Source organism: Janthinobacterium sp. 75 (genome assembly GCF_004365495.1).
Classification (GTDB): Bacteria; Pseudomonadota; Gammaproteobacteria; order Burkholderiales; family Burkholderiaceae_D; genus Janthinobacterium.
Genome location: NZ_SORD01000001.1, coordinates 3,765,168 through 3,878,444, shown reverse-complemented (window position 1 = coordinate 3,878,444; position 113,277 = coordinate 3,765,168). Strand labels below are relative to the sequence as shown.

General features: G+C 62.6%; 105 protein-coding genes and 1 pseudogene (2 of these 106 running past the window's edge). 66 read left to right on the top strand and 40 right to left on the bottom strand.

All coding sequences use genetic code 11. The features are described from left to right. The 8 genes in view from C8C89_RS17695 to C8C89_RS17660 are tightly spaced (at most 15 nt apart) and all read left to right on the top strand, a layout consistent with a single transcriptional unit that may run on beyond the window. On the top strand, positions 1-795 hold the 3' portion of the coding sequence (locus C8C89_RS17695) for an XrtA system polysaccharide deacetylase (RefSeq protein ID WP_133991423.1). 57 nt of this gene lie to the left of the window's left edge; 795 of the gene's 852 nt are visible here — the last part of the coding sequence; its start codon lies off the left edge, out of view; its stop codon occupies positions 793-795. After that, positions 795-1,886, top strand: a complete 1,092-nt coding sequence (locus tag C8C89_RS17690) for a FemAB family XrtA/PEP-CTERM system-associated protein (RefSeq protein WP_133993480.1) — start codon at positions 795-797, stop codon at positions 1,884-1,886. The genes C8C89_RS17695 and C8C89_RS17690 overlap by 1 nt, the downstream gene beginning before the upstream one ends. 15 nt (positions 1,887-1,901) lie before the next feature. After that, positions 1,902-3,191, top strand: coding sequence for a TIGR03087 family PEP-CTERM/XrtA system glycosyltransferase (locus C8C89_RS17685; RefSeq protein ID WP_133991421.1), 1,290 nt, complete (start codon positions 1,902-1,904; stop codon positions 3,189-3,191). Next, entirely contained in the window at positions 3,188-4,795 is a 1,608-nt protein-coding gene (gene xrtA, locus C8C89_RS17680; protein ID WP_133991419.1) for an exosortase A, read from the top strand. Before C8C89_RS17685 ends, xrtA begins: the two co-directional genes overlap by 4 nt. Beyond that, positions 4,785-6,023, top strand: a complete 1,239-nt coding sequence (locus C8C89_RS17675) for a TIGR03088 family PEP-CTERM/XrtA system glycosyltransferase (RefSeq protein ID WP_133991417.1) — start codon at positions 4,785-4,787, stop codon at positions 6,021-6,023. The genes xrtA and C8C89_RS17675 overlap by 11 nt, the downstream gene beginning before the upstream one ends. Next, positions 5,998-7,959, top strand: a complete 1,962-nt coding sequence (locus C8C89_RS17670) for an XrtA/PEP-CTERM system amidotransferase (RefSeq protein ID WP_243858065.1) — start codon at positions 5,998-6,000, stop codon at positions 7,957-7,959. Before C8C89_RS17675 ends, C8C89_RS17670 begins: the two co-directional genes overlap by 26 nt. A 3-nt stretch (positions 7,960-7,962) precedes the next feature. Then, positions 7,963-9,183, top strand: a complete 1,221-nt coding sequence (locus C8C89_RS17665) for a TIGR04063 family PEP-CTERM/XrtA system glycosyltransferase (RefSeq protein WP_133991415.1) — start codon at positions 7,963-7,965, stop codon at positions 9,181-9,183. Further along, entirely contained in the window at positions 9,180-11,612 is a 2,433-nt protein-coding gene (locus C8C89_RS17660) for a glycosyltransferase (protein ID WP_133991413.1), read from the top strand. The genes C8C89_RS17665 and C8C89_RS17660 overlap by 4 nt, the downstream gene beginning before the upstream one ends. Before the next feature lie 9 nt (positions 11,613-11,621). Here C8C89_RS17660 and C8C89_RS27050 read toward each other — a convergent pair whose 3' ends face one another. Further along, positions 11,622-11,798: a hypothetical protein gene (locus tag C8C89_RS27050; RefSeq protein ID WP_166674781.1), complete on the bottom strand. Its 177-nt coding sequence runs from the start codon at positions 11,796-11,798 to the stop codon at positions 11,622-11,624. A 330-nt stretch (positions 11,799-12,128) separates the two neighbouring features. Between C8C89_RS27050 and C8C89_RS17655 the strand changes: the two genes are divergently transcribed. The 3 genes from C8C89_RS17655 to C8C89_RS17645 all read left to right on the top strand — a co-directional run bounded on the left by C8C89_RS17655 (position 12,129) and on the right by C8C89_RS17645 (position 16,065). Continuing rightward, complete coding sequence (locus tag C8C89_RS17655) at positions 12,129-13,166, top strand: zinc-dependent alcohol dehydrogenase (protein WP_243858064.1); 1,038 nt, start codon at positions 12,129-12,131, stop codon at positions 13,164-13,166. An 82-nt stretch (positions 13,167-13,248) separates the two neighbouring features. Next, on the top strand, positions 13,249-13,965 hold the full coding sequence (locus C8C89_RS17650) for a hypothetical protein (protein ID WP_133991411.1): 717 nt from the start codon (positions 13,249-13,251) through the stop codon (positions 13,963-13,965). A 168-nt stretch (positions 13,966-14,133) separates the two neighbouring features. Next, positions 14,134-16,065: a cytochrome c/FTR1 family iron permease gene (locus tag C8C89_RS17645; protein WP_243858063.1), complete on the top strand. Its 1,932-nt coding sequence runs from the start codon at positions 14,134-14,136 to the stop codon at positions 16,063-16,065. Between the two features lie 240 nt (positions 16,066-16,305). Here the strand turns inward: C8C89_RS17645 and C8C89_RS17640 are convergent. Beyond that, positions 16,306-16,548: pseudogene (locus tag C8C89_RS17640) on the bottom strand (IS481 family transposase); the annotation flags it as partial. A 112-nt stretch (positions 16,549-16,660) separates the two neighbouring features. Here C8C89_RS17640 and C8C89_RS17635 point away from each other — a divergent pair. Further along, positions 16,661-17,089, top strand: a complete 429-nt coding sequence (locus C8C89_RS17635; protein ID WP_133991407.1) for a hypothetical protein — start codon at positions 16,661-16,663, stop codon at positions 17,087-17,089. 4 nt (positions 17,090-17,093) lie between these two features. Here C8C89_RS17635 and C8C89_RS17630 read toward each other — a convergent pair whose 3' ends face one another. After that, entirely contained in the window at positions 17,094-18,599 is a 1,506-nt protein-coding gene (locus C8C89_RS17630) for an anion permease (RefSeq protein WP_133991405.1), read from the bottom strand. Between the two features lie 260 nt (positions 18,600-18,859). On the opposite strand from C8C89_RS17630, the gene C8C89_RS17625 reads away from it, so the two are divergent. Together C8C89_RS17625 and C8C89_RS17620 are read left to right on the top strand one after the other, a co-directional pair. Next, positions 18,860-20,005 (top strand): acyltransferase, encoded by a 1,146-nt coding sequence (locus tag C8C89_RS17625; RefSeq protein ID WP_243858062.1) that lies wholly within the window; start codon positions 18,860-18,862, stop codon positions 20,003-20,005. A 233-nt stretch (positions 20,006-20,238) separates the two neighbouring features. Continuing rightward, positions 20,239-21,012, top strand: coding sequence for a ferredoxin--NADP reductase (locus C8C89_RS17620; RefSeq protein ID WP_101481324.1), 774 nt, complete (start codon positions 20,239-20,241; stop codon positions 21,010-21,012). Between the two features lie 67 nt (positions 21,013-21,079). On the opposite strand, the gene C8C89_RS17615 is transcribed toward C8C89_RS17620, so the two are convergent. Beyond that, positions 21,080-22,726 (bottom strand): phosphoethanolamine transferase, encoded by a 1,647-nt coding sequence (locus C8C89_RS17615; protein ID WP_133991401.1) that lies wholly within the window; start codon positions 22,724-22,726, stop codon positions 21,080-21,082. A 199-nt stretch (positions 22,727-22,925) separates the two neighbouring features. On the opposite strand from C8C89_RS17615, the gene C8C89_RS17610 reads away from it, so the two are divergent. Continuing rightward, positions 22,926-23,516, top strand: coding sequence for a type 1 glutamine amidotransferase family protein (locus C8C89_RS17610; protein ID WP_133991398.1), 591 nt, complete (start codon positions 22,926-22,928; stop codon positions 23,514-23,516). On the opposite strand, the gene C8C89_RS17605 is transcribed toward C8C89_RS17610, so the two are convergent. The 3 genes from C8C89_RS17605 to C8C89_RS17595 all read right to left on the bottom strand — a co-directional run bounded on the left by C8C89_RS17605 (position 23,513) and on the right by C8C89_RS17595 (position 25,794). After that, entirely contained in the window at positions 23,513-24,991 is a 1,479-nt protein-coding gene (locus C8C89_RS17605) for a serine hydrolase domain-containing protein (protein ID WP_208327720.1), read from the bottom strand. The two genes, C8C89_RS17610 and C8C89_RS17605, sit on opposite strands and share 4 nt — an antisense overlap. 85 nt (positions 24,992-25,076) lie before the next feature. Continuing rightward, positions 25,077-25,406: a hypothetical protein gene (locus C8C89_RS17600; RefSeq protein ID WP_133991396.1), complete on the bottom strand. Its 330-nt coding sequence runs from the start codon at positions 25,404-25,406 to the stop codon at positions 25,077-25,079. Positions 25,407-25,413: 7 nt separating this feature from the next. Further along, positions 25,414-25,794, bottom strand: coding sequence for a hypothetical protein (locus C8C89_RS17595; RefSeq protein ID WP_133991393.1), 381 nt, complete (start codon positions 25,792-25,794; stop codon positions 25,414-25,416). A gap of 116 nt (positions 25,795-25,910) precedes the next feature. Between C8C89_RS17595 and C8C89_RS17590 the strand changes: the two genes are divergently transcribed. The 3 genes from C8C89_RS17590 (at position 25,911) to C8C89_RS17580 (ending at position 27,277) form a co-directional block, all read left to right on the top strand. Beyond that, positions 25,911-26,312: a GFA family protein gene (locus C8C89_RS17590; protein WP_133991391.1), complete on the top strand. Its 402-nt coding sequence runs from the start codon at positions 25,911-25,913 to the stop codon at positions 26,310-26,312. A 208-nt stretch (positions 26,313-26,520) separates the two neighbouring features. After that, on the top strand, positions 26,521-26,847 hold the full coding sequence (locus tag C8C89_RS17585; protein WP_133991389.1) for a hypothetical protein: 327 nt from the start codon (positions 26,521-26,523) through the stop codon (positions 26,845-26,847). A gap of 181 nt (positions 26,848-27,028) precedes the next feature. Then, complete coding sequence (locus C8C89_RS17580; protein WP_101481332.1) at positions 27,029-27,277, top strand: DUF3297 family protein; 249 nt, start codon at positions 27,029-27,031, stop codon at positions 27,275-27,277. 78 nt (positions 27,278-27,355) lie between these two features. On the opposite strand, the gene C8C89_RS17575 is transcribed toward C8C89_RS17580, so the two are convergent. The 4 genes from C8C89_RS17575 to C8C89_RS17560 all read right to left on the bottom strand — a co-directional run bounded on the left by C8C89_RS17575 (position 27,356) and on the right by C8C89_RS17560 (position 30,701). After that, positions 27,356-28,003, bottom strand: a complete 648-nt coding sequence (locus C8C89_RS17575) for a hypothetical protein (RefSeq protein WP_101481333.1) — start codon at positions 28,001-28,003, stop codon at positions 27,356-27,358. Then, a complete protein-coding gene (locus tag C8C89_RS17570; RefSeq protein ID WP_133991387.1) occupies positions 28,000-28,866 on the bottom strand; it encodes a hypothetical protein in 867 nt (288 codons plus the stop codon). Before C8C89_RS17570 ends, C8C89_RS17575 begins: the two co-directional genes overlap by 4 nt. An 81-nt stretch (positions 28,867-28,947) precedes the next feature. Further along, positions 28,948-29,766 (bottom strand): glutaminyl-peptide cyclotransferase, encoded by an 819-nt coding sequence (locus C8C89_RS17565; RefSeq protein WP_101481335.1) that lies wholly within the window; start codon positions 29,764-29,766, stop codon positions 28,948-28,950. A gap of 26 nt (positions 29,767-29,792) precedes the next feature. Next, the gene (locus C8C89_RS17560; protein WP_101481336.1) at positions 29,793-30,701 is read right to left on the bottom strand and encodes a LysR family transcriptional regulator; all 909 of its coding nucleotides are present in this window, start codon (positions 30,699-30,701) and stop codon (positions 29,793-29,795) included. A gap of 103 nt (positions 30,702-30,804) precedes the next feature. On the opposite strand from C8C89_RS17560, the gene C8C89_RS17555 reads away from it, so the two are divergent. Further along, entirely contained in the window at positions 30,805-31,278 is a 474-nt protein-coding gene (locus C8C89_RS17555; RefSeq protein ID WP_243858061.1) for a CidA/LrgA family protein, read from the top strand. Next, a complete protein-coding gene (locus C8C89_RS17550) occupies positions 31,275-31,964 on the top strand; it encodes an LrgB family protein (protein ID WP_101481337.1) in 690 nt (229 codons plus the stop codon). Before C8C89_RS17555 ends, C8C89_RS17550 begins: the two co-directional genes overlap by 4 nt. Here C8C89_RS17550 and C8C89_RS17545 read toward each other — a convergent pair. After that, the gene (locus C8C89_RS17545; RefSeq protein ID WP_133991385.1) at positions 31,961-32,644 is read right to left on the bottom strand and encodes a TetR family transcriptional regulator; all 684 of its coding nucleotides are present in this window, start codon (positions 32,642-32,644) and stop codon (positions 31,961-31,963) included. The two genes, C8C89_RS17550 and C8C89_RS17545, sit on opposite strands and share 4 nt — an antisense overlap. Before the next feature lie 90 nt (positions 32,645-32,734). On the opposite strand from C8C89_RS17545, the gene C8C89_RS17540 reads away from it, so the two are divergent. From C8C89_RS17540 to C8C89_RS17480, 13 genes are all read left to right on the top strand, one after another. Continuing rightward, positions 32,735-33,877, top strand: coding sequence for an NAD(P)/FAD-dependent oxidoreductase (locus tag C8C89_RS17540; RefSeq protein ID WP_208327719.1), 1,143 nt, complete (start codon positions 32,735-32,737; stop codon positions 33,875-33,877). A 91-nt stretch (positions 33,878-33,968) separates the two neighbouring features. After that, complete coding sequence (gene mnmH / locus C8C89_RS17535; protein ID WP_133991381.1) at positions 33,969-35,060, top strand: tRNA 2-selenouridine(34) synthase MnmH; 1,092 nt, start codon at positions 33,969-33,971, stop codon at positions 35,058-35,060. A 45-nt stretch (positions 35,061-35,105) separates the two neighbouring features. Next, positions 35,106-36,161 (top strand): selenide, water dikinase SelD, encoded by a 1,056-nt coding sequence (gene selD / locus C8C89_RS17530; protein ID WP_133991379.1) that lies wholly within the window; start codon positions 35,106-35,108, stop codon positions 36,159-36,161. Between the two features lie 26 nt (positions 36,162-36,187). Continuing rightward, positions 36,188-37,066 carry a putative selenate ABC transporter substrate-binding protein gene (locus tag C8C89_RS17525; protein WP_180338451.1) on the top strand — a complete coding sequence of 293 codons (879 nt, stop codon included), beginning with the start codon at positions 36,188-36,190 and terminating at the stop codon, positions 37,064-37,066. Between the two features lie 162 nt (positions 37,067-37,228). Next, positions 37,229-38,041, top strand: coding sequence for an ATP-binding cassette domain-containing protein (locus C8C89_RS17520; protein ID WP_133991377.1), 813 nt, complete (start codon positions 37,229-37,231; stop codon positions 38,039-38,041). Positions 38,042-38,058: 17 nt separating this feature from the next. After that, on the top strand, positions 38,059-38,871 hold the full coding sequence (locus tag C8C89_RS17515) for an ABC transporter permease (protein WP_133993474.1): 813 nt from the start codon (positions 38,059-38,061) through the stop codon (positions 38,869-38,871). After that, positions 38,868-39,674, top strand: a complete 807-nt coding sequence (phnE, locus tag C8C89_RS17510; RefSeq protein WP_243858060.1) for a phosphonate ABC transporter, permease protein PhnE — start codon at positions 38,868-38,870, stop codon at positions 39,672-39,674. Before C8C89_RS17515 ends, phnE begins: the two co-directional genes overlap by 4 nt. A 25-nt stretch (positions 39,675-39,699) precedes the next feature. Then, on the top strand, positions 39,700-40,065 hold the full coding sequence (locus C8C89_RS17505) for a hypothetical protein (RefSeq protein ID WP_133991375.1): 366 nt from the start codon (positions 39,700-39,702) through the stop codon (positions 40,063-40,065). A 167-nt stretch (positions 40,066-40,232) separates the two neighbouring features. Beyond that, the gene (locus C8C89_RS17500) at positions 40,233-40,583 is read left to right on the top strand and encodes a hypothetical protein (protein ID WP_133991373.1); all 351 of its coding nucleotides are present in this window, start codon (positions 40,233-40,235) and stop codon (positions 40,581-40,583) included. Between the two features lie 14 nt (positions 40,584-40,597). After that, on the top strand, positions 40,598-41,092 hold the full coding sequence (locus C8C89_RS17495) for a GNAT family N-acetyltransferase (RefSeq protein ID WP_133991371.1): 495 nt from the start codon (positions 40,598-40,600) through the stop codon (positions 41,090-41,092). A gap of 69 nt (positions 41,093-41,161) precedes the next feature. Beyond that, positions 41,162-41,389, top strand: coding sequence for a hypothetical protein (locus tag C8C89_RS17490; RefSeq protein ID WP_208327718.1), 228 nt, complete (start codon positions 41,162-41,164; stop codon positions 41,387-41,389). Between the two features lie 259 nt (positions 41,390-41,648). After that, positions 41,649-42,269, top strand: coding sequence for a hypothetical protein (locus tag C8C89_RS17485; RefSeq protein ID WP_133991369.1), 621 nt, complete (start codon positions 41,649-41,651; stop codon positions 42,267-42,269). Positions 42,270-42,312: 43 nt separating this feature from the next. Continuing rightward, the gene (locus C8C89_RS17480) at positions 42,313-43,824 is read left to right on the top strand and encodes a dienelactone hydrolase family protein (protein WP_133991367.1); all 1,512 of its coding nucleotides are present in this window, start codon (positions 42,313-42,315) and stop codon (positions 43,822-43,824) included. A 108-nt stretch (positions 43,825-43,932) separates the two neighbouring features. On the opposite strand, the gene C8C89_RS17475 is transcribed toward C8C89_RS17480, so the two are convergent. The 7 genes from C8C89_RS17475 to cyoA all read right to left on the bottom strand — a co-directional run bounded on the left by C8C89_RS17475 (position 43,933) and on the right by cyoA (position 50,698). After that, entirely contained in the window at positions 43,933-44,469 is a 537-nt protein-coding gene (locus C8C89_RS17475) for a response regulator transcription factor (RefSeq protein WP_133991365.1), read from the bottom strand. Continuing rightward, complete coding sequence (locus C8C89_RS17470; RefSeq protein ID WP_101481349.1) at positions 44,459-45,808, bottom strand: ATP-binding protein; 1,350 nt, start codon at positions 45,806-45,808, stop codon at positions 44,459-44,461. Before C8C89_RS17470 ends, C8C89_RS17475 begins: the two co-directional genes overlap by 11 nt. Then, entirely contained in the window at positions 45,792-46,616 is an 825-nt protein-coding gene (locus C8C89_RS17465; RefSeq protein ID WP_133991363.1) for an SURF1 family protein, read from the bottom strand. Before C8C89_RS17465 ends, C8C89_RS17470 begins: the two co-directional genes overlap by 17 nt. Beyond that, on the bottom strand, positions 46,613-46,999 hold the full coding sequence (gene cyoD, locus C8C89_RS17460; protein WP_101481351.1) for a cytochrome o ubiquinol oxidase subunit IV: 387 nt from the start codon (positions 46,997-46,999) through the stop codon (positions 46,613-46,615). Before cyoD ends, C8C89_RS17465 begins: the two co-directional genes overlap by 4 nt. Then, a complete protein-coding gene (cyoC, locus tag C8C89_RS17455; RefSeq protein WP_034788486.1) occupies positions 46,996-47,634 on the bottom strand; it encodes a cytochrome o ubiquinol oxidase subunit III in 639 nt (212 codons plus the stop codon). The genes cyoD and cyoC overlap by 4 nt, the downstream gene beginning before the upstream one ends. After that, positions 47,627-49,630: a cytochrome o ubiquinol oxidase subunit I gene (gene cyoB / locus C8C89_RS17450; protein WP_101481352.1), complete on the bottom strand. Its 2,004-nt coding sequence runs from the start codon at positions 49,628-49,630 to the stop codon at positions 47,627-47,629. The genes cyoC and cyoB overlap by 8 nt, the downstream gene beginning before the upstream one ends. Before the next feature lie 84 nt (positions 49,631-49,714). Further along, positions 49,715-50,698, bottom strand: coding sequence for a ubiquinol oxidase subunit II (cyoA, locus tag C8C89_RS17445; protein ID WP_133991361.1), 984 nt, complete (start codon positions 50,696-50,698; stop codon positions 49,715-49,717). A gap of 217 nt (positions 50,699-50,915) precedes the next feature. Between cyoA and C8C89_RS17440 the strand changes: the two genes are divergently transcribed. The 5 genes from C8C89_RS17440 (at position 50,916) to C8C89_RS17420 (ending at position 60,970) form a co-directional block, all read left to right on the top strand. After that, the gene (locus C8C89_RS17440) at positions 50,916-52,262 is read left to right on the top strand and encodes an MFS transporter (protein ID WP_101481354.1); all 1,347 of its coding nucleotides are present in this window, start codon (positions 50,916-50,918) and stop codon (positions 52,260-52,262) included. Between the two features lie 237 nt (positions 52,263-52,499). Next, on the top strand, positions 52,500-55,988 hold the full coding sequence (locus tag C8C89_RS17435) for a response regulator (RefSeq protein WP_133993468.1): 3,489 nt from the start codon (positions 52,500-52,502) through the stop codon (positions 55,986-55,988). Continuing rightward, positions 55,988-56,866, top strand: coding sequence for a CheR family methyltransferase (locus tag C8C89_RS17430; RefSeq protein ID WP_133991359.1), 879 nt, complete (start codon positions 55,988-55,990; stop codon positions 56,864-56,866). Before C8C89_RS17435 ends, C8C89_RS17430 begins: the two co-directional genes overlap by 1 nt. Then, on the top strand, positions 56,863-58,053 hold the full coding sequence (locus C8C89_RS17425) for a hybrid sensor histidine kinase/response regulator (RefSeq protein ID WP_101481356.1): 1,191 nt from the start codon (positions 56,863-56,865) through the stop codon (positions 58,051-58,053). Before C8C89_RS17430 ends, C8C89_RS17425 begins: the two co-directional genes overlap by 4 nt. Before the next feature lie 7 nt (positions 58,054-58,060). Continuing rightward, complete coding sequence (locus C8C89_RS17420; RefSeq protein ID WP_166674780.1) at positions 58,061-60,970, top strand: response regulator; 2,910 nt, start codon at positions 58,061-58,063, stop codon at positions 60,968-60,970. On the opposite strand, the gene C8C89_RS17415 is transcribed toward C8C89_RS17420, so the two are convergent. Continuing rightward, a complete protein-coding gene (locus tag C8C89_RS17415; protein ID WP_243858059.1) occupies positions 60,967-64,167 on the bottom strand; it encodes a PAS domain-containing protein in 3,201 nt (1,066 codons plus the stop codon). The genes C8C89_RS17420 and C8C89_RS17415 overlap by 4 nt on opposite strands. 140 nt (positions 64,168-64,307) lie before the next feature. On the opposite strand from C8C89_RS17415, the gene C8C89_RS17410 reads away from it, so the two are divergent. The 4 genes from C8C89_RS17410 to C8C89_RS17400 all read left to right on the top strand — a co-directional run bounded on the left by C8C89_RS17410 (position 64,308) and on the right by C8C89_RS17400 (position 67,299). Continuing rightward, positions 64,308-65,213: an alpha/beta hydrolase gene (locus C8C89_RS17410; RefSeq protein ID WP_133991355.1), complete on the top strand. Its 906-nt coding sequence runs from the start codon at positions 64,308-64,310 to the stop codon at positions 65,211-65,213. Further along, the gene (locus C8C89_RS17405) at positions 65,210-65,719 is read left to right on the top strand and encodes a hypothetical protein (RefSeq protein ID WP_101481360.1); all 510 of its coding nucleotides are present in this window, start codon (positions 65,210-65,212) and stop codon (positions 65,717-65,719) included. Before C8C89_RS17410 ends, C8C89_RS17405 begins: the two co-directional genes overlap by 4 nt. Before the next feature lie 404 nt (positions 65,720-66,123). Then, positions 66,124-66,294: a hypothetical protein gene (locus C8C89_RS27045; protein WP_166674779.1), complete on the top strand. Its 171-nt coding sequence runs from the start codon at positions 66,124-66,126 to the stop codon at positions 66,292-66,294. 702 nt (positions 66,295-66,996) lie between these two features. Further along, positions 66,997-67,299: a hypothetical protein gene (locus tag C8C89_RS17400; protein WP_133991352.1), complete on the top strand. Its 303-nt coding sequence runs from the start codon at positions 66,997-66,999 to the stop codon at positions 67,297-67,299. A gap of 155 nt (positions 67,300-67,454) precedes the next feature. Here the strand turns inward: C8C89_RS17400 and C8C89_RS17395 are convergent, their stop codons facing one another. Next, entirely contained in the window at positions 67,455-67,985 is a 531-nt protein-coding gene (locus tag C8C89_RS17395) for an SRPBCC domain-containing protein (RefSeq protein WP_101481362.1), read from the bottom strand. A 130-nt stretch (positions 67,986-68,115) separates the two neighbouring features. Between C8C89_RS17395 and C8C89_RS17390 the strand changes: the two genes are divergently transcribed. From C8C89_RS17390 to C8C89_RS17375, 4 genes are read left to right on the top strand one after another with little or no spacing between them, the layout of a single operon-like run. After that, a complete protein-coding gene (locus C8C89_RS17390) occupies positions 68,116-68,550 on the top strand; it encodes a MarR family transcriptional regulator (protein ID WP_101481363.1) in 435 nt (144 codons plus the stop codon). After that, the gene (locus C8C89_RS17385; RefSeq protein WP_133991350.1) at positions 68,547-70,121 is read left to right on the top strand and encodes a DHA2 family efflux MFS transporter permease subunit; all 1,575 of its coding nucleotides are present in this window, start codon (positions 68,547-68,549) and stop codon (positions 70,119-70,121) included. The genes C8C89_RS17390 and C8C89_RS17385 overlap by 4 nt, the downstream gene beginning before the upstream one ends. A 5-nt stretch (positions 70,122-70,126) precedes the next feature. Next, on the top strand, positions 70,127-71,584 hold the full coding sequence (locus tag C8C89_RS17380) for an efflux transporter outer membrane subunit (RefSeq protein ID WP_243858058.1): 1,458 nt from the start codon (positions 70,127-70,129) through the stop codon (positions 71,582-71,584). Positions 71,585-71,605: 21 nt separating this feature from the next. Continuing rightward, the gene (locus tag C8C89_RS17375; RefSeq protein WP_101481366.1) at positions 71,606-72,775 is read left to right on the top strand and encodes an HlyD family efflux transporter periplasmic adaptor subunit; all 1,170 of its coding nucleotides are present in this window, start codon (positions 71,606-71,608) and stop codon (positions 72,773-72,775) included. Positions 72,776-72,778: 3 nt separating this feature from the next. Here the strand turns inward: C8C89_RS17375 and fusA are convergent, their stop codons facing one another. After that, positions 72,779-74,887 carry an elongation factor G gene (gene fusA / locus C8C89_RS17370; protein WP_101484551.1) on the bottom strand — a complete coding sequence of 703 codons (2,109 nt, stop codon included), beginning with the start codon at positions 74,885-74,887 and terminating at the stop codon, positions 72,779-72,781. 287 nt (positions 74,888-75,174) lie between these two features. On the opposite strand from fusA, the gene C8C89_RS17365 reads away from it, so the two are divergent. Then, entirely contained in the window at positions 75,175-76,293 is a 1,119-nt protein-coding gene (locus tag C8C89_RS17365) for a phospholipase A (RefSeq protein WP_243858057.1), read from the top strand. 61 nt (positions 76,294-76,354) lie between these two features. On the opposite strand, the gene C8C89_RS17360 is transcribed toward C8C89_RS17365, so the two are convergent. From C8C89_RS17360 to mltG, 10 genes are all read right to left on the bottom strand, one after another. Next, the gene (locus C8C89_RS17360) at positions 76,355-76,552 is read right to left on the bottom strand and encodes a hypothetical protein (RefSeq protein ID WP_101481368.1); all 198 of its coding nucleotides are present in this window, start codon (positions 76,550-76,552) and stop codon (positions 76,355-76,357) included. Between the two features lie 163 nt (positions 76,553-76,715). Beyond that, the gene (locus C8C89_RS17355) at positions 76,716-76,964 is read right to left on the bottom strand and encodes a hypothetical protein (protein ID WP_101481369.1); all 249 of its coding nucleotides are present in this window, start codon (positions 76,962-76,964) and stop codon (positions 76,716-76,718) included. Between the two features lie 99 nt (positions 76,965-77,063). Beyond that, positions 77,064-77,987, bottom strand: coding sequence for a methyltransferase domain-containing protein (locus C8C89_RS17350; RefSeq protein WP_133991348.1), 924 nt, complete (start codon positions 77,985-77,987; stop codon positions 77,064-77,066). Positions 77,988-78,240: 253 nt separating this feature from the next. Next, complete coding sequence (locus tag C8C89_RS17345; RefSeq protein ID WP_133991346.1) at positions 78,241-78,891, bottom strand: ankyrin repeat domain-containing protein; 651 nt, start codon at positions 78,889-78,891, stop codon at positions 78,241-78,243. A 16-nt stretch (positions 78,892-78,907) separates the two neighbouring features. Further along, the gene (locus tag C8C89_RS17340) at positions 78,908-79,687 is read right to left on the bottom strand and encodes a TatD family hydrolase (protein ID WP_133991344.1); all 780 of its coding nucleotides are present in this window, start codon (positions 79,685-79,687) and stop codon (positions 78,908-78,910) included. Positions 79,688-79,765: 78 nt separating this feature from the next. Continuing rightward, a complete protein-coding gene (locus tag C8C89_RS17335; protein ID WP_101481372.1) occupies positions 79,766-80,398 on the bottom strand; it encodes a carbonic anhydrase in 633 nt (210 codons plus the stop codon). Between the two features lie 57 nt (positions 80,399-80,455). Continuing rightward, positions 80,456-80,842, bottom strand: a complete 387-nt coding sequence (locus tag C8C89_RS17330; RefSeq protein WP_133991342.1) for a VOC family protein — start codon at positions 80,840-80,842, stop codon at positions 80,456-80,458. 238 nt (positions 80,843-81,080) lie between these two features. Next, positions 81,081-82,109, bottom strand: a complete 1,029-nt coding sequence (locus tag C8C89_RS17325) for a DNA polymerase III subunit delta' (protein WP_133991340.1) — start codon at positions 82,107-82,109, stop codon at positions 81,081-81,083. Positions 82,110-82,125: 16 nt separating this feature from the next. Continuing rightward, positions 82,126-82,767 carry a dTMP kinase gene (gene tmk / locus C8C89_RS17320; protein WP_101481375.1) on the bottom strand — a complete coding sequence of 214 codons (642 nt, stop codon included), beginning with the start codon at positions 82,765-82,767 and terminating at the stop codon, positions 82,126-82,128. A gap of 26 nt (positions 82,768-82,793) precedes the next feature. After that, a complete protein-coding gene (gene mltG / locus C8C89_RS17315) occupies positions 82,794-83,780 on the bottom strand; it encodes an endolytic transglycosylase MltG (protein WP_101481376.1) in 987 nt (328 codons plus the stop codon). Between the two features lie 176 nt (positions 83,781-83,956). Between mltG and C8C89_RS17310 the strand changes: the two genes are divergently transcribed. The 9 genes from C8C89_RS17310 (at position 83,957) to C8C89_RS17270 (ending at position 93,525) form a co-directional block, all read left to right on the top strand. Next, a complete protein-coding gene (locus tag C8C89_RS17310) occupies positions 83,957-85,087 on the top strand; it encodes a folate-binding protein YgfZ (RefSeq protein WP_133991338.1) in 1,131 nt (376 codons plus the stop codon). A 7-nt stretch (positions 85,088-85,094) separates the two neighbouring features. After that, the gene (locus tag C8C89_RS17305) at positions 85,095-85,385 is read left to right on the top strand and encodes a DUF4936 family protein (RefSeq protein ID WP_101481378.1); all 291 of its coding nucleotides are present in this window, start codon (positions 85,095-85,097) and stop codon (positions 85,383-85,385) included. Continuing rightward, on the top strand, positions 85,376-86,113 hold the full coding sequence (locus C8C89_RS17300) for an NRDE family protein (RefSeq protein ID WP_133991336.1): 738 nt from the start codon (positions 85,376-85,378) through the stop codon (positions 86,111-86,113). Before C8C89_RS17305 ends, C8C89_RS17300 begins: the two co-directional genes overlap by 10 nt. A 315-nt stretch (positions 86,114-86,428) precedes the next feature. Next, complete coding sequence (locus C8C89_RS17295; protein WP_133991334.1) at positions 86,429-87,430, top strand: LacI family DNA-binding transcriptional regulator; 1,002 nt, start codon at positions 86,429-86,431, stop codon at positions 87,428-87,430. Positions 87,431-87,461: 31 nt separating this feature from the next. After that, positions 87,462-88,946, top strand: coding sequence for a xylulokinase (xylB, locus tag C8C89_RS17290; RefSeq protein ID WP_208327789.1), 1,485 nt, complete (start codon positions 87,462-87,464; stop codon positions 88,944-88,946). Positions 88,947-88,948: 2 nt separating this feature from the next. Beyond that, positions 88,949-89,899 (top strand): transaldolase, encoded by a 951-nt coding sequence (gene tal, locus C8C89_RS17285; RefSeq protein WP_133991330.1) that lies wholly within the window; start codon positions 88,949-88,951, stop codon positions 89,897-89,899. Between the two features lie 66 nt (positions 89,900-89,965). Then, the gene (locus tag C8C89_RS17280; RefSeq protein ID WP_133991327.1) at positions 89,966-90,901 is read left to right on the top strand and encodes an ABC transporter substrate-binding protein; all 936 of its coding nucleotides are present in this window, start codon (positions 89,966-89,968) and stop codon (positions 90,899-90,901) included. 77 nt (positions 90,902-90,978) lie between these two features. After that, positions 90,979-92,478, top strand: a complete 1,500-nt coding sequence (locus tag C8C89_RS17275; protein ID WP_133991325.1) for a sugar ABC transporter ATP-binding protein — start codon at positions 90,979-90,981, stop codon at positions 92,476-92,478. 36 nt (positions 92,479-92,514) lie between these two features. Next, the gene (locus C8C89_RS17270; RefSeq protein WP_101481385.1) at positions 92,515-93,525 is read left to right on the top strand and encodes a ribose ABC transporter permease; all 1,011 of its coding nucleotides are present in this window, start codon (positions 92,515-92,517) and stop codon (positions 93,523-93,525) included. Between the two features lie 79 nt (positions 93,526-93,604). Here the strand turns inward: C8C89_RS17270 and C8C89_RS17265 are convergent, their stop codons facing one another. From C8C89_RS17265 to C8C89_RS17250, 4 genes are all read right to left on the bottom strand, one after another. Beyond that, positions 93,605-94,033 (bottom strand): GNAT family N-acetyltransferase, encoded by a 429-nt coding sequence (locus C8C89_RS17265; RefSeq protein ID WP_101481386.1) that lies wholly within the window; start codon positions 94,031-94,033, stop codon positions 93,605-93,607. A 60-nt stretch (positions 94,034-94,093) separates the two neighbouring features. Continuing rightward, positions 94,094-95,092 (bottom strand): NADP-dependent oxidoreductase, encoded by a 999-nt coding sequence (locus C8C89_RS17260; protein ID WP_133991323.1) that lies wholly within the window; start codon positions 95,090-95,092, stop codon positions 94,094-94,096. A gap of 53 nt (positions 95,093-95,145) precedes the next feature. Further along, complete coding sequence (locus C8C89_RS17255) at positions 95,146-95,448, bottom strand: Dabb family protein (RefSeq protein WP_133991321.1); 303 nt, start codon at positions 95,446-95,448, stop codon at positions 95,146-95,148. A gap of 126 nt (positions 95,449-95,574) precedes the next feature. Next, complete coding sequence (locus tag C8C89_RS17250) at positions 95,575-96,753, bottom strand: acetyl-CoA C-acyltransferase (RefSeq protein WP_133991319.1); 1,179 nt, start codon at positions 96,751-96,753, stop codon at positions 95,575-95,577. 232 nt (positions 96,754-96,985) lie between these two features. Here C8C89_RS17250 and C8C89_RS17245 point away from each other — a divergent pair, with 232 nt between their 5' ends. After that, entirely contained in the window at positions 96,986-98,686 is a 1,701-nt protein-coding gene (locus C8C89_RS17245; protein ID WP_101481390.1) for an MFS transporter, read from the top strand. 99 nt (positions 98,687-98,785) lie between these two features. Here the strand turns inward: C8C89_RS17245 and C8C89_RS17240 are convergent, their stop codons facing one another. Continuing rightward, the gene (locus C8C89_RS17240) at positions 98,786-98,986 is read right to left on the bottom strand and encodes a hypothetical protein (protein WP_101481391.1); all 201 of its coding nucleotides are present in this window, start codon (positions 98,984-98,986) and stop codon (positions 98,786-98,788) included. A gap of 187 nt (positions 98,987-99,173) precedes the next feature. Here C8C89_RS17240 and C8C89_RS17235 point away from each other — a divergent pair, with 187 nt between their 5' ends. Next, positions 99,174-99,923, top strand: a complete 750-nt coding sequence (locus tag C8C89_RS17235; RefSeq protein WP_133991317.1) for a nucleotidyltransferase domain-containing protein — start codon at positions 99,174-99,176, stop codon at positions 99,921-99,923. On the opposite strand, the gene C8C89_RS17230 is transcribed toward C8C89_RS17235, so the two are convergent. After that, positions 99,920-100,825 (bottom strand): LysR family transcriptional regulator, encoded by a 906-nt coding sequence (locus C8C89_RS17230; protein ID WP_133991315.1) that lies wholly within the window; start codon positions 100,823-100,825, stop codon positions 99,920-99,922. The genes C8C89_RS17235 and C8C89_RS17230 overlap by 4 nt on opposite strands. A gap of 97 nt (positions 100,826-100,922) precedes the next feature. Between C8C89_RS17230 and C8C89_RS17225 the strand changes: the two genes are divergently transcribed. From C8C89_RS17225 to C8C89_RS17215, 3 genes are all read left to right on the top strand, one after another. Then, positions 100,923-101,162: a DUF2798 domain-containing protein gene (locus tag C8C89_RS17225; RefSeq protein WP_133991313.1), complete on the top strand. Its 240-nt coding sequence runs from the start codon at positions 100,923-100,925 to the stop codon at positions 101,160-101,162. A 95-nt stretch (positions 101,163-101,257) separates the two neighbouring features. Further along, complete coding sequence (locus C8C89_RS17220; RefSeq protein WP_208327717.1) at positions 101,258-101,662, top strand: VOC family protein; 405 nt, start codon at positions 101,258-101,260, stop codon at positions 101,660-101,662. A 107-nt stretch (positions 101,663-101,769) separates the two neighbouring features. Beyond that, positions 101,770-102,618, top strand: coding sequence for an alpha/beta hydrolase (locus tag C8C89_RS17215; protein ID WP_166674778.1), 849 nt, complete (start codon positions 101,770-101,772; stop codon positions 102,616-102,618). A 46-nt stretch (positions 102,619-102,664) separates the two neighbouring features. Here C8C89_RS17215 and C8C89_RS17210 read toward each other — a convergent pair whose 3' ends face one another. After that, the gene (locus tag C8C89_RS17210; RefSeq protein ID WP_133991309.1) at positions 102,665-104,752 is read right to left on the bottom strand and encodes a 3-hydroxyacyl-CoA dehydrogenase NAD-binding domain-containing protein; all 2,088 of its coding nucleotides are present in this window, start codon (positions 104,750-104,752) and stop codon (positions 102,665-102,667) included. A 614-nt stretch (positions 104,753-105,366) separates the two neighbouring features. On the opposite strand from C8C89_RS17210, the gene C8C89_RS17205 reads away from it, so the two are divergent. From C8C89_RS17205 to C8C89_RS17190, 4 genes are read left to right on the top strand one after another with little or no spacing between them, the layout of a single operon-like run. Further along, positions 105,367-107,367, top strand: a complete 2,001-nt coding sequence (locus C8C89_RS17205) for a PAS domain-containing methyl-accepting chemotaxis protein (RefSeq protein WP_243858056.1) — start codon at positions 105,367-105,369, stop codon at positions 107,365-107,367. 3 nt (positions 107,368-107,370) lie between these two features. Further along, positions 107,371-108,195 (top strand): protein-glutamate O-methyltransferase CheR, encoded by an 825-nt coding sequence (locus C8C89_RS17200; protein ID WP_133991305.1) that lies wholly within the window; start codon positions 107,371-107,373, stop codon positions 108,193-108,195. Next, positions 108,192-108,752, top strand: a complete 561-nt coding sequence (locus C8C89_RS17195) for a chemotaxis protein CheD (protein WP_133991303.1) — start codon at positions 108,192-108,194, stop codon at positions 108,750-108,752. The genes C8C89_RS17200 and C8C89_RS17195 overlap by 4 nt, the downstream gene beginning before the upstream one ends. Continuing rightward, entirely contained in the window at positions 108,739-110,262 is a 1,524-nt protein-coding gene (locus C8C89_RS17190; protein WP_133991301.1) for a chemotaxis protein CheW, read from the top strand. Before C8C89_RS17195 ends, C8C89_RS17190 begins: the two co-directional genes overlap by 14 nt. Positions 110,263-110,275: 13 nt before the next feature. Here the strand turns inward: C8C89_RS17190 and C8C89_RS17185 are convergent, their stop codons facing one another. Continuing rightward, positions 110,276-111,928 (bottom strand): 3-(methylthio)propionyl-CoA ligase, encoded by a 1,653-nt coding sequence (locus C8C89_RS17185; RefSeq protein ID WP_133991299.1) that lies wholly within the window; start codon positions 111,926-111,928, stop codon positions 110,276-110,278. 252 nt (positions 111,929-112,180) lie between these two features. Here C8C89_RS17185 and C8C89_RS17180 point away from each other — a divergent pair, with 252 nt between their 5' ends. Beyond that, positions 112,181-113,277 carry the 5' portion of a protein adenylyltransferase SelO gene (locus C8C89_RS17180; protein WP_208327716.1) on the top strand. It continues 382 nt past the right edge of the window, so only the first 1,097 of its 1,479 coding nucleotides appear in the window; the start codon lies at positions 112,181-112,183; the stop codon falls past the right edge of the window.

The following is a 113,277-nucleotide window of genomic DNA, read 5'->3' as shown; positions in this document are numbered from 1 at the left end:
CAGGTGTCCGCCTTCGCGCCACATATCGCGCGCGCCGACTGGCCGCACCTGGAATGCCGGGTCGAGGCGAATATCGAGCGCATCCTGCTGCTGCTGGAAGAGCGCCGCATCCACGCCACCTTTTTTACATTAGGCTGGATCGCCGAGCGCTACCCGGCCATGCTGCGCCGCGTGGCCGCCGCCGGGCATGAAGTGGCCAGCCACGGCTATGCGCACCTGCGCGCCTGCGAGCAGTCGGCCGCGCAGTTCGCCGACGATGTACGCCGCAGCAAGACCATCCTGGAACAAGTGACGGGGCTGGCCGTGGTCGGCTACCGGGCGCCCAGCTTTTCCATCGGCGCGGCCAATCTGTGGGCCTTCGACGTGCTGCTGGAAGCGGGCTACCGCTACAGTTCCAGCATCTACCCGATCCGCCACGACCACTACGGCATGCCAGATGCTCCCCGCTTCGCCTGGCGTCCGCGGGGGCCGCAAGGCGTGCTGGAATTGCCTGTCAGCACCGTGCGCCTGCACGGGCGCAACGTACCGGCCGGCGGCGGCGGCTATTTTCGCCTGATGCCGTATGGACTGTCGCGCTGGCTTTTGCGACGCATCAATTCGCGCGACGGGCAAGCTGGCATATTCTATTTTCATCCCTGGGAACTCGATCCCGGCCAGCCGCGCCCACCCGGCCTGAGCGCGAGGACGCGCTTTCGCCACTACCTGAACCTGGGGCGCATGGAAGCGCGGCTGGCGCGCCTGACGGGCGACTTCGCCTGGGACCGCATGGACCGTATTTTTCTGGAAAGCACATGATGCACGAAGCCAGCCGTCCTCCCGACCCGGCGCCGTCCAGCGCTGCCATTGCCGTGCGCTCGCTGCAGGCGCATGAGCATGCGCGCTGGGATGCCTTTGTCGACGCCTGTCCCGACGCCACCTTCTTTCACCGGGCAGGCTGGAAAACCATCATGGAGCAAGGCTTCGGGCACGACAGTCATTTCCTGTACGCGGAACAGGATGGGCGCATCGCCGGCGTGCTGCCGCTGGCCCATGTGCGCAGCCGCTTGTTCGGCACGTCCCTCGTCTCGCTGCCGTTTTGCGTGTACGGCGGCATCGCCGGCGGCAGCCCGGCCGTGCGGCTGGCCCTCGACGACGCGGCGCAGGCGCTGGCGCGGCGTCACGGCGTGGGGCACCTGGAATACCGCTGGCGCGAGGTGGAGGAAAATGCGCCGGAAAGCGCCGATGCATGCTGGCAGCAGAAACCCCTGTACGCCACCTTCCGCCGCCCCCTGCGCGCTGATGCCGAACAGAATCTGCTGGCGATACCGCGCAAGCAGCGCGCCGTCGTGCGCAAGGCCATGTCGGCCGGTCTGCACAGCAGCATCGAGCATGACCTCCGTCATTTCTACCCGATCTACGCGGCCAGCGTGCACCGGCTGGGCACGCCCGTCTTCGCGCGCCGCCATTTTGCCCTGCTGCGCACGGTCTTCGGCACCGATTGCGACATCCTCACCGTGTATCACGGCCAGCAGGCGCAGGCCAGTGTGCTGCTTTTCTATTTCCGCGATGAAGTGCTGCCTTATTACGGCGGCGGCACGCCGCTGGCGCGCAGCACGGGTGCCAACGACTTCATGTACTGGGAAACGATGCGCCGCGCCTGCGAACGCGGCTGCCACCTGTTCGATTTCGGCCGCAGCAAGCTGGGTACGGGTGCATACGACTTCAAGAAGAACTGGGGCTTTACGCCGCAGCCCTTGCCATACGCCTACCAGCTCGTGCGTGCCACGGCCTTGCCGGAAGTGAACCCGCTCAATCCCAGGTACGCACTGTTCATTCGCGCCTGGCGCCACCTGCCGCTACCACTGGCCAATCTGCTGGGGCCGCACATCGTGCGGCAGCTGGGCTAAGCAACTGGATACACTATGCGCGAACTTCTATTCCTCGCCCACCGCCTGCCGTATCCGCCCAACAAGGGCGACAAGATACGCTCGTGGCACATGCTGCAGTACCTGAGCCGGCATTTCCGCGTGCACCTGGGCTGTTTCATCGACGATGACGACGACTGGCAGCATGCGAAGACCGTGGCCGCCCTGTGCGCCAGCACGCGCTTCATAGGCTTGCGGCGCGGCGCGGCCCGCTGGCGCGCCATGCAGGCGCTACTGTCGCGGCAAGCCATGAGCGTGCATTACTACCGCGATGCGCGCCTGCGGCAATGGGTCGATGGCCTGCTATCGGGCGGCAATGTGCAACACGCGCTGGCCTTTTCCGGACCCATGGCGCAATACATCGACGGCAGCGCGGGTCGCGCCCTGCACCGCGTGATCGATTTCGTCGATGTCGATTCCGATAAATGGCGGCAGTACGGCGACAGCAAGCCCTGGCCCATGTCGCTGCTGTACCGGCGCGAAGCACAGCTGCTGCTGCAATACGAGCGCCATATCGCCCAGCAGTTCACGGCCGCCAGCTTCGTCTCGCCGGCCGAAGCGGCCCTGTTCCGCCAGTGCGCGCCGATGGCGCGGCGCAAGACGGGCCATGTCAATAATGGCGTCGACACGGCGTATTTCGCGCCCACGCCGGCCCAGCCCGGCGTGTATCCACCCGGCGTGCAGGCGCTGGTGTTTACGGGCGCCATGGATTACTGGCCGAACATCGACGCCGTGCAATGGTTCGTGCGCCACGTCTGGCCCGCGCTGCGGCGCCAGTTTCCCCAGTTGCAGTTCTATATCGTCGGCAGCGCGCCCGTGCCCGCCGTGACGGCGCTGGCCAGGGTGGCCGGCGTGGTGGTGACGGGCAAGGTGCCCGACATCCGGCCCTATCTGGCCGGCGCGGCGGTGGCCGTGGCGCCCCTGCGCATCGCCCGGGGCGTGCAGAACAAGGTGCTGGAAGCGATGGCGATGGGCAAGATCGTGCTGGCCACGCAGCAGGCACTGGAAGGTATCGCCGCCCAGCCGGGCCTGGAACTGCTGCTGGCGCGCGACGACGCCGAATTCATCCACCATGCCGCGCGCGTGCTGCGCAACGCCCATGGCGGCACGGCCGAAGGGAGCGGCGCGGCCATCGGCGCGGCGGCGCGCCAGCTGGTCTTGCAGGATTACGACTGGGAACGCAATCTGCGCAGCCTGGGCGCCATGCTGGGCCTGCCTGCCGAGGCCGCAGCCGGAGCCAGCACCGACGCCGCGCCGACGCCGCCCGTGGGGGTACCATCTACATGAGTTTGCAACTCGACCAGGTCGCCCCCGTGCCGGACGCGGCCGTCCTGCCGCATGGGCATCATGGCCAGGGCCGGCGCCAGGCCGCCCTGGCTGCCCTGCCGCTGGCCCTGGCCGCCATCGTGCTGCTGTACCACGCCACTTTCTGGTCGATGGTGGAATTGTGGTCGCGCTCGCAGACCTTCGCGCACGGTTTCCTGATCGTTCCCATCAGTTGCTGGCTGGCCTGGCGCCAGCGCACCCGCCTGGCTGCGCTGGTGCCCCAGCCGTCACGGCAAGGCTTGCCGCTGCTGGGGACGCTGGGCCTGGCCTGGCTGCTGGCCGATGCCGCCAACGTGCCCGTGGTGGAACAATATGCGGCCACGGCCATGCTGCCCGCCTGCGTGCTGGCCATCCTCGGCTGGCCGGCCGTGCGCCTGCTGGCCTTTCCGCTGGCGTACCTGTTTCTCGCCGTGCCGTTTGGCGAAGTCTTCCTCGATCCCCTGATCGACTTCACGGCCGCCTTCACCGTCACCGCGCTGCAATGGACGGGCGTGCCCGTGTTTCGCGATGGCAGCCATTTTTCGCTACCCACCGGTAACTGGTCGGTGGTGGAGGCCTGCAGCGGCTTGCGTTACCTGATCGCCGCGCTGGCCCTGGGCGCCCTGTACGCCCATGTGCACTTTCACAGCATGGGGCGGCGCCTGGCCGTCATGGCCGCCGCCCTGCTCGTACCCATCCTCGCCAATGGCGTGCGCGCCTACCTGATCGTGATGCTGGGTCACCTGAGCAATATGCGCCTGGCCGTGGGCGTCGACCACCTGATCTATGGCTGGCTGTTTTTCGGCGTGGTGGTGCTGCTGCTGTTCTGGCTGGCCGCGCGCTGGCGCGAATTGCCGCCAGCGCGCGCCGCCCGCCCCCCCACCCTGCCCGTGTACCCTGGTGCGGGCGTGCCCGACAAGCGCGCCACCATCCGCGCGAGCGTGGCCTGCCTGCTGCTGGCGGCGCTGTGGCCGGTGCTGGCCCTGGCCAGCCACCGCCACGACGGCACCAAGGCGCCCGGTTCCCCCGTTGTGCTGGCCTTACCCGACCCGCCTGCCTGGCGGCGCCTGCACGACGCGGCGTCGGGCGGGCCGATCTGGCAGGCGCCGTATGCGGGCGCGCCCGCGCGGTTTGCCGCCACGTATGCGCGCCAGGACGGCGATGGCGCGCCGGTGGGGCTGCAACTGCACTGGTATGCGCGCCAGGCGCGCGATGCCGAACTGCTGACGCACCTATCCTCGCCATACGGCGCGCGCTGGACGCCCCTGGCGCAGCGCGTGCAAGACGTCACCCTGGCCAGCGGCGCCCTGGCCGTGCGCGAAAGCGTGCTGGGGCACGGCGGCGAACGGCTGCTGGTGTGGCGCGTCTACCGCCAGGGCGGCGTCGTCACGGCCCGGCCCGTGCTGGTGAAACTGCTGCTGGCGCAAGCCAAGCTGCTGGGCAGGCGACAGGATGGCGCCGACATCATCGTCTCTGCCGCCTACGACGAGCTGGCGCCGCCACCGCGCGCACGCCTGCAAGCCTTCCTGCGGGCAGCAATGCCCGTCATCGAACGACGCTTGCAGGAGCTGCCGCATGGCCCCTGACCTCGATACCGGCGGCACCCACGTGGCCGGCGCCGCCCCCCTGATCGTGCACGTGATCCACCAGCTCGACGTGGGCGGGCTGGAAAACGGCCTGGTCAACCTGATCAACCATCTGCCGCCTGAACGCTACCGGCACACCATCGTCTGCCTGAAGAACGCCACCGCGTTTCGCCAGCGCCTGACCACGCCGGGTGTCGATGTCATCAGCCTGGACAAGCGCGAGGGCAAGGACTGGCGCCACTACCTGCGGCTGTACCGCGTTCTGAAACAGCTGCGCCCGGCACTCGTGCATACGCGCAACCTGGGCTGCCTCGATGCGCAGCTGCTGGCCTGCCTGGCCGGCGTGCGCCTGCGCGTGCATGGCGAACACGGGCGCGACATGAGCGACTTGTACGGCACGCGCCGCAAATACCGGCTGCTGCGCAAATGCATGTTGCCACTGGTGCAGCACTTCATTGCCGTCAGCGCCGACCTGGGGCAATGGCTGGTAGAGACCATCGGCGCGGTTCCCACGCAGGTGTCGCACATCGGCAATGGCGTCGACAGCGTGCAATTCCATCCACGCCTGGGGCCGCCCGCCGCCGTGGGCCCGCCCGGTTTCCTGTGCAACGGCGCCTTCGTCATCGGCAGCGTGGGCCGCATGGCGGCCGTCAAGGACCATGCATCGCTGGTGCAAGCGTTCTTGCTGCTCCTGGCGCAACCGGGCGCCCACGCGCGCCTGCGCCTGATCATCGCCGGCGACGGACCGTGCCGCCAAACATGCATGGCCCTGCTGCAGCAGGCCGGCGTGGCCCATCTTGCCTGGCTGCCCGGCGCGCGCGACGACGTGGCGCAACTGCTGCGCGCCATGGATCTGTTCGTCCTGCCCTCGCTGGCCGAAGGCAGCTCGAACACCATCCTCGAAGCGATGGCAACGGGTCTGCCCATCGTCGCCACCCAGGTGGGCGGCAACGCGGAACTGTTGCAGTCGGGCTGGAGCGGCACCCTGGTACCGCCCGGTTCGCCCGAGATGCTGGCCGACGCCATGCTCGACTACTACAGCATGCCCGAACTGGGCCCGCGCCACGGTGCACGCGGGCGGCGCCAGGTGCTGGCCGAGCACAGCCTGCCGGCCATGGCCGGCGCCTACCTGGCCGTGTACGACCGCCTGACCGGCGCGCGCCAGCCCTCTCCCCTGTCCACCACTCCCTTAAAGGCCTCCCATGTGCGGCATCAGCGGCATCTTTGACTTGCAGGGCCAGCGCGACATCGACGTGCTGCTGCTGGCGCGAATGAACCACAGCCTGCGCCACCGTGGGCCGGACGAAGGGGGGCTGCACCGCGAGCCGGGACTGGGCCTTGCGCACCGGCGATTGTCCGTGATCGACCTGGCCAGCGGCCAGCAGCCGCTGTTCAACGCCGACCGCAGCATCGCCATTGTCTTCAATGGCGAAATCTATAATTACCGCAGCCTGATGGCCGAATTGCGCCAGTTTGGCCACCAGTTTCGCACCAGCAGCGACACGGAAGTCATCGTCCACGCCTGGGAACAATGGGGCGAGCAATGCGTGCAGCGCCTGCGCGGCATGTTCGCCTTCGCCCTGTGGGACCGCCGCCGCCATCTGCTGTTCCTGGCGCGCGACCGCCTGGGCGTGAAGCCCCTGTATTACGGCGAGGCGCAGGACGGCACCCTGCTGTTCGGCTCCGAACTGAAAGCCCTGCTCGCGCATCCGGCCATGCCACGCGCGCTCGACCCGCTGGCCGTGGAAGAGTATTTCGCCTACGGCTACGTGCCCGAGCCGCGCAGCATCTTCCAGCACGCGCGCAAGCTGCCACCCGGCCATACCCTCTCCCTCCGCGCGGGCCAGCCGCTGCCCGCGCCGCAATCGTACTGGGACATTCCATTTACGCCGAATCCGCCCGTCAGCGAGGCGCAGGCTGCCGACGAACTGCTGGCGCGCCTGCGTGAAGCGGTGCACATCCGCATGGTGGCCGAAGTGCCGCTGGGGGCCTTTTTGTCGGGCGGCGTCGATTCCAGCGCCGTCGTGGCGCTGATGGCCGGCGCGAGCGCCACGCCCGTCAACACCTTCTCCATCTCGTTCGGCGACCCGGCGTACAACGAGGCGCACTATGCCGACCTGGTGGCGCGCCGCTACGCCACGGCGCATCATGCGCGCCAGGTGGAGCAGGACGACTTCGAGCTGATCGACCTGCTGGCCAGGCTGTACGACGAACCGTTCGCCGACAGTTCCTCCATGCCCACCTACCGCGTCTGCCAGCTGGCGCGCCAGCGCGTCACGGTGGCCCTGTCGGGCGACGGCGGCGATGAAAGCCTGGCCGGCTATCGGCGCTACCGCCTGCACACGCGCGAGGAAAAAGTGCGCAAGGCGATGGCTCCCTTGCTGCCGGCCGGCCTGCGCCAGTCGCTGTTCGGTACCCTGGGGCGGCTGTACCCGAAGGCCGATTGGGCGCCCCGCTTCCTGCGCGCCAAGTCCACTTTCGAGGGCCTGGCGCGCGACACGACGGACGCGTATTTTCACGGCGTCAGCCTGCTGGGCGACGCCATGCGCGCGCGTTTGTTCAGTGCCGAGCTGCGGCGCAGCCTGCACGGCTACCGCGCCGTGGAAGTACTGCGCCGGCACGCGCTGGCCAGCCCTGCGCAAGATCCGCTGGCGCAGCTGCAGTATCTCGACTTGAAAACTTACCTGCCCGGCGACATCCTGACCAAGGTGGACCGGGCCAGCATGGCGCATGCGCTGGAAGTGCGTTCGCCCCTGCTCGACCATGAACTGGTGGCGTGGATGTCCGGCTTGCCGCCGCAGTTCAAGCTGCGGTGCGGCGTAGGCAAATACCTGCTGAAAAAAGCCTTGCGCCCGCTGCTGCCAGACGCGCTGCTGTACCGCCAGAAGATGGGTTTTTCGATCCCGCTGGCCGACTGGCTTCGCGGCCCGCTGCGCCAGCGCCTGCAACAGCGCCTGCTGGGTCCCACCCTGGCGCAGTGCGGGCTGTTCGACATGGACTACGTGCGCCAGCTGCTCGAGCAGCATGCGAGCGGGCGGCGCGACTACAGCGCGCCCCTGTGGGCGCTGCTGATGTTCGAGGCGTTCCTGCGCCAGGTTGCAACGGGGTCTGACCCGTCGGGTCAGACCCCAGCCGTCCCGGTAGCAGCCACCGTCCCAGGCTAATCCATGCGCATCCTGCATATCCTCGACCACTCGCTGCCCTTGCACAGCGGCTACACGTTTCGCACTCTGGCCATCCTGCGGCAGCAGCGCGCGCTGGGCTGGCACACGACGCACCTCACGAGTGCCAAGCAGGGGCCGTCCGACAGCGCGCAGCAGCTGGTCGACGGCTGGCATTTCTATCGCACGGCGCCGAATGCACGGTGGTGGGCGCGCCTGCCCGTGCTGCATCAGGTGGCCGTCATCATCGGCCTGGCCGTGCGCCTGCGCCAGCTGGCGCGGCAAGCCAGGCCGGACATCCTGCATGCGCATTCGCCGGCCCTGAACGCTATCGCTGCCCTTAACGCAGGACGCGCGCTGGGCATCCCCGTCGTGTATGAGGTGCGCGCCTTCTGGGAAGATGCGGCCGCCGACCATGGCAGCAGCCGGCCCGGCGGCTTGCGCTACCGGCTCACGCGCGCACTGGAAAGTTATGCGCTGCGACGCGCCGACGCCGTCACCACCATCTGCGACGGCTTGCGGCGTGAACTGTGCGCGCGTGGCGTGCCCGCGCATAAAATCACGGTCATCCCGAACGCCGTCGACGCGGTGGCCTTCGATGCCGTCGCCGATCCCGCGCTGGTGCGCAGTCTGGGTCTGGATGGCTGTCCTGTCATCGGCTTCATCGGCTCTTTCTATGCCTACGAGGGACTGGCGCTGCTGCTGCGCGCCATGCCGCGCCTGCTGACAGCGCAGCCTGCGCTGCGGCTGCTGCTGGCCGGCGGCGGCCCGCAGGAAACGGCGCTGCGCGCGCTGGCGGCGCAATTGGGCATAGACCACGCCGTGGTCTTCGCGGGCAGAGTGCCGCATGCGCAGGTGGCCTCTTATTATCAGTTGGTCGACATCTGCGTATATCCGCGCCTGCCCATGCGCCTGACGGAACTGGTGACGCCCTTGAAGCCGCTCGAAGCGATGGCCCTGGGCCGTCTCGTGGTGGCGTCCGACGTGGGCGGCCACCGCGAACTGGTAGAACACGGCAAGACGGGCATGCTGTTTCGCGCCGGCGACGCCGAGGCGCTGGCGCAGGCAATATTGAACCTGCTGCTGGCGCCCGCCAGCTGGCCGGCGCTGCGGCGCCAGGCGCGCACTTTCGTCGAGACGGAGCGCAGCTGGGACGCCAGCGTGGGCCGCTATGCGCCCGTGTATGCGCGCGTGGCGGCGGCGGGAACGGCGGGAGCGATGCCATGATCTTTACGGGCTTGCGCATCGCCCTGGTCGGCCCGCTGCCGCCACCGGCCGGCGGCATGGCCAATCAAACGCAGCAGCTGGCGCGGCTGCTGCGCGAGAATGGCGCGCATGTGCAGCTGCTGGCCGTCAACGGCCCCGCACTACCACCCTGGCTGGCGCGTATCCGCTACCTGCGCGCGGCGCTGCTCCTGCCCGTGTACCTGTGGCGCCTGTGGCGCACGGCCAGTACGGTCGACCTGTTCCACATCATGGCCAATTCCGGCTGGTCCTGGCATCTGCATGCGGCACCGGCATTATGGATCGCCAGCCTGAAAGGCAAGCCGACCCTGCTCAATTACCGGGGCGGCGAAGCGGCCGCCTTTTTTGCCCGTTCGCCGCGCCTGGTGGCGTTCAGCCTGCGCCGCGTCAGCGCCATCGTCGTGCCCTCGGCCTACCTGGCCGGCATCTTCGAGCAGTATGGTCACACGGCCCACATCGTGCCGAACGTGGTGGACTTGCAGCGCTTTACGCCGGCGCCGCCGCGCACGCGCGCCGAAGATCCGTGCATCCTCGTGGCGCGCCACCTGGAGCAGCTGTACGACAACGCCAGCGCCGTGCGCGCCTTTGCCCTCGTGCGACTGGCCTTTCCCAGGGCGCGCCTTGTGCTGGCAGGCGGCGGGCCGCAGCGCGCTGCTCTGGCGTGCCTGGCCAGGTCGCTCGGCGTTCTGGACTCCGTGCGCTTCGCCGGACCTGTCGACAACGCCGCCATGCCTGCGCTGTACCAGGCCAGCGACATCGTCCTCAACCCCAGCCTGGCCGACAACATGCCCATTTCCGTGCTCGAAGCGCTGGCCTGCGGCGTGCCGGTCGTCAGCACCAATGTGGGCGGCATCCCCTCCCTGCTACAGGACGGCGTGACGGCGCTGCTGGTGCCGCCCGGCGATCCGGCCGCCATGGCGCAGGCCATCGTGGCGCTGCTGCGCGACCCGCGGCGCGCACAGGCGCTGGCAGACGCGGGCCTGGCGCACGCCGCCACTTTCGGCTGGCCCGGCATCGCGCCCTGCCTGGCCGCGCATTACCGCCGCATCCGTGCAGCGCCGCGCCCGGGTGCCTACACGCGCTGCGTCGCCCGCTGGCTATTTCCCCTGCATGAATGGCTCAAGGGCCACCACAGCGTACGCCTGCTGCGCCGCCTGGAACGCTCGCAGTGGTGGAGCGCCCAGCAGCTGCAGGAGTGGCAGCTGGCGCGCCTGCGCGCGCTGCTGCGCCACGCCGGCGAGCACGTGCCCTACTACCGCGCGCTGTTTTCCAGCAGCGGCTTCGACCCGGAACAGGTACGGAAACTGGCCGATTTGTCTCGTTTGCCACTGCTGCGCAAGGTTGACATTGCGAGTGCGCGCGACAGCTTCAAGTCCGCCCGCGCCGTGGGCTTGCGCCCGTTTGCCACGGGCGGCTCCAGCGGTGAACCGCTGCAGTTTTTCCTGGGACGGTGCCGGATCAGCCACGACATCGCCGCCAAGTGGCGCGCCACGCGCTGGTGGGGCGTCGATATCGGCGACCGCGAAGCCGTGTTGTGGGGTTCGCCCATCGAGCTGCAGGCGCAAGACCGCCTGCGCCGCCTGCGCGATGCGCTGCTGCGCAGCACCCTGCTGCCCGCGTTTGCCATGTCGCCCGCGCGCCTCGATGGCTACGTGCGGCAGCTGCGCCGATGGCGTCCGCGCATGCTGTTCGGCTACCCGTCCGCCCTGTGCCGCATCGCCAGCCACGCCGGCGCGCGCGCGCTGCCGCTCGACGGCCTGGGCGTGAAAGTGGCGTTCGTCACGGCCGAACGCCTGTATGACGAGCAGCGCGCGCAGATCGCCGCCGCCTTCGGCTGCCCTGTGGCCAACGGCTACGGCGGGCGCGACGCGGGTTTCATCGCGCACGAATGCCCGGACGGCGGCATGCACATCACGGCCGAAGACATCATCGTGGAAATCATTGATGGCAACGGCCAGCCGCTGCCGCCAGGGGCCACGGGCGAAATCGTCGTCACCCATTTGGCCACGCAGGACTATCCCTTTATCCGCTACGCCACGGGCGACGTGGGCGCGCTGGGCACGCAACCGTGCGCCTGCGGACGCGGCTTGCCCCTGCTGCAAAAGATCGAAGGCCGCAGCACGGATTTCATCACGGCCGTCGATGGCACCGTCATGCACGGCCTGGCCCTCGTCTACATCGTGCGCGAACTGCCGCAAGTGCAAAGTTTTAAAATCATCCAGGAAAGCCTGCTGCGCACGCGCGTGCTGCTGGTCTGCGTGGCGCGCCTGGATGACGCCACGCGCAGCGCCATCGTGAGCGGTTTCCAGGCCAGGCTGGGCGCGCAAGTGGACATCGCCATCGAGGAAGTCGACGAGATCGCGGCCGAGGCGTCGGGCAAGTACCGCTATGTGGTGAGCGAGGTGGCGTAGGCCGGCGGCTCAGCTGCCCAGGTCCCAGAGTGAAGGTATATGCCAGAATGGCATGTACTCGTGCCAGCCGGCGAAGAAGGAGAAGACAACATGAATTACCGGCGATGAGGCAAAAGCCAACAACACATACCAGGCGAACTCGCTGCGCTGCATGCGGAACGCCAGCGGAGGAAGCGCAAGGGTCACGTCCCTTATCTCCTTGTTACTGTCTGCCCATGCGACGATCCTCATCGCACGCAGCGCACGGATGCAATGTCCGGCACCAGACAAAAAAGCCTGCTTATGCAGCGCTGGGCTGCTTGGGGAAGCGTGGTAGCACTGAAGTTCGCGATATCGCTAACGTGCGCTGATACATTGATGTAGATCAATCATTTTTTGAACTGTGTGCAGCAGAATATGAGCATTCGCAAGTGTCTGTTGATCAGACCATGGCAGTGCGCCTGACTGACCAAGCACAACACGTCAGCCCAGCACCCGCGCCCTGCGCTACGCATGACTAACTTCATAAGGAATAACATGACACCCACTACCATGAAAGCCGCCGTTGTCGAACAACTGGGCCAGCCCCTGGTGCTGCGCGACGTTCCCGTGCCGGTTCCCGGCCCCGGCCAGATCCTGGTCAAGACGGAAGCTTGCGGCGTGTGTCACACTGACTTGCACGCGGCGCGCGGGGACTGGCCCGTCAAGCCGACGCCGCCGTTCATTCCCGGCCACGAAGGTATCGGCCTGGTGGTGGCCATGGGTACTGGCGTGACCGAAGTGCAGCTGGGCGACAGGGTCGGCGTGCCCTGGCTCTACTCGGCTTGCGGCCATTGCGAACATTGCCTGGCCGCCTGGGAAACCGTGTGCGCCGAGGCGCAGTTCGGCGGCTACACCAAGAATGGCGGCTTTGCCGAATACATCCTGGCCGACCCGCGCTACGTCGCGCATATTCCGGCCGGGTTGTCCGCAGTGCAGGCGGCGCCCATCATCTGCGCCGGCGTGACCAGTTACAAGGGCATCAAGGAAACGGGCGCGCGGCCGGGCCAGTGGCTGGCCGTGTCCGGCATCGGCGGACTGGGCCACCTGGCCATCGAGTATGCGGTGGCCATGGGCTTGCGCGTGGCGGCCGTCGACATCGATGAAGGCAAGCTGGAACACGCGCGCGCCCTCGGAGCCGAAGTGACCATCAATGCCCGCCAGGGCGATCCCGTCGCGGCCCTGCGCGAAGCGACCGGTGGCGGCGCCCACGGCGTGCTGATCACCGCGCCATCGATTGATGCCTTCCAGCAAGGCGTGGCGATGACGCGCAAGCGCGGCACCTGCGTGCTGGTGGGCTTGCCGCCAGGCGACTTCCCAACGCCGCTGTTCGACGTCGTCGCCAATTGCGTGACAATACGCGGCTCCTTCGTCGGCACCCGCCAGGACATGGCCGAGGCGCTCGCCTTTGCCGCCACTGGCAAGGTCAAGGCTGGCGTGGAATTGCAACCGCTGTCAGCCATCAACGACATCTTCAGCCGCCTGGAGCAAGGCAAGGTTGCCTCGCGCGTGGTGCTCGATTTCAGCAGCAACTGATCAGTACTCAGGCCAAGCGGTGTATCTGTGCGACGGCAAGGAATTGCCGTTGCTATGATGGCATATCATAAAGGACACACCGATGAAAACCTCCCGCTTTTCCTCCCTCTCTTCCCTGCTGGCCTGCGCCGCCCTCGCCTGGCCGCTTGCTGCCAGCGCGGCCGATCAGGCCACGCCCTCCCTGCCCGGACACTATTACCTGCAAGGTGTCATGGAAACGGGCTCCGAACTGCTGCTGAAAAAGGACGGCACCTTCGAATGGATGCTCAGTTACGGCAATACCGACCAGCAAGCCAGCGGCGAGTGGCGCGTTGCCGGGGACACGCTGACCCTGGTGGCAGGCAACGGCGACAAGGAGCCGCAGTTCCGCGTGTTCGAGGAATCGGAAATGCGCATCCAGAAACCGGCCGAAGCGGGATTGTGGGTGGCCATCGTCGGTTTTCCCCGGCTGGGGCCGATGGCTGGCGTGGAAGTGAAGTTCGAAGCGCAAAGCGGTAAGACGGCCACGGCTGTGAGCATCGCGAACGGCGACGCCATCGTCCGTATGCCAGCGTCGGAACGCTGGGTGCGCGCCGGCTTGCGCCGCCAGGGATCAAAGGCCGACTATCAATGGCTGGCCGTGCCGTCCGGGCGCGCACAGGAACGCATCGCCGCCTTCGCCGTCACCGACCCACAGTGGCTCAGAGGTCAGGCATTCCAGAAACTGGCCTTGCGTATCGTCAAAGGCGGGCTCCAAGTGGACGAGACAGACAGCAGCCTGGCCCGAGGCCTGTACGCGAAACCGGCATCGAAGCAATAGCCCCGCTCCACCTCACTCATCTTCCAGGCACGCTGCCCTGATCAAGGATATTGACCAGGGCAGCACTGTTTGTGCCCAGGCGCAGCCGTGCGCCGTTGACACCCTGCACGGTCTGTCCTATAGTCGCCGGGTTAACAAGAAATGAGAATGAGAATCATGTTCATTAAAATGAAAAAGTGGCTCGCATGCTATCCGCTCGTGGCCGCCAGCCTGTTGCTGGCCGGTGGCGCGCAGGCGCAAGTGGCCGATCCTGGTGCCGGTGCCAAGCAATTGTGGCAATTGATAGACTATGTTGCCGTCGATTACAGCGGTGCCGTCGAACACGGCAAGGTGGTCAGCGAGGCCGAATACGCGGAAATGCTCGATTTTACCGACAACGCGACGACGCAAATCGCTGCCCTGCCTGCCCACGCTTCGCAGGCGGCCATCGCCGCCGCCATCGCCGACCTGCGCAAAGCCGTCGTGGCCAAGGCCGATGGCGCGGAAGTCAAGCGCCTGGCGCACCACGCGAATGGTTTGCTGATTGCCGCTTACCCGATTCCCGTGGCGCCCAAAGTGCTGCCCAATCTGGCGCGCGGCGCGGCCCTGTATGCGGCCCAGTGCGCTTCTTGTCATGGCGTGGCCGGTGGCGGCGACGGTCCGCTGGCGGCCAGCCTGGAGCCGAAACCGATCGCCTTCACGGATGGCGAACGGGCGCAGTCGCGCAGCCTGATGGCGCTGTACCAGGTCATTTCGCAAGGCGTGGCGGGCACTTCGATGGCCAGTTTTGGCCAGCTGTCCGAAAATGAGCGCTGGGACCTGGCCTTCTTTGTCGGTGGCATGTCGCACGATGCGGCGGCGCGCGCGCGCGGCGAAAAGCTGTGGCAGGACGATCCGCGCAGTAAAAACCTGTACACCGACCTGGCCGCCGTGACGACCCTGACGCAAGAAGCGGCGGCCGCCAAGCTGGGTGCGGACGAAGCGCAAGCCTTGACGGCGTACTTGCGCAGCACCCCTGGCAAGGCCGAGGCGCACAAGCCGGCGGGCCTGGCCCTGTCGCGCTTGCGCCTGGAAGAAAGCCTGGCCGCCGTGCACGCAGGCGACCGAGCGGCCGCCACGCGCCTGGGCCTGTCGGCCTACCTGGACGGTTTCGAGCCGATCGAGCCGATGGTCGGTGCACGCAACAAGTCCTTGCTGCTGGCCGTGGAAAACGCCATGCTGGCCTACCGTTCCGCCGTTGCCAAGGGCACGGTGGCCGATGCCGAGGCGGCGGGTGAAAAGCTGCAGCAACTGTTCAGCCACGTGGAAGCGGAACTGGGGGACGCCAAGGCGGAGCCGATGACGACCTTTATCGGCGCCCTGACGATCTTGCTGCGCGAAGGCGTGGAAGCGCTGCTGATCGTGATCGGCATTATCGCCTTCCTGCGCAAGGCCAAGCGCAACGACGTGCTGCCGTATGTGCATGGCGGCTGGATCAGCGCGCTGGTGGCGGGCGGCCTGACCTGGGTGGCGGCAACGTATCTGGTCACCATCAGCGGCGCCAGCCGGGAAGTGAGCGAAGGACTCGGTTCCGTGTTTGCTGCCCTGGTCCTGCTCAGCGTGGGCTTGTGGATGCACCAGAAGAGCAGCGCCGGACGCTGGCAGGAATACCTGCATGAGAAACTCACGGCAGCGATGAGCCGGCGCTCTGCCTGGGGCCTGTTCGCTCTGGCCTTCATCGCCGTCTACCGCGAAGTCTTTGAAACTGTGCTGTTCTATTCCGCCCTGGCGGCGGACGGCAATGGCGGCGCCCTGCTGGGAGGCTTCCTGGTGGCCATCGTGCTGCTGGTCGTGATCGCCTGGGCCTTGCTGCGCACCAGCGCCCGCATGCCGATCGGCAAGTTCTTCTCGTGGACGTCCGCCTTCGTGGCCGTGCTGGCCGTAATACTGATGGGTAAAGGCGTGGCCGCGCTGCAGGAAGCGGGCTGGGTCGGCGTCACCCCCGTCGATTTCATGCGCATCGACCTGCTGGGCATCCTGCCGACCCTGGAAACGCTGCTGGCGCAGACGGCCATCGTGGCCATCATCATCGCCGGCTACGGCTGGAACCGCGTGTCCGCAGGCAAACGCAAGCTGGCCTGAGCTTGACACTCGCCCCTTGAAACGCGCCGGCACGGGCGTTTCCACCATCCCCCAATCGCTGCAGCCAGCCATTGGGGGATTTTTCATTGCAGCCGCTAGGTGCGACATTTCGCCTGACGACTTTCATCCGACAACAGCGCTGGCCTGCAACAGGAAAATCGCTGGTCACGACCAGCTTGGCATCTTTGCCGCTGCTGGCCATCAGCCACATTCAAGAAATCGTCCATAGCTGTCCAGTCCCTCCAGATCGGCCCGGCTGTCGAATCGGGTCTGCTGCAATAGCTCGCCGATACGGCCGTTGTATCGTTCGGTCATGCCCTTCGTTCGCGGATGCCGGGGCGGTGCCAGGCGGTGTTCGATGCCCATGGCGGCGCAAACTTTATCGACGGCGTGCTGGCCACTGGGCTTCCTGTCTTTTGTGGTGTAGCGGTCGGTGAATGGCGAACCGTAGTCAGTCAACAGTTTGATGATCCTGATCGGCGAGTCCAGCTTGCGCCGGCGCAGGAAGTCAACGCTGCTTTTATCGCTCAAATCACCGAAGGTGTGTATATGAGGCCGTCTGGACTAGATGAGATGGAAAGGCTGGCGGCGGAGAATGACAACGATCACTGCGCGATTGCAGGAATGCGGCATCGATGCGGAACAGGCAGACGCCTCGGCGCAGGATATTGAACAAAAGAAGTATGGCCCCCTGCTGCAGCAGTTGCTGCTGCGCGGCCTCGGCTATGACGTCGAGGCCGCGCCCGACGTGCAACTGGGGTATGTGGATGAGGCCGGCGCACCGCACCTGCACGGCAGCCTGCATGATGCGCTGGAAGAACTGGATCCGGCGGGCCGCCACGGCCAGCCCCGCTCGCTGGAACTGCGCCAGTTTGGCGGCTTGCCGGGCGATCTGCAGATGCAGCTCAAGGACTTGCTGGAGAAGAAAGCCTGGTCGCAGGCGGCCGTCCTGTGGAAGCGTGCCGTTGGCGGCGAGCTGGCGCACTGCCTGGCGGCAATGCAGCAGTTGGCGCGCCAGCTGTAATACCTTACCAGTAGCCAAGCACCTTCCACCACGTCGTGCCGACAATGGCAAAGATCAGCAGTTCCACCACGCACATGATGAAGCCGACCCGCCACCAGTTGCCCATCGTCACGAAGCCGCTGCCAAAGATGATGGGCGATGTGCCCGTCGCGTAGTGGGTCAGGGTCATCATGATGGCCGAGCCGGCCGTCATCATCAGCATGAACGGCACGTGGTATTCGGCGGGAATCAGGTGCAGGCCCACCGTGAGGAAGGCCAGCAGCATGGCGCTGATGTGGGCCGTCGTGCTGGCAAAGAAGTAATGCGAAAAGACAAACACCAGCACCAGGACGGCGGCGATCGGCAGCCAATCCATGCCGCTGGCGACGATGGCGGCCTTCATGCCGGCCGAGAACCAGGCAATCACGCCCGTCTTGTTCAATTGCTCGGCCATCATGACGAGCGCGCCGAACCACACGAGGGTATCCCAGGCGCTCTTCTCGGACAGCACGTCGTCCCAGTCGATGGTGCCCGTTATAATCAACACGAACAAGCCGACAAAGGCTACCACCGTCGCATCGAGTGCAAACGCGGGGCCGAACAGCATGGCGGGCACGTTCGCCCACAGCAACAGCAGCAGGGCAAAGGTGCCCAGCATGACTTTTTCCGACGGCGACAAGGGACCCATGCTCTTCAATTCCGCCTTGGCGTAAGTGACGGCGTCCGGCGTGGCTTTCAGTTCCGGCGGCGACAGCCAGTAGATAATCAAGGGCATCACCAGCAGGCAGACGAGGCCCGGCAACAGCATGCACAGGGCCCAGGTGGTCCACGTCAGATGAAAACTCTGGCCGCTGGCCTTGGCCACGAAATCGACCACCAGCGGATTGGGCGCCGTGGCTGTCAGGAACATGGCCGAGGTAATCGGGTTGGCGTGGTAGTTCACGAGGGCCAGATACGTGCCCACTTTACCTTCCGTGCCCTTGGCAGGGTCCGAATCGAAGGCGTTGGCGATCGATTTCATGACGGGGTGGACGATGCCGCCACCGCGTGCGGTGTTACTTGGCGTAAAGGGCGCCAGCACCAGTTCGCAAATGGCCAGGCCGTAGCCGATGCCCATGGTGCGCTTGCCCAGCAGGGAAATGAACAGCAGACCGATGCGGCTGCCCAGCCCCGTCTTTTTCAGGCCGCGCGAAATCAAAATCGCCACCACGATCAGCCAGATCAACGGATTCGAGAAACTGCTGAGCGCATCCGTGATGGCGCCTTTGGACGAGGTCGACGTTACTTGTGACAATGACACGATGACGATGGCCATCATGGCCATCACGCCGATGGGCATGACTTTTAAAATGATCGCCAGGATGGTGGTGAGGAAGATTGCCACCAGGCCCCAGGCCTTGGGCGTCAAGCCATCGGGCGCCGGCAGCAATAGCATGCTCACCAGCAAGGCCGTGCAAATCAGGGCGGGGACGAGGCGGAATGGGACAGCTTCCTTGAAATGCAGGAACATGTCGCGCACTGTTTTATACATCTTTATTACCTTTCGCTGTGGGTCAGGCATCGTGGCAAGCGGCATGGTGCGCGCAGAGTCTTGGGCTGGCGCGCAGGAAAAACGCACCTTCTACGATGACAGATGCCCAACAATTCTGTTCGGCAATATCATACACGCAAGCCGTGCCCGTCCCCGGCTCCATTCGGCCCGCCGTTCCCGCCAATTGCAAAATCGTTGACCTGCGAGCGACATATGTCGCATAATCGCCCCTCATGTCGCCTAAGCCTACGAGGAAGCCATTGCAAGCACGCAACCATCATATCGACGCCTTGCGGGGCGCGGCCATCCTGTGCGTGCTGCTGCTGCACTTCGCGCTGGCCTACGGCCTGAAGAACAGCCCGCTCTCCGCCTTGCCGGGCTGGCTGCTGGGCGCCGCCTACCAGGGCAATTACGGCGTGACCATCTTCTTCGTTATTTCCGGCTACCTGATCACCTCGACCTCGCTACGCCGCTGGGGCGACCTGGCGCGCATAGACCTGGCCGCGTTTTATCTCTACCGCATCGCCCGCCTGCTGCCCTCTCTGCTGCTGGCCCTGTCCCTCATCGTGCTGCTGGGCGTGCTGGACGTGCCCTTCTTTGCCAATTCGGACGGCGGCAAGGACTTGCCAGCCAGCTATTTCGTCATCGCCATCGCTTCGGTGCTGACCTTCTGGCACAACGTGCTGATGCAAAGCGCCGGCTATTTCAATTACTGCCTGAACGTCTACTGGTCGCTATCGGTCGAGGAAATGTTTTATCTGCTGCTGCCGCTGTCGTGCCGCTTGCTGCGCCAGCGCCACTGGATCATGCTGCTGTGCGGCGCTGCCATCGTGGCCGGCCCCGTCTACCGCAGCTTGCACGCGGATAATGAGATTGACTTCATGTACGGCTACCTTGCCTGTTTCGACGCCATCGCCATCGGCTGCCTGACGGCACTGTTGACACAGCATTGGCAGCCGGGCGCGCGTGCCGGCCAACGCTTGCGCTGGACAGCGGGCCTGGCCCTGGCGGCCCTGTACGTGCGCGGCATTGGCGGCCATGAAGTCTTTGGTTTCAGCGCGATCGCGCTGGCCAGCGCCGCCTTCATCGTGGGCGCCACGGCGGGCCAGGCAGCCAGCCAGGGCCGCCCTGGCCCGCTGCAATGGCTGGGACGGCACAGCTATGAGCTGTACTTGTTCCATATCATCGTGCTGGCCGCCATGCGCAATGTCGTCGACAAGGCGGGCCTGGGCTACTCGGAGCGCCTGCCGTGGCTGGCGCTCTTCCTGGCTGCGACCGCACTGGCGGCCGCCCTCGTCGCCCGCTGCGTGTCCGAACCGGCCAATACCGCCCTGCGCCGGCGCTTCCGGAGCGCCGCCACGGCCGCGCCTGCACGCGCGGGGGGCAGCCCTGGAGCGGCGCCTTGAAAAAGTGAGCCAGGTCAAGAGACCGCATGCCGGTCGTGCGTTTCAGGGGGATTTCCAGCCCGAACTTGCCATCCGCACTATAATGTCGGCACCGCGTGCGGCAGCATTGGCGGCGATAGACGGTAACAATTTCGTGTGGACGCCAGTACAATAGCGTCTGGGCCTACACAGGGTTTCACTTTTGCCAGCAGTTGCCAGCAACTAACCATTTTTTTGACCAGCCAACAAACACTATGAGTTCGATGAATGAAGAGCGCGTATTAAGCGTGCACCACTGGACGGATACCCTGTTCTCCTTTACCACCACGCGCGACCCGTCGCTGCGTTTCTCGAATGGCCATTTCACCATGATCGGCCTGCGCGTCGATGGCAAGCCACTGCTGCGCGCCTACAGTATCGCCAGCGCCAATTATGAAGACCACCTGGAGTTTTTCAGCATCAAGGTGCCGGGCGGCCCGTTGACGTCGCGTTTGCAGCACTTGCAAGTGGGCGACACCGTCATCGTCGGCCGCAAGCCGACGGGCACCCTGGTGTCCGACTACCTGCTGCCAGGCAAGCGCCTGTACATGCTGTCGACGGGCACGGGCCTGGCCCCTTTCCTCAGCATCGTGCGCGATCCGGACATCTACGAGCGCTTCGACCAGTTGATCCTCGTGCACGGCGTGCGCCAGGTCGATGAACTGGCCTACCGCGAGCTGCTGGAAGAGCACCTGCCGAAACATGAATTCCTGGGCGAAATGGTCAGCGACAAGCTGCGCTACTACCCGACCGTCACGCGCGAAGACTTCCGCAACATGGGCCGCATCACGGCACTGATCGAGAACGGCAAGCTGGCCGAAGACCTGGGCTTGCCAGAGCTGAACCCGGCCGAAGACCGCGTCATGATCTGCGGTAGCTCGGACATGCTGCGCGACCTGAAAGAGATGCTGGAAGCGCGTGGCTTCAAGGAAGGCAATACCTCGACGCCTGGCGACTTCGTTGTCGAGCGCGCGTTCGCCGAGAAGTAATCCGCAACGCTACAGGTGCCGGGTCCCGCCGCTTTGCGCGGCGGGACCCGGCTTTTTTATTGCTGGATCAACGGGCCAGCGCTGCCCCGCGCTGGTATTGCAAGCCATTCATGAAGCGCTGCACGGGCTGAAAGCCGCCGCTGAGGATATCGTCATGCGCCGCGTAATAGCGCGTCTCGATCTTCAGCAGGCCCAGCACGGTCGCATCGAGCTTGTCGGTCTGATATGGCCGGCTTTCCAGCGCGGCGCGCGCGGCCGTCGATTGCGGCGCTTGCCGGTTGCTCCAGATCAACATGGGAATTTCATAACCACTCTTGTCCGAGGCGGAATGGCCCGCGTGATTGCGGCTGTAACCCACTTCCTGCCCATGGTCAGAAACGAACAGCAGCGAGGCGGCGCGGTCGGTCTTGGCCTTTTCCGCCATGCCGATCAGGGTGCCCAGCACGTAATCGCCATAGCGGATTGCGTTATCGTACTCATCGCGCTGGTTGCGTATCCAGCCAGACCTGCCCTGGCTGGCCATCTGCACGCTGACGGCGTCCTGCGCCTTGTCGAAATGCGCAAAGCGGCTGGGATAGCGCATGTCATAGCTGGGATGGGCACCCAGCAAGTGCACGACAATCAGCTTTTTCGGCGCGTCGTCGCGCAGCGCATGGGCGAAAGGCTGGAACAGGTTGCCATCGAAATTGTTTTCGCCGCGGCCAGTACCGTAGTTGATGAAGTCGCTTTCATCGGCCTCGCCCGCCAGCAGACCGATCCAGCCGTCGTTGCGCGTCTGGTTCGATACCCAGAAAGTCTTGTAGCCGGCCGCCTCGGCCAGCATCAGCAAATTCGGCTTGGCCATCCACGCATCGGGGTTGCCGATATCGGCCGGCGTGAGCATCGTCATCATCGATTCCACCGTGCTGGACGCGGGCGAAATGACATCGTTGAACACCAGCAGCTTCGCACGCATGGCGTCGAGCCTGGGCGTGGTGGCGCGCGGGTAGCCATACAGCGACATCGAGGCGCGGTTGGTGCTCTCGCCGATCACCAGGATGACGGTGCGCGCATCCTCGCCCACATAGCGCACATGCCAGTCGCGCGGCGCGGCCATGGCCGCCGTCAGCGCATGCTGCATGGACTTCATCGCGTCCAGCTGCGCGCTGTACTGCTGGTAGCGCAGTGGCCAGAACAGCGCCGGATTTTCGCGCCGCATGGTGGTATTGACGTGCAGCAGCACGAGAAAGACGGCCATGCTGGCAGCAAAGCTTTTTTGCAGCACGCCCGGCACGCGACTGGCGCGCGCCGCTTGCCAGCGCAGCAGCTGGCGGTCAGCCAGCAGCACCGCCGCCGTCACGAGTACAAACCAGCCCGCCGATTGCGCCAGCGCGATGCTGTTGTGCAGGAAAAATTCACCCGTTTCGGCTTGATCTGTCGCAAACATGGCCTGTAAAACTGCATTCGGATTCGGCCGCATGCCAAAATAGCCACGCAAAAAACCTTTGATGGCGGCGTCGAGGTAAAACACGGACACCACGATGCGCACCAGCACGGTGACCACGCCGGCGCTGGTGCTGCTGCGCCAGGCATGCAGCATGCCGCCTATGCCCAGCAGGAAGGCCGCCAGCAAGACGCACAATTTCAGGCATTCGTTCGCACTTAACTGATCGAAGAGGAAGAACAGCAGCAGGCCAGCAAGACTTAACAGGACACGGAAAAACAGAATCAGCATGGAGGCAGTAGATAGTAAACGTTCGACGGGGACAGGCCCGAGCGGACGGGCCAGCGATTGTAGCGTAGTCCCTTGCCACGCGTAGCAGCATTTCTTGCATGATCCTGACAGAAATTGTCAGTGCTATCCATTATGCTTTTGGCACCAGCAGGCTAAGCAGCCTGTACTATTGATATCTCCACCTGCGACAGGACTTTTCATGACCCGTGCCATCACCATACTGACCGAGAACTTTGCCGATTGGGAAACCGCCCTGATCAATTCCACGGCGCGCCTGTATTACGGCTTTTACACGCAGTTCGCCACGCCGGGCGGCCTGCCTGTCACCTCGTCCGGCGGCATGCTGGTCACGCCGCAACTGGCGCTGGAATCCATTTCGCTCGACGAACTCGACTTGCTGATGGTATGCGGCGGCAGCCACTGGCAAAGCGGCAAGGCGCCCGACCTGGGTCCGCTGCTGCGCGCCGCCCGCGACAAGGGCGTGGCGCTGGCCGGCATATGCGACGGCACGCGCGTGCTGGCGCAGGCCGGCGTGCTCGACACCGTGCGCCACACTTCCAATTCCGCCGACAACCTGATGGACACGGGCTATGCGGGCGCCGCCCAATACCAGGATGTGCCCTGGGCCGTGGCAGACCAGCGCATCATCACGGCGCCCGGCACGGCGCCCGTCACCTTCACGCAAGAAGTCTTGCGCGCCCTGGGCATAGCCGACGAGAACCTGGCCGCCTACCTGGCCTTGCATGGTGCCGAGCACGGCAAGGCTGCAGCTGCCCAGGCAGCCCGCTAGTCGGCAGCCAGCACGCGCAAGCGCGCCACGGCGTGCTTGTTGCCGGGGTCCAGTTCCAGCGAGCGGCGGTAATGCGTGATGGCCGATGCCGAGGCACCGTCCGCCTCGTACGCTTCGGCCAGGCTGTCGTGGCCGTTCGCCCCTTGCGGGTAGAGTTGCACGCCAAGCTGGAAGACGGCAACCGCCTGCTTCAGCTGCTGCCGGCCCAGCAGGCGGTAACCCCAGGCGTTCAAGTCGTCTTCGGTGGGCGCAGACAGCCCGTGCTGGCGCCGGATGGCCGCCAGTTTCTTGTCCAGCCCGTCGAAACCACCGCTGGCCGCGCTGTTGCGCAGCAGGTGCGCGGCATACGCGCCGCCACGCTGCTGGCGCAGGACGGGAATGTAGAAGCCGGCGATGGTATCGATCAACTGTTCCGGCTGGCCGCCAGCCAGGTTGCTCAGGATAATGATGGCCAGGTCATCGTCCGGGTACACATAAAAGGCGGAGCGGGCGCCGCCGATGCCGGCCACGGCGCGGTGGCCATCGCGGCCGATCGTGGGCCAGCCCAGCGCCCACGGTGCCGGCTTGCCGTCATTCAAGCTGGTCGGCTGCCACAGCCGTTCCACGCTGGCGGGCGCCAGCAAGCGTCCTGACTGTAGCGCGATAAGCCAGTTCGTCAGTTCACCCACATTGCTGTTGATGCCGGCCCCCGCGCGCATGAACACGGGGAAGTCCTCGATCACGTTGCGGTAACCGTTGCCGCCCCGGTTCAGCACATAGGAACTGGCCTTGTTGGCGACCACGTCCTTCGCATCGCCAAAACCGCTGTGCGGCATGCCCGCCACGTCGAACTGCCTGTGCTGGATGAAGGAGACAAAGGGCTGGCCGCTTTGCCGCTCGATCAGTTGCGCCAGCAACACATAATTGGTCTGGTTATAGCGGAAGCGCTGACCTGGGTGGGCTTCCACCGGCAGCGCCTGCACGGCTGTCCACGCCGCGTCGGCGTCGTCCGGCTGCGGCCCCACAAGCTTGCCGCTGCGCTGGTCCAGCACATCGGGCAAGCCCGAAGTATGGTTGAGCAATTGCGTCACCGTCACGGCATGCCAGGCTGGCGGCAGCCCCGTCAGGTACTGGCCGATGGGCGCCGCCAGGTCGATCTTGCCCTGCTGTACTAGCTGCATCACGGCCACGCCCGCAAATGCTTTCGTTGCCGAATTGATGGAAAACAGGCTGGCGTCCGTCACCGGTACCTGATATTGCAAGCTGGCCAGGCCGAAATTGTGCTTCAGCACGACCTTGCCACCTCGGATGACCGCCAGTTGCAGACCTGGAATCTGGCGCTCCTGCATTTCACTGCGCAAGAAGGCGGCAATTTCCTGTTCCGCGGGGGACGCCTTCGGCCCGCTGGCGGGCGCGGCAGTGGCGGCCACGGTGACGGGAGCGGCAATGGCGGCAAGCGCCATAACGAGCAGAACAGATGGGAGGCGTGGCTTCAAGATGCGGCTTTCGGCAAGAGAAAACGGAACAGCAGCATCCCATACCTATTTATCAACGTCAACGAGAATATTGCTGCTTAGAAAGTTACTCTTCCAGCCACACGTCCTCATAGCCTTCCCGGTCGATAATGAATTTGGCGCCGCTGGGCAAGGCCAGGTAATCGAGCACCTGCGGCAGCATCTCGTGCAGGTGTTCCACATGCAGGGGCTGGTAAAAGCCGCTGGCAGTGTCATGCTCGCCGCAGTGGATGAACCAGCTGATGGTGCCGTTTTCCGGCAGCACGATGCGCGTGCCGTAGATGGGCGACTGCGCCAGGCTGCCGATGGCCAGGGCCACCATGGGCTCGGGCGCCTGCGCCGGCAAGCCGAATTTGTCGCAAATGCGCCGCTGTGTTTCGCTGATCAGTTCAGTCATGGTGCTTTCAGGATCCGATATATTGATAATGCAGCCGCAGCGCGCCATCGGCGCCGGACATTTCCAGGTGCAAGGTCGCTTCGCCTGGCTTGCCATCGGCCAGCAACATGCATTCCAGGCCCAGCGGCCCGGCGTCGGTGGCATACACATCGATGGCGGAACGGCCACCCTTGCCCGGCACAAAGGCCTCGGCCAGCGGCGCCAGGGAGAGCGCCTGGTTTGCCGAAAAATAGCTGTCGAGCATCTCGAGGATCTCCTCGGCCACGCCCGCAGACAGAAACCAGTCGCGTTGCAGCGCAACAGGATCGCGCAGGTCGAGCGTCTGCACGAAGGCGGCCGCCTGTGCATAGGCCTGTTGCCGCAGGCTGTCGGTAATACTCATTTCCATGCTGCGATTCCTCTCTCTTGAACAGGCGCCATTATAGTGCGCGCCCCGGTCGATTCGGCACAGTCGCCATGCCAACAGTTGCATGACAGTACGGCATCCCTGTAAAGTGGGCCACGATGAAAAAAATCTACCATGGCAGTTGCCACTGCGGCAGCGTGCGCTTCGCGGCCGAGATCGACCTGGCCGCTCCCAGCCTGCGCTGCAACTGTTCCTATTGCCTGAAAATCCGCTGCTGGGCTAGCCAAGTGCCGCCCACAGCATTCCACCTGCTGGCAGGAGAAGCGGACTTGAGCGAATACCGCTTTGGCGCCGGTCGGGAACGCCACTACTTTTGCCGCCACTGCGGCGTGCGCCCGTTTGGCCGCGGCGATTCTGCCCGCAGCGGCCCGTTTGTCGGCATCGGCGTGAACTGCCTCGACGATGCCTCGGTGGCCGAACTGGCCCAGGTGCCCGTCACCTTTGTCGATGGCTGGCATGACGACTGGGACGCGCCGCCGCAGGAAACGCGGCATCTGTAAAAATGCAATGTAGAAATGGTTGTCACGCACCACGGAGTTTTCCTACGTGGCGACAGGTAGTGTCCCTATGGTGAAGCCAGCGTCCGGCAGCGAAAATGGCCTTAACGGTGCTGCACGGCGCCGGAGGCCAGGCAGGAGCATCCTTAATCCATCCTTACGCCATCCTTGGTGCGGATGATGACGCAGACTAACCACAGGGGGAACGATCATGACGTCAAACAGCAACGACAAAAGCGGCAAGCAGTCGAGCAAACCGCAATCGGGCAACCAACAGTCGGACAAGCAGCAGGCGGACAAGCCATCCGGCACCCGCCAGCCATCCGGTGGCACCCAGGGCGGCAAGCACGAGCAGAACATTGACGCGAGCCGCCAAAGCCACAAAAATGACGGCAACAAGCAATCTGCTTCGCAACAAATGGGTCTGGGCAGGAGCGCCAGTGAACAATCGGGTTCGGGCGCCGGTTCGCGTGGCGGCACGCATGATCAGCAAACGGAAACTGGACGTCAAGGCCACAAGAATGATGACAAATCCTGATAGCCGAATCGTGTGATTGCCGGCAAATCTGCCAAGACTTCGCTGCAGCATGGGCCGGTGCGGCAGTGCCGTGCCGGCCCATGGGTAGCGTAAGGCCAGGCCCGCCACTTCATGGGAGGTCAGACAGGTGAGGTGCGAAAGGCCGTTGTCTGGATCCGCATTCTGGGTGATAATTACGCCCATGAACGATACCACTACCTTACCCCCATTGCCCGATCGCCTGTCGATCGACCCTAGCAGCCCTTTCCACGTTGCAGCCGTGTTCGAGAATGACGTCGGCATCCGCTTCAACGACAAGGAACGTCTTGACGTGGAAGAATATTGCATCAGCGAACGCTGGATCAAGGTCGCTTCCACCAAGTCCCTGGACCGCCGCGGCCGTCCGCTGCAGATCAAGCTGAAGGGCAAAGTCGAAGCGTTTTACCGCTAAGCAACACATGTAATGTCATCGAGGCCGATTTCCATCGGCCTTTTTTTCGTCTGCAGGTATTGCTCAGCCGTGTAGCGATCAAGCCGCCGGTGGCGGCTGGTATGCGCAAAAGCCCGGCCACTGGTCGCGGCTGTCGCACACTTTCAGGCAGCCTTTATTATCCTTGAACGTGGCGACAACCTTGATGTGGAAACCATATTTTGGTGTGGTGGCCAGAAAGGCGGACGGGCAGCTTTGCTCATTGCTGAAGCGGAAAGTGATTTCTTCGCGGCGGCCCTTGCGCTCAAAACCCAGCATGAAGGTTTCATTGCTGTTCCACTGCGCCTTGCCCGGCACGCGGAAGCGGTAGCGCGGACTGCCCTGCTGCTGGCCTTCGAGTTTCTGGCCGAAGACGCGGCTGCTGGCCGTGGCCGTCTCGACTTTGGCAACCGGATACACGATGGCAAACATATAGGTGCCAGCGAAACCCTGGTCAAAACCGAGTCCCTTCTGGTAGAACGGCACGACGATATGCGGCGCGCCCCCGTACTCCACCGTGTTGCGGGCCGTCACGCGCGACGTCAGCTTGTCATCGGGCGCTTGCCCGAAGACCACGTCCAGTTCCAGCAGCGCTTGTTGCTTGTCGATATCTTGTGCCAGATAATCCTTGGGGAACATTTCGCCGTGCACGCAGCCGGCCAGCAAGGAGGCGGCGAGGCAGCCGGTGAGGAGTTTAGGTATTGTCATGGCTGTTTTCCTTCTGGCGGCGTTGAACTGAGGCCCAGCCCCGTCACTTGCCAGCCATTCTTGCCTTGTTTCCATTGAAATTGCTGGCCGAACCAGGCCAGTTCCAGTTCGCGCCGGATGCGGTTCGAATCGGTGCGGCCCTGGCGCGCCTTGATGGCGGTGCCCGCCTGTTCGGAAGCCGCCTCCGACAAGGGCTTCAACCACCGTTGATAGGTGTCGGGCGGCAAAGCCAGGACTCCGGCGACGCCGTCGTCGCGCGTAGCAACGATGATTTGCAATTTGGTCAGCTTCCTGGCGAGATAGGCGCCGCGCCGCCCGTCGGGCGAAACGGAGACCAGCATGGCGGGCGCGTAATCGCCAGTGACGGTGTCCGGCATGTCAAACCACAGCAGCTCGCCCGTGTCCGTATCGAGCGCGCGGCCGTCGCGGGCAAACAGCAGTACTTCGGGACGGCCCGGCTGCGGCACGCCCCATTCCGGATCGCGCTCTGTGCGCACCATGCTGTCGCGCTGCATGGGACTGAGGGGGCGCATCAGCGGTTCGCCATTTTGCACGCCGATGAGGATGGTGCCCTGCCCCGTATAGCCCTTGGTAAAGGCCAGCAGCATGGGTTGGCCCTCGCGCGTGGCCTTGAGGGGGCGCACTTCCACCACTTCGCGCGCGCCGCCGGGCCAGTAGCCGTGCTGGCGGAAAGACAAAGTGACGAGCGAGTCGAAGCGGTCATTCGTGACGACGAAGTCGCCGTATTGTTTGGACACCGGCACGTACGGCGCTTGCGCCAGCGCGGCAGGCACGAAGGCGGCCGCCAGAGCGGCGGCGGCCGCCAGGCGGCGTAAAGATAGCGACAGAGGTAGGAACAGCATGGCATCCTGTGTGGGTCGCACTGGGCGAAGGATGCATATCATAGACGATTCCTCGCCAGCAACACTGTCCGGTAGGAAACATCAGTGGCGCTGGATTTCGATCAGCTCGATCTCGAACAGTTTGGGCCACAGTTTGCCCGTGACAAACAGGCGCTTGCCGCGCGCGTCCCAGGCGATACCGTTGAGCACGGCGTCGGGATTGGCCGTGCCCCGCTTCTCGGGCGGCAGCAAGCCAGTGAGGTCGATCCAGCCCACGACCTTGCCGCTGGCAGGGTCGATGCGGGCGATCACGTCCGCGCCCCACACATTGGCAAACAGCTCGCCGTCGACCATTTCCAGTTCATTCAGGCGGTCGATGGGGCGGCCTTCGGCCTTCACTTCGAAGCGGCGCACCTCGGCCAGGGTTTTCGGATTGAGCACGCGGATGGCGGAGGTGCCGTCGCTCATGTAGACAAATTTGTCATCGCTGGCCAGGCCCCACCCTTCGCCCTGGTAGCTGAAGCTGCGTTTCAGTTTGAACGTCTTCTGGTCGAACACATAGCCAGTCTGCGAAATCCACGTCAGGCCCAGGATTTCATCGCCCACATCCGTGATGCCTTCGCCGAACACTTTTTTGTCGAGCATGCTTTTCTGCAAGACCTTGCCCGTCGTCAATTCCACCTTGCGCAGCGAGGACTGGCCGTTCTGGCCCGTGCTTTCATACAAATGGCCATCCTTGAACAGCAAGCCCTGGGTAAACGCCTGGGGGTCGTGCGGATAGGTGTTCTTGACGAAATAACCATACACGGGAAGCGCGGCCTGGGCGTAGCCCATTTCGCTCATCAGGCCCACGGTGCATAACAATCCCAGCAGCAGCGAGCCGGCGGTGCGTTTGAGTCTGGCGTTGACGTTGATGTTCATCTGGTGGGGCGGAAGTTGGTGTACGCCTATTGTAAACGTGCCGCGTCCGCCATGCGCGCCCTGACGAGGTCCAGCCAGGCGCGCCCCGCGAAAGACAGGCGTCCACCGCGGCGCCAGGCCAGCATCAGATTCCATTCCACGGGCGGACCGTCCAGGGGAATGACGGCAAACTGCGCCGGCTCGAGCGTGTCGCAATACATCTTCGGCAACAGGCAGATGCCCACGCCCAACCGCACCAGCGAGGCAATGAAGTCCCACTGGCCGCTGCGGCCCGTGATGCGCGGCGCAAAACCGGCCCGCTGGCAGGCATCCTGCACAATGTCGTTCAGGGCAAACGCTGCGCCATAGAAGATGAAGGGGCTGTCGGCCAGCTCGGCCAGGGCCACCGAGGCGCGCCCCTGCCACGGCGAGCCGGGCGCCGCAAGCAGGCACAGGGGCGAGCGCACGATGGGCAGCGACTCGAAATCCTGCCAGGTGGCCGCATTGCCTGGATAGTCAAGCATGGTGCCCAGTTCCACCGTGCCGGTGCGCAAGTCGCGTTCAATGGCTTGCGTGCCGCTTTCATACATTTTCAGCTCGATGCCCGGATAGCGCTGATGGTATTCGGCCAGCCACGGCGCCAAGGTGGAATGCGTCTGCGGCGATACGCCCACGCGCAATTCCCCCCGTTCCAGTTCTTGCAGGTCGCGCAATTCCACCTTCAGTTCCGCATGCAGGGCCAGCAGCTCATGCGCGCGCGACAGCACCACCTTGCCCGCGTCCGTCAAGGTAAAACGCTTGCCCGCGCGGTCCAGCAAGGCCAGGTCCAGCGACTGCTCCAGCTGGGCAATCATCTTGCTGACGGTGGGCTGCGTCACGTGCAGCTTGGCGGCCGCGCGCGTAAAACTGTTTTGCTCGACCACCTCGACGAAGTAGCGCAAGGAGCGGATATCCATGATGCATTCCAATATCGAATGATAATCATGAGTTTAAGTCATTTTATCTTTTGATGTTGGGTCACTACAATGAAGACTTCCCCCAGCCGTTTGAAAGCCCGCCGTGAAAGCACCAGCCTTGCAGCATTCCATCCATCCCGCCCCCGGGCTGCCGTCCGCCCCTGCCTGGCGCCAGCCCGCGCAGACCGCGTGGCAAGTGGGCATACTGATTGCCGCCTGGTGGCTGGCCGACGAGGCTGCATCCGCCCTGCATTTGCCGTTTTCCGGCGGCGTGGTGGGCCTGTTCGTGCTGGTGGCCCTGCTGCTGTCGGGTTGGGTGCGGCCTGCCGCCATCGAACTGGGCGCGAACTGGCTGCTGGCCAATATGCTGCTGTTCTTTATTCCGCTGGTGGTATCCGTGGTGCAATTTACGCAACTGTTGAAATCGCAGGGTCTGATGCTGTTCGTGAATATCGGCCTGGGCTTTGCCAGCGTGATGCTGGCCACGGCGTTGACGGTGGAATGGGTGTGCCGTTATGAGCGCAAGCTGCGCCTGCAAAAACTCGTGCGCCAGCGCACAGCCAGGGCGGCAGCATGAGTACCCTGATTCTGTCCCTGCTGTTCTTGCTGCTGACCCTGGTCTTGTTCTATGGCAATCAGGCCGTGCACCGCCGCCACCCGCATTTTTTGCTGACGCCCGCCATCTGCACCTCGGCGATATTGATCGTCATCGTGCAGGCGACCTCGACGCCGTTCGCCACGTACTTCGGCGAAACGCGCTGGCTGCCGTGGCTGCTGGGGCCGGCCACCATCGCCTTCGCCCTGCCCATCTTTCAGGAGCGCAAGCTGATTCGCAAGCATTGGCTGGCCCTGTCGCTGGGCAGCTGCGCCGGCATCGTGGCATCCGTCGCCGCCACCCTGCTGCTGGACCGGCTGATGGGCGTGCATGGCGACATGGCGCGCAGCCTGCTGGCGCGGTCTGTCTCGACGCCATTCGCGCTGGAAGCGTCGCGCCACATGGGCGGCTCGGCCCAGCTGACGGGAATTTTTGTCGTGATGACGGGCTTGTTCGGCTTGATGCTGGGCAAACCCTTGTTAAAACTGCTGCCCTTGCGCATGCGTATCGCCCGTGGCGCGCCGTATGGCGCGGCCGCGCACGGTTTTGGCCTGTCCGTGGCGCGCCGCGTGGGCACGGAAGAAGGCGCCGTGGCCAGTCTGACGATGATTTTTTCGGGCGTCGTGACGGTGCTGCTGGCACCGCTGCTGGGGCATCTTTTGGGCTAGCGGTCCGCTTGCAGCACCTGCATGCCATGCACGATCAGGTCGATTCCCGCCAGAAAATCCTCCCGGTCGTCGTGCGTGCGCAACTGCCCCGCCACCTTGCGGGCAAACGGAAACGCCTGCGCATCGAGGCGTGACCACGCGCCCGCCAGGCTGTCGAGGAAATGCGCGCGCTCCAGGCCCTTGTCCCTGGCGATGACGGCATTGGCCGCATTTTGTCCGCTCACGCCCAGCAAATAGTTCAACAAGGTGCATGCTGCCAGCCATTGCCTGTGCTGCGGCACGCCCAGGGCATCGACTTGCTGGCCCAGGCGTTCCAGAATGCGCACGCTGGGCAGCTGGCCCGGCGCGCGCGACAGGGCCGAGCCCAGCCACGGATGCGCATCCATGGCCTCGAACATGGTCAGCGCCACGGCGCGTATGCCCGCCTGCGGCGAAGCTCCTTGCGGGGCGGCATCCATGGCCCGGGTGACGATGGCGTCGCTGGCCGCCGTGAACAAATCATCCTTGTCGGCCACGTGCCAGTAAATGGCGCCCGCCCCCGTGGACAGGCGCGTGGCCAGGGCGCGGAAGGTCAGGCCGCCCTCGCCGGCTGTATCGAGCAAGGCAATGGCGGCATCGATGATGGTGTCGCGCGTCAGGGCATCGGCGCGTCGTGGAGGGGGCGCTACAGTATTGGACATCGCTTATCTTGACACAGATGCTGGCTTGCCGCAAAATTCCTCTGGAACGCTGTTCCACCAACATTTTGGACACTACCCTCAAGGATCACCATGCATATCGCCATCATCGGCGCGGGCCTGGGCGGGCTGATGCTCGCCCGCGTGCTGCACGTCCACGGCATCGCCGCCACAGTATATGAGGCGGATGCGTCGCCGCAGGCGCGCCGCCAGGGTGGCCTGCTCGATATCCACGAGGAAAGCGGCCAGCAAGCGCTGCGGGCGGCTGGCTTGCATGACGCCTTCCGCACCCTCATCCATGCAGGCGGCGAGGCCAGCCGCGTGCTCGATCAGCACGGCACCGTTTTGCTCGACGAGGGGGACGATGGCACCGGTGGCCGGCCGGAAGTGGCGCGCGGCGAACTGCGCCGCATCCTGCTCGATGCCTTGCCTGACGGCTGCGTGCGCTGGGGCCATAAATTGACCAGCATCACAACCATGGACGGCGGCCAACACATGCTGAGCTTTGCAAATGGCGCCACGGCAACCAGCGACCTGCTGGTGGGCGCGGACGGCGCCTGGTCCAGGGTGCGGCCCCTGCTCTCAAGCGCGCAGCCCGGGTACAGCGGCATTGCCTTCATCGAAACGTATCTGTTCGACAGCGACCGTCGCCACCAGGCCAGCGCGCAAGCCGTGGGCGCGGGCGCCCTGTTCGCGCTGGCGCCGGGAAAAGGCATCCAGGCGCACCGGGAAGCCGATGGCGTGCTGCATGCGTATGTGGCCTTGAGCAAGCCCGAGGAATGGCTGGCCGCCATCGATTTTGCCGATCCCGCCGCCGCCCGCGCTTGCATCGCCGCGCAATTTGCCGGCTGGGCGCCCGCGCTGACGGCCCTGATCACGGACGCGGACACACCGCCCGTGCCCCGTCCCGTGCACCTGCTGCCCGTCGACCACCGCTGGCAGCGCGTTGCGGGCGTAACCTTGCTGGGCGACGCTGCCCATTTGATGGCGCCGGCCGGCGAAGGCGCCAACCTGGCCATGCTCGATGGCGCCGAGCTGGCGCAGGCGCTTGCCGCGCAGCCGGGCGACATGGACGCGGCCCTGCTGGCGTATGAAACGGCGCTGTTTGCGCGCAGCAGCGTGGCTGCGGCGGAGTCCAAGCGCATCCTGCACCTGTGCTTTGGCGACGAGGCGCCGCACAGCCTGGTCCAGTTCTTTTCCGGCATGCAAGATGCCGGCCCTGAGCGGGAAGTGTAAGGGCGGCGGTGAGGCGCGGCGCCAAAGCCCCACGCCAGCGGCCTTTATCGGGGATAATACATCTTTCCCCATTCCAAGCAGCCGCGCCACGATGAAATACCCTGCAGTCCTGCCTTTCAGCGACATCCTGTCCCGCTTGCACGAGTTCGATGCCATCATCGACGTGCGCAGCCCGTCCGAATTCGCGGAAGACCACTTGCCGGGCGCCATCAACCTGCCCGTGCTGGACGACGAGCAGCGCGTACGGGTGGGCACTTTATATAAACAGACGAGCGCCTTCGAAGCGAAGAAGCTGGGCGCGGCGCTGGTGGCGAAAAATATCGCACGGCATATCGAAGAGAGTTTTCTGGGCCACCCGCACGACTGGAAGCCCCTCGTCTACTGCTGGCGCGGCGGCAACCGCAGCGGCGCCATGGCGCACATCCTGGCGCGTATCGGCTGGCCCGTCACGCAGCTTGAGGGCGGCTACAAGGATTATCGGCGCCATGTGAACGCCGAGCTGGCCACCCTGCCCGAGCGCTTCGACTTCATCAACGTGCTGTGCGGTCCCACGGGCAGCGGCAAGAGCCGCTTGCTGCAGGTACTCGACAAACAAGGCGCGCAAGTAATCGACCTGGAAGACCTGGCGGCCCACCGCGGCTCCGTGCTGGGCGGTTTGCCCGAGGAAGAGCAACCAGCGCAAAAAGCGTTTGAAAGTGCGCTGTGGCAGCAACTGCGTACTTTTGACCCGTTGCTGCCTGTATTCATCGAGTCCGAAAGCAAAAAAGTGGGTCGGTTGCGCGTGCCCGATGCGCTGATGGAAAAGATGCGTGCTTCCGCCTGCACGGACGTGCGGCTCGATACGGCCCAGCGCGTGCAATTGCTGATGCAAGACTATGCGCATTTCGTCGGCGACCCGGCCCGCCTGAACGTGCAGCTGGCCCTGTTGACGCAGCTGCATGGCAAGGAGAAAATTGCCCACTGGCAGCAACTGGCCACTTCGGGCCGCATGGCCGAGCTGGTGGAAGAGTTGCTGGTGCAGCATTACGACCCCGTCTACCGGCAATCGATCGCCCGCAACTTCAGCCGCTACGCCCAGGCGACGCCGCTGGTCTTGCCCGATATTTCAGAACATGCCTTTGAGCAAGCCGCGCGTGCATTATGTGCTATCGTCGGCGAACCCCGTACCGCCAGCGCCGCGTAAGCGCCGGCGTAGCTTCCAATGACCTTTTTGAGCAGGATGACGACCATGTCCGATAGCGTTCCAACCCCCATCCGATTGACCGAATTTGCCCATGGCGGCGGCTGCGGCTGCAAAATTGCGCCCGGCGTGCTGGCCGACATTTTAAAGGGCAGCGGCGGCTTTCCCCTGCCGAAGGAATTGCTGGTCGGCATAGAAACCTCGGATGACGCGGCCGTCTACCAGCTCAACGACGAGCAGGCGCTGATCGCCACCACGGATTTCTTCATGCCCATCGTCGACGACCCGTTCGACTTTGGCCGCATCGCCGCCACCAATGCCATTTCCGATGTGTACGCCATGGGCGGCACGCCCATCATGGCCCTGGCCCTGGTGGGCATGCCGATCAACAAGCTTCCCGTGGAAACCATCGGCCTCATCTTGAAGGGCGGCGAAACCATCTGCGCCCAGGCCGGCATTCCCATCGCGGGCGGCCACACCATCGATTCCGTCGAGCCGATCTACGGCCTGGTCGTGCTGGGCCTGGTCCACCCCTCGCAAGTGAAGCGCAATGCGGGCGCGCGCGCCGGTGATAAATTGGTATTGGGCAAGCCGATCGGCGTGGGTATCTTGTCGGCCGCGCTGAAAAAGAATGCGCTGGACGCGGATGGCTACGCCTCGCTGATAGCCAACACCACCAAATTGAATACCCCGGGCAAGAAACTGGCCCTGCTGGACGGCGTGCATGCGCTGACGGATGTGACGGGCTTTGGCTTGCTGGGCCACACCCTCGAACTGGCGCGCGGCGCCAAATTGCAGGCGCGCATCGCCATGGCATCCGTGCCGCTGCTGCCGCAAGTGCAGCAACTGGCGCAGAATGGCAATATCACGGGCGCCTCCGGCCGCAACTGGCAGGGCTACGGCGCGCAAGTGGCGCTGGCCGACAGCCTGAGCGCCATCGACAAGGCGATTTTGACGGACCCGCAGACGGCAGGCCCCCTGCTGGTGGCGTGTGCGCCGGAAGCCGTCGAGCAAGTGCTGGCGATTTTCCGCGCCGAAGGCTTTGGCGACGCCGTTGTCATCGGCGAGATGCAGGACGGCAGTACCGGGGTTTCCGTATATTAATGAACAATTTTCTTAAAGGCAGTCCCATGACCACGTTCTCCAACTCATTGAGCAAGTTCCCCGCCATCCTGGCCACCGTCGCCGCCACCCTGGCCATCCACAGCGGCTTGGCGCAGGCGCAGCAAGTGTTGCGCGTGTCCGCCATCCCCGATGAAGCGCCGACGGAACTGCAGCGCAAGTTCAAGCCGCTGGGCAGCTATCTGGAGAAAAAGCTGGGCATGAAGGTGGAATTTACGCCTGTCACCGATTACGCGGCGTCCGTGGAAGGCTTGATCAATAACAAGCTCGATATGGTCTGGTTCGGCGGCTTTACCTTCGTACAAGCGAACGTGCGCAGCGGCGGCAAGATCGTGCCCCTGGTGCAGCGCGAGGAAGACACGAAATTTCGCTCCGTATTCGTGACCACCAGCAAGGACATCAATCAATTGTCCGACCTGAAAGGCAAAAATTTCACGTTCGGCTCGGAATCATCGACCTCGGGCCATTTGATGCCGCGCTACTACTTGCTGGCCGCCAAGATCAACCCGGATACGGACATGAAGCGTATCGCGTTTTCCGGCGCGCATGACGCCACCGTGGCGGCAGTGGCCGGCGGCAAGGTCGATGCTGGCACCTTGAATATTTCTGTGTGGGAAAAGCTGGTGGAAGCGAAAAAAGTCGATCCGAGCAAGGTGCGCGTGTTCTACACGACGCCCGGCTACTACGACTACAACTGGAGCGTGCGCGCCGACATGAATCCCGTCGTGCGCAAGAAGCTGACGGACGCCTTCCTGGCGCTGGACCCTTCCACGCCGGAAGGCAAGGAAATCCTCGAACTGCAGCGCGCCACGAAGTTCATCCCGACCAAGGCCGAGAACTACAAGGATATCGAAGCGGCCGCGCGCGATGCGAAGCTGTTGAAGTAATTTACGCCGACGCGTTTACCGTAGGTCGGATTAGGCCGGAGGCCGTAATCCGACAACATTGTTGGCTTCACTGTGTCGGATTACGCGGCTTCGCCGCTAATCCGACCTACGTTGCCCTTGCATGGCGTAATCCGACACCGCCCCAAAAAACCGAAACATCGCATGACATTCCAACTTCACAAGGTCAGCGTCCACCACGCGGGCGCCGCCAGCAATGCGCTGGCACTGCGCGAGCTGGACCTGGACGTGGCCCAGGGCGAACAGATCGCCCTGATCGGCCCTTCCGGCGCAGGCAAGACCAGTTTGCTGCATACCCTGGCCTGCGCGCTGCGCCCTGAATCCGGCAGCCTGAACATCCTCGGCACTTCTCCCTGGCAGATCGCCAGCGGCGAACGCCACGCCTTGCGCGCGCGATTGTTCCTGGCGCCGCAAACGCCGCCGCTGCCGCCGCGCCAGAGGGTCGTCAACGCCGTGCTGGCAGGCCGATTGCCGCAATGGAGCTTGTGGACGGCCATCCGTTCCCTGCTGGCGCCCGTCGACCCGCGCGCCGCGTGGGAAGCCCTGGGCAAATTCGAGCTGCAGGACAAATTGTATGCAAGAGTCGACCGCCTGTCCGGCGGCGAACGCCAGCGCTGCGGCATGGCACGCGCGCTCGTGTCGGATGCGGAGGTCTTCCTCGTCGACGAACCGCTGTCCGCGCTCGACCCCACACTCGCTTTGCAGACGATCCATGTGCTGCAAGCGGAAGCGACAGCGCGCAACGCCACCCTGATCTGCAGCCTGCACCAGGTGGAAATCGCACGCGCCTGTTTTACGCGCATCGTCGCCTTGCGCGATGGCAAGATCGTCTTCGACGCGGCAAGCGCCGACGTCAGTGACGCCATGATAGAGCAGCTGTACCGCAACAAGGCCGATCCGGCGCCCCTGATCGAGGTGCTGGAGGCGAACCAGGACGCGGCGAGGCCCCTTTGCTGAAGAATGCCAACGCCGCCATGCCGCGCGATCCCGCCTGGCGCGGGCGCCTGATCGGGGCTGCCGTCGTGCTGCTCGTGCTGTGGCCGATGCTGGTGCAGGCCGAATTCAAGCCGTGGATTTTATGGGATGCGCAAAGCCTGGCCGCCACCTGGCAATTCCTTGCCAGCTTCGTGCCGCCCGCCCACTCGCTGGAATTCCTGCAGCTGGTGGCCATTTCCAGCTGGGAAACCATCGCCATGGCCACGGCCGGCATGGCGCTGGCCATGCTGGGGGCCATACCGCTGACGTTATTGGTGACGGAGCGCCTGTCGATTTCGCGCATCGGCAGCGGCACCGTCTCGCCCCTGGCCGCCAACGCGCGCCACGCAGTCCGGGCGCTGCTGGTGCTGCTGCGCAGCGTGCCGGAACTGGTCTGGGCCTTGTTATTGGTGCGCATCGTGGGACTGGGACCGACGGCGGGCGTGATCGCCATCGCCCTCACCTATTGCGGCATGCTGGGCAAGGTGTATGCGGAAATCCTCGAATCGTCGGATGCCGCCGCCTGCAACGCCTTGCTCAATAACGGCAGCGGCCGCTTGAAAGCCCTGCTGTATGGCGCCTTGCCGGAATCGGCCGCCGAACTGGTGTCGTACACGATTTACCGCTGGGAATGCGCGATCCGCGGCTCCGTCGTCATGGGCTTTGTCGGTGCGGGCGGCCTGGGCCAGCGCATGGATGAATCGATGAAGATGATGGCGGGCAATGAACTGGCCACCATGCTGATCGTCTTCGTGTTACTGGTGGCGGGCGCTGACGCCGTTTCCGCCATGCTGCGCCGGAGGTTGGCATGAAAACGGGACCGATGCTGCCCGCCTTGCCTGCGTCCGCTCCCGTGCGCTGGTCGACCTGGGCCTTGCTGGCAGGGTTATTACTGCTGGTCATCGCCAGCTTCGCCACACTGCCCCTGAAATGGGGCGAGTTCTTCAGCGCCGACGCCGTGCGCACGAGCGCCGACTTCCTGCACGGCTTCGCCCCGCCCGAGCTGGCGCCCAACTTTTTGATGAAAGTCGGCGTGGCCACCTTCGAGACCCTGGCCATGTCGGCCATCGGCACGGTGATCGCCGCCGTGCTGGGCGCGCTGCTGGCCCTGCCCGCCAGCGGCCGTTTTGGCAAGCTGGCGCGCAATGCCACGCGCGCGGTGCTCAACGTGCTGCGCTCGATTCCCGAACTGGTGTGGGCCTCGATCCTGCTGATCGCCGCCGGCCTGGGACCTTTCGCGGGCACCCTGGCGCTGGCTCTGCATACGGTGGGCGTGCTGGGACGCTTGTTTGCCGATGCGTTTGAAAATTGCCCGCCCTTGCCGGCCGCCACCTTGCGCATCAATGGCGCGCGCCCTGCCGTAGCCTTCCTGTACGCGACCTTGCCACAATGCAGCCCGCAAATGATGTCCTACACGCTGTACCGCTGGGAAAACAATATCCGCGCCGCCGCCATCCTCGGCGTCGTCGGTGCGGGCGGCCTGGGGCAGATGCTGAAGTACCATCTGTCGCTGTTCCAGATGCAGAGTGCCGCCACGGTCATCGCCGCCATGCTGCTGATGGTGGCCGCCGTCGATGGGCTCAGCTATGTGCTGCGCCGGGCCATGACCCGTTAAATATTACTTTTCACAAGGAGTGCCCATGTCAGGCTGGTGGACCATTATCTCGACGCAAACGCCCGAACAGATGGCCGATATGACGAAAGTCAACAAGGAAGCCTTTCTGGCCAGCTGGGAAGCGGGCCTGTTCGGCGCGGACTGGATCGCCCAACTGTGCGCACAAGGCAAGGCGACCCAGCTGGCGTTCAACGGCTTTCCCAACCGCTATACGGCCCCGGTGGACATCATCGCGCCCCTGCTGCAGGCGGGCATTGCCGAGGCGCACGATGGCGACTTTCCGCAAGATGAACTCACGGGCTGGCCCGGCAGCATCACCGTGTATCCCGAACGCATCGCCGCTTGCCTGTCAGGACAGTTGCTCAGCATCGAAGTGTGGGACCAGTCCTAAGTTGCGCGCAATCAATACAAATGCGCAGCCGGCATGGCAGCGATCCTGTTAATATTGTCAAATACTTCAATGTTTGGCGTCACCCCATGGAGAGGCGCCACACCATTCAAGCATGATGGACGCATTTTCCTGCACTGCAGGCCACTCTTGCATAGGCTGACAACACCATGAAGAAACTGCTCCTGGGCGCCCTCGCCGCCTGCTGCGCGCTGCACGCCAGCGCCGCCCCTGTCGAAGACTTTATTGGCACCTGGAAACTGGAACGCACCACCGTCCCGAACTATATCGTCATCAAACAGGAAGGCGAGCGGCTCATCGCGCTGCGCTATACGCGCAATGTCCTCGGCAACAAGATCACCGAACGGCGCTTTCCCGCCAGTTATGCAAACGGCGATGTCACCATCACTGCGGGAGAAACGCTCATCGAGGCGCGCAGCGTGAACGATGTGGCGACCGTCACGATGCTGGCAGAAGCGTACAGGAAGATATCGTCGTCCACGGCCGCGCCCACCAGTTAAGGCATGTCGCCGATTTGAAGACTATCATTATCCGCCCCACCAGCGCCGCCGACTGGCCGGCGCTGAAAGCCACGCGCCTGGCCGCCCTGCTCGACGCCCCCACCGCCTTTGGCACCAGCCACGCCAGCGCGGCCCGCCTTAGCGATGCAGACTGGCAACAGCGCGCCATCAGCACGCCGCAGCGCACGTTTTTCCTCGCCTTGGAGAGAGAACAGCCCATCGGCCTCGCCGCGCAAGTGGTAGCCGGCAATGGCGATTGCCATCTGATCGCCATGTGGGTACATCCGGAATGTCGGGGTCTGGACGTGGCGCAAGGCCTGGTCGACGCCGTGAAACAATGTGCCGTCGGCAACGGCCACGCGCGGCTGGTGCTCGACGTGGCACAGGAGAATGCGCGCGCGGCGGCGTTTTACCAGAAACAGGGCTTTGTCTTTTTGCCGGAATGGGAGCCGCTGGAAAGCCATCCCCATATCCAGGTGCAAAAGATGGCGTGGCTGGCGGCGGCTTGAGCTCAATCAGCCTATCTGACGACCATTGCAGCCATCCATGCCGCTGCTTGTGCCCCCCGAGGATATACCGTGCTTGACTGGATTTTCGACGCCATCGTATGGATCGTACGCCTGTTACTGTATGGCCTGTTGGGAACAGTCATAGAAAAACTGTTCTATTGGCCAGGCTGGGCAATGCTGCGACTACTCACGCTGGGCCACTATCCTCCGGCCAGGGGGTTCCCTCACAATCGCTTTGCCGTTGCCCTGTTTGCGGCGGTAGTCATTGCTTCCGGCTTGCTGATGGCACTGACGTAAATACCGGTGCGCCTAATGCGGGAAAACAGCACTTTCACGCATTCCATTGATCCCCCATTCACATTCTGTCTTAATAACTTGCTCGTGGCGTTGTTTTTTTCTACACTCACGTTTCCATTGATGCGTAGAAAGATCGGGGATGCGAGCAATCAAGAAAACTGGTCTTCTGCTGTGCTTGTGCGGCGCTGCGGCGCAGGCATACGCTGATACTGATCAAGTCATGGCGCAAGCGGGGCAGGATGCGGCGGCGTCAGTCAATGTGAAGGGTATACGGGATCCGGACTGGAAGCCCTACAGTGCCATGCTCAAGGGCGTAAAACGGTTCGAAGAAAAACATGCGCTGGCGCCAGGCGCCGAATTGCGCTTCATCCTGGAAGCGCGCCGTCCCGACGTCGACATGCACGCCATCGCGCTCAGGCTGGAAAGTGACGATGCAGGTACGGCGATACCGCTGGGGGAGCGCAATATCTTCGGCTTGCCCGTCGAACTGGGCCCGCTGTATGAAAAGGCCGAGCTGACCTTGAACCGCAAGGCCGGCTCGGTCCGGTGGATTCCCTACATCCGCAGCGCGGCGAGCAGCGACACCATCCGCCGCCTGGGCGACTTGCGACTGACGTGCGAAGTCCATTGGGCCATCGACAAGGACTCCTTGCCTTTCGCCATGCGCACGGCGATGGGCGCATTGGGCGGGCCGTGCAATTTCGTGTCGCAAAAGGGAACCTACAGCTTTGTCGAACCGCGGCGCATCACGGCTGCAACGATCAGCTTCAACGGCAAAAGCGCGCCCGTGCCCTTCAGCGGCGCGTCGTTCACGCCGCCCTTGCGGGAGCAGGACTGGAGCGACGACAGCGTGCTCGAGCTGACTTTCGAAAACCACTAGCCTTTTCCGCGCGCACCTATTCACTTCACAACGATACCTGGACATGAAAAAACTTCTCCTCCTGATCCTGTGCACGGCCGCTACGCTGAACGCCGCTGCCGCCCCCCTTTCGCTGATCCCTGAGGCGGGCCCGCACGCTGTCGGCCTGCGCATCGTGCAGCAGTATGACTACAGCCGCGTAATGGACGCGCAGCTGGACGCCTTTGGCAAGCCCCTCCCGACGGGCAGCGGGCGCGCGATCCAGACGCTCGTCTGGTATCCGGCCAGGAAGACGGCAGGTTCCCGCATGCAGGTGGCCGATTATCGCGCGGCCAGCTTGTCCGACGTGGACTTCGCATTCTCCGGCGCGGAGGCGGCCAGGCAGCGCGCAGCCTGGATGTCGGGACCGCAAAAAGCCCAGTACGGCAGTGCCACCCTCGCCGTACGCGACGCCCCGCCCTCCGGAGGAATCTACCCGGTGGTAATCTACGCGCCTAGCTTCGCTGCCCCCGCACACGAAAACCTGGACTTGTGCGAATACCTGGCCAGCCACGGCTATGTGGTCATCGCCAGCCGCAGCCTGGGCGCCCGCTCTGTCGTCATGACGGAAGACGTCGAAGGCGTCGAGGCGCAGGCCGCCGATATTGCCTTCCTTGTCAACTATGCGCAAACCCTGCCGCAAGCCGACATCAGCAAGGTTGCAGCGACCGGTTTCAGCTGGGGCGGCATGGCCAACGTCTTTGCCGCAGCGCGTTCGAGCCGCATCAAGGCCCTGGTCAGCCTCGACGGTTCGATCCGGTTTCATCCCAAGATATGGGGCGCCGCCACCTATGTGCGGCCTGCGCGCACGCCCGTGCCCATGCTGTCATTGGGCGCCCGTGCCCCGTCGGCAGAGGAGCTGGAGCTCAACGACAAACTGGGCATCAGCTATCTCAACAGCATGAAGTATTCCGACGTCTACATCGGCACCATGCATCCGATGACGCATCCGCACTTCAGCGCGTGGCACTTGCGCTTTTCCGCTGACGATGCATTCGGCGACTACCAGCGCGCCGATGTCGTGCTGGCATACCACAGCGGCACGCTGTATGTGCGCCGCTTTCTGGACGCCTACCTGAAAAACGATGCCCAGGCGCGGGAATTCCTGCAACAGTCCCCGGCGCGGCACGGAATCGCGCCGCAAGTGATGTCGATGCAGTTCCGGCCAGCCAAATTCTCATTGCTGGGCGAATCGGACTTCCTGCGCGCCTTCGCCGACGGCGGCTTCAAGGATGCGCAAGCGATCTATACCAGCATGGCGGCGGCGTCGCCGGACTTCAAACTCAGCCCCCTCAACCTCAACAACCTGGGCTACCAGCTCCTGCGCGGAAACAAGGCGCGCGGCGCCGTGGAGCTGTTCAAGCTGGCGACCCACATCGAGCCGCAATTTGGCAATGCCTTCGACAGCGAAGGCGAAGCGTACGAGGCACTTGGCGAAAAAGCGCTGGCGATTGCCGCCTACGAAAAGGCTGTCGCAGTGGACAAGGAGCAAGTCAACGCCGTGGCGCGGATCAAGGCGCTGAGCGCCGGTGGTTAAGCCTGTTCAGTGAACCAGCGATGCCAGGCGAGCGGGCGCCGCCCCTGACGCGATGCGTGTTTGAAAATCGGAAAGATAGCAATTGTGCGCCGTCTGCCGGAAAGCGCCCTACTTCACCCGCTGCTTCTCCAGCTTGCGGGCCAGGGTGCGCCTGTGCATGCCCAGCCGCCTTGCCGTTTCCGAGATATTGAAATCCGTCTCGGCCAGCATTTCGTGGATGCGTTCCCACTCCAGGGTCTTGATGTTGGTGGCGCGGTTCGTCAGTTCGATGTCGGCGTTGCCGGCCACGTGGCCAAAAGCCGCTTCGATGTCGTCCGTATTCGACGGTTTCGCCAGGTACTGGCAGGCGCCCAGCTTGATGGCTTCGACAGCCGTGCCGATGCTGGCGTAACCCGTCAGCACGACGATCAGCATTTCCGGATCGTGCTGGTGCAGCATCTGTACGCAAGCCAGGCCCGACGTATTGCCATTCAACTTCAGATCGACGACGGCGTAGTCGGGGCAATTTTGTTTCAGCAAGGCGCTCGCTTCATCGAAGTTGGTGGCCAGGATGACCTGGTAGCCGCGCCGCTCGAACGAGCGGCCCAGGGTGCGGGCAAATGCCGCGTCGTCCTCCACGATCAGTAACAGACGGTCATCCTGCATGGTGGTCGCTTTCTCTTTCCAGTTTGATGGCTGCCAGCGGCAAGGCCAGATGCACTACCGCCCCGCCCTGCACCCTGTTGCGCGCCGTCACCGTACCACCCAGGGTACGCGCGACATTCACCACCAGGAACAGACCGAGGCCGCCACCGGGCTTGCCCTTGCTGCTTTGATACGGTTTGCCCAGGTGCGTCAGCATCGACGGCTCGAAGCCGGGGCCAGCATCGGTAATGACCAGGTGCAAGGCGTCCGCTTCGCGCGTCGCTTCGAAGCGCAGCCAGTCGGGCGACGCTTCCAGCGCATTGTCCAGCACATTGCAAATGGTTTGTTTCAGGGTCGAATCGAAGACGACGGGCACGTCATGCTCGATGCGGTTATCGTACTCGAAACCCTGGATCGGGCGGCTGCTGCGCCACTCGTCGACCAGGTCGTTGAGGAAGGTGTTGATCGTCGTTTTCACGGACGATTCGCCGCGCGCCTCGCCCGCCGACAATAAAATGCCGCTGACGATGCTCTTGCAGCGCTGCAACTGTGCCTGCATTTCCGTGATTTCTTCCAGCAATTCGCTGTTCTTGCTCAGTTCCGGCATGCGGCGCCAGTCGCCGAGGATGACGGACAGGGTCGCCAGCGGCGTGCCAAGCTCGTGCGCGGCGCCCGAGGCCAGCAAGCCCATGCGGATGATGTGCTCTTCTTCCGCCGCGCGCTGGCGCAGATCAGCCACCTTGGCGTCGCCGGCGCGCTGGTTGCGGTTGATGCGTGTGATGAACACCACCAGCAAGGCGGCATTCAGGATGAAGCAGATCAGCAAGCCTTGCACGTAGAGGCTGGAAAAACCCCGCTCGGGGTCGATAGGCAAGGTCAAGGGACCGGGCAGCAAGGCCAGGCCTGCCAGGCACAGGCTGGTGATCGCCACCATGATCCAGGTCGACCACACTTCCAGCAGCACGGCGCTGAGGATGACTTGCAACAAATACAGGAAGGCAAACGGGTTGCTGATGCCGCCGCTCAGGTAGAGCTGGGCCGTCAGCACGGTGACGTCGACCAGCAGCGCGAGGAACAGAGCCGTGTTGGAAACGGGCTGGCGTTCGTGCCAGCGCAAGAGGCTGGCAAGATTGAAAGCGATGAGGCAGGACAGCACTTCCAGCATGTAGGGTACGGGCAAGGCAATGCCCAGCCCTACACCCACGCCGAAGATGGTGCTGATCTGGCCGATCACGGCCAGCCAGCGCAGCTGGATCAGCAGCTTCATGTTCTGGTGGCCGGCCGGATGTTCCATCTCGGCCGCCACCGCACCGCGCTCTAAGACTTCGCGGTTGGGCAGGATCTCAATCCTGCCCGGCATGGTCGCTTTCCTGGCGCTGGGTGCCACGGGCGCGGCGGCGCTTGTCTTCACGCACGATCCACCAGCTGATGCCGGCCACCATCAAGGCCAGCGCAAACCACGTCAAGGCGTACACGAGGTGGTTGTTGTGGAAGGAAATCACGGTCAGTCCGCCGACGGGCGCGTCACTGGCCGTTTCCGACTTTTCCTTCGCATCGACAAAGTATGGCGCCACGTTGCTCAGCATGTGCGAGGCGCCGATGGCGGCCACGTCACGCGAATACCAGTGCTGCGTGGCAGGACTATTCTCGCGCAGGAAACCGCCGCCCGTCTCGCTGATGCGCAGCAAGCCGTCGACGTTGACGATGCCGGCCGGCGTGCTGGCGGCGATGCTGGCGCGTTTCGGCACGAAGCCGCGGTTGACGAGCACGGTGCTGCCATCGGCCAGGCGCAATGGCGTCATCAGCCAATAACCGCTGCCCAGTGCCGTCGTTGCCTGCACCAGGGTATTGAAAATGGGGAGATAAGTACCGGAGAGTCGCACATGGCGGTATTCATCCGTTTGTGGCGTAATGCTGGCCCAGGCTGCGGGTCCAGGTGCGTCCGTTGCGGGCGCATGTACGCGTTGTTCGACGCGCTCGATCAGGTCAAGCTTCCAGAACAGGCGCTTGACTTGCCAGGTGCCCAAGGCACAGAAACCGGCAAATAAGATCCCCGCCAGCACGGCCAATGCATATCGCACGACCATGCCGCGTGGGCCTGGCGCAGCATCTTGCGATGCGGCGCCAGGGGCGCGCCCGGTGTTGCTTGGGCGCGGTTGACTCATCATGGAGCCGTTTTCGTATGCATGTACTCAGGCATCAGATCCGGCATCATGTTGTGGTTCATGTGGTACATGACCCACAGGGAACCGGCCATGGCAATGCCCACGATCATGATCGTGAAGATCAGCGCCATCATGTTCCAGCCGCCTTCGGACTTGGTGTTCATGTGCAGGAAGTACACCATGTGCACGACCACTTGAACAGCCGCAAACGCCAGCAGGACCAGGCCCATGGTGCCCGAGTTGGTGATGGCTTTCGTCATCACCAGCCAGAAAGGAATGGCCGTCAGGATCACCGACAGGATGAAGCCGATGGTGTAGCTTTTCAGGCTGCCATGATCGTGCTGGTCATGGTGGTGGCTATCGCCGTGTGTGTTGTGGTCGCTCATGGCAGCACTCCCATCAGGTAGACAAAGGTGAAGACGCCGATCCAGATGACGTCCAGGAAGTGCCAGAACAGCGACAAGCACATCATGCGACGGCCGTTTTCCGGGGTCAGGCCATGCTTGTTCAACTGGAACATCAAGGTCACGAGCCAGATCACGCCGAACGTCACGTGCAAGCCGTGGGTGCCGACCAGGGCGAAGAACGACGACAGGAACGCGCTGCGCTGCGGACCGGCGCCTTCGTGGATCAGATGAATGAATTCATACATTTCCAGCGACAGGAAGGCCAAGCCGAACAGGCCCGTGATGCCCAGCCAGACCAGGGTGCTGCGCAATTGCTTGCGCTGCATGGCCAGCATGGCGAAGCCGTAGGTGATCGACGACAGCAGCAGCATGGCCGTGTTGACAGCCACCAGTGGCAGGTCGAACAGCGCGGCGCCCGTCGGGCCGTCCGCATAGCTGCGGCCGACCACGGCGTAGGTGGCGAACAGACAGGCGAAGATCAGGCAATCGCTCATCAGGTAGAGCCAGAAACCCAGCAGGCTGCCGTTTTCCGGGTGGTGCTCGCGCACAAAGTAGCTGCGCGTGCTTGGTGCGGCGCCAGCGGCGCCGGTGTTATGGGCGATGGTATCAGACATGGCTGCTCAGCAATTTAGTGTAAGCGTCTTCGGTACGGACCACTTCTTCCGCAGGAATGTAGTAATCGCGCTTGTAGTTAAAGGTATGGACGATGATGGTGACCATCATGATCACGAAGCCTATGCTGGCGACGAGCCACATTTGCCAGATCAGGCCAAAACCGACCAGTGCGGAGAGTGCGGCGATCACGAAACCAGCCCAGGTGTTCTTCGGCATGTGGATCTTCGTGAAACCGGACGTCGGACGCTGGTAACCGTGTTTCTTCATGTCAGTCCATGCATCGAGTTCGTGCACTTGTGGCGTGAAGGCGAAATTATAGTCTGGCGGAGGCGACGACGTCGACCATTCCAGCGTACGGCCACCCCATGGGTCACCGGTCACGTCGCGCAGGGCGTGACGGTTGCGGTAGCTGACATAGAACTGGATCAGCATGGAAGCGATACCCAGTGCGATCGAGACGGCGCCAAACCAGGCGATGATGGTCCAGATTTGCAGCGATGGATCTTCAAAGTGGTTGACACGACGGGTCACGCCCATCAGGCCCAGCACGTACAGCGGCATGAAGGCCAGGTAGAAGCCGACGAACCAGAACCAGAACGAGCACTTGCCCCAGAACGCGTCGAGCTTGTAACCGAAGGCTTTCGGGTACCAGTAGTTAATTGCAGCAAATACACCGAACACCACGCCGCCGATAATCACGTTATGGAAGTGGGCAATCAGGAACAGGCTGTTATGCAAGACAAAGTCCGCCGGTGGTACGGCCAGCAGCACGCCAGTCATGCCGCCGATGGTGAAGGTGACCATGAAGCCGATCGTCCACAGCATAGGCAGTTCGAAGCGGATACGGCCGCGGTACATGGTAAACAGCCAGTTGAAGATCTTCGCGCCCGTCGGGATCGAAATGATCATCGTCGTGATGCCGAAGAAGGAATTGACGCTGGCGCCAGAACCCATGGTGAAGAAGTGATGCAGCCATACCAGGTACGACAGAATCATGATGACGCAGGTGGCGTAGACCATCGAGGCGTAACCGAACAAACGCTTGCTGCTGAAGGTCGCAACGACTTCCGAGAACACACCGAACAGTGGCAGGATCAGGATGTAGACCTCTGGGTGACCCCAGATCCAGATCAGGTTGACGTACATCATGGCGTTGCCGCCCAGTTCCGTCGTGAAGAAGTTAAAGCCTGCAACGCGGTCCAGCGACAGCATGGCCAACACAGCCGTCAGTACCGGGAAAGCGGCGACGATCAGAATGTTGGTGCACAGTGCGGTCCAGGTGAAGACTGGCATTTTCATCCAGGTCATGCCTGGCGCGCGCATCTTGACGATGGTGGCGATCAGGTTGACACCGGACAATAGCGTCCCGACCCCGGCAATCTGCAAGGACCAGATGTAATAGTCTACCCCCACGTCCGGACTGCCGACGATGCCCGACAGCGGTGGATAGGCCAGCCAGCCCGTGCGGGCGAATTCGCCGACGAACAGCGAAGCCATGACCAGGGCAGCGCCCATGGTGGTCATCCAGAAGCTGAAGTTATTGAGGAAAGGGAAAGCCACGTCGCGCGCGCCGATTTGCAGCGGCACCACGTAGTTCATCAGACCCGTCACGAAAGGCATCGCGACGAAGAAGATCATGATCACGCCGTGGGCGGTGAAGATCTGGTCGTAGTGATGCGGTGGCAGGAAGCCGGCATTGTCGCCAAAGGCGATCGCCTGCTGGGTACGCATCATGAGCGCGTCGGCAAAGCCGCGCAGCAGCATGACCAGGCCCAGGATCATGTACATGATACCGATTTTTTTATGGTCGATACTGGTGATCCAGTCGCGCCACAGGGTACCCCAGACGCGGAAATACGTCAGTGCCGCAACGAGTGCGATACCGCCCAGGGCGACCATCGCAAAGGTCGCCAGCAGGATAGGTTCGTGAAATGGAATTGCATCCCAAGTCAGACGGCCGAAGATAAGCTTCGTCAGATCAATATGGTCTAGCATTGTTACTCTCAGAGAAAAAAGGGAGGCGCCAGGCAAGCGGCGCCAGTATCTGCAGCGCAATGCGCTGCGGGATTCATGCAGTCGTTACTTGGCTTGAACACCCTTTTCAACTATTGCATCGCTAGCGACTACTGCCGTTACGGCCGCTACCGGGCTATTTGCCATCGTCAATTTGTATGGCTCGACCGGCGTCACGCACAGGGCGTCGGAAACGATGGTGCGGTTCAGGATTGCCTTGTACAGATCGTTAGGTACGGCGCTGTAGCGGCGCACCGGATCGCGTTCGCTAGGCTGGGCCAGCGACAGGTAATCGTCGCGGTTCAGCGCGCCACCACCGGCACGTGCCGATTCCACCCATTTGTCGAAGTCCGCATCATTGACACCGTGGAACTTGAAGCGCATGCCCGAGAAACCGGCACCGCTGTAGTTCGCGGAGAAGCCCTTGTATACACCAGGCTTGTTGATGACGGCATTCAACTGCGTTTCCATGCCCGGCATGGCGTAGATCTGACCTGCCAGTGCGGGGATGAAGAACGAGTTCATGACGGACGAGGCGGTGATCTTGAAGCGGATCGGACGATCGACGGGCGCGTACAGTTCATTCACGGAAGCGATGCCTTGCTCCGGGTAGATGAACAGCCATTTCCAGTCCAGGGCCACGACTTCGACGATCATCGGCTTGTGGCTGGCAGGAATGGGGCGGTTGGCGTCGATACGGCTCAATGGGCGATATGGATCGAGGGTGTGGGTGCTGATCCAGGTCAGCAGGCCCAGCACGATGATGATCAACAGGGGCGCACCCCAGATAATCAGCTCGAGGCGAGTCGAGTGGTCCCAGTCCGGCTCGTATTTGGCCGCGGTATTGTTTTTTCTATAGCGCCATGCAAAGAGCAGGGTCAGGGCGATTACCGGAACGATAATCAACAGCATCAGCAATGTCGAGATGACAATCAGATTGCCTTGCTGAACTGCGATGTCACCAGACGCATTCAGTACCACCGTATTGCAACCAGCCAACAATGCGAGAGGTAAAAGAAGCAGTCCGCGACGAACTTTTAATGAAAACATACAGGAAAGTCCAGTACAGGGGATGAAGATATGGTACTGTATTCTCACTGGAGCGCGTTGGCAATTGGACGTTTTGTCCACCCCCTTGCTCGGATTTTCACTGGGTATGTGCAGAGTTTTTTAACGACTACCTGGTGAATAATCCTACTCCGGGCGTGAGACACCCGGGGTATGTTACGCGTTGGCCGAACTCGAAACTATATTGGAGACGATCATCATGTCCAGCACACGCACACACGGCGGGGATGTACCCGCCGACTTTTCCCCCCATTCCCTGCGCGACGCACGCGGAGACGGCACGGTCGAATCGCATATCGACCCCGGTGAGATTGCCGTCGGCGTGATCATCGGCCGCGCTTCCGAATACTTTGACTTCTTTGTCTACGCCATCGCTTCGGTGCTGGTGTTTCCGCGCGTCTTCTTCCCTTTTGAAGAACGCCTGGAGGGCACATTATATGCCTTCCTGATCTTCTCGTTTGCCTTCATCGCCCGTCCGTTCGGCACCGTGATCTTCATGGAGATCCAGCGCCGCATGGGGCGCAGCGCCAAGCTGACGATCGCCCTCTTCCTGCTGGGTGTGTCGACGGCCGGCATCGCCTTCCTGCCGACCTACTCGCACCTGGGCTTTGCCGCCATCATCTGGCTGTCCGTGCTGCGCATCGGCCAGGGCGTGGCGCTGGGCGGTTCGTGGGACGGCTTGCCATCGCTGCTGGCCCTGAACGCGCCGGAAAACAAGCGCGGCTGGTACGCCATGCTGGGCCAGCTGGGCGCGCCCTTCGGCTTCCTGATCGCCGCCGGCCTGTTCTGCTTCATGCTGGTCAACCTGACGGACGAAGAGTTCCTTGACTGGGGCTGGCGCTATCCTTTCTATGTCGCCTTTGCCATCAACGTGGTCGCCCTGTTTGCCCGCCTGCGCCTGGTATCGACGAATGAATATGCGCGCCTGCTCGACGAACGCGAACTGCAGCCCGTGAGCGTATTTGAAATGAGCCGCGGCCAGGGCCGCAACGTGCTGATCGGCGCCTTGGCCGCGCTGGCCAGCTACGCCCTGTTCCACCTGGTTACCGTGTTCCCGCTGTCATGGATTTCCGTCTACCAGACGCGTTCCGCTTCGGACTTCCTGCAAGTGCAGATGCTGGGCGCCGTGCTGGCTGCCATCGGCGTGGTGATTTCCGGCTTGCTGGCCGATAAAGTGGGCCGCCGCACCACCCTGGGCGTGCTGGCCGTGCTGATCGCCATCTTCAGCGCCTTCGTGCCGACCCTGATGGGCGGCGGCAATACGGGCCAGGACGTGTTCATCCTCGTGGGCTTCAGCCTGCTGGGCCTGTCTTACGGCCAGGCATCGGGTGCCGTGACGGCCAACTTCCCTGCCCGCTTCCGCTACACGGGCGCGGCCCTGACGTCCGACCTGGCCTGGCTGGTGGGCGCCGGCTTCGCCCCGCTGGTGGCGCTGGGCCTGTCGGCCAACTTCGGCCTCGCCTATGTCAGCTTCTACCTGCTGTCGGGCGCCGTTGCCTCGCTGGCAGCCCTGAGCCTGAACCGGGCACTGGAAATCCGCGATTGACATATATATATACAGCGCAGAGCGCAACGCAGTGAAAAACGCCGGCACCGTCCGGCGTTTTTTTATACCTGGCAGCCATTCCACTCCACCTCATCTGTGCGATGGCGCGCATTGCATGACCTTGCGCCTCGGCAATCTATCGCAAGGCTGTTATGCTAGCGCACGCTTTGCTTGAGCTCCAGAAAACTTGCATTTCAATTAAAATTGACTTTTTCGCGCCAGCCTTACACGGACATGATGAATACCAAGACCCCGATCGATTCCTTCAGCTTTCGCCGCATCCTCGCCCGCAACGTGACCTTGCCGCTGGTCATCGGGGTCGTCACGGCTCTCGTGTTTGTCGGCCTGATCGTCTACCTGCTTTCGGCCCTGCGCTCGGTCGAGCATTCCGAACGGGTGATCGGCAATGCGAATGAGGTGATGAAGTTGTCGGTCGACCTGGAAACGGGCATGCGCGGCTACCTGTTGACAGGCGACGAAACGTTTTTGGCGCCGTATAAATCGGGCAAGGCCAAGATTGCCGTGGAAATGACTACCCTGCTCGACCTCGTGTCCGACAGCCCCATCCAGGTGGACCGCTTGCGCCGCATCCGCGCCCTGCAGGGCCAGTGGATGGAGTATGCCGAAGGCGTGATCGCCCAGCGCCGCAGCAACCAGGAATTCCTCGCGCGCGTGCGCCAGGGCGAAGGCAAGCTGGAATTTGATGAAATCCGCCGCGAATTTCTCACCTTCCTGTCCATGGAACAGCGGCTGCGCCAGGAGCGGGCCGACACGGCCGAGAGCCGCACCATGCTGGCCGTGGTGGTGTTCCTGATCCTCAGTCTGGGCATGTCCGGCCTGCTCGCCTACCTTGGCCGGCGCGAACTGCTGCGCCTGTCCGATATTTACAACGATGCGCTCGAGCAGCGCGGCAAGGATAACGACGTGCTGCAGGAGCAAGCCTGGCTGCGCACGGGGCAGACAGAGCTGGCGGCCCATACCAGCGGCCAGCTGGGCTTGCCGCAACTGGGACGGCACGTGCTCGATTTCCTCGCCCACCGGCTGGAAGTGGCCGTCGCCACCCTGTACGTCGTCGACGACGATGGCAGCCTGCGCCGCACGGCCGTGTACGGCTTCAACGAACAGGGCGTGAAGGACAAGCAAGTCTTCAAACTGGGCGAAGGCCTGGTGGGCGAAACGGCACGCGAGAAAAAGCTCAAGCATGTGAAGCAAGTACCTGACAATTACCTGACCGTGACGTCGAGCCTGGGCCGCGGTGCGCCGCTGGAACTGATACTGGCCCCGGTCAACAATGAAGGCGTCGTCAACGGCGTCATCGAACTGGGCTTTACGCATCCCGTCAGCACCCGCGCCAAGGAATGGCTGAACTTGATTGCGGCAAATGTCGGCACCTCGCTGGAAGCGGCCCTGTACCGCCAGCGCCTGCAAAACGTGCTGGAAGAAACCCAGCAACTGAATGAAGAGCTGGAAGTGCAGCAGGAAGAATTGCGCACGGCCAATGAAGAGCTGGGCGAGCAATCGCGCGTGCTGGAACAGTCGCAAGCCCACCTGGAAGAGCAAAAAGCGGCGCTGGAGCAGTCGAACGAGCAGCTGGCCGTGCAGGCGCTGTCGCTGGACCAGAAAAACATCGCAATCGGCCAGGCGCACGCGCAGCTGGAAGCCCGCGCGGAAGAGCTGCAGCGGGCCAGCCGCTACAAATCCGAATTCCTGGCGAATATGTCGCACGAGCTGCGCACGCCGTTAAACAGCTCGCTCATCCTGTCCAAGCTGCTGTCGGACAATGCCAGCGGCAATTTGACGCCGGAGCAAGTGACGTTTGCGCAAACCATTTATTCGGCCGGCAACGATTTGTTGACCCTCATCAACGATATCCTCGACATTTCCAAGGTTGAGGCAGGCAAGCTGGAATTGACGCCGGAAGCCGTTCCCTTCGACGAACTGCTCAGCGGCATGAAGATGCTGTTTGGCGCCCAGGCGCAGCAAAAGAAACTGGTTTTCAGCGTCAGCGTGGCGCCGGACACGCCGCCGTCGCTGGTAAGCGACCGCCAGCGCCTGGAACAAATCCTGAAAAACCTGCTGTCGAACGCCATCAAATTTACCGATACGGGCACGGTGTCCCTGCACGTGAGCGCCGATGCGGCTGGACAGGTGCGCTTCCAGGTGCAGGACACCGGCATCGGCATTGCTAGCGACCAGCAGCACAAGATTTTTGACGCCTTCCACCAGGCCGATGGCACCACCAGCCGCCGCTATGGCGGCACGGGCCTGGGCCTGTCCATTTCGCGCGACCTGGCAACCTTGCTGGGCGGCAGCATCGAGCTGGCCAGCACGCCAGCCCAGGGCAGCACGTTTACATTGGTGCTGCCGGCCGTCATGCCGGAACGCGCCGTGGAAGTGGAAGCAGCAGCAGTGCCCAACTCCGCGCCGCAAGCGCCCGCAAAAATCGCCGTCGCCGCGCCCAAGGCGGCTCCCGCCGCCAAGCCCGTGCCGCTGCCTACCTTCCAGGACGATCGCAATAGCGCCCCCCCTGGCAAGACGGGCCAGCGTTCCGTGCTGGTGATCGAGGATGAACCCTCGTTTGCCGGCATCCTGTTCGACCTCGCGCATGAAATGCAATACCGCTGCCTGGTGGCGCACGGCGCCGACGAAGGCCTGCGTCTGGCGGAAGAGTTCCTGCCCGACGCCATCCTGCTCGACATGGGCTTGCCGGACCGCCCCGGCTTGCTGGTCTTGCAGCAACTCAAGGAAAATCCATTGACGCGCCACATTCCCGTGCACATCGTGTCCGGCAATGACCAGATCCAGGAAGCCATGCAGCTGGGCGCCATCGGCTACGCCACCAAGCCGCGCACGCGCGAGCAGTTGAAGGAGGTGTTCCGCAAGCTCGAATCCAAATTCACGCAAAAGATGAAGCGCATCCTGCTGGTCGAGGATGACGAACGCCAGCGCGAAAGCGTGGTCCACCTGATCAGCGACGACGACGTGGAAATCACGGCCGTGGCCCTGGGCGAGCAGGCACTGGAATTACTGAAGACGCAGATTTTCGACTGCATGATCATCGACTTGAAGCTGCCCGACATCCAGGGCAACGAATTGCTCGAACGCATGGAACATGAAGAACTGTGCTCCTTCCCGCCCGTCATCGTCTACACGGGCCGCAACCTGAGCCGCGAAGAAGAAGCGGACCTGATGAAATATTCGCGCTCCATCATCATCAAGGGCGCCCGCTCGCCGGAACGCCTGCTCGACGAAGTGACCTTGTTCCTGCACAAGGTGGAATCGGAACTGTCGAGCGAGCGCCAGGGCATGCTGCAGCAGGTGCGCAGCCGTGAGCGCGTCTTTGAAGGGCGCAAGATCTTGCTCGTGGACGACGATGTGCGCAACATCTTTGCCCTGACGAACGCGCTGGAACAAAAAGGCGTGGCGGTGGAGATCGGCCGCAACGGCTTCGAAGCCATCAGCAAGCTCAACAGCGTGGATGATATCGATCTGGTGTTGATGGATGTCATGATGCCGGGCATGGATGGCCTGGAGGCGACGCGGCTGATCCGCGCCGACGGCCGCTACAACAAGCTGCCCATCATCGCCATTACCGCCAAGGCCATGAAGAATGACCAGGAAGAATGCCTGCAGGCGGGCGCGTCCGACTACCTGGCCAAGCCGATCGACCTGGACCGCTTGTATTCGCTGCTGCGCGTATGGATGCCGAAGATGGAACGCATCTGATGTCCCTGCGCTACACGGACGCGCAAATGCATGCGCTGATGGAAGAACTCTGTCAGCGCTACAGCTATGATTTTCGCGACTATTCCCTGCCCTCGCAGCGCCGCCGCCTGAACCAGGCCATCGAGCGTTTCCACTGCACGGACTTGCCCGCCCTGCAGCAACTGGTGCTGGACGACCCGGCCGCCTTTGACAAGCTGCTGCAGATTTTGACCGTGCCGGTCACGCAAATGTTCCGCGACCCGGCGTTTTTCCGCGCCTTGCGCGAACACGTGGTGCCCGTATTGAAAACCTATCCGTCGCCGACGATCTGGGTGGCCGGCTGCTGCACGGGAGAAGAAGCGCTGTCACTGGCCATCGTGCTGCAGGAGGAAGGCTTGCTCGAACGCAGCACGATCTACGCCACCGACATCAACCCGCAAGCGCTGGCTACAGCCGCGCGCGGCGTATACCCGCTGCACCGCATGGCCGACTATGGCGACAACTACCTGGCTGCGGGCGGCCTGGGGCAGTTCGACGAGTACTACACGGTCGAGCATGCCACCGCGCATTTCCAGCAGCGCTTGCTCGACAGTATCAATTTTGCCGACCACAGCCTGTCCACGGACAGCGTTTTTATTGAAACGCAATTGATTTTGTGCCGTAACGTGCTGATTTACTTCAATAAAACCTTGCAGGAGCGGGCCTTGGGCCTGTTCCAGGACTCGCTTTGCCATCGGGGCTTTCTAGGCCTGGGCAGCAAGGAAAGCACGCATTTCACAAGATTCGCCGCCGATTTCGAACCATTGCCCGGTCCCGAAAAGCTCTACCGCAAGCGTGCTCAGTCGCACGCCGTATCCCACTACGCTGGACGGCATGATCATGCCAGGAATGAAACATGATGAATGAAACAAGCACCAAACTGCTGATCGTCGACGATTTGCCTGAAAACTTGCGCGCGCTCAATGCGCTGATCCGTGAGAGCGACCGCAGCGTGTACCAGGCATCTTCGGGCGAAGAGGCGCTGGCCCTGCTGCTGGAACACGATTTCGCGCTGGCCATCCTCGATGTGCAAATGCCGGAAATGGATGGTTTCGAGCTGGCCCAATTGATGCGCGGCACGGAAAAGACGCGCCACATCCCCATCGTCTTCGTCACGGCGGCCGGCAAGGAAATGAATTTTGCCTTCCAGGGCTATGAAAGCGGCGCCGTCGACTTTCTGCACAAGCCGCTCGACATCAATGCCGTGCAAAGCAAGGTCAACGTCTTCGTGGCCCTGCACCAGCAGCGCAGCGAGACGCGGCGCCAGGTGCAGGCACTGGAGCACAGCCGACAGCAGCAGGAAGCGCTCTTGAAAGAATTGCGCGCCACCCAGGCCGAACTGCAGCGCTCGTTGCGCCTGCGCGACGAATTCATGTCCATGGTGGCGCACGAACTGCGCACGCCCCTGAACACCTTGTTCCTGGAAACGCAGATGCGCACCGTCAACCTGGAACGGGGCAACCTGGCCGCCTTCGAGCCGGAAAAACTGGGCAAGATGGTGGCGCGCGACGGGCGGCAAATCCGCAGCATGGTGCGCCTGATCGACGACATGCTTGACGTCTCGCGCATCACCAGCGGCAAGCTGTCGATCCGCCGCGAAGCCGTCGATCTGACCAGTCTGGTGCGCCGGGTGGCAGACGATCTGGGGCCGTATGCGGCCGCCACGGGCAGCGTGCTGGAAGTGCTGGCCTTCGAACCCATCCAGGGTTTCTGGGATGCGTTCCGCGTCGAGCAGATCGTTGTCAACCTGATCAGCAATGCCGTACGCTACGGCCAGGGCCAGCCCGTGGAAATCAGCCTCGCGCACACGCAGAACAGCGCCGTCATCGAAGTGCGCGACCATGGCATCGGCATCAATGCGCGCGACCAGGAACGCATCTTCGACGCCTTCGAGCGCGTCATGTACCAGGACCGCACGGGCGGCCTGGGCCTGGGCCTGTTCATCACCAAGCAGCTGGTCGATGCGCATGGCGGCGCCATCACCCTGCAAAGCCAGCCCGGCAATGGCGCCCTGTTCAGCGTCACCCTGCCGCTGGCCGGCAGCTGAGGCCGGCATGACCAGTACACCGCTCTCCCGCAGCCAGGCCGGCGCCAGCGGCGTCGCCTTCCTGCTGCAACTGGAACGCCGGCTGCGCCTGCTGAACGACACGGGCGAAATTCTCTCGCTGTCGGCGCAGCTGCTGGGACAGCGTCTGGGAGCCCAGCAAGTGGCCTGTTTCGATATCGACCAGACCTTGCAATGCCCCACCCTTCAACATGCGTGGAGCGATGGCCTGGCGCCCGGTGCAGCAGGCGAATATTTCCTCGGCGATTATGCGGCCCGCCTGGCCGATACGCTGGCCGCGGGCCAGGTGCTTGCTGTCAGCGATGTGGCCAGTGACCCGCGCACGGCAACGCCGGCCGCGCTGGCCACGTTTGCGCGCCTGGGCATCCGTGCCTTCCTGAACATTCCCATTGCCAAGGAGGGCCGGCTGGCGGCCCTGTTCGTCGTGCACAGCCGCGCCGCGCGCCTGTGGCATGCCGACGAGATCGAACTGGCCGTGCAAGTGTCGGAACGGGTCTGGTCGACCATACTGCGGGCCCAGGCGGAATCGCGCCTGCGCACGCTCAGTGCCAGCATGGAAATGCAGGTGGCCGAGCGCACGCGCGAATTTGGCCGTACCTGGAACGTCAGCCCCGATTTGCTGGGCGTGCTCAACCTGGACGGTTACTTCGAACACTCGAACCCCGCCTGGCAAGCCACCCTGGGCTGGTCGGTGGAGGAAATCCGCACGACGCGCTTCCTGGAACTGGTTCACCCGGACGACTTGACGCGCACCCATGCGGCCTGGGAGGCGGCCAACCAGGGCCAGCCGGCGCTGCGCTTCGAAAACCGCTACCGCCACAAGCTGGGCGGCTGGCACTGGCTCTCGTGGGTCGCCGTGCCCGAGGGCGAGAAGGTGTATTGCAGCGCGCGCGACATCACCGTGGAAAAGAAGCTGGAAGCGGACCTGGCCGCGCGCAACAGCGAGCGCGAGCGGCTGTGGCGCAGCGCGCAAGACTTGATGGTGGCCATCGATGCCGAGGGCTGCTTTGCCGCCGTCAACCCGGCCTCGGCCGCCATCCTCGGTTGGCTGCCCGAGGAAATGCTGGGCCGCAGCCTGTTCGACTTCGTGCTGCCCGAGGATGCCGCCGCCACGCGCCAGGCGCTGGCGCAAGTGACGCAGGAAGCCATGCCCAGCTTTGAAAACCGCTACCGGCACCGCGAGGGCGGCCACCGCTGGCTTTCCTGGTCGGCCGCCCCCGAAGGCGACTTGATTTTTGCCACCGGGCGCGACGTCACGCTGGAAAAGCAGGCGGAAAGTACTTTGCGCAGCATGCAGGAATCATTGCGCCACAGCGAGATGGCCCTGCTGCAATCGCAAAAACTCGAAGCGCTGGGCAAGCTGACGGGCGGCGTGGCCCATGATTTCAACAACGTGCTGCAAATTATCTCCGGCAATCTGCAACTGCTGCAGATGACCCTGGAAGACGACCCGCTGGCCGCCAAGCGCATCGCCAGCGCCTCGGCCGCCGTGGAACGGGGCGCCAAGCTGTCGGCTCAGTTGCTGGCCTTTGCGCGGCGTCAACCATTAAAACCGCTGGTGACGGACCTGGCGCAACTGCTGCGCTCGACGGAAGAGCTGCTGCGGCGCGCCACCGGAGAAACCATCGAGACGCGTTTGCTGCTGGCCGACGATTGCTGGCGCGCCCTGGTCGACCCGCACCAGCTGGAAAACGTCATCCTCAACCTGGCCATCAACGCGCGCGACGCCATGGATGGCCAGGGCCAGCTGACCATCGAACTGAGCAACAGCGTGCTGGGCAGCGACTACGCAGCGCGCCATGCGGACGTGGCGCCTGGCGACTACGTGCAGCTGACCGTCTCGGACACGGGCTCGGGCATTCCCGCCGACTTGCTGGACAAGATTTTCGAACCATTCTTCACGACGAAGAAGGAAGGCGAAGGCACGGGCCTGGGCCTGTCCATGGCCTACGGTTTCCTGCGCCAGAGCGGCGGCCACCTGACGGTGGACAGCCTGCCCGGCCATGGCAGCACCTTCCGCATTTACCTGCCGCGCTCGCTCGAAGCGGAAACGGAATTGCCGCTGCAGCTGAGCGGCCCCGTGCTGGGCGGCAAGGAAACCATCCTCGTCGTGGAAGACGACGTGCAGGTGCAGACGACGGTGGTCGACATGCTGCGCGGCCTCGGCTATGTCGTGCTGCGCGCCAGCGATGGCGAAAGCGCGCTGGCCATCGTCGGCAGCGGCGTCCCCATCGATTTGCTGTTTACGGATGTGGTGATGCCTGGCAAGGTCGCCAGCACGGAACTGGCGCGCCAGGCCCGCTTGTTGCTGCCCCAGCTGGCCGTGCTGTTTACCTCGGGCTACACGCAGGACGCCATCATGCAGGGCGGCCGATTGGAACCGGGCGTCGAGCTGTTGAGCAAACCCTACCGGCGCGAAGACCTGGCACGGCGCATCCGCCACTTGCTGGCCAACGGCCGTCACGTAACGGCGCTGCACCAGTACCGCGCGCAGCTGGCGCCGCAGCAACCCGCGCCGCCTCTGCCGGGGGCGCAGCCGGGCAGGCGTCACATTCTGCTGGTGGAAGACAATGCGGACGCGCGCGCCATGACGAGCGAACTGCTGTCCATGCTGGGACACACGGTGCTGGCCGTGGGCACGGCCGAGGAAGCCTTGCCGCTGCTGGGCACGCCGGGACTGGAACTGCTGCTGACCGACATCAGCCTGCCGCACATGTCGGGCGTCGAGCTGGCCGAGCTGGTGGCACGCGAGCAGCCGCAGCTGGAGGTGGTGTTCTCCACCGGCCATGCGCCCGCCAATTCCGGCGTGCTGAACCCGGCCGCGCGCTTCCTCGTCAAGCCATTTACCCTCGATCAATTGCAGCAAGCCTTGCTGCCCCCCGGCACCCCGCCTGTTTAATAGACGTCCAGCCGGCGCGCCTTCAATGCGCCGGCCAGCTCTTCCAGGCCAAATGGCTTGCGCAGGAAGCGCGCGCTGGCGTCCTGCATCAGGCTGGCGCCCCAATCGTGCCCGGACGCAAACACCACGTCCAGCTGCGGCCAGTGGGCGCGCGCATGGCGCGCCAGTTCCAGGCCGGACATGGTGGGCAAGCTGATGTCCGTCACCAGCACGTCCAGGCCCGGCATGGCCAGCAGGGGCAAGGCTTCCTCGGCGCTGGCCACGCCATGCACGGTATGCCCCAGCATATTGAGCATTTCCGTCGTCATGACACGCGCGTCGTCATTGTCTTCCACCAGCAGGATGCGCCGCCCGGAAGGGTCGGGCGCGCCCACCAGGCGGCGGTCGGCCAGCAGGTGGCGGATACGCCGGGCCAGGTCTTCGCGCCGGTAGGGTTTGCTCAACAGCTCCACGCCCGGGTCCAGCCGCCCGCCCTGCATGATGGCGTTGTGCGTATAACCCGAGGTAAACAACACGGCCAGGTCTGGCAGCAGCAGCCTGGCCTGCCGCGCCAGCTCCTTGCTGCTGACGGCCCCCGGCATGACCACGTCTGTAAACAGCAGGTCGATAGCCACGCCCGTGCCCAGCAGGGCCAGTGCCGAAGCGCCATCGTCCGCATGCAGCACGTCATAGCCCAGGCCGCGCAACATGTCGACTACCGTATGTTGAACAGGCGCATCGTCTTCCACCACGAGGATGGTCTCGCCGCCGCCCAGCACGGGGCCCGTCAGGCCCGGTGGCGGCTCGGCCAGCTTTTCCAGCGAACGGGGCAAATAAATCTTGAAAGTGGTGCCGGCGCCAGGCGCACTGTGCACCTTGATGTGGCCCGCGCTCTGATGGATGAAGCCGTAGGCCATGGAGAGGCCCAGGCCCGTACCCTCGCCTTCGCGCTTGGTGGTGAAGAACGGCTCGAAGATCTGGTCGATCACGTCGCGCTCCATGCCATGGCCCGTGTCGGTGATGGTCAGCAGCACGTATTGACCCGCCAGCACATCGGCATGCAGGCTGGCGTAGGCGGCATCGAGCGTGACATTGCTCAAGGTGAACGTCAGGCGCCCGCCCCCTTCCATCGCGTCGCGCGCGTTGATGGCCATGTTCAGCAACACGTTTTCCATCTGGTTCGGGTCGACCAGGGTATGCCACAAGCCCTCGCTGATGAAGGTTTCTTCGGTGACCGCCTCACCCAGGGCGCGGCGGATTAGCTCGTGCATGCGGCGCAGCAAGCGGCCCAGGTCCGTCACCAGCGGCTTCAACGGTTGACGCCGCGCAAAGGCCAGCAGTTGCGACGACAGCTTGGCGCCGCGCTCGACAGCCGAAGCGGCCGAATCGAGGCGACTGGCCGCCTGCGGATTGTCGGCCACCGTCAGTTTCAGCAACTGCAAATTGCCGGAAATGATTTGCAGCACGTTATTGAAATCGTGGGCCACGCCGCCCGTCAGCTTGCCGATCGATTCCAGCTTTTGCGCCTGCAATAAAGCTTGTTCGCTGCGCACCAGTGCCAGCCGCGCCTCTTTTTCATCGGTAACGTCGCGGCCGATGGCGTGGATCAGTTTTTGCGCGGGCACGGCCGTCCAGGAAATCCAGCGATAGCCGCCATCGCGGCGACGGTAGCGGTTTTCCATGCGCAAGGTGGGCGCGCCATGCGCCAGGCGCGACAAATCCTTCAGTGCCGCCATGCGGTCGTCGGGATGCACGAGGCTGATGAAATCCATGCCCAGCGACTCGATTTCAGGGCGGTCCAGGATCTTGCTCCAGGCGGGATTGACGGCGATGATCATGCCGGACAGGTCCGCCACCAGCATGATGTCGGTCGACAGCCGCCACATCCGGTCGCGGTCGGCCGTGCGGTTGGCCATTTCCACTTCCAGCGAGGAATTCAGGTAGGCCATCTTTTCCAGCACGTTTTTCTGTTCCTGCACGTCCGTATTCGTGCCCACCCAGCGCAGCACCTTGCCCGTCTCGTCGAACAGGGGCAAGGCGCGCGCCAGGAACCAGCGGTAGGCACCGTCGCTGGCGCGGCGCATGCGGAATTCGTGTTCGTAGGCGCTGGCCGTGGCGACGGCCCGCTCCCAGCTTTTCTGCGTGGCTTGCACGTCGTCCGGATGCACGCAGGGGCGAAATCCGCTGGTGACCAGCGACTTCAGCGATTGCCCCGTGTACTCGCACACCTGCTCATTGACCCAGTAGGTAGCGCCGCTGCCATGCGCGAGCCAGGCCTGGTTGGGCATGGTCGAGGCGAGCGAACGGAATTGTGCCTCGCTGTCGAGCAAGGCATTGCGCGCCTGCCAGTGCTCGTCGATGTCTTCGCAGGAGCCATACCATTTCACGGGCTGGCCCCGCTCATCGAGCCGGCAATACGCGCGCGAGTGCACCCAGCGGTACTGGCCGTCCTGGCGGCGCACCCGCATCTCCTGGTCCAGGGGCTGGCCGCTGGCCAGCGCTTCGCTCCAGGCCGCCAGGGAATGGGGCACGTCGTCGGGGTGGATGGCGTCCAGCCAGCTGGTGCCGAGACCGTTGCAACCCGTCCATTCGCGCCAGCGCTGTGCCACATAGTCGAGTTTGCCGTCGATGTCGGCCGTCCACAGCACTTGCGCGTTGAGCTCGATGGCGTAATGAAAGTGTTCGCGGCTGTCGTGCAGCGCTTTTTCCAGCTGGCCCCGCTCGATGACATGCGCGGCCACGCGTGCGGCCAGCGCCAGCAGTTCAATTTCAGGTTGCGTGGGATGGCATGGCGCCGGGAAGAACAGGCCCAGCACACCCAGGATATGTCCCTTGGCGCCGAAGACTGGGGCGACCCAGCAAGCGCGGTAGCCGTGCAGCATGGCTTCCTTGCGTCCAGCGCTCCAATGTACATCGCGCATGATGTCGCCGCAATACACGGGCGCGCCGGAAAAGGCTGCCGTGCCAAACGGCGAAGGCTGTTCACCGCCATGGCGCAGGGCCAGGCACAGGTCTTGCGGAAGGCTGGGCGCGGACAAACCGCAAAAACGGTCGGCCTCGTCGATGAGGAACAGACAGGCATGCGCGCCGCCCTCGGCCAGGTCTTGCAGCGCCAGCAACAAGTGCTCCAGTGCATGGGCCAGGTCGGCGCCTGCCGCGATACTGCCCAGCGCACTATGCTCGGCGTCCAGCAAGGAAAGAATGTTGTTTGCGTGCACCGTGTCGATAAGGGGGAAACTGATGCCCGGAATATACCATGGGGCACCCCTCTTGCAGGAGGAAAACAGTGCACTGCTTGATCTCTGCGGCCACGCGGCCCTATGCTACAGTGTTATTCTATTCTCAAGTGAAACCAACGATGCCCACGTCCCTGCCATCCTCCCTGATCGCCACCGCCCTGCTCGCCTCCGTCCACGGCGCCGTCGCCGCCCCCATGAGCCTGGACGACTACCTGGCGCTGAACGGTTCCCCGCCGACCGTGCAGATCGCGTACGGCCCCGCGCCGTCGCAATACGCCCAGCTATTCCGACCCGAAGGCAACGGACCGTTCCCCGTCGTCGTGCTCGTGCATGGCGGCTGCTGGACGGTGGCCTTCGGCGGCATCCAGCAAATGCGCAACGTGGCCGGTGCCCTGGTAGCGCAAGGCATCGCCGTGTGGAATGTGGAGTACCGCCGGGTCGACGAACCGGGCGGCGGCTATCCGGGCACGTATGAAGACATGCACGCGGCGCTGGACAGCCTGCAGCAGCACGCGCCCCAGTACCAGCTGGACGTGAACCGCATCGTGGCCATGGGCCATTCGGCAGGTGGCCAGCTGGTGCAATGGATTGCCGGGCGAGAAAAACTGCCGAAGAGCAGCCCTCTGTACCGCGACAAATATCTGCCAATAAAAAACATTGTCAGCCTGGGCGGCCTGGCCGACCTGCGCCACGAACGAGACTTGATCAAGACCAGCTGCGAGCGCGACATCGCGCAACTGGCAGGCAGCGCCAGCACTGAGCGCCCCGATATCTACAGCGACACCAATGCGGCCGACCTGATGCCCAACGGCAGCCGCACCGTGCTGGCCACGGGAGAGCTCGACACCATTTCCCCGCCCAGAGTCGCACACGACTATGCGGACAAGGCAAGGCAAGCGGGCGACCATGCGGAAGTGCTGATCCTGCCCGGCGCCAGCCATTACGACGAGATTGCGGCCACGTCAAATGCGTGGAAGATGATGTTGCCGGTGATTCGGGGCATGTTGGGGATGGAGGCGAAATGAAGCACCTCATCGTCTTCACCGTGCTTGCCGCGTCTTCCGCCTTGGCCTTCGCCGACGATAAGCAGTCGCTCGAAAGCGGCTTGCTGCATGCCATGCAGCTAAAGAAAGGCACGTCCGAGCGCACGGGCACGTCCGGACAGGCCATCCGCGCCTATCAGCAAGCCGGCCTGGTCAGCAAGACACCCCGCCAGCGCTTCGACTACACCGACTACTACCTGCTGGAAAAGCCAGTGCCCTTCATGGGCCACGAACTGGTGCTGATCGAAGAAGAATACCGCAGCAAATACATAGGCTGCTGCGTCAGCCCCGGCGTCGGGATCACGGTGAAAGTCCATGGCAGCATCAAGAATCTGCAACAGTTCGCCCGCGCCAGCCGCTGCACCCTGACCGACCATGTTGATTTTGCACATGCACTGCGCGAAGTGGCGATCAAGAACAAGGTGCCCAAGGCGCACTATGCGTCCCTGAGCTGCCGCGAGCGCGATGCCGAGCGCGATGAATCATGACGTATCCCCGCGCGGCAAGCCTGCTGGTACAGATAGCGCACTAAGTCGACGACCACTTTATTGGCGTAATCGCCTGCGTGCTGATCGATGCGGATGGCAAGCGGCATGCATGCACAGAGAAAGTGCCCGTGGTCAGTGCCGATAATCTTTTTGTGATGGATACGCAAATCCTCGATAGGTGATGACGGACGACTATCGTCTGCGCAGTCAGGCAGTCGACGTGACAATGCGTGACTTTTCCTGCTGACTAATTCGTTATGCTCATTGCCGCAGCCGGACGCTACCGGCCAAACGAGGTCATTGCCAAATTCTTGCGCTTGGAGTGTCAACCTGCTGCCTCCTTTAAGAGATTCAGCAGTGTCTATTAAATAGTGGCGATTCAGCTCGCACCAGTTAGGGAAAATATGAAAAAAACAGTTCCACATTTTGTCAGTGTTGGTTTGGGAGTTGCGACTGGAACCTTGCTTTACACTCGCTTCCTTGGGGAAGCGCATGAATTCGATTGGGGACGTGCAGCCTTTGTCGGTATATTTTGCGCAACAATCGCTTTTATCTGGCCATCAAAAAAGAATTAAGTTCAAACCGCACTTCGCTGGAAAGACCAACGATACGCTTCAGGGCGGTTCCAGCCAAGGACGGCCAGCGGCCAGACACAGCCATTCGCCCGAATGTGACAATGAGTGAGTTTTTCCTTTCGGAAATTTGTTACTCTCTATTGCTGTTCGTAAGCACGAACTCCAAAGCATGACGTGACGGTATCGCATGACGTCTACGTGTTTGTAAAAAATAGCAATGTCATTAATCGAGGCTCTGAATGTATATTGTCGCTCCCCTATTCTTTGTCACAGGTGCTGCCCTGCTCGCTGTCGGTTTCAGGAAAAACAATCGAAAACTACTCACCTTCGCAGCTTGTCTGTGGCTAGTCTCCGGTGCATGGGACGATTTCTCTGAAGGTTTTACAGATGGCGTGAACAACAACGCCCCGGCCGTGTCATCTTCGCATACGCCATAGTATCCCCAAGCAGGCGATCTGACTTGCCTGCAGTCCGTTTGCGGCCAGGAGCGTAGGTAGAGGGGCGAAATGAGAATTGCCAATATGCCATGCTCATGGCATAAGCCAAGGAATTTCCCCACAAGCTCCAAGTTTCAATGGACAAGCAACGGATAAACATATGTTTTCTAACGTTAGTCATATATTTGATCGAAATACATATGCCGAGCTGAATCAAATCGTAAATAAGAAATAAGAAATAAGAAATAAGAAATATGGTTAGATCATGAAAACAAAATTCGCTCTCTTTTTTCTTTTAAACATGTTCGCGTTTCCTGCCACGGCTCAGTGGAAGGCTACGACAAAGCAAGAATGCACCAAAAGGTGTATCGTATCAGACGCTGAAAGTCCAAGAAAAACAGCGTTTAAAGAAAAACTGAGGAAAATTCACGAAAAGAAAAAAATAGAGCAAGATGACGATAAACTTCAAAAATTGCTAAAGGAGGAAGAGCAAGAGATCGAAAACCATAAGGATAACGTTCAAAAGATATGTACCGCTATCTGCAAAGGCAATCCTGCGGACAACTAAGTATCTCGTCACTCATTGCTCGTTGCTCGTTGCTATTTCTTGTACAAGCAGGCACTCCTCAAGCGCCGACTGGCAACGACAGCAAGAACACCCACCGCAGCTCCATCCAAGGCACCCCAGGCCCGCGACTCTGGCCAGCGCTTCAATAAAAAGCCCTACTGAACCCGCGCCAGGTACTGGGCCAGCTGGCCAAACGTCGCCGTGAACCCCTGCTTCATCGACTCAAACCCCTGCTTGAAAGTCTCATGCTGCTCATCCGTCGCCTTGTGCGGCGTTGACCTTAACGTCATCGTCGTCTTGCCGTTTTCCTCGGTCAGGGTCATGATATTGAACGATTCCAGCGGCCACGTGGCGCTGACCGGGTGCTGTACGGGGTTGCCTTGCTTGTCGGCGAATGACAGGATGGAGACAATCTTTTCCGGCGCCTCGATCTGCTGGTAGGTGAACTTGCCCCACATTTCGTAGCCATTGTCGGCGCGCATGCCGTAGTGGAAAATGCCGCCCGGCTGCACGTCCAGCGCCAGCACGCTCAATTCGAAGCCGACAGGTCCCCACCACTGAGCCAGGCGCTCCGGCTCCACCCACGACTGGAACACCAGCTCGCGAGGCGCGTCGAAAGTTTGCGTAATGACAAAGTCGCTGCTGTCGCGGTGCTGGCCGTCCTGCTTCTGTTCTGCGGTGGTCATGGCGGTCTCCTGAGGGTGATGGACTGCCACTAATGTAGCAGCGGTGCCGATAAACGGGAAGGCCTGCACGCCTGTCAAACCGGCATGCTAAAATATTAGTTAGACACCTAACCATTAGACCACTTACCTTATGATTTCTATCGAAGAGCGCTTTTCCGCCGCGCTCCACAAGACGGCACGCGGCTGGCGCCATGCCATCGACCGGCGCCTGAAGGACCTGGATCTGGGGCAAGCGAGCTGGATGGCCATCGCCATGATCGCCAAGTCGCCGCAGCCGCCTTCGCAAAGCGAGCTGGCCCATCAGCTGGGCGTGGAAAACCCCACCATGGTGTCGATGCTGGACCGGCTCGTGAAATCGGGCTTCGTGCAGCGCCAGCCATCGGAAACGGACCGCAGGGTCAAGCTGGTGGTGCTGACGGAAGCAGGCATGCAGGTCTATGAAACCGTGCGCAAGGAAGCGGACGGTTTCCGCAAGGAGTTGTTGCAGGGAATTGATCCCGATCAACTGCGGGCCGCCACCGAACTGCTCGAAGCGCTGCAAGCGGCGACGGAGAAGTCTGTATGAGTTCGGCCACTGCCAGCGCCACGCCGGCGCTGCCCGCTGCACAGGACCCCACCCTGAACCGGCGCATGATCACGATGTCGATCATGCTCGCCACCATCATCCAGGCGCTAGACGGTACCATCGCCAACGTCGCCCTTCCCCACATGCAGGGCAGCCTTTCCGCCTCGCAAGACCAGATCACCTGGGTGCTGACCTCTTTTATCGTTGCCGCCGCCATCGCCACGCCCCTGACGGGCTGGCTGTGCGACCGCTACGGACAGAAGAACACCTTTCTCGTCTCCGTGGCCGGCTTTACGCTCGCTTCCGTGCTGTGCGGCCTGTCCGGCACCCTCTCCGAGATCGTCGCCGCGCGCCTGCTGCAGGGCGTGTTCGGCGCGGCGCTGGTGCCGCTGTCGCAGGCGGTCTTGCTCGACATCAATCCGCGCGAAAAGCACGGCTCGGCCATGGCCATCTGGGGCATGGGCGTGATGATCGGCCCCATCCTGGGACCGACGCTGGGCGGCTGGCTGACGGACAGCTACAGCTGGCGCTGGGTCTTCTTCATCAACATCCCCATCGGCGCCATGGCCTTCTACGGCATCTGGCGCTACATCCGCAAGGACCCACCGAAGGGCCGCATGCATTTCGACATGTTCGGCTTTGCCACCTTGAGCCTGTCGATCGGGGCACTGCAGATGCTGCTGGACCGGGGCGAGCAGAACGACTGGTTTTCTTCCACGGAAACGTGGATCGAAGCCATCGTGCTGGCCATGAGCTTGTGTTACTTCATTGCCCACACGGCCTTGCGCCCGGCCGGCAAGTCCTTCCTCGACTACCGGCTGTTGAAAAACTCGAACTATGTGAGCGGCCTGCTGTTCATCTTCATCGTCGGCATGGTGCTGTTCGCCACCCGTGCGCTGACGCCATCGATGCTGCAAGGCTTGATGAATTACCCGGCGGCGATTGCCGGCATGGTGACGGCGCCCAGCGGGCTGGGCACGATGCTGGCGATGCTGATCGTCGGCAAGCTGACGGGCAAGATCGATACGCGCATCCTGCTGGGCGTGGGCTTTTCGATTACGGCGTTTTCGCTGTGGCAGATGGCCAACTTCACGCTGGACCTGGTGCCCAAGACCGTCGTGTGGAGCGGCATCATCCAGGGCATAGGCCTGGGCCTCGTGTTCGTGCCCCTGAGCGCAGCCACGTTTGCCACGCTATCGCCCGAGATGCGGGCGGAGGGCACGGCGATATACAGCCTGGTGCGCAATATCGGCAGCAGCATCGGCATCGCCCTCGTGCAAACCTTGTTGGTGCGCAATACGCAGATCGCCCATGCGTCCCTGACGGAACACATCACTATCGCCAACCCGGCCCTGCACGACCCCGGCATTGCCCAGGTGTTCGACCTGGGCAGCAGCACTGGCATGGCGGCCCTGAATGGCGAAATCACGCGGCAAGCGTCGATGATCGCCTACCTTGACGACTTCTGGCTGATGATGTGGCTGACTATCCTCGTGCTGCCGCTCTTGCTCCTGATCAAACCACCGAAAAAGAATGCGCCAGTCGTGGTCGACCACGCGGCCATGGAATAAACCTCATGCCCACACCGATGAAACTCTCCCTCTCCCTGAGCGTATTGGCCCTCAGCGTATCGCTGGCCCTGGCCGGCTGCGCCAGCATCCCGCCCGACACGCAACAGCTGCCGCAACAAGACCTGGCCAAAGTGCAATTGGCGGCCGACATCCACCTTGCCAGCGAAGGCTGGCCCGCCGCCCAGTGGTGGCGCCAGTTCCAGGACGAGCAGCTGAACCAGCTGATTGAAAACGCCCTGTCCGCCAGCCCCAGCCTGGAGGTGGCGAATGCCCGCATCGGCTCGGCCCTGTCCGCATTCGATGCGCAACATGCGCAGCGTGGCCCCAGCATAGATGCCAGCGCGAACGCCAACCGCCAGCGCTATTCGGGCAATGGCCTGATGCCCGCCCCCATCGGCGGCAATTACTACAACGAGGTGACGGTGGGCGTGCAAGCCCATTACGACCTCGACTGGTGGGGCAAGCACAAGGCGCAGATCGCCGCCAGCCTGGGCGAAGTCAACGCGCGCCGCGCCGAATACGCGATGGCGGAACAGATGCTGGCGGCCGAGATCGCCCGCCACTACTTCAGCATGCAAAATGGCTGGGCGCGCATGGACAACCTGCATGCGCTGGTCCAACTGCAGCAGCAACTGGTCGTAGACAAGGAAAAGCGCATCGCCAACGGCCTGGGCGTCAGCGATGACCATTTGTCCGCGCAAACACGCTTGAGCTTGCTGCAACAGCAAATCGCCCTGTTGGAAACACAGATCGTCACGGAACGGGAAGCCTTGCGCGCCCTGCTCGGCGCCGACAGCACGGCGCTGACCAGCCTGCAGCCGAAGCAGGCACAGGCGCTGCCGCATGCCCTGCCCGGCAAGCTGGGCATGGAATTGCTGGCGCGCCGACCCGACTTGCAGGCGGCGCGCTGGAGAGTACAGGCGGCCATGAGCAAGATCGAAGCGGCACAGGCGTCGTTCTACCCCGATATCGACCTGGGTGCATCGTTCGGCCTGGATGCCATCAAGCTGGGCAAGCTGCTGCAGTCGGGTAGCCGCACCCTGTTCATCGGCCCAGCTTTGTCGCTGCCCCTGTTCGACAGTGGCCGCCTGCAGGCGCAGCTCGGTGGCGCGCGCAGCGAACGCAAGGAACTGATCGCCGATTACAACCAGAACGTCTTCAATGTGGTGCGCGACGTGGCGCAGGCCGGTGCCAAGGTACAGGGCGTGGAAAACCAGCTGCGCCTGCAGCAGGAAAACCTGCGCGCCAGCGTAGCGCAGTTGCGCAATGCCAATGCCCGGCTGAAACAGGGATTGGCCGATCGCGCCACGCAACTGAATGCGGAAATGACCGTGCGCGGCCAGGTGGACCTGGGCATGCAGCTGCAAAACCAGCGCCAGGACGCAGAAATCAGCCTGACCGTGGCGCTGGGCGGCGGCTACCGGGGCAGCAGCGACTTTGCCACCACGACGACTAAACAATAACAATCGACTACGGAACACATCATGAGCAGCGATACCACAGCAAGCACCACCCCCACCGAACAGCCGGGCAAGCGCAAGGCCGTCCTCATCGCCATCACGGCCGCCTTTGTCGTGGCTGGCGCAGCCTGGGCTGTCTACTATCAGCTGGTGCTGGCCAAGGAGGAAGTCACGGACAACGCCTACGTGGGCGGCAATATGGTCACCCTGTCCGCGCAAGTGACGGGCAATGTCGATGCCATCCGCGCCGACGAGACGCAGATGGTGACGGCGGGCGCGCCCCTGATCACCCTGAACGCCATCGATGCGAACCTGGCCCTGAGCCAGGCCGAGGCGCGATTGGCTAATGTCGTGCGCCAGGAGCGCGAGCGCTATGCGAACGTGGCGCAGTACGACGCCGTTATCGAGCAGCGCCGCCTGGCGCTAGCCACGGCCCGGGGCAACCTGGCGCGCCGCGCGCCGCTGGCGGCGGACAACACGATCTCGGGCGAAGACCTGGCCCATGCGAAGCAGGCCGTCGATGATGCAAAAGCCGCCTTGACGGTGGCACAGCGCCAGGCCGAGTCGGCCAAAGCGGGCGTGGCCGGCGTGCACCTGGCCAGCCATCCGGCCGTGCTGTCGGCCCGGGGCGACGTGCTGCAGGCGTGGCTGGCCGTGCGCCGCAACGCCGTGGTCGCGCCTGTCTCGGGCTATGTGGCCAAGCGCAGCGTGCAGCTGGGGTCGCACGTGACGCCGGGCACGCCGCTGATGTCCATCGTGCCGCTGGACCAGTTATGGGTCGATGCGAACTTCAAGGAATCCGAATTGCGCAATATCCGCGTGGGCCAGGCGGCGACCATCGAAACGGATTTGTATGGCAGCAAGGTGGTCTACCACGGCAAGGTGCTGGGCATGTCGGCCGGCACGGGCAGCGCTTTTTCGCTGTTGCCGGCGCAAAACGCCACGGGCAACTGGATCAAGGTAGTGCAGCGTGTGCCCGTGCGCATCACCCTGGACCCGAAGGAGCTGGCCGCCCACCCGCTGCGCATCGGCCTGTCGACCACGGTGACGGTCGATACCAGCCATGGCGAAGGGGCGACCCTGGACCAGCCGATGGTGGCGTCCACCGTCTACACGACCAGGGCGCTGAGCCAGCCCGTGGACGAGGCGGAGAAAATGGCCGATGCCATCATTGCGCAAAACTCGGCTAACTGACACCTATTTCGCCTTCCCCGCCGCAGCCACCTGGTCCAATACATGCTTGGGCACGGCGGCATAGTGCTTGAATTCCATGGTGTAGGTGGCGCGGCCCTGGGTCAGCGAACGCAGGGTGGTGGAATAGCCGAACATTTCCGCCAGCGGCACCAGGGCCTTGACAATACGCCCCGCGCCGCCGGGGATGTCGTCGACGCCCTGCACCATGCCGCGGCGGGCCGTCAGGTCGCCCATGACGTTGCCCATGAACTCTTCCGGCGTTTCCGCCTCCACCTGCATCATCGGTTCCAGCAGCACGGGCGACGCTTTGCGCATGCCGTCCTTGAAGGCGATGGAGCCGGCCATGCGGAAGGCATTCTCATTCGAATCGACGTCGTGGTAGGAGCCGAAGGTCAAGGTAGCCTTCACGTCGACGACCGGATAGCCGGCCAGCACGCCGGCCTTTAACGTTTCGGCGATGCCCTTGTCGACGGCGGGGATGAATTCGCGCGGCACCACACCGCCCTTGATGGCGTCGACGAACTGGTAGCCCGTGCCAGGCGGCAAAGGTTCAAGTTTCAGCACCACGTGGCCGTACTGGCCCCGTCCGCCTGACTGCTTGACGAACTTGCCCTCGATATCTTCCACCGTGCGCGTAATGGTTTCCCGGTATGCCACCTGCGGCTTGCCGACATTGGCTTCCACGCCGAATTCGCGCCGCATGCGGTCGACTAAAATTTCCAGGTGCAATTCGCCCATGCCCGACATGATGGTCTGGCCGGATTCCTCGTCCGTGTGCACCTTGAACGACGGATCTTCCTGCGCCAGGCGGTTCAGGGCGATGCCCATCTTTTCCTGGTCAGGCTTGGTCTTTGGTTCGACCGCCTGGGAAATCACGGGTTCCGGAAAAATCATCTTCTCCAGGACGATGATATGGTCGATGGCGCACAGGGTGTCGCCCGTAGTGACAGCTTTCAGCCCCACGGCGGCGGCGATGTCGCCCGCATACACTTCCTTGATTTCCTTGCGTTCGTTCGCATGCATCTGCAAGATGCGCCCCAGGCGCTCGCGCGCGCTCTTGGTGGGGTTGTAGACCATATCGCCGGAGTTCACCACGCCCGAATACACGCGGAAGAACGTCAACTGCCCCACGAAGGGGTCTGTCATGATTTTAAAGGCGAGCGCGGCAAAGTGCTCCTCATCCGTCGGGTGGCGCTCCACTTCGTTGTCGTGCTCGTCGTGGCCCATGATGGGCGGCACTTCCATGGGCGACGGCAGGTATTCGATGACGGCATCGAGCATCGCCTGCACGCCCTTGTTCTTGAAGGCGCTGCCGCACAGCATGGGCACGATTTCGTTGCGGATGGTGCGCGCGCGCAAGGCTTGCTTGAGTTCGGCTTCCGTAAACGTGTCGCCATTCAGATAGCGTTCCGTCATGTCGAGGCTGGCCTCGGCCGCGTGTTCGACCATGTGCTCGTGCCACTCCTGCGCCTGCGCCAGCAGCTCGGCGGGAATCTCGCCATAGCTGAACTGCACGCCCTGGCTGGCCTCGTCCCAGGTGATGGCGCGCATTTTCAGCAGGTCGATCACGCCCGTGAAATGGTCTTCGGCGCCGATGGGCAGCTGGATGGGCACGGCCACGCCTTTCAGGCGCTCGGCAATCTGCTTGCGCACGCGCAAGAAATCCGCGCCCACCCTGTCCATCTTGTTGATGAAGGCGATGCGCGGCACATGGTATTTATTGGCTTGCCGCCACACGGTCTCGGACTGGGGCTGCACGCCGCCGACGGCGTCGTAGACCATCACGGCGCCGTCGAGCACGCGCATCGAGCGTTCCACTTCAATCGTGAAATCCACGTGGCCCGGTGTGTCGATGATGTTGATGCGGTGTTCGGGGAAGTTGCCGGCCATGCCTTTCCAGAAGGCCGTAGTGGCGGCCGAGGTAATGGTGATGCCCCGTTCCTGCTCCTGCTCCATCCAGTCCATGGTGGCGGCGCCATTGTGCACTTCGCCGATCTTGTGGTTGACCCCCGTATAAAACAGGATGCGCTCGGTGGTGGTGGTCTTGCCGGCGTCGATATGGGCGCTGATGCCGATGTTGCGGTAGCGCTCGATAGGTGTCTTGCGGGTCATCACAATCTCCATGGCTAGCCCCGGCACGACTGTGTTTGCGCCGGTTTTCCAGTGTAGCAGACATCGATTTGCAGGGCGGCCCGCAACCATTTTTTGGCGTGCGTACAACACTAACACACACGCGCACGCGCGTTGTACAGGACAAACAGGAGATTCCGCTATACTTTCAACTTTATTAATCCAACAAAGATTAATCAAAATCAAGACGCACGGTGATACATCGTGCAAGGCGACGCCGCTGGCATGCCAGCTCAGGTGCGCACCGAATGACATGCCCTACTCAGCCTATGACTATCCGACTAAGAAAAATAATCCTCTCCTCCCTGCTGGCGTCGCCAGCGCTGGCCATGGCCGGCGAACTGGAACAGCAAATGCAGCGTTGCGCCGTGCTTGGTGACGCCAGCGCCCGCCTGGGCTGCTTCGACACCCTGGCCAAGGCGGCGGAAAAGGCCACCATTGCCGCCGGCGGTGATCCCGCCATCGCGGCCGTCACCCTGGCTGCCGCTGCCGAGGTCGCTCCGTTCACGCCCGTCAGCCCGCCTGGCGTAGCCACGCCGGACGCCGTCAACGCCGCCATTCCCGCCATCGCGCAAGCTGGCGCGGCGCCGCCGGAAGCGCCGATTTCGCGCACGCAGCAATCCTGGGAGCTCAATGACGCTTCGAAACGCGGCCTGTTCAACTTCCGCCCGCACCGCGACACCTATCTGCTGCTGGCCAATTACAGCGATGCATCCAACGACGAACCGTTCCAGGATTTCACGCCAGGCGGCGTCAAGAGCCAGCACGTGGAATTGACATTCCAGCTGAGTTTCAAGATGAAGCTGCTGGAAGACATAGCTGGCACGCCCATCGACATGTGGTTCGGCTACACGCAGCAAAGTTTCTGGCAAGCGTATAACCGCAAGGCATCAAGCCCCTTCCGCGAGACCAATTACCAGCCGGAACTGATGCTGATCTTGCCGATCAACAAGAATTTCGCGGGACTGGAATTCAATTACCTGAACTTCGGCCTGGTGCACCAGTCGAATGGCCAGACCTCGACCCTGTCGCGCAGCTGGAACCGCGTGTATGCCGAGCTGGGCGTGGAAAAAGACAACCTGGCCGTCACGACGCGCGTCTGGCACCGCCTCGACAATGGCAAGACCGACAATGACAATATCGACATTACCGATTACATGGGGCATGGCGACTTGCGCGTGAGCTACCGCAACAAGGGCCATGAGTATGCCGTGACGGCCCGCCGCAATTTCAGCAAGAAGCATGGCTCCATGCAGGCCAGCTGGGCTTTCCCATTGAAAGCCAACCTGAAAGGCTATCTGCAACTGTTCTCCGGCTATGGCCAGAGCTTGATCGACTACAACTATTCGCAGAAATCGATCGGCGCCGGTTTCATGGTCGACCTGTAAGCAAGACAGTGATACAAACAAAAATGGCGCCGAGGGCGCCATTTTTTATGGGAAATTCAGTTTAGTGCCGCCCGCCGCCCAGCACGCGGGCCGGCAGCATGACGATGGCGCGCAGCAATTCGAACACGCCTTCCACGCCGATGCCGATCAGGCGCAATGGCAGCAACAGCAGCCATGCCAGCGGGTACAGCACGAGTGCCAGCAAGGCCAAGGGCCAGCACACCAGCAAGAGCAGCAGCCACAGCACAAATCCCAGCATCGCGTTCCCCTCGAATGAAATGTGCGGAGCAAGCCGTGCTTGCCCCGCTACCGTGACAGCACTATAGTAAAGCTCCGCCGCGACGGCAACGGCCATGCGATGAACTGCAGGATGCGGGGATGGACTGAGTAAAAACAGGAATGAACGGTAGCTGGCGATGATCTTATTGGCCGACGCAAATCACTTTCGTGATGTACTCATGCGCGTTCGGCTTCTTGCTGGTGGCCCATTTGATGGCCTGCTTGGCCTCGTCGATGGTCATGACGGTGGCCTTTTCCTTCGACTTGATGAAGGACACGCCTTCAAACACGCCTTCCTTGCTGCGCATTACCTTGGCAAACACGGGTGGCTTGGTCTCGCCATCGCTGATTTTGTTCTGTTGCACGAGGTAACGCTGATCGATCTGTTCCATGATAATAAAGCTGTCCAGTGGTAAAGGACGAAATATACCCTGAATGGACAAACGCCGCAGGACGAAATGCCTGCGGCCTTGCCTTTAAATTAATGCAAATCAGGCATAGACAGCGTTCTGTGTCACTGGCTGCAGGTTCACATCATAGATTACCTGCGCGCGCATCGACGCTTCCAGCGAGGGTATCGAGCCGCCGGCGCGGTACTGGAAGCTCACTTGCAGCACGTCGCCCGCCTTCACGGCCAGCGGCGTGGCCAGCGGCAAGCACATGTAGTGGTTCAGCCAGTCGATGGTGGTCGAGCGCTCGGGCACCACGGCCAGGATGTTCTTGGTGACGAAACGCAAGGCGTTCAGTGTGCCGCTGCGTTCGACGACGAACTTGCCATCAAAGCCGAACACGCTGTCCGTCGGCTGGCTGAAGTCGATGATGCTGTACACGGACGGCGGCGCCAGTTCCTGCACACCCGGATGGATGGCCGTGGTTTCCTGGAATTGCACGATGGGCGCATAAAAACCCTCGAAATCGTATTCCTGCTGCATCGGCTGCACGGCCATGATGACGGCTTCGGGCAGGAAGATGGGCAGCGGGCCGCCAAAACGGGCCAGGTAGCGGCGCTTGAATGATTCGATCACTTCCACTTGCTTTTCGCGCAGCATGCCCACGTGTATCATTTCGCAGATGACAATGTCGACGGGTTCGGGCGGCAGATATTCGAAGGCGTCCGCGTGGACAACTTCCACTTTTTCACCGTTGGGATTGAGCGCCAGCATCTTGCGCGCTTCCTTGACCATGTCCGGATTGAACTCCACGCACCACACCTTGTCAGCGCGCGCAGCCGCAAACCACGACAGCACGCCCGTGCCGCCACCCAGTTCCAGCACCTTCATGCCGGGCTTCACCGCGTAATCGATCGCCGACTTGAACCCGTGCATGCGGTTCTGGTCCATCAACATATTGTGGTGGTAATGGACGGGGATAAATTGCCCCAGGTAACAACTCTCGATTTCTCGTTCATTCAGCATGTCTGTCCTCTTGGAGTCTGGCTCCGATGGCCGATCGGTTTTGTCATTCCAGAAAGCAGTGATATCGCACGGGCTGCGCGAGGGGCGGCGACAATACAGCCGGCGCCTGACGGTGATGTGATGGCCCATGCGACGATCTCCTGATTAATGCGACAGGATCATTATCGTTAATTGGCCGGGGGAACAAAGCGCTGAGGTGAGAGGCATTTCCATGCCAGTTTCAGCGCTGGCATGGAAAATATGACTAGAAAGATCACTTACGGGAGGCGCGCGCCTTCTGTGCCGCTTCGATGATGGCCACCACGCCGGGCTTGTCGCCCGCCTGGGCGAACTGCGCGGCCGTCCAGCCATGGTCGCTTTTCAGGCTGGCGTCCGCGCCCCAGGACAGCAGCAGCTTGACGGCACCTTCCTGCCCTTCGCGGGCGGCGAACATCAGCGGCGTGACGTTGGCAGGGGCGCGCGCATCGACCACGGCATCACGGTCCAGAAAAATCTTCATGATGGGCAAGTCGCCCGCCGAGGCCGCATAGTGGAGCGCCGTCCAGCCGCTCTGGTTGACCTTGGCGCCCTTGGCCAGCAAGGCTTGCACGGCGTCCAGCTTGTGCTTGTAGGCGGCCATCATCAGCGCCGTGTTGCCATTGGCCGAGCGCGCTTCGATGTCGATGCCCGGCGTGTCGAGCAGCAGCTTGAATACCTTGTCCGCATCGTCGCGCAAGGCCAGCACGAGGGGAATGTCACCCCGCTGCGTATCAGGCTGGTTCGGATTCATGCCTTCGTCCAGCATGCTGCGCACGCCGCTCGCGTTGTTGACGGACACGGCACGGAAGAAAGTGTCCGGTTCCGGCGCCGCCTGGCTGGCGGTGGCACAGCAGAGCAGCATCGCCAGGGCGAGTTTTTTCATCATGTCTAACCTTAAGAAGTTATGGCAACTGATTGAATAACTTGAAGAAATTATCCGTCGTCTGGCGCGCCACCTGCTCCAGGGGGATGCCTTTCAGGGTCGACAGATATTCGGCCACGTGGGCCACATAGCCGGGCTCATTCATGCGGCCGCGGAACGGTACGGGCGCCAGATACGGCGAATCCGTCTCGATCAGTATGCGTTCGAGCGGCACGTCCAAAGCCACGGCTTGCAAATCCTTCGCGCTCTTGAACGTGACGATGCCGGAAAACGAAATATAGAAACCCATGTCTATGGCGGCGCGAGCCACTTCCAGCGACTCCGTAAAGCAATGCATGACGCCGGCCACGCCGCCATCGGATATGCCCGCGCCCTCTTCGCGCATGATGCGTATCGTGTCTGCACTGGCCGCCCGTGTGTGAATAATCAAGGGCTTACGGGTGATTCTTGAAGCTTTGATGTGCGTACGAAAACGCTCGCGCTGCCATTCCAGGTCGCCCGTCAGGCGAAAATAGTCGAGACCCGTCTCGCCGATGGCGATGATCTTCGGGTGGTCGGCCAGGCGCACCAGGTCTTCCACGGACGGTTCAGGCGTGTCCTCGTAGTCGGGATGCACGCCGACGGATGCGAAAATATGCGGATACTGCTCGGCCAGGGCCAGCACCTGTGGGAAGTCCGGCAAGTCGACGGACACGCACAGGGCGTGCGTCACCTTGTTCTCGGCCATCTTGGCGAGGATCTCGGGCATGCGAGCAGCCAGCTCGGGGAAATTGATATGGCAATGGGAATCGATATACATAAGGCGGGATTGTACCGGAGGGAGCAAAAAATGGCAGGGGAACAGCGCCGTCATCCCCTGCCATGGTGGTGCGGATGCTTACAGCTTCGAGGCAGGATGTTCCGCCAGCGGAACGAAGTGGCCGGTCGACTCGTCGAGCGCGTCAAGGGAACCGTTCTCGATGTCGTACACCCAGCCGTGCAGGGTCAGCCTGTTTTGCGCCATGGCGAGCGCCACCGAGGGATGGGTGCGCAGGTTATTGAGTTGCGCGACCACATTGGCGCGCACCATGCCGTCGATGCGCGACTGTTCCGTCGGATGCTCGACCGACTCGTTGATCATGCGCGCCGCATCGGCATGGTGCAGCCAGCTGCGCACGGCCGGCATATGGTCCAGGCAGGCACAGGTGGCAATCGCCTTCATCGCACCGCAATCGGAATGGCCGCAAATAACGATGTCGCTCACGTTCAAGGCGGACACGGCAAATTCCACCGTGGCGCTCACGCCACCCGGTTCGGGGCCGTACGAGGGCACGATGTTGCCCGCGTTGCGAATCACGAAGAGCTCGCCTGGTTCGCGCTGCGTTACCAGTTCCGGCACCATGCGGCTGTCTGAGCAGGAAATGAACAGGGCCTTGGGGGTTTGTCCCGTGGCCAGCGTCTTGAACAACTCGCGGCGCTCGGGAAAAACCTCTTTTTGAAAGCGTAGAAATCCAGCAATAATGTCGCGCATAAATAAATAAAATGGTTGGCTGAGACGATATTATCGCTGATCTGGCGCCTGAGTTCCCTATTGCCCCTCGGGTGGCTGCCACAGCTCCACCTTGTTACCCTCGGGATCAATGACCCAGCCGAACTGGCCGTATTGCGAGTCGGGCGCCTTGTCCAGCACCGTACAGCCCTCGTCGCGCAGCGCTTGCAGCAGCGCATCGAGGTCATCGACCCGGTAATTGATCATGAAGCCAGCCTTGCCCGGCGCGAATTGCTCGCTGTCCTGTGCCGCCACGGACCAGATGGTGGTGCCACCCGTGGGCTGGCCATTAGCATCCGTCCAGGTGAAGGCGGCCCCGCCCCAAGGCTGCACATCCAGGCCCAGGTGGCGCTGGTACCAGGCGCGCAGCGCGGCCGGGTCTTGCGCGAGGAAGAAGATGCCGCCGATGCCAGTGACGCGTTTCATGCACGCCTCCATTGCTGTCCAGTGCCTTGACTGTATCACCGCGGGGCTAGCGTGGCAAACGGCCATGGCGCGCCAGGCAAAAATATTATCAAGATGTATAGTAGACTGCCGCTGCGCAGCCATGGGGGTTGCGCGCGGAAACGTGGAGAGTGTTCTTGCTGAAACCTGCGGCCAAATCGTTCGCATCGTGCCAATAATTAAATAATCTGCATTAACTTGGTGACGCAAGCGATTGATTTCATTGGCAGCTTGAAGAGTAGTCGAGCAGCATGTCTTCCAGGAATAGCTTAGGCGACAAGGGGTGCTCGGCGATCGCCCTGCGCTCATTGGCTGCCTTGATGGCGGCCATCAAACGGCTGACGTTGATGCGTGCGGCCAGCGCTTCCAGCTCCCGCCTGTGGCGCGGATAGTAGCGGATGGTGCCGGACAATTTCACGGAAAACACATCGTACAGCCAGCGCTGCAAGGACGCCACAAGTGGCGCCAAAGGCGCCTTCTGCAGCTTGTCGGCCGCCTTCAGGGCAGCTTCCACGCCCGGATGGGCCAACACTTGCAGCAACTGTTCCGTTTCTTCGCGGCCACCCGACTCGGATTGGGCCAGCGCGGCCAGCGGCGCGCCGCCCTGCTCGCGCAGCCAGCTGTCCGCGTCATTCAAGCCTTGGGCCTTGAGCCAGGTCAAGGCCTGCTCGTGGCTGGGCATGGGCAAGGCGAACTTGCGGCAGCGTGACAAGATCGTCGGCAGCAAGCGGTCCAGGCTGTTCGATGCCAGCAGGAACAAGGTACCCGGCGGAGGCTCCTCCAGCGTCTTCAGCAAGGCATTCGAGGCGGGCGTATTGAGCGCCTCGGCCGGGTACAGCACCACCACGCGCAAGCCTTGGCGGTGCGTGGAAATGTTCATGAAGTCGGCCAGGTTGCGGATCTGCTCGATCTTGATGTCTTTCGACGGCGTCTTGGTCTTGGCGCTCTTCTTCGCGCCTTCGCCCTCTTCGCCGTCGTCGGCCACCTCGTCTTCCAGCGCTTCCGGACGGACCCTGCGGTAATCCGGATGGTTGCCCTGGCTAAACCAGCCGCACGAAGCGCACGCGCCGCAGGCATGACCGTCTGCGCGTACGTCTTCGCACAGCAAGGCCTGCGCGAAATGCTCGATGAAGTCTGCCTTGCCGATGCCTTGCGCGCCATGGAACAAAATGGCGTGCGGCATGCGCGGGCGCAGCGCTTGCAATTGCTGCCAGGCGTCCTGCTGCCAGGGATAGAGAGAACTTGTCATATCATCTTCTTTTAAATCAGCGTGTTACAGCACTTTGCTCAAGCAGAACATCAAGCAGCTGTGCGAGCTGTACTTGAATGTCAGCGATGCTTTGCGTGGAATCGATGATGCGGAAGCGTTCAGGGAACTGGGCGGCGCGGCGCAGATACTCGTTGCGCGTGGCGGCGAAGAAATCCGATCGCTCCTGTTCGAACTTGTCGAGCGAGCGCGTAGCGTCCAGGCGGGCACGGGCCACGGCCAGCGGCACGTCGAACAAAAACGTCAGGTCCGGCTGCAGGTGGGGATGCACCCACGCTTCCAGCGCTTCCATCTTGCGCAAGTCCATGCCCCGGCCGCCACCCTGGTAGGCAAAGCTGGCATCGGTAAAACGGTCGGAAATGACCCACTCGCCCCGCTCCAGGGCAGGCGCGATGACTTGCGCGATGTGTTCGCGGCGGCTGGCGAACATCAGCAAGGCTTCCGTTTCCAAATGCATTTTTTCATGCAACAGCAGTTCGCGCAGCTTTTCGCCCAGGCCGGTGCCGCCCGGTTCGCGCGACGACACGAGGCTTACGCCCCGCTGCTGCAAATAGTCGGTAACAAAGCCGATATGCGTCGACTTGCCCGCGCCATCGATGCCTTCGAAGGTGATGAAGCGGGGTTGATGGTGTTGTGTCATGAAACTTCTTACTTAATCAGGTGAAATTACCGCTGGTACTGGTTCACGGCGCGGTTATGGTCGGGCAAGTTGGCCGAGAACTGACTGGTGCCGTCGCCGCGCGCCACGAAATACAGCGCCTGCGTGCGGGCCGGCGCCAGCGCCGCCGTCAGCGATTGCGCGCCAGCCAGCGCGATCGGCGTGGGCGGCAAGCCGCCGCGCGTGTAGGTATTGTACGGGGTGTCCGCTTCCAGGTCGCGTTTGCGGATCTTGCCCTGGTAGTTGTCGCCCATGCCATAGATTACGGTCGGGTCCGTCTGAAGCAGCATGCCGGTCTTCAGGCGGTTGACGAAGACGCCGGCGATCATGGCACGTTCGGACTTTTGTCCCGTTTCCTTTTCCACGATGGAAGCCATGATCAGCGCCTCGTACGGGTTTTTATAGGGCAAGGCGGGATCGCGCTTGAACCACGCCTCGGACAAACGACCTATCATGGCCGTGTGCGCCTGCTTGAAAATCTGCATTTCGCTGGCGCCCTTGGCAAACAGATAGGTATCCGGGAAGAACAGGCCTTCCGGCAGCACAAATTCGGGACTGATTTTCGCCATCAACTCCTTGTCGGACAGGCCCACGGTATCGTGCTTGAGCCCGGGATGACTGGCCATCGCCTGGCGCATCTGCTTGAAAGTCCAGCCTTCGATGATGGTCAGCGATTCTTGCGCGAATTCACCGCGCGCCAGCTGCGTGATCAGACGCTGCGGTGTCGTGCCAGGCTTCAGTTCGTATGAACCGGCCTTGATCTTCGAGGTCTTGCCTTCGATACGCGCCAGCAAGTTGAACAGGATGGGCACGATGGGCACGCCCGCGTCCGCAATCTGCTGGCCGGCCGCATGCGCGCCACTGCCCGGCATGATCGTAAACGGGATCGCTTCGCCTTCCGTGGTGATGGGTTGCTGCGCCCAGTACACAAAAGTACCCCCGGCGCCGATGGCGGCGATGAGCGAACTGACTACAAGTTTTTTAAAGAAAGCCATTGTTCCGATTCTTGTGATGCGGGCGCTACCGGGCAGCGCGCGCTTGTTATGATCGTTCATTTGTGAAGCAAGTACGCGCAAAGCGGCGCCAACACTGGCATTCTTGCCGCTGCCGACGCAATCTGCGCGACATCACTATAATGAACCCGTAATGATAATGCTTAATCGCTGATCTAATGGAAATTATGAATAACTGGAATCAATTTTTAACTGCACAAGGCGCCCGCCCCGTTGTCATCGATGGCGCGCCTGACAGCACCGCTCTTGTCACCAGCGTCGCCACCAACGTCTACCCCATCGCCGATTTTGGCCAGTCCCTGACAGTGTCCCAGCTGCAAGAAGGTTTTGTCGCGGCCATCACGGACCAGGGCTTGATCGGCTTGACCGGCGACGAGGCAGCCAGTTTCCTGCACGGCCAGCTGACCAACGATGTGGAACACCTGGACCGGGAGCAAGTGCGCCTGGCCGGCTATTGCACGCCCAAGGGCAGGATGCTTGCCAGTTTCCTGATGTGGCGCAATGCCACCACCATTTATCTGCAATTGCCGCGCGCCATACAGCCAGCCATCCAGAAGCGCTTGCAAATGTTCGTGCTGCGCGCCAAGGCCAAGCTGCACGATGCGTCCTTTGATGAAGCGAACCAGGTCATCCTGGGCTTCGGTGGACTAAAGGCCAGCGCCGCCCTGTCCGCCTGCTTCCCCGTACTGCCCGCCACGCCGTTCAGCAAAGTGGACCACACTCTGGGCACCCTGCTGCGCGTGGCCGATGCCTTTGGCAGCGCCCGCTATGAATGGCTGACGTCCGCCGCCACGGCGCGCGAGCTGTGGCCACAGTTGACCGAACAACTGGCCAAGGGCGGTAATGACGCCTGGCAATTGTCGGAAATCCATGCGGGCATCCCGCAGATCACGGCCTCCACGCAAGAGCAATTCGTGCCGCAAATGGTCAATTTCGAGCTGCTGGGCGGCGTCAATTTCAAGAAAGGCTGCTACCCGGGCCAGGAAATCGTCGCGCGCAGCCAGTATCTGGGCAAGCTCAAGCGCCGTACCACCCTCGTCAGCATCGCTGACGCAGCGGCAGTGGCCGGTGGCGAACTGTTCGCCGTCAGCGACCCGGACCAGCCCTGCGGCATGCTCGTCAACGCCGCGCCCAACGGTGCCGGCGGCATCGACGCCCTCGTTGAAATGAAGTTGGGGGCGATAGCGGAAGGTTCAAGCGCCGCCGGCGCCGTGCGCTACGGTTCGGCCCTGGGCGCTCACGTGCAGTTCCTGCCCATGCCTTACGTGCTCGACGCACTCGACTTGTGAGAATGCCATGAAAGATTTGTACATTTATTATCAGGTCAAGGAAGAGCACGCCCAGGCGCTGGAAGCGCGGGTCCGCTCCTTGCAGGCAAAGCTGGCGGCCGCCTCCGGCGTGTCGCCGCAACTCAAGCGCCGTCCGGAAGTGAAGGACGGCTTGCAGACGTGGATGGAAATCTATCCCGTCGTCGGCGAAGGTTTTGCCGAACTGCTGGCCGCAGCCGCCGACGAGGCGGGCTTGCTGGCCCTGACGGCCGGCGCGCGCCATACGGAAGTGTTCATGGATTTGCCTCCATGTGCCTGATCGTTTTTGCCTGGAAAGTCAATCCGCACATCCCGCTGATTGCCGCCGCCAACCGCGACGAATTCTATGAACGCGCCAGCGCCCCTGCCGGCGCCTGGACCGAGCACCCGCAAGTGTATGCGGGCCGCGATCTGCAGGCGGGCGGCAGCTGGATGGGCATCACGCAGGCCGGCAGCGGCAGTTCGCGCTTTGCCGCCATCACCAATATCCGCAGTCCGCAAGACCGCAACCCGGACGCCCCCTCGCGCGGCGCCCTGGTGGCCGACTATCTGGCCGGAAATATGTCACCGCAAGACTACATCGCGCAAATCCGCCCCGGATGCAAAGCCTACAACGGTTTCAATCTGGTACTGGGCGACGCGCATACGCTGATCTGGTTTTCCAACCGGGGCGATGGCGATGCACGCAATGGCCAACCGTTGGAACCGGGCATCTACGGCTTGTCGAACGCCCTGCTGGACGCGCCTTGGCCGAAAGTCTTGAAGACCAAAGCCCAGTTTGCCAGCCTGCTGTGCCAGGGCGCGCCCGACGACGCGTATTTCGATATGCTGGCTGATACCACGCGCGCGCCCGACTTCCGCTTGCCGGACACGGGCGTGCCGCTCGACCTTGAGCGCGTGCTGTCCGCCGTCTGCATCGAAACGCCGGGCTATGGGACGCGCACTTCCACCGTCGTGAAACTGTTCCCGGACTCCCCCGGCGAATTGCATGAGCTGGTGATTCAATAACGCAACCTTGCCATCTTGATGAGGCTTAGGTCGGGGTAGGTCGAGTTAGCGCGCAAGCGCGTAAGCCGACAACACCACCACACTCAACCAACATCACCGCCGTCCCAGGCGTCGGATTACGCGCGCCTGCGGCGCGCTAATCCGACCTACGCACGCATCCCCTTGTCTTCATCGAAAAGCCACTCGGCAAGCGTCCGCACAAAAAAAGAAAGCGCTTGCGCAAGCGCTTTCTTTTGTTTACGATAGATTCAAACGCGGCGACACAGCCGCACCCAATCGCAGTACACAATAATAAAAAAACCATCAGGAGACACCATGGCCACCATGGAAGATGTAGCGCGGGCGGCGGACGTATCGTTGTCGACCGTCTCTCACGTAGTCAACGGCACCCGCAAGGTCAGCCCGAAAACCGTCGCCGCCGTCAACGCGGCCATGCAGCAGATCGGCTATGTGCCGAACATGCTGGCGCGCGCCCTGGCCGGCTCCTCGTCGGGCACCATCGGCGTGGCCATTTCCGCTTTCACCAATCATTACTTCAGCGAAACCGTGCGCGCCATCGAGGCGGCCTGCACGCGCCACGGCTTGATGATGCTGTTTTCCGACACGCATGACGATCCCGAACAGGAACTCAAAGTGGTGCAGAACTTGCACCAGCGCCGGGTCGACGGCATCGTACTGGCGCCCTCGGGCGATCCGCACAACCGCGCGCTCGACTATTTGACCAGCAACAAGATCGCTTCCGTGCTGGTCGACCGCATGTCGCCGCAGCCGTTCGACCAGGTGGGCGTGGAAAACACCGAGGCGACGGCCCAGCTGGTCAGCCATCTGATCGCGGCCCACGGCCACCGCCGCATCGGTTTCATTGCCGGCGCGCCCGGCCTGTCCACGACGGACGAGCGTATCGCAGGCTACCGCCTGGCCTTGCAGCGCGCCAATATCGACTTTGACGCAGAGCTGCTGCGCTCGGGCGACTCGAACCTGGAGCGCAGCGGCACGGCCACTCTGGAACTGCTGGCACTGTCACAGCGGCCCACGGCCATCGTGGCCGGCAATAACCTGATGACCATCGGCACCATGCACGCCTTGCGTGACGCCCACATTGCGGTACCGCAAGACGTCGCGCTGGCCGGCTTCGATGATTTCGACTGGGCCGATTATTTCAGCCCCCGCCTGACCGTGATGGCGCAGCCGCTCGAAGAGCTGGGCGCCATGGCCGTCGACCTGTTAATCGACCGCATCGCCAACCCGGGCCGCGCCCAGCATGTGCAGCGCTTGTCGCCGGCCCTGCGCGTGCGCAATTCCTGCGGCTGCCCCTGACCTCTTACAGTAATCCAATATGCATCCAGCGATTTCCCTCGGTATCGACCTCGGTACCTCCGAACTGAAAACCGTGCTGATGGACAGCACAGGCAGCGTGCGCGGCCAGGCTTCCGTCCGCCTGGACGTGAGCCGCCCGCAGCCGGGCTGGTCCGAACAAGCGCCGCAGGATTGGTGGGCCGCCTGTGTCAACGCGCTGGGCCAGCTGCGCGCCGGCTGGCCGCAGGAATACGCGCGCATCGTTTGCATCGGCCTGTCGGGCCAGATGCATGGCGCCGTGCTGCTCGACGTTGACGATGCCGTGATCCGTCCCGCCATCCTGTGGAACGATGCGCGCGCCGAGGCCGAAGCGGCCGCCCTGGCGCGCGACTTTCCCGCCTACGCGGACGTGACGGGCAGCCTGCCCATGGCGGGCCTGACGGCGCCAAAACTGCTGTGGCTGCAAACGCACGAGCCTGACGCTTTCGCCGCCATCGCCTGCCTGCTGTCGCCAAAAGACTATTTGCGCCTGCGTTTGACGGGGATCAAACTGACGGACATGTCCGACGCGGCCGGCACCCTGTGGCTGGACGAGGCCAAGCGCGCCTGGTACGCGCCCATGCTGGCCGCCTGCGGCCTGGCGCCGGAACAGATGCCGGCCCTGGCTGAAGGCGATGCCGCGACCGGCACCGTGCTGGCCGCCATCGCCGACCAGCTGGGCTTGCCCATGGACGTGGTGGTGGCGGGTGGCGGCGGCGACAACCCTGTCTCGGCTGTCGGCATCGGCGCCGTCAACGGCGGCGACAGTTTTATTTCGCTGGGCACCAGCGCCGCCATCGTTTCCGTCACCGAAGCGCCTTTGGGCAACCCGGCCGGCGGCGTGCACAGCTTTTGCCACGCCCTGCCCGGCCGCTGGTACGCCATGGGGGCGATTTTGTCCGGCGCCAGCTGCCTGCGCTGGGCGACTGGCGTGCTGGGCCAGCCCGACGAGGCAGCCCTGCTGGCGCTGGTGGAAGCGGGCTTGCCGCTCGACACAGCTGTCGCGCCATCCGCACCGCTGTTCCTGCCCTACCTGTCAGGCGAGCGCACGCCGCATAACGACCCGCAAGTGCGCGGCGCCTTTTTGCAGCTGGGCCACGACAGCACGCCGGCGCAGCTCGGCTACGCCGTGCTCGAAGGCGTGGCCTTTGCCTTGCGCGACGCCATGGCGGCAGTGACATCGACGGGCGCCGTCGTTCCCCACTGCATGCTGGTGGGCGGCGGCGCGCGCAGCCAGTACTGGGCGCAATTGCTGGCCAATGTGCTGGGACGCGAAATGCGCACCCTGCACAACAGCGAACTGTCGGCCAGCCTGGGCGCGGCCAAGCTGGGCTTTGCCGCCATTGGCGACACCAGCCTGCTGGCGCAGGGCTTGCCCATCAAAAACACTTTCCTGCCCGATGCCGCGCACAGCGCAGCCTTGAGCATCCGCTACGGTCGCTACCGTAGCCTGTTTCCCGCCGTGCAAGCCTTGCACCAACTCAGTGATAAGGAATAGTAATGAATCAGCTGCAACAATTGAAGCAAACCAGCACCGTCGTCGCCGACACGGGTGACTTTTTGCAATTGGCCCGTTTCGCGCCACAAGACGCCACCACCAACCCGTCGCTGATCCTGAAAGCTGTACTGCAGCCCGATTACGCGCCCTTGCTGGAAAGCACGGTTGCCGCGCATAAATCCGCCTCGCTGGACGATATCGTCGACCAGGTGCTGGTGCGCTTCGGCCTGGAAATTTTGAAAGTGGTGCCGGGCCGCGTGTCGACGGAAGTCGATGCCCGCTTGAGCTTTGACCGCGCCGCCACCGTGGCCCGGGCGCGCCGCCTGATCGCCCTGTACGAACAAGCGGGCGTCCAGCGCGAGCGCGTGCTGATCAAGATCGCCGCCACCTGGGAAGGCATCCAGGCGGCCCGTGAACTGGAAAAAGATGGCATCTTTTGCAACCTGACCCTGCTGTTCGCATTTTGCCAGGCCGTCGCCTGCGCCGACGCGAAAGTGCGCCTGATTTCGCCGTTCGTGGGCCGCATCTACGACTGGCACAAGAAATCCCTGGGCGCGGCATGGGACGAAGCGGCGCGCAGCCTGTCCAACGATCCAGGTGTACAGTCGGTCACGCGCATCTTCAATTACTACAAGCAACATGGCATCGCCACGCAAGTGATGGGCGCCAGCTTCCGCAACGTGGGACAGATCACGGCCCTGTCCGGCTGCGACTTGCTGACCATCAGCCCAGACCTGCTGGCCAAGCTGGAAGCGTCCAACGCACCATTCGAGCGCGCGCTGGGCGGCGACCTGGGCGCGGCGCAGCGCGCCATCACGTATGACGAAGCGGCTTTCCGCTACGCCTTGAACGACGATGCGATGGCGACCGAAAAGCTGGCCGAAGGCATCCGCGGCTTTGCCGTCGATGCGGGCAAGCTGGACGCCATGATCGAAAAGTTACGCAATCAATAACGCATGCAATCAGTTTTCACCCGTAGCACCAGTCGCTTTTCACAATAAAAACTCTTGGAGATCTTCATGAAAAAAGTCATTACCGCCACCCTGCTGCTGTCCGCCGCCTGCGGCGCCTTCGCTGCCGATAAACCGCTGAAATCCATCGGCGTGAGCGTGGGCGACCTGGCCAACCCGTTTTTTGTCGCCATCGGGCGTGGCGCGGAAGAAAGCGCGAAAAAGCTGGGCGGCCCTGGCGTGAAAGTCACCACTGTTTCCAGCAAGTATGACCTGAACACCCAGGTGGACCAGATTGAAAACTTTATTGCCAACAAAACCGACATCATCATCCTAAATGCCGTCGATTCCAAGGGCATCGCCCCGGCCATCAAGAAAGCACGCAATGCGGGTGTGGTCGTGATCGCCGTCGACGTGGGCGCCGTGGGCGCTTCGGCCACCGTGATGTCCGACAACACCATGGCGGGCGACGTGTCGTGCGCCTACCTGGCCAAGCAGATCGGCGGCAAGGGCAATGTCGTGATCCTCAACGGCCCGCCGGTCACGTCCGTGATCGACCGCGTCAACGGCTGCAAAAAAACCCTGGCCGCGTTCAAGGATATCAAGATCCTGTCCGACAACCAGAACGCGGGCGGCAGCCGCGACGGCGGCATGACCGTGATGTCGAATTTGCTGACGGCCCATCCGAAGATCGACGGCGTATTCGCCATCAATGACCCGACGGGCATCGGCGCCGAACTGGCGATCAAGCAATCGAAGCGCACGGACGTGAAACTGATCACGGCCGTCGATGGCGCGCCCGATGGCCAGAACGCCCTGAAGAACAAGGCCGGCCTGTTTGCCGCCACCTCGGCGCAAAACCCCTACCGCATGGCCACGGACGCCGTGCAGATGGGCTACGACATCATGAATGGCCGCACGCCGAAGCAAACCATGGTGCTGTTGCCGACCCCGGCCATCACCAAGGAAAACGTCGCCACCTACGCGGGCTGGGTAAAGAACTGATCTGCCTGACCTGAACCACGAGGCGCCGCCAGCTTGCGGGCAGGCGGCGCCAGTTTCACAAGCAAGGAAGGACAGTCATGAGCGACGATATTATTTTTGAAATGCGCGGCATCGAGAAGCGCTTTGGCGCCACGCGCGCGCTGCGCGGCGTGCACCTGACGGTGCGCAGCGGCGAAATCCATGCCGTGATGGGCGAAAACGGCGCCGGCAAGAGCACCCTGATGAAGATTTTGTCCGGCGTGTACACCCCCGATGCGGGCGAAATCATTCTCGACGGCAAACCGATCAAGATCCGCAATCCGGGCGAGGCGCGCGCCTTGGGCATTAACCTGATTTACCAGGAATTGAGCGTGGCCAAGAACATGACGGTGGCGCAGAACGTCTTCATGGGCAGCGAACCGCAAGGACCGTTCTGGACCGTCAAGGGCGGCGAAATGCGCGCGCGCACCAACGCCATCCTGGCCGACCTCGGTTCCCGCTTCGACGCGGACACCATGGTGTCGACCCTGTCGATCGCCGAGCAGCAGCAGGTGGAAATCGCCCGCGCCCTCGTGCATGAAAGCCGTATCCTGATCATGGACGAGCCCACTGCCGCCCTGTCCGACCGGGAAACCGAACAATTGTTCCGCATCATCGAAGAACAGCGCGACAAGGGCCTGGCCGTGCTCTACATCAGCCACCGCATGGCCGAGGTGGAGCGCCTGGCGCGCCGCATCACGGTGCTGCGCGACGGTGCCTATGTGGGCGAGCTGGGCAAGGATGAACTGGATCAAAAGAAAGTCGTGCAAATGATGGTGGGGCGCCCCGCCGACGACTTTTATTCGCACCAGCGCCGCACCACGCGTGGCGCCGAGCGCCTGCGCGTGGAAAACGTGGGCGGTGGCAAGGTCAAGCCCGCCTCGTTTGCCCTGCATGCGGGCGAAGTGACGGGCCTGGCCGGCCTGGTCGGCGCGGGCCGCACGGAACTGGCGCGTTTGATCTTTGGCGCTGACAAGAAGCAATCGGGGCAAGTCTGGCTCGACGGCCAGGAAGTACATATCCACCGGCCGCTGACGGCGATACGCCACGGCATCGGCTACCTGCCGGAAGACCGCAAGAGCCTGGGCTTGTTCATGCAATTGTCGGCCATGGAAAACATGTCGATGAACATACTTTCCAAGCATTCCACGGCGGGCGTGGTGAACCGTGGCGCCCTGACCCAGCTCACGCGCGAGGCGATCGCCAACCTCAACGTCAAGGTCTCGGGACCGGACGGCATCGTGGGGGGATTATCCGGCGGCAACCAGCAGAAAGTCTTGCTGGCACGCTGGCTGGCCATCGCGCCGAAAGTGCTCATCCTCGACGAGCCGACGCGGGGCGTGGACGTGGGCGCGAAGAGCGAAATTTACAAGATCATCCACCAGTTGGCGGATGCGGGTACGGCCGTACTGTGCATTTCCAGCGAACTGGCCGAGCTGGTCGGCATTTGCGACCGCGTGATGGTGATGTGCGAAGGACGTTTGACGGGCGAAGTGACGGGCGACGACATCACGCAGGAAAACATCCTCGCCTATGCCACGCAGCTGGAAGCGGCGTAAGAGTACGCAATAGAATAATCATTCAGGAGATTGACCATGACAACGACTACCACCAGCGGCGCCCCGCGCGCCGGCGAACCCTTCAATGCCTCGAACCTGATGCGCCGCCTGGGCATGCTGCCCGTGCTGGTCGTGCTGTACCTGGCCATGTACGGCCTGACCGTATATTTCTCGGCCGACGGCACGTCGACCTTCATGACCAGCAATAACACCATGAACATCTTCCGCCAGGTGTCGATCAATATCGTGCTGGCGTCCGGCATGACCTTCGTCATTTTGACCAGCGGCATTGATTTATCGGTCGGCTCCGTGCTGGCCGTCTCGGCTGTGGCAGGCATGCTGATGTCGCTGTCGGCGCAGTTTGCCGGCTTCTCGATTCCCACCTTCCTCATCGTCGGCCTGCTGCTGGGCGCGCTGAATGGCGTGTTGGTGGCCCTCGTCGGCCTGAACCCCTTCGTCGTGACTTTGGGCACCATGACGGCCCTGCGCGGCGCCGCCTATCTGCTGGCCGACGGCACCAGCGTGCTGAACACGGAAATCCCAAGCTTCGAATGGATGGGCAACGGCAGCTTCCTGGCCGTGCCCTGGCTGATCTGGCTGGCCGCGGCCGTCGTGCTGCTGACCTGGTTTATCCTGCGCAAGACGACGCTGGGCCTGCATATCTACGCCGTCGGCGGCAATATCCAGGCGGCCCGTTTGACGGGCATCAAGGTAGGCCTCGTGCTGATGTTTGTCTACACGATCAGCGGCCTGTTCGCTGGCCTGGGCGGCGCCATGTCGGCCAGCCGTCTGTATGCGGCCAACGGCAACTGGGGCACCGGCTATGAGCTGGACGCCATCGCGGCCGTCGTGCTGGGCGGCACCAGCCTGATGGGCGGCGTGGGTTCCGTCTGGGGCACCGTCATCGGCGCCCTAATCATCGGCGTGATGAACAATGGCTTGACGATTCTGGGACTGTCGTCGTTCTGGCAGTATGTGGCGAAAGGTGTCGTGATCGTGTTGGCGGTGATTCTGGATAAATGGCGCCAGTCGCACGCGCAGAATTAAAGTCCGGGGTCAGACCCGCTGGGGAATGTGTCCCGATGGGACGCATTCCGATCGCGAAGCGACTGACCCCAGCATTACTTCACTTAAACTCCAGTCGCATCTCCACATGCGCAATCCCCGCCTCTTCAAATACCTCCCCCTGCTGCACGAAACCGTGGCGCGCATAGAATGGCGCGGCCACGGTTTGCGCATTCAGCACCACCGCTGCATCGCCCCGTTCGCGCGCCTTTTGCATCAGCAAGCTCAAAATGGCGCCGCCCACGCCCGTACCACGGCCCGGCTGGCGCACGGCCATGCGGCCGATGTGGCCGTCTGGCAATAGCCTGCCCGTGCCGATGGCGTTGCCGGAGCCGTCATAGGCAACGGCGTGCAGGCAGACGGCGTCCATGTCGTCGAGTTCGATCTCGGCCGGCACTTTCTGTTCATCAACGAAAACTTCAAAACGAATGGCGGTGGCGTCAAGGCCCAGGGTGGCCCAGTCGCCGAGGCGGATGGTGTGCTTGGTCATGGTAGGTGCTAATGTAAGACGGGACGCAATTGTCGCACGGCCCGCCTTGAGGGAAGAAGGTCAGTCCAGCTTCACCAGCTGCTTGCCGAAGTTACGCCCTTTCAACAGGCCGATGAAGGCGTCGGGCGCGCTGGCCAGGCCATCGGCCACGGATTCGCGGAATTTCAGTTTGCCCGTCGCCACCAAGGCACCCAGTTCAGTCAAGCCCTGCGGCCAGAATTCCGCTTGCTCCGAAACGATAAAGCCGCGCATCGTCAGGCGGTTGGTGAGGATGAAGCGCGCATTGTCAATTGGCGTCGGCTCGCCGTTGTAGCCGGCGATCCAGCCACACAGGGCTACGCGGCCAAAGGCGTTGGTGCGCGCCAGGGCCGCGTCAAACACGGCGCCGCCCACGTTTTCAAAGATGGCGTCGATGCCGTCCGGCGTAGCTGCCGCCAGGTCGGCTGCCAGCTTGCCCGCCTTGTAGTCGACACAGGCGTCGAAACCCAGTTCCTTGACGACATATGCACATTTCTCCGCCCCGCCAGCGATGCCCACCACCCTGCAGCCTTTCAATTTGGCCAGCTGGCCCACGACGCTGCCCACGGCGCCACTGGCCGCCGACACGACGACGGTTTCGCCCGCTTTCGGTGCCATGATCTGGTTCAAGCCATACCACGCCGTCATGCCGGGCATGCCGACGGAACCCAGGTAGGCCGAGGCGGGAATATGCGTCGTGTCGACCTTGCGCAGCATCGTGCCGTCCGATACAGCCACTTCCGTCCAGCCCAGGGTACCGACAACCGTGTCGCCCACGGCGAACTTCGGATGCTTCGATTCGAGCACCACGCCCACCGTGCCGCCTATCATGGTTTCATCGAGCGCCTGCGGCGCCGCATAGCTTTTATTCGCACTCATGCGTCCGCGCATGTACGGGTCGAGCGACAGATACTGGTTGCGCACCAGCAGCTGGCCCTCCGTGATGGCGGGAATCTCTGCCGTTTCCAGGCGGAAGTTATCCGGCTGGACTTCAGCCGTGGGGCGCGAGGCGAGGACGATGCGTTGGTAGGTGGTCATGATGCTCCTTGACGATTGGTAGAGTCAGCAGAAGGCTGAAGTCTGTTGCGTAACGACTAAATCTCATAATCCATGCATTGCCGTGCTTCCCGCACAGCCCCAAAAAACGGCTTGATTTTCACGTGCTCGGGATGGTTCTGGTAGGCATCGAGCGCTGCGCGGCTGGCGAACTCACTGTAGAGCACGATGTCATAGGTGGCTTCCAGGCCCGGCTGGGCCACGGCTACCTCGAATTTCAAGATGCCTGGCACCAGGTCCGCGCAGGAATCGAGCAAGGCTTTCAGTTTCAAGGCATTCGTGGCGCGGTCGGCACCTTCGGCGTGGTCTAACAGTTTCCAGAAAACGATGTGCTTGATCATGGTGGCAGGCTGCTTGTTTATAAACGAAGCATTACTGTAACCGCTATCGGCCCGGCTTGCAGGAACAGGGCAGGCAATGCAAACGGGCGGCCCTGGAAGCCGCCCGCAGACTGGGTTTTATCTACATTACAGCACTTCGAACAGGCCGGCCGCGCCCTGCCCGCCGCCGATGCACATCGTGACGACCACGTATTTGACGCCGCGGCGCTTGCCCTCGATCAAGGCGTGGCCCGTCAGACGCGCACCCGACACGCCGTACGGGTGGCCGACGGCGATCGCCCCGCCATTGACGTTCAGGCGGTCCATGGGGATGCCCAGAGTGTCGGCGCAATACAGCACTTGTACGGCAAATGCTTCATTAAGTTCCCACAAGCCGATGTCGGCCACCGTCAAGCCCGCCTTTTTCAGCAGTTTCGGAATGGCAAACACGGGACCGATGCCCATTTCATCGGGTTCGCAGCCGGCCACGGCAAAACCGCGGAAGATGCCCAGCGGCTGCAAGCCTTTTGCTTCGGCCACTTTCGCATTCATGACGATGGCCATCGAGGCGCCGTCGGAAAACTGGCTGGCGTTGCCTGCGCTGATGACGCCGCCCGGCATGGCGGAACGGATCTTCGCGACGCCTTCATAGGTCGTGTCGGCGCGGATGCCTTCATCGCTGGAAATCGTCACCTCGCGCGACACCAGCATGCCGCTGGCCTTGTCAGCCACGCCCATGATGGTGGTCATCGGCACGATTTCCGCGTCGAACAGGCCGGCCGCCTGGGCCGTGGCGGCGCGCTGCTGGCTTTGCGCGCCATACACATCCTGGCGCTCGCGCGAAATCTGGTAGCGCTTGGCCACGGTTTCGGCCGTCTGCAGCATGGGCCAGTACACTTCCGGCTTGTGCTGCTGCAGCCAGACATCGCGGTACATATGCGTATTCATTTCATTTTGCACGCAGGAAATCGATTCCACACCGCCCGCCGCATAGATGTCGCCTTCGCCGGCGATGATGCGTTGCGCCGCCAGGGCGATGGCCTGCAAGCCCGACGAGCAGAAACGGTTGACGGTCATGCCGGCCGTAGTGACGGGGCAGCCGCCGCGCAAGGCGACCTGGCGCGCGATGTTACCTCCCGTGGCGCCCTCCGGGAAGGCGCAGCCGACCAGCACGTCTTCCACTTCCTCCGCCTCGATGCGCGCGCGCTCGACGGCAGCGGCCAGCACGTGGCCGCCCAAGGTGGCGCCGTGCGTCATGTTGAACGCGCCCTTCCAGGACTTGGCCAGGCCCGTGCGGGCGGTCGATACGATGACGGCTTCATTCATGCTGTGTCTCCTTGTGGGAATGTTATTGGTCAATGATGGTATCTGAGCAAGCAGAATAGCACATTTAAGTACGGTCGTTCGCAAAGTTATGGCGAGCGCCAATATGTAAGCTCCGTGTAAGTTTCAAGCAAGCATGACGTAAGTTTCAGAGAACACACTCGCCCCAAGCTGTTGCAAGAATGGTCAAAAAGACCTCGGCACCAGTTCACTATAAAACATAGGGAGACAAACCATGGCAACACCATCCGGCTCGGCCGACGTACGCAAATTTTCCACAAAGGGAACGCCGATCACGCCTGAAGAACGCAAGGTCATCTTTGCGTCTTCGCTCGGCACCGTCTTTGAGTGGTACGATTTTTATCTGTACGGTTCGCTCGCTTCCATCATCGCCAAGCAATTTTTCATCGGCGACCCCACCACCACCTTCATTTTCGCCCTGCTGGCCTTTGCCGCCGGCTTCATCGTGCGTCCCTTCGGCGCGCTGGTCTTCGGCCGCCTGGGCGACATGATCGGACGCAAGTACACCTTCCTGATCACCATTTTGATCATGGGCGGCTCCACCTTCATCGTCGGCTTGCTGCCGGGCCATGCTTCCATCGGCATCGCCGCGCCGATCATCCTCGTCATCCTGCGCATCCTGCAAGGCCTTGCACTGGGCGGCGAATACGGCGGCGCAGCCACCTATGTGGCCGAGCACGCGCCTGAAGGCAAGCGCGGCGCGTTCACGGCGTGGATACAAACGACGGCTACCCTGGGCTTCTTCCTGTCGCTGATGGTCATCCTGGGCACCCGCCTGGCGACCGGCGAGAAGGATTTCGAAGCATGGGGCTGGCGCATTCCCTTCCTGGTCTCCGTCATCCTGCTGGGTATTTCCGTGTGGATCCGCCTGGCCATGAATGAATCGCCAGCGTTTTCCAAGATGAAAGCCGAGGGCAAGACCTCGAAAGCACCACTGACGGAAGCATTCGGCAAGTGGAAAAACCTGAAGATCGTCATCCTGGCCCTGATCGGCCTGACCGCTGGCCAGGCCGTCGTCTGGTACACGGGCCAGTTCTACGCCCTGTTCTTCATGATCCAGACCCTGAAAGTGGACCTGGCAACGGCCAACGTTTTGGTCGCCGTCGCCCTGCTGCTGGCCACGCCGTTCTTCCTGTTCTTCGGCAGCCTGTCCGACCGCATCGGCCGCAAGTACATCATCCTCGGCGGCTGCCTGATCGCCGCGGCGACCTACTTCCCGATCTTCAACGGCCTGACCCACTTCGCCAATCCGCAGCTGGAAGCGGCACTGAAGAACTCGCCAGTGGTGGTGGTGGCAGATCCGGCCTCTTGCCACTTCCAGTTCAACCTGACGGGCCAGAAGAAGTTCCCATCGTCGTGTGACATCGCCACGGCTTTCCTGTCGAACAGCTCGGTGAACTACACGAAAGAAGATGCACCGGCCGGCAGCGTGGCAAAAGTGCGCATAGGTGCCAAGGAATTAACCTCGTTTAACGCCGTCATGACGGCCGATGGCTTGAATTTCGATGCGGACAGCAAAGCCAAGGAAGCCGCGTTCAAGAAAGAAATCGGCGCCGGCATCAAGGAAGCGGGCTATCCGGCCAAAGCGGACCCTGACCAGATCAACAAGCCGATGGTCGTATTGCTGCTGTTCATCCTGGTACTGTACGTGACCATGGTGTATGGCCCGATCGCCGCCATGCTGGTGGAAATGTTCCCGACCCGTATCCGTTACACCTCGATGTCCCTGCCCTACCATATCGGTAACGGCTGGTTCGGCGGTTTGCTGCCGACCACGGCCTTCGCGCTGGTGGCCTTCAAGGGCGATATCTATTACGGCTTGTGGTACCCGATCGTCATCGCCCTGGCGACGGTGGTCATCGGCACCCTGTTCGTCAAGGAAACGAAGGATAACAATATCTACGCCGACGATTGATACGATCCAGCCCCGGCCGCAATGCCGGGGTCTGCAAAGCAAAACGCCGCTGACTGGTCAGCGGCGTTTGTTTTTTATGCGGCGTATGCGGCGGCAAGCTTAGTTGTCGTTCTTCTTTTTCAGCTGGTCGCGCTGCTGCACGTATTCCTGGTAGCTGGTCTGGTTGCGCTTGCGGCAGGCATTGCGGTCGTCAAAGTTATTGAGGCTGTTGCAATACTCACCGATCTTGTCCCGGTTCGCGTCATACAAGACTTCACAGCCAGTCATGGCCAGCAAGAAGGGAACGATCAAATATTTCATTGCTACTCTCATGGATAGGGACGAAATTGCGCATAAAAACACCAGATTGCCCACTTGATAAGCGAGCAAGCTTTATCTTAACGCGATCCCGGAGGAAAGTACAAGCGCTCGGTATTACTGAATGGAAAGGATTTCCGTTGCGCCGCATGCTATGGTGGAAGTTTCTTCCACCGTACTCGCGCCAGGCATGCCGACCATTGCTCCCGCCCCCTGCGGCCCATTGCAGCACCATTTCGACGCCTTGCTACAGGACGTCTGCGCCAGTGTGGCGACGCAAGCCGGTAACTTGCTCGATAGCATATATCTGTATGGCAGCGTCGCTCGCGGCCACGCCACGCCGGGCGTATCCGACCTCGACCTGACCCTGGTGCTGCGCCATCCTCCCACGCAGCAGCAGAGCGACGCGCTGGAAGCGCTGCGCCTGGCCTTGCAGGCGCGCCACCCGGAAGTACTGAAAATCGATTTCGATATCGGCCACCTGGCCCAGGTGCTGGCACCGGAGCACCTGTACAGCTGGGGTTATTGGATCAAGCACCAGTGCCGCTGCCTGTGGGGCGATGACCTGGCGTCGCACTTTTCGCCGTTCGCGCCTTCGCGCGCCATCGCCCTGGCCGTGAATGGCGACTTTGTCCGCGTGCTGGACGATTATGCGCAGCGCCTTGATGACGAGCGAGACCCTCTCGCCATCGTCCGCCTGCAGCGCGAAGCGTCGCGCAAGCTGATCCGTTCCTGCAACATCGTGCGCCAGGATGACGATCCCTGCTGGCCTGGCAGCCTCGATGACCATGTCGCGCTGCTGCTGCGGCACTACCCCGCCATGCAAGCGCAAATGGCCTATTTCCTTGCCCAGGCCAGGCCCGGTGCCGTGCCAGCCAGCGGTTTTACGCCAGCGCTGCTCCAGTTCACACAGTGGCTGGAGCAGCAACAGGCGAGCTAAACGCCCCACTCCTCATTCAACAATGGATTGCCGGCCGCAAACGCCGCCAGGTGTTCCAGCAGCACACGCACGCGGGCCGGCAGGTAGCGCCGCTGCGTCCACACGGCATACACGTGGCGCGGCTGAGGCATCCAGTCGTGCAAGACGCGCACCAGGCTGCCACTGGCCACTTCGTCGCGGCATTGCAGCAGCGGACACAGCAGGATACCGATGCCCGCGTCAGCCATCTCCACGGCCAGGCGCATCTCGTTGACACGCAGGCGCGCCTGCGGTTCGATTACCATTTCGGCGCCGTCGCCGGGCCGCCGCAAGCGCCAGCTGCGCAGCGGCTCGGCCACGATCAGCTCGTGTCGCGCCAGTTCCTGCAAGTCGCGCGGCACGCCGGCGCGCGCCAGATAGCCGGGCGCGGCCACCATGACCAGCGCGGCGCTGCCCAGGCGCCGCTGCATCAGCGAAGAATCGTCGAGCGCGCCCACGCGGATGGCCAGATCGGCGCCGCTGCCCACCAAGTCTTGCAGCAGGTTCGACAGTTCCAGTTCCAGGCGGATGTCCGGATACTTCTGCATGAAACTGACCCAGGCGGGCGTCAGCAAGCCGCTGGCGAAATTGACGGGCGCCAGCACGCGGATGCTGCCCGAGACGGCCGACAGGCTGGCGTCGAGCTGCTGCGTCGCTTGCCGCAAGGCATGCACCAGGGGACGGCATTGCTCGTAGTATTGCCAGCCTTCCGCCGTCGGCTGCAGGCGGCGCGCGCTGCGGTTGAGCAAGCGGTAGCCCAGCTGGCTTTCCAGCTTTTGCAGCCGGCGCGTGACGGTCGCGGCGGGCAAGTCTTCCTTGACGGCCGCCGCATGCAGGCTGCCTGCCTCAACGATGGCGACAAACAGGGCGAGATCATCTAACATGATTTCATTTTCGGAATTTGAAATTAAAAATATGGCTCTAGTATAGATTGTTGCAATTCGTTACGCTGCCACATCCTCACAATTTCGAAAGTTCCCCATGTCCGAAGCCCTGCGCCTGCGCTGCGTATTTGCCTTCCTGATGTCGCTGCTCATGACCCTGCTGATGAGCGCCTGGGTCACCTGGCTCAATATCGGCCTGCAAGCAGACTTCCTGCCTCGCTGGCGCCATGCGTTCTTTGCCGCCTGGCCCGTGGCCTTCTGCGCCGTGATGCTGTTCGCGCCCCGCGTGCAGCTGATGAGCCGCAGCATCGTGACCCGGCTCGCCCGCCACCCTTAACCGGCAGTTAAGCACTGGCAGTATCACTCGGTCACTCGCGCCCACGGCTGCCCCGATCCGGGCTATGCTATGGCCGTCCTTGTTCTTACAGTGGAATGCCCATGCTCGATCACGTCTCCCTCACCGTCAGCGACCTGGAACGCGCCGAGCGCTTCTACGACGCCATCTTCGCCGCGCTGGACGTGCCCAAGGTGGGCAGCGACCATGGCCACGCCTGGATAGGCTATGGCGAGCGCAGCGATGCCGAACATCCCGAACGCAGCTATTTCTCCGTGCGCCTGGGGCCGAAGCCCGACGACGCGCCGCGCCGCCATTGCTGCTTCAAGGCCCCCTCGCGCGCGGCCGTGGAAGCGTTCTGGCATGCGGGCCTGGCGCACGGCGGCATCGACCTGGGCGCGCCCGGCCTGCGCCACTATCACGCCAGCTATTACGCGGCCTTTTTGTTCGATCCGGACGGCAACCGCATCGAAGCCGTCTGCCACCGCGCCGACGTCGGCTGACAGGACGGGAAATCCGTTTCTGTTCGGCATTTCCACTTCGTGACGATTTGCCTATAATGGCTGGAACGCCATACCGGTCCCCGGTCCCTGCACCAAGAAAGAGATTCATGCATCATTTATTCGTTGGCCGCCCCGCGCGCACCATGCTCCTCTCCAGCGCAGGCTTGCTGCTGGCAGGCTGTTTTTCCGGCTGCTCCCTGCTGCCGTCGTCGCCTGCCACGCCCGGCGTGCCCGCCACGGCTGCCCTGCCCGACGCCAGCATCGCCTACACCCTGAGCGGCCAGGGCGGCTTGCCCGTGGTGTTCCAGTCGGCCATGGGCGACGGCAAGGATGTGTGGGCCAAGGTGGTGCCCGAAGCCGGCAAACAGCACCGCGTACTCGTGTACGACCGTCCCGGCTACGGCGACAGCCGCAAAACCACCACGCCGCGCGACCCCTGCACCATTGCTGCCCAGCAGCGCGCCCTGTTGACACAAGCGGGTCTGAAACCGCCGTATGTGCTGGTGGGCCATGGCTTGGGCGGGCTGTACCAGTACGTATATGCCAAGCTGTACCCGCAGGACGTAGCCGGCCTGGTCCTGCTCGATCCCACGCACCCGCAGCAATGGAACCGGACGCAGACGGACGCGTCCACCTACGCCATGCTCGTGAAGACGCGGCGTAAACTCATGTTCAACAGTACGGAATCGGCGGAATTCGATGCACAGACGCAATGCCTGCAACATGTCGACATGAGCAGCCCGCTGCGCGTGCCCGCCATGCTGCTGGTGCGCGACAAGTTCGGCATCGAGGAAATGGGTTCGTTTGAAAACGTGGTGCGGGCCCAGGAAAAAGATTGGCAGCGCCTGTCCGGCGCGCCAGCCATCGAGCGCATCACGGGCGCCGGCTATTACATCCAGAAAGACAACCCCGTCATCGTCAACGAGGCGATCAAGATGGTGGCCAAGAAGAAATAAAAAAAAGGGCAGAGAAATCTGCCCTTTTTCATTCAGCGCGCGTGCATCAGCTATTGAAGCCCTTGCCCTCGCCCGCCAGTTTTACCAGCAGCGGCGCCGGAGTCCACGCTTCGCCGTGGCGGCCTTTGGCGTAGCCGGCAATCGCGCCCTGCACGTTCGGCAAGCCTACCGTGTCGGCGTAGAACATGGGGCCGCCGCGGAACAGGGGGAAGCCGTAGCCCGTCAAGTACACCATGTCGATGTCCGAGGCGCGCAAGGCGATGCCCTCTTCCAGGATGCGTGCGCCCTCATTGACCAGCGCATACACGAGCCGTTCGACGATTTCCTGGTCGCTGATCTTGCGCCGCGCCACGCCGATGTCGGCGGAGTGCTGCACGATCATCGCATTGACCTGTTCCGACGGATAGGCCTTGCGGTCGCCCGGCTTGTAGTCATACCAGCCGGCGCCCGCCTTCTGGCCATAGCGTTTCAATTCACACAGCAAATCGGCCGTCTTCGAATACGTCACTTCCGGCTTTTCCACAGTGCGGCGCTTGCGAATGGCCCATCCGATGTCGTTGCCGGCCAGGTCGCCCATGCGGAACGGGCCCATGGCAAAACCGAATTTCTCGACCGCCTTGTCGACCTGTTCCGGCAGACAGCCTTCTTCTAGCAGGAAGCCGGCCTGCCGGCTGTATTGCTCGATCATGCGGTTACCGATGAAACCGTCGCACACGCCCGAGACGACGCCCGTCTTTTTCAGCTTTTTCGACAGCGCCAGTGCCGTCGCCAGCACGTCCTTGCCCGTTTCCTTGCCACGCACGATTTCCAGCAGCTTCATGACGTTTGCGGGGCTGAAGAAGTGCGTGCCGATCACGTCTTGCGGACGCTGGGTAAACGCGGCGATCTTGTCCAGGTCCAGAGTCGAGGTGTTCGAAGCGAGGATGGCGCCCGGCTTCATGACGGCATCGAGCTGCCTGAAGACGGTTTCCTTCACGCCCAGCTCCTCGAAGACGGCTTCGATGACGATGTCGGCTTGCGCAATGTCAGCATACGCCAGCGTGCCGCTGATCAGGGCGATGCGCTGCTCGGCCTTCTCTTGCGTCAGTTTGCCCTTCTTCACCGTGTTCTCGTAATTCTTGCGGATGGTGGCCAGGCCCTTGTCCAGCGCTTCCTGCTGCGTTTCCAATAGCTTCACGGGAATGCCCGCGTTGGCGAAATTCATGGCGATGCCGGCGCCCATGGTGCCGGCACCGACAATCGCCGCGCTGGCGATGCTGCGCACGGGTGTGTCGGCCGGCACGTCGGGCACCTTGCTGGCAACGCGCTCGGCGAAGAAGGCATGGCGCAGGGCTTTCGACTCGGGCGACTGCACCAGTTGCATGAACAGCTCGCGCTCGTACTTCAAGCCATCCTCGAACTTCATCGTCACGGCGGCCGCCACGGCATCGACGCATTTCAGCGGCGCGGGGAATGGGCCGGACATGGCTTTCACCGTATTGCGCGAAAACTGCAGGAAGGCTTCATGGTGAGGGTAATCGACCTTGCGCTCGCGCACTTTCGGCAGCGGGCGCACATCAGCCACCTTGGTGGCGAAGGCTACGGCGGCTTTCAGCAAGTCGGCGCCGGGGGCGATGACTTCATCGAACAGGGCCGTGCCGGCCAGTTTTTCGGACGCCACGGGCGTGCCCGAAACGATCATGTTCAAGGCCATTTCCAGGCCCAGCACACGCGGCAGGCGCTGCGTGCCGCCCGCGCCCGGCAAGATGCCGAGCTTGACTTCAGGCAAGGCCATTTGCGCGCCTGGCGCGGCCACACGGTAGTTGCAGCCCAGCGCCAGCTCCAGGCCGCCGCCCATGCAGACGCTGTGGATGGCCGCCACCACCGGTTTGGTGGATTGTTCGACGACGTTGATCAGGGTGTGCAGTGTCGGTTCCGTGAGCGCCTTGGGCGAATTGAATTCCTTGATATCGGCACCGCCCGAAAATGCCTTGCCGGCGCCCGTAATGACGATGGCTTTGACGGCCTCGTCCGCCAGCGCCTGGCGGATGCCCGCGACGGCGGCAGTGCGCGTCGCCAGGCCCAGCCCATTGACGGGCGGATTGGCGAGGGTAATGACGGCAACAGCGCCGTTCACTTGATATTCAGCACTCATGTCTCTTCCTTATTGATTTTGCTCAGCGATGAGGTGGTTGCAAGGGATGAAGCTTTACTATACCGCATAAAAGAACGCTCGTATTATTTTTATCTCGACGCGCGCAGCGCCTGTGCCTGACGTCATGGTACAACATCGCCCACGCCGGCTGGCCGCCCCCTCGGAAAAAAGGGCCAGCAACTATCGATAACATATTCATTTAAATAAATAAAAAACAACAAGTAAAACAGCGTTTTATAATCTGCTGAATATGCCTTCCTATCCATGCGCAGGCCACTGGCGACACTTTCAGCATTATTTATTCAGGCCACTTGTTTTTCTCATGGCGCTGAGGAATAATAAAATTATTGATTCAAATCAATACTCTGCAACTGATTTAGTATTATGTAGCAATGCCGCCCGATACCGCCGTGTTCGATTTTGTTATCTCGTGCAGATTCTCACCGATTATCACACCCGCCCTTTCCGGGTAATGATGCAAGCGTTTTATATCGTCATTAGCTGTCAGTATTATCGCCACCCCTTTCTCTTCTCACATTGAAGGAAATACTATGGACGCAGCCAGCCATGTCAGCCACTCCCAGGATTTGGACTTACAAGCGATAAATACTGCATTGAACCGTGTCCAGGCCGTCATCGAATTCGAACTCGACGGCACCATCCTGCATGCGAATGACAATTTCCTGCGCGTCCTCGGCTACACCTTGGCCGAAGTGCAAGGCAAGCACCATGCCATCTTCTGCGACGCCGAGTATGTGAAAACGTCCGAATACGCCGACTTCTGGGACAAACTGGGCCGTGGCGAATTCGACCATGGCGAATACAAGCGCCGTGCCAAGGATGGTCGCGAAGTGTGGATCAACGCTTCCTACAACCCCATCCTCGATGCGGATGGCAAGCCGTATAAAGTCATCAAGTTTGCCACCGACATCACGGCCAGCAAACGCCGCAATGCCGATTACGAGGGCAAGATCGATGCCATCAGCAAGGCCCAGGCCGTGATCGAGTTCCGGCTCGACGGCACCATCCTCGACGCCAACGACAATTTCCTCAAGTCCGTCGGCTACACGCTCGACGAGATCAAGGGCCAGCACCACCGCATGTTTTGCCTGCCCGAATACGCCAGGAGCGACGAGTACGTGCAATTCTGGCATAAGCTGGGACAAGGCCAGTTTGATGCGGGCGAATACAAGCGCCTCACCAAGGATGGCCGCGAAATCTGGCTCAATGCCTCGTACAACCCCATTTTTGACGTGGAAGGCCGGCCCTTCAAGGTGGTCAAGTTCGCCAGCGACGTGACGGCCCTGAAAAAGCGCAACGCCGAATACGAAGGCAAGGTCAGCGCCATCGGCAAGGCGCAGGCCGTGATCGAATTCGACATGCAGGGCAATGTGCTGGACGCGAACGATAATTTCCTCGCCGTCATGGATTACGACTTGAGCGATATCCAGGGCGAGCACCACCGCATGTTCTGCGAGCCCGAGTTTGCCAGCAGCGCCGAGTACAAGAAATTCTGGCAAAAGCTCAACCGCGGCGAATTCGATGCGGGACGCTACAAGCGCCTGGGCAACCATGGCAAGGTGGTGTGGATACAGGCCACCTACAACCCCATCCTGGACTTGAACGGCAAGCCGTACAAGGTAGTCAAGTTCGCCATCGACATCAGCGAACAGGTGAACCTGGAAAACAGCATCCAATCCAAGGCCGCCAACGACAGCCGCAAGGTCAACGCCCTGCTCGATTCGGTGGCGCGCGCTGCGCAAGGCGATCTGACCTGCAATATCGTGCCTGAGGGCGACGAGCCGATCGACCTGCTGGCCGGCGGCATCAGCAAGATGATCGTCGACTTGCGCGGCGTGATCGGCAATGTGGTGTCTGCCGCCAACGGTTTTGCCGACGCCTCGCATACGATCGCCGAACGGGCGACGGGCGTGGCCGTGGGTACGCAGGCGCTGGGCGCCACGGTGGAAGAAATGAACGCCTCCATCGATGGCCTGACCTTCTCCATCAATTCCATCGCGGAAAACACTTCGAATGCCGATTTCCTGGCGAAAGCCACGCAGCAAGAAGCGGAAGCGGGCGCGCGCGCCGTCGCCAAGTCAATCGAGGCGATGGACTTGATCAACCGCTCGTCGGAGGACATCGGCGAAATCGTCAAGGTCATCAGCGAAATCGCCAACCAGACGAATATGCTGGCCTTCAATGCCGCCATCGAGGCGGCGCGCGCGGGCGAGCACGGCCTGGGCTTTTCCGTCGTCGCCGACGAAGTGCGCAAGCTGGCCGAACGTTCTTCGCAAGCGACCAAGGAAATCTCCAAGCTGATCAACGAATCCGTCAAGCGCGTCTCGACGGGCAGCGAGATTTCGCGCCAGGCCAGCGATGCCTTCGACAAGATCGTCTCGGGCGTGGCGAAGACCACGCTGGCCATCTCGGATATCTCGAAGGCGGCAAACGAGCAGTTGCTGACGGCGCGCGAAGTGTCCACTGCGATCCAGTACATCGCCGAGGAAACGGAAAAGTCGGCCGCCAACTGCGACAGCATCGCCCGTTCGACGGATGGCTTGAACGAGCGCGCGGGCAGCCTGAACCAGACTGTCTCCGGCTTCGTGGTATAGGCCATGAGCCACGCGGCCACCTTGACGCCCGAGGTGCTGACGAGCCTGATCGCGCTGGTGCGCGAGCATACGGGCATCGCCATGACCGCGCGCAAGAGCGTCTTGCTGGAACGGCGCTTGCAGCCTCGGCTGCAGGCGCTGCGCCTGCACAGCTACCAGGATTACCTGGACCGCGTCAGCAGCGACCGCGACGAGGTGGCCCATTTCATTGACCTGGTGACCACCAACGACACCCTGTTCTTCCGCACGCCACAAATCTGGGATTACTTCCGCGACCGCTACCTGCCCGCCTGGGCCCGCGCCCACCCGGACGGCTGCCTGTCCATCTGGTCCGCGGCCGCCGCCAGCGGCGAAGAACTGTATTCGATCGCCATGCTGTGCGAGCAATTCAAGCTGCAAGCGCCCGCTTTCCGCTACCAGATCCTGGCCAGCGACATTTCGCAGCAAATCCTTGGCGCGGCGCGGGCCGGCCAATACAGCGGGCGCTCAGTCGAGCGCATCCGCTTGTCGCACCCGGACTTGCTGCGCAAATATTTCTCGCCCTCGCCGTATGGCGTCAAGGTCAACGAGGACTTGCGGCAGCACGTGAGCTTTGCACAGCATAATTTGCTGGAAGCGCTGCGTCCGGCGCGGCAATTCGACCTGCTCTTCCTGCGCAATGTGCTCATTTATTTCGATGCCGAGCACCAGGAAACCGTGCTGCGCCAGGCCCGCCTGAGCCTCAAGGATGACGGCCGGCTGATCCTGGGCGAATCGGAAACCATCGCCCGGCTCGGTACCGGCTATCAATTCGAGTTTCCCATGATTTACAAGGCGGGACTGGCATGATCCACACGCACACTCCGGCAGACGCGCCGCCGCTGCACCTGGTTGGCATGGGGCAACTTGGCGTGGGTACGCAGGGCGAGCAACTGCAAGCCTTGCTCGGCTCCTGCATCGGTATCGGCTTCATCTGGAAGAATGGCCCCTGCTGCGGCCTGGCTCACTGTTTGCTGCCGGAAGCGCCCGGCGCAGACAGCGCCCCAGGCGCCCCGAATGCACGCGCCCTTAATGCACGCTATGTGAGCCAGGCCGTGCCCTCGCTGCTGCGCCTGATGGGCGTGCGCGAAGCCGACTACGCCGATATCGAGGTAGTGCTGGCGGGCGGCGCCAGCATGTTCGGCCCAGACAATGGCCATGGCCGCCTGCAGGTGGGGCGGCAAAACGCGGCAGCGGCGCAAAAATACCTGGACCAGTGCGGCTTGCACCTCAGTTTTTGCGCGCTGGGCGGACGCCACGGGCGCCAGTTGCTGATCGATTGCGCCCGGCACAGCTACGCCGTCACCGATGTGGTGGCGCGACCCGGATTGACTCCACGCAAGGAAGGCGTATATGGATATCCATGAAAACCACGAGGGCGGGCGCGACGGCGCCACCGAACTGTTCGGCTCCTTCCACCTGGGCGATGCTGAATTCGCCCTGCCCGCCAGTTGCATCCGCGAAGTGGTTAACTACCCCGCCAAGGTGACCGCCCTGCCCCTTTCGCCCGCGTATCTGGAAGGCATGTTCACTTTGCGCGGCAGCGTCATTCCAGTGGTCAACCTGGGCCGTTTGTTCTGCGCCGATGCGCCGCGCGCCACGCCCACGGACAAGATCGCCATCCTCGACTTCCAGCAAGTGCTGATCGGCGTCGTCTTCCAGGATACGGGCGAAATCCTGCGCGTCCCCGCCAGCGCGCGCAGCGCCCTGCAGTATGCGGCCGGCGACGCGCACGCCGTCATCGCTGGCACGATCTTGCTCGACGGCGGCGCGCGCCTGCTGCAAATCCTCGACCCGCACGCCCTGCTGCGCATTGAAAACGTGCCCCATGTGCTGGCCCTGCAGGCGACAGGCGCCAAGCTGAACACGGCTCGCTACCATGCGCAAAGCGAGCGCCGGCAATGCGTCAGCTTCCATGCGGCCGGGACCACGTTTGCCTTCGAAATGCTGGCCATCCAGGAAATCATCAAGGTGCCAGAACTGCACGGCTCCCTGCTGAATAGCGAGCTGTGCCTGGGACGCATGCATTTTCGCGGCAGCCAGGTGGCCGTCGTGGATTTTGGCGCCCTGCTGCAGGCGGCCGGGTCCGGCAATGCGGCCAAGGCTGCCACGCTGGAGCAGCGCATCATCGTCGTGCGCATTGATGACACCACCATCGGTTTTCTCGTTGACTCCGTCGACAGCATCGTGCATTTCTTTGGCGACGAGGTGCTGCCGATTCCCCTGCTGAGCAAGGCGCGCGCGGCCATGTTCGCCGGCTGCATCACGAAAGACGGTCTGGGCGATATCATTTTTCTCGACCACAAGGGCATCCTGTCGCAGGCGGAGATCGTCGACATGCGCGATGGCCACGCGCGCCTGTATCCGGCCGATACGGCAACGGCAACGGCCGCCACGCGCCAGGTGCAGCGCCGCGTCTACATCACGTTCACGGTGGAAAGCCGCTTCGCTGTGGAAATCGGCCAGGTGCGTGAAATCATCGATTTCAGCAGCGCCATCACCACGCCACCGGGCATGCCGGCCTGTATGCGTGGCCTGCTGAATTTACGCCAGCAAATGATCAGCATCATCGACCTGCGCCAGTTGTACGCGATGCCGGCCTTGCCTGACGAGGGCGCAGGCAAGATTTTGATCGTGGAACGGGGCGCCGAGCGCTACGGCTTCCTCGTCGACCATGTCGACAACATCATGACCATTTCCGACAGCCAGCGTTTTGCGGCGCCACAAATCATCCGCACGGGAGCACATGACGACTTGCGCAGCGAAATGGATGAAATGATCGATATCGGCACGCAGGCGCAGCGCCAGACCCTGTCCGTTTTCCAATGCGATCATTTGCTGGAAAAGCTGGGCTCGGCGCTGCCGCAGGCCGCATGAGCGCGCTATAGCACTACATGCCGGGCAGCTGGTGGCCCTTGAACTGCTCGCGCAGCTTGTTCTTCTGGATCTTGCCCGTCGCGCCCATGGGCAGGGCGTCGATGAACAGCACGTCGTCCGGCGTCCACCACTTGGCGATCTTGCCCTCGAAAAACTGCAGCAAGGCTTCGCGCGTGACTGTCATGCCGGGACGCAACACCACGACGAGCACGGGGCGCTCGTCCCATTTTGGGTGGAACACGCCGATGCAGGCCGCCTGCAGCACGGCCGGGTGCGCCATGGCCAGGTTTTCCAGGTCGATGGTGCCTATCCACTCGCCGCCCGACTTGATCACGTCCTTGCTGCGGTCCGTGATCTGCATGTAGCCGTCCGCATCGATGGTGGCCACGTCGCCCGTGGGGAACCAGCCATCCTGCAGCACGTCGCCGCCTTCGTTCTTGTAATACGAGGCAATGATCCACGGCCCTTTCACCAGCAAATGGCCATAACTGATGCCATCCCACGGCAACTCCTTGCCATCGTCATCGACGATCTTCATGTCCACGCCGTAGATGGCATGGCCCTGTTTTTGCAGGATCTTGCGCTGCTCGTCCTTCGACAGGTCCAGGTGCTTGGTCTGCAAGCCGCCCGCCGTGCCCAGCGGCGACATTTCCGTCATGCCCCAGGCGTGGATGACTTCGATGTCGAACTTGTCGATCAGGGTATCCATCATGGCCGGCGGGCAAGCCGCGCCGCCGATCACCGTGCGGCGGAAGGTGGAAAATTTCAAGTTATTTTGCAAGGCATGGTTCAGCAAGCCCAGCCAGACGGTGGGCACGCCCGCCGAGAACGTCACTTTTTCCGCCTCGAACAAGTCGTACAGCGATTTGCCATCGAGCGCCGCACCGGGAAACACCATGCGCGCGCCGGACAGGGGCACGGAATACGGCAAGCCCCAGGCATTCACGTGGAACATGGGCACGACGGGAAGCACCGTGTCCGAGGCGCGCACGTTCAGGGCGCTGGGCATGGCCGAGGCATACGCGTGCAGAACGGTCGAGCGGTGCGAGTACAGGGCACCCTTGGGGTTGCCCGTCGTACCGGACGTGTAGCAAAGCGTGGCGGCCGCATTCTCGTCGAACAAGGGCCAGGTGTAATCGTCGGAATGCGTGGCGATCAAGTCTTCATAGCACAGCAGGTCGGGGATGCTGGTACTGGCAGGCATGCGCTCGCGGTCGCACATCAGCACGAAGTGGCGCACAAAAGTGCAGTCGGCGGCGATTTTCTCCACCACGGGCAGGAAGGTCAGATCAAACAGTAAAACCTGGTCTTCTGCGTGATTGGAGATATAGGCGATCTGGTCGGGAAACAGGCGTGGATTGATGGTGTGCAGCACGGCGCCCGAACCTGACACGGCGTAATAGGCTTCCAGGTGGCGGTAGCCATTCCAGGCCAGGGTGGCGACCCGGTCGCCCATGCCGACGCCGAGGCCGTGCAAGGCGTTCGCCAGGCGGCGCGCGCGCTGGTGGCAATCGCGGTAGGTGTAGCGGTGCATATCGCCCTCCACCCGCCGCGAAATGATTTCGCTGCCTCCATAATGACGCGCTGCAAACTCGATAATGCTGGAAATCAGCAGGGGCTGATTCATCATCTGGCCCATCACTGGACTCAAGGGAAATGCCGACATCGTGTCTCCTGGGCTGGATACTCGGTTATTGTTGAAATTTAAAGACTTTCCCTAGTTTCGTACGGTCGTGCGGAAATCGTCAACGCATTTCGATATTGCAATGCAGCATGGAATTTTTGATTCCGTTTTTTGCCCCGTTCGTAGTCGCCACGGCACCCGACTCGGCAGCCTCGCCAGCGCCCGACACGCGCCTTGGCGCCGTGCGGTAAAATCGCATTCCAGGCTGGCGTTACTTGCCGCCATATCTTATTTTTGAATGGAATCGCCATCACCGCTCCTACCTTACCACTGGACAATGCCTTTGCCGCCTTGCCGCCCGCGTTCTATACGCGCTTGATGCCCACGCCCCTGCCCGCCCCGTATTTCGTGGCCGCCAGCGCGCCGGCAGCAAGCCTGGTCGGCCTCGATGCCGCGCGCCTGGCCGAACCCGGCTATGTGGAGTTGCTGATTGGCAATACCGTGGCCGAGCGTTCGCTGCCCCTGTCGGCCGTGTATTCGGGCCACCAGTTCGGTGTCTGGGCCGGCCAGCTGGGTGATGGCCGCGCCATCTTGCTGGGCGATATCGCGACAGAAAGCGGCCCGATGGAGCTGCAATTGAAAGGCGCCGGCGCCACACCGTATTCGCGCATGGGCGACGGACGCGCCGTGCTGCGCTCGTCCATCCGTGAATTCCTCTGCTCGGAAGCCATGGCGGCGCTGGGCATTCCCACCTCGCGCGCGCTGTCCATCATGGGTTCGCAGCAAGGCATCATGCGCGAAACGGTGGAAACGGCGGCCGTCGTGACGCGCATGGCGCCCAGTTTTGTGCGCTTCGGCTCTTTCGAACATTGGTTTTACCGAAAAAAAACGGACGAGCTGAAAATCCTTGCCGATTACGTCATCGATGGCTTTTATCCCCATTTGCGCGCCGCATCAAATCCCTATCAAGCTTTGCTGGCTGAATTGTGCGTGCGCACGGCGCACATGATCGCGCAATGGCAGGCCGTGGGCTTCATGCATGGCGTGATGAATACGGACAATATGTCGATTTTGGGCCTGACCCTCGATTACGGCCCCTTCGGCTTCATGGAAGCGTTTGACGCCGAGCACATCTGCAACCATACGGACCAGCAAGGTCGCTATTCCTACGCCAACCAGCCGCAGGTGGGCCACTGGAACTGCTATGCGCTGGGCCAGGCGCTGCTGCCGCTGATCGGCGAAGTGGACTCGGCGCAGGCGGCGCTGGACAGCTACCAGGGCGCCTTTGCGGACAAGATGAATGCCTTGCTGCGCGCCAAGCTGGGCTTGCGCACCGTGCAAGAGGAAGATACGGCGCTGTTCGACAGCATGTTTGCGCTGATGCAAGCCAA

What these genes read in the sequence shown, in the direction of transcription:
- C8C89_RS17690 (WP_133993480.1), top strand. Translation starts at nt 795, where the DNA reads ATGCACGAAGCCAGCCGTCCTCCCGACCCGGCGCCGTCCAGCGCTGCC.
- C8C89_RS17685 (WP_133991421.1), top strand. Translation starts at nt 1,902, where the DNA reads ATGCGCGAACTTCTATTCCTCGCCCACCGCCTGCCGTATCCGCCCAAC.
- xrtA (WP_133991419.1), top strand. Translation starts at nt 3,188, where the DNA reads ATGAGTTTGCAACTCGACCAGGTCGCCCCCGTGCCGGACGCGGCCGTC.
- C8C89_RS17675 (WP_133991417.1), top strand. Translation starts at nt 4,785, where the DNA reads ATGGCCCCTGACCTCGATACCGGCGGCACCCACGTGGCCGGCGCCGCC.
- C8C89_RS17670 (WP_243858065.1), top strand. Translation starts at nt 5,998, where the DNA reads ATGTGCGGCATCAGCGGCATCTTTGACTTGCAGGGCCAGCGCGACATC.
- C8C89_RS17665 (WP_133991415.1), top strand. Translation starts at nt 7,963, where the DNA reads ATGCGCATCCTGCATATCCTCGACCACTCGCTGCCCTTGCACAGCGGC.
- C8C89_RS17660 (WP_133991413.1), top strand. Translation starts at nt 9,180, where the DNA reads ATGATCTTTACGGGCTTGCGCATCGCCCTGGTCGGCCCGCTGCCGCCA.
- C8C89_RS17655 (WP_243858064.1), top strand. Translation starts at nt 12,129, where the DNA reads ATGACACCCACTACCATGAAAGCCGCCGTTGTCGAACAACTGGGCCAG.
- C8C89_RS17650 (WP_133991411.1), top strand. Translation starts at nt 13,249, where the DNA reads ATGAAAACCTCCCGCTTTTCCTCCCTCTCTTCCCTGCTGGCCTGCGCC.
- C8C89_RS17645 (WP_243858063.1), top strand. Translation starts at nt 14,134, where the DNA reads ATGAAAAAGTGGCTCGCATGCTATCCGCTCGTGGCCGCCAGCCTGTTG.
- C8C89_RS17635 (WP_133991407.1), top strand. Translation starts at nt 16,661, where the DNA reads ATGACAACGATCACTGCGCGATTGCAGGAATGCGGCATCGATGCGGAA.
- C8C89_RS17630 (WP_133991405.1), bottom strand. Translation starts at nt 18,599, where the DNA reads ATGTATAAAACAGTGCGCGACATGTTCCTGCATTTCAAGGAAGCTGTC.
- C8C89_RS17620 (WP_101481324.1), top strand. Translation starts at nt 20,239, where the DNA reads ATGAGTTCGATGAATGAAGAGCGCGTATTAAGCGTGCACCACTGGACG.
- C8C89_RS17615 (WP_133991401.1), bottom strand. Translation starts at nt 22,726, where the DNA reads ATGCTGATTCTGTTTTTCCGTGTCCTGTTAAGTCTTGCTGGCCTGCTG.
- C8C89_RS17610 (WP_133991398.1), top strand. Translation starts at nt 22,926, where the DNA reads ATGACCCGTGCCATCACCATACTGACCGAGAACTTTGCCGATTGGGAA.
- C8C89_RS17600 (WP_133991396.1), bottom strand. Translation starts at nt 25,406, where the DNA reads ATGACTGAACTGATCAGCGAAACACAGCGGCGCATTTGCGACAAATTC.
- C8C89_RS17595 (WP_133991393.1), bottom strand. Translation starts at nt 25,794, where the DNA reads ATGGAAATGAGTATTACCGACAGCCTGCGGCAACAGGCCTATGCACAG.
- C8C89_RS17590 (WP_133991391.1), top strand. Translation starts at nt 25,911, where the DNA reads ATGAAAAAAATCTACCATGGCAGTTGCCACTGCGGCAGCGTGCGCTTC.
- C8C89_RS17585 (WP_133991389.1), top strand. Translation starts at nt 26,521, where the DNA reads ATGACGTCAAACAGCAACGACAAAAGCGGCAAGCAGTCGAGCAAACCG.
- C8C89_RS17580 (WP_101481332.1), top strand. Translation starts at nt 27,029, where the DNA reads ATGAACGATACCACTACCTTACCCCCATTGCCCGATCGCCTGTCGATC.
- C8C89_RS17575 (WP_101481333.1), bottom strand. Translation starts at nt 28,003, where the DNA reads ATGACAATACCTAAACTCCTCACCGGCTGCCTCGCCGCCTCCTTGCTG.
- C8C89_RS17570 (WP_133991387.1), bottom strand. Translation starts at nt 28,866, where the DNA reads ATGCTGTTCCTACCTCTGTCGCTATCTTTACGCCGCCTGGCGGCCGCC.
- C8C89_RS17565 (WP_101481335.1), bottom strand. Translation starts at nt 29,766, where the DNA reads ATGAACATCAACGTCAACGCCAGACTCAAACGCACCGCCGGCTCGCTG.
- C8C89_RS17560 (WP_101481336.1), bottom strand. Translation starts at nt 30,701, where the DNA reads ATGGATATCCGCTCCTTGCGCTACTTCGTCGAGGTGGTCGAGCAAAAC.
- C8C89_RS17550 (WP_101481337.1), top strand. Translation starts at nt 31,275, where the DNA reads ATGAGTACCCTGATTCTGTCCCTGCTGTTCTTGCTGCTGACCCTGGTC.
- C8C89_RS17545 (WP_133991385.1), bottom strand. Translation starts at nt 32,644, where the DNA reads ATGTCCAATACTGTAGCGCCCCCTCCACGACGCGCCGATGCCCTGACG.
- C8C89_RS17540 (WP_208327719.1), top strand. Translation starts at nt 32,735, where the DNA reads ATGCATATCGCCATCATCGGCGCGGGCCTGGGCGGGCTGATGCTCGCC.
- mnmH (WP_133991381.1), top strand. Translation starts at nt 33,969, where the DNA reads ATGAAATACCCTGCAGTCCTGCCTTTCAGCGACATCCTGTCCCGCTTG.
- selD (WP_133991379.1), top strand. Translation starts at nt 35,106, where the DNA reads ATGTCCGATAGCGTTCCAACCCCCATCCGATTGACCGAATTTGCCCAT.
- C8C89_RS17525 (WP_180338451.1), top strand. Translation starts at nt 36,188, where the DNA reads ATGACCACGTTCTCCAACTCATTGAGCAAGTTCCCCGCCATCCTGGCC.
- C8C89_RS17520 (WP_133991377.1), top strand. Translation starts at nt 37,229, where the DNA reads ATGACATTCCAACTTCACAAGGTCAGCGTCCACCACGCGGGCGCCGCC.
- C8C89_RS17515 (WP_133993474.1), top strand. Translation starts at nt 38,059, where the DNA reads ATGCCGCGCGATCCCGCCTGGCGCGGGCGCCTGATCGGGGCTGCCGTC.
- phnE (WP_243858060.1), top strand. Translation starts at nt 38,868, where the DNA reads ATGAAAACGGGACCGATGCTGCCCGCCTTGCCTGCGTCCGCTCCCGTG.
- C8C89_RS17505 (WP_133991375.1), top strand. Translation starts at nt 39,700, where the DNA reads ATGTCAGGCTGGTGGACCATTATCTCGACGCAAACGCCCGAACAGATG.
- C8C89_RS17500 (WP_133991373.1), top strand. Translation starts at nt 40,233, where the DNA reads ATGAAGAAACTGCTCCTGGGCGCCCTCGCCGCCTGCTGCGCGCTGCAC.
- C8C89_RS17480 (WP_133991367.1), top strand. Translation starts at nt 42,313, where the DNA reads ATGAAAAAACTTCTCCTCCTGATCCTGTGCACGGCCGCTACGCTGAAC.
- C8C89_RS17475 (WP_133991365.1), bottom strand. Translation starts at nt 44,469, where the DNA reads ATGCAGGATGACCGTCTGTTACTGATCGTGGAGGACGACGCGGCATTT.
- C8C89_RS17470 (WP_101481349.1), bottom strand. Translation starts at nt 45,808, where the DNA reads ATGCCGGGCAGGATTGAGATCCTGCCCAACCGCGAAGTCTTAGAGCGC.
- C8C89_RS17465 (WP_133991363.1), bottom strand. Translation starts at nt 46,616, where the DNA reads ATGATGAGTCAACCGCGCCCAAGCAACACCGGGCGCGCCCCTGGCGCC.
- cyoD (WP_101481351.1), bottom strand. Translation starts at nt 46,999, where the DNA reads ATGAGCGACCACAACACACACGGCGATAGCCACCACCATGACCAGCAC.
- cyoC (WP_034788486.1), bottom strand. Translation starts at nt 47,634, where the DNA reads ATGTCTGATACCATCGCCCATAACACCGGCGCCGCTGGCGCCGCACCA.
- cyoB (WP_101481352.1), bottom strand. Translation starts at nt 49,630, where the DNA reads ATGCTAGACCATATTGATCTGACGAAGCTTATCTTCGGCCGTCTGACT.
- cyoA (WP_133991361.1), bottom strand. Translation starts at nt 50,698, where the DNA reads ATGTTTTCATTAAAAGTTCGTCGCGGACTGCTTCTTTTACCTCTCGCA.
- C8C89_RS17440 (WP_101481354.1), top strand. Translation starts at nt 50,916, where the DNA reads ATGTCCAGCACACGCACACACGGCGGGGATGTACCCGCCGACTTTTCC.
- C8C89_RS17435 (WP_133993468.1), top strand. Translation starts at nt 52,500, where the DNA reads ATGAATACCAAGACCCCGATCGATTCCTTCAGCTTTCGCCGCATCCTC.
- C8C89_RS17430 (WP_133991359.1), top strand. Translation starts at nt 55,988, where the DNA reads ATGTCCCTGCGCTACACGGACGCGCAAATGCATGCGCTGATGGAAGAA.
- C8C89_RS17425 (WP_101481356.1), top strand. Translation starts at nt 56,863, where the DNA reads ATGATGAATGAAACAAGCACCAAACTGCTGATCGTCGACGATTTGCCT.
- C8C89_RS17420 (WP_166674780.1), top strand. Translation starts at nt 58,061, where the DNA reads ATGACCAGTACACCGCTCTCCCGCAGCCAGGCCGGCGCCAGCGGCGTC.
- C8C89_RS17410 (WP_133991355.1), top strand. Translation starts at nt 64,308, where the DNA reads ATGCCCACGTCCCTGCCATCCTCCCTGATCGCCACCGCCCTGCTCGCC.
- C8C89_RS17405 (WP_101481360.1), top strand. Translation starts at nt 65,210, where the DNA reads ATGAAGCACCTCATCGTCTTCACCGTGCTTGCCGCGTCTTCCGCCTTG.
- C8C89_RS27045 (WP_166674779.1), top strand. Translation starts at nt 66,124, where the DNA reads ATGAAAAAAACAGTTCCACATTTTGTCAGTGTTGGTTTGGGAGTTGCG.
- C8C89_RS17400 (WP_133991352.1), top strand. Translation starts at nt 66,997, where the DNA reads ATGAAAACAAAATTCGCTCTCTTTTTTCTTTTAAACATGTTCGCGTTT.
- C8C89_RS17395 (WP_101481362.1), bottom strand. Translation starts at nt 67,985, where the DNA reads ATGACCACCGCAGAACAGAAGCAGGACGGCCAGCACCGCGACAGCAGC.
- C8C89_RS17390 (WP_101481363.1), top strand. Translation starts at nt 68,116, where the DNA reads ATGATTTCTATCGAAGAGCGCTTTTCCGCCGCGCTCCACAAGACGGCA.
- C8C89_RS17385 (WP_133991350.1), top strand. Translation starts at nt 68,547, where the DNA reads ATGAGTTCGGCCACTGCCAGCGCCACGCCGGCGCTGCCCGCTGCACAG.
- C8C89_RS17380 (WP_243858058.1), top strand. Translation starts at nt 70,127, where the DNA reads ATGCCCACACCGATGAAACTCTCCCTCTCCCTGAGCGTATTGGCCCTC.
- C8C89_RS17375 (WP_101481366.1), top strand. Translation starts at nt 71,606, where the DNA reads ATGAGCAGCGATACCACAGCAAGCACCACCCCCACCGAACAGCCGGGC.
- fusA (WP_101484551.1), bottom strand. Translation starts at nt 74,887, where the DNA reads ATGACCCGCAAGACACCTATCGAGCGCTACCGCAACATCGGCATCAGC.
- C8C89_RS17365 (WP_243858057.1), top strand. Translation starts at nt 75,175, where the DNA reads ATGACTATCCGACTAAGAAAAATAATCCTCTCCTCCCTGCTGGCGTCG.
- C8C89_RS17360 (WP_101481368.1), bottom strand. Translation starts at nt 76,552, where the DNA reads ATGCTGGGATTTGTGCTGTGGCTGCTGCTCTTGCTGGTGTGCTGGCCC.
- C8C89_RS17355 (WP_101481369.1), bottom strand. Translation starts at nt 76,964, where the DNA reads ATGGAACAGATCGATCAGCGTTACCTCGTGCAACAGAACAAAATCAGC.
- C8C89_RS17350 (WP_133991348.1), bottom strand. Translation starts at nt 77,987, where the DNA reads ATGCTGAATGAACGAGAAATCGAGAGTTGTTACCTGGGGCAATTTATC.
- C8C89_RS17345 (WP_133991346.1), bottom strand. Translation starts at nt 78,891, where the DNA reads ATGATGAAAAAACTCGCCCTGGCGATGCTGCTCTGCTGTGCCACCGCC.
- C8C89_RS17340 (WP_133991344.1), bottom strand. Translation starts at nt 79,687, where the DNA reads ATGTATATCGATTCCCATTGCCATATCAATTTCCCCGAGCTGGCTGCT.
- C8C89_RS17335 (WP_101481372.1), bottom strand. Translation starts at nt 80,398, where the DNA reads ATGCGCGACATTATTGCTGGATTTCTACGCTTTCAAAAAGAGGTTTTT.
- C8C89_RS17330 (WP_133991342.1), bottom strand. Translation starts at nt 80,842, where the DNA reads ATGAAACGCGTCACTGGCATCGGCGGCATCTTCTTCCTCGCGCAAGAC.
- C8C89_RS17325 (WP_133991340.1), bottom strand. Translation starts at nt 82,109, where the DNA reads ATGACAAGTTCTCTCTATCCCTGGCAGCAGGACGCCTGGCAGCAATTG.
- tmk (WP_101481375.1), bottom strand. Translation starts at nt 82,767, where the DNA reads ATGACACAACACCATCAACCCCGCTTCATCACCTTCGAAGGCATCGAT.
- mltG (WP_101481376.1), bottom strand. Translation starts at nt 83,780, where the DNA reads ATGGCTTTCTTTAAAAAACTTGTAGTCAGTTCGCTCATCGCCGCCATC.
- C8C89_RS17310 (WP_133991338.1), top strand. Translation starts at nt 83,957, where the DNA reads ATGGAAATTATGAATAACTGGAATCAATTTTTAACTGCACAAGGCGCC.
- C8C89_RS17305 (WP_101481378.1), top strand. Translation starts at nt 85,095, where the DNA reads ATGAAAGATTTGTACATTTATTATCAGGTCAAGGAAGAGCACGCCCAG.
- C8C89_RS17300 (WP_133991336.1), top strand. Translation starts at nt 85,376, where the DNA reads ATGTGCCTGATCGTTTTTGCCTGGAAAGTCAATCCGCACATCCCGCTG.
- C8C89_RS17295 (WP_133991334.1), top strand. Translation starts at nt 86,429, where the DNA reads ATGGCCACCATGGAAGATGTAGCGCGGGCGGCGGACGTATCGTTGTCG.
- tal (WP_133991330.1), top strand. Translation starts at nt 88,949, where the DNA reads ATGAATCAGCTGCAACAATTGAAGCAAACCAGCACCGTCGTCGCCGAC.
- C8C89_RS17280 (WP_133991327.1), top strand. Translation starts at nt 89,966, where the DNA reads ATGAAAAAAGTCATTACCGCCACCCTGCTGCTGTCCGCCGCCTGCGGC.
- C8C89_RS17275 (WP_133991325.1), top strand. Translation starts at nt 90,979, where the DNA reads ATGAGCGACGATATTATTTTTGAAATGCGCGGCATCGAGAAGCGCTTT.
- C8C89_RS17270 (WP_101481385.1), top strand. Translation starts at nt 92,515, where the DNA reads ATGACAACGACTACCACCAGCGGCGCCCCGCGCGCCGGCGAACCCTTC.
- C8C89_RS17265 (WP_101481386.1), bottom strand. Translation starts at nt 94,033, where the DNA reads ATGACCAAGCACACCATCCGCCTCGGCGACTGGGCCACCCTGGGCCTT.
- C8C89_RS17255 (WP_133991321.1), bottom strand. Translation starts at nt 95,448, where the DNA reads ATGATCAAGCACATCGTTTTCTGGAAACTGTTAGACCACGCCGAAGGT.
- C8C89_RS17250 (WP_133991319.1), bottom strand. Translation starts at nt 96,753, where the DNA reads ATGAATGAAGCCGTCATCGTATCGACCGCCCGCACGGGCCTGGCCAAG.
- C8C89_RS17245 (WP_101481390.1), top strand. Translation starts at nt 96,986, where the DNA reads ATGGCAACACCATCCGGCTCGGCCGACGTACGCAAATTTTCCACAAAG.
- C8C89_RS17240 (WP_101481391.1), bottom strand. Translation starts at nt 98,986, where the DNA reads ATGAAATATTTGATCGTTCCCTTCTTGCTGGCCATGACTGGCTGTGAA.
- C8C89_RS17235 (WP_133991317.1), top strand. Translation starts at nt 99,174, where the DNA reads ATGCCGACCATTGCTCCCGCCCCCTGCGGCCCATTGCAGCACCATTTC.
- C8C89_RS17230 (WP_133991315.1), bottom strand. Translation starts at nt 100,825, where the DNA reads ATGTTAGATGATCTCGCCCTGTTTGTCGCCATCGTTGAGGCAGGCAGC.
- C8C89_RS17225 (WP_133991313.1), top strand. Translation starts at nt 100,923, where the DNA reads ATGTCCGAAGCCCTGCGCCTGCGCTGCGTATTTGCCTTCCTGATGTCG.
- C8C89_RS17220 (WP_208327717.1), top strand. Translation starts at nt 101,258, where the DNA reads ATGCCCATGCTCGATCACGTCTCCCTCACCGTCAGCGACCTGGAACGC.
- C8C89_RS17215 (WP_166674778.1), top strand. Translation starts at nt 101,770, where the DNA reads ATGCATCATTTATTCGTTGGCCGCCCCGCGCGCACCATGCTCCTCTCC.
- C8C89_RS17210 (WP_133991309.1), bottom strand. Translation starts at nt 104,752, where the DNA reads ATGAGTGCTGAATATCAAGTGAACGGCGCTGTTGCCGTCATTACCCTC.
- C8C89_RS17200 (WP_133991305.1), top strand. Translation starts at nt 107,371, where the DNA reads ATGAGCCACGCGGCCACCTTGACGCCCGAGGTGCTGACGAGCCTGATC.
- C8C89_RS17195 (WP_133991303.1), top strand. Translation starts at nt 108,192, where the DNA reads ATGATCCACACGCACACTCCGGCAGACGCGCCGCCGCTGCACCTGGTT.
- C8C89_RS17190 (WP_133991301.1), top strand. Translation starts at nt 108,739, where the DNA reads ATGGATATCCATGAAAACCACGAGGGCGGGCGCGACGGCGCCACCGAA.
- C8C89_RS17185 (WP_133991299.1), bottom strand. Translation starts at nt 111,928, where the DNA reads ATGTCGGCATTTCCCTTGAGTCCAGTGATGGGCCAGATGATGAATCAG.